Raw genomic sequence first — 81,706 nt, 5'->3', positions numbered from 1 at the left:
TCGTTGATCTCCGCCGAGGTGCCTTCCTGGGCGCGGATGCAGCCGGCGAAGTAGCGGAAGTGATCGGCGGCCAGCGGCACGTCGGCGTTCAGGGTCTCGCGTACGGCCTTGCCGTTGTCCCAGGTTTCGGCCACGGCCAGCAGTTCGAGGTTGGCTTCGATGCGGTCGGCGATCTTCAAGAGGATCAGCGCGCGGTCCTGCACTGACGTTTTGCCCCAGGCATCGGCGGCAGCGTGGGCGGCATCCAGGGCCTTGTCGATGTCCTTGGCGTCCGAGCGCGGGAATTCGCCGATGGCCGAGGCATCCACCGGGCTGGTATTGGTAAAGTACTGACCGCCCACCGGCGCGACGAACTCGCCGCCGATGTAGTTGCCGTAGCGCGATTTCAGGGTGACGACGGCGCCTGCGGTACCGGGTTTGGCATAAATCATGTGAGTGACCTCTTTATTGTTGGGGGCCTGCTTTCTGAGGCCAGAGACAGGCCGGGGTTCGATTCCGACTGCCAGCAACCTGCCGCCTGCCACCGAATCGCCGTAAACCGGCGTGGCAGAGCCTGCGGCTGCCGAGCTGCTATCAGGATAGACGCCTTCGTCGTTTTTGCCGCGGGGCCCAGCGAAGCCAGTTGCCGCCCCACGGGGAAGATTCTCTGAACATTGCAAGAACCGGGATAGTCACCTGATCACATGCCCACGATCAGGAGACCGACATGCACAAACTCATTGGCTCGACCCTACTGCTCGCCGCCCTGTTCAGCGCAGGTGCGCAGGCGGACGAAGATGGCCTGACCCTACAGCAACAGCGCGACAAAATCGGCGACGAGATGATTCAAGAACGCACCGGTACTCCGCCGACTGACGTAAACGGTGCAGGCCAATCGACTACCGATCCGATGCAACAGCAACAGCAGACGCCGCGCAGCACACTCAACTCCCCTGTCCGTCAGAACGGCACCGGCACCGGCACCGAGCGACAGCCTTCCACAACAGCGCCAAACATAGGTGGTGGCTCGACGGCTCCGGCCACCCCAGGAACCGGCGGTGGCAGCCAAGGCGTCGGCGGTGCGGCAACTCAATAAGGCGAGAATCCGCCACATCAACGACCCTTGCAGCGGCTCGACGGCGAAAACTCGCCAGTCGTGCTGCCTTCTTACTGCCACGCAATAAGCGCAGACTACTAATTAGCTGACTAATAGTTACGCAGGCATGGATCTTGCCTTTCGAGGCGGCCTGCGACGAAAGCGCGCAGATGAAGGTAAATGCCCGGTGTTTCAAAAAATCACCGGGACTGGCCGGTTTCGCAGAACGAAACCTGGCGACGAGCCGCGAACTTGACCGCCTGCTTACCGCACGCGAGTCGGCGTCAGCCTCGCCGCCATGCAATCACATCACTGAAATGGTCTGTCTAAATGAAAAAACTCCTGTTGTCCTTCCTGTGCTTGAGCGCGCTCGGCTGCGCCAAGCAGCCCGAACCGGAAAAATCCGTGGACGTCCTGCTGATCGGCGGGGGCATCATGAGTGCGAGCCTTGGCACCTACCTCAATGAACTGGAGCCGAGCTGGAAAATCGACCTGTACGAGCGTCTGCCTGCGGTCGCCAGCGAGAGCTCCAATGCCTGGAACAACGCCGGCACCGGTCACTCGGCCCTTGCGGAGCTGAATTACACCCCGGAAAAAGAAGACGGCAGCATCGACATCAGCAAGGCAGTGACGATCAACGAGTCCTTCGAGATTTCCAAGCAGTTCTGGGCCTACCAGGTCGAGCAAGGCGTTCTGAAGAACCCGACTTCCTTCATCAATAACGTGCCGCACATGAGCTTCGTGTGGGGTGACAAAAACACCGCGTTCCTCAAGAAGCGCTATGAAGCGCTGCAGCACAGTTCGCTGTTCCGCGGCATGGAGTTCTCCGAGGACCCCGAGCAGATCAAACAGTGGGTACCGCTGGTGATGGAAGGCCGCGAGCCGGGCGAGAAGATCGCTGCCACGCGCATGGAGATCGGCACCGACGTCAATTTCGGCGAGATCACCAATCAGCTGCTCAACAACCTGTCGCAGAAAAAGGACGTGTTCAACGTTCACGTGCAACATGAAGTGCGCGACATCAAGCGCGCCGACGATGGCACCTGGAACGTCGTGGTGGCGGATCTGGCCAACGGCGAGAAGCTGAGCACCGTCAACGCCAAGTTCGTATTCATCGGTGCCGGCGGCGGCGCCCTCAAGCTGCTGCAGAAATCCGGCATTCCGGAAGCCGAAGGCTATGCCGGTTTCCCGGTTGGCGGCTCCTGGTTGGTCACTCGCAATCAGGACATCGTCCAGCAGCACCAGGCCAAGGTTTACGGTATGGCTTCGGTCGGCTCGCCACCCATGTCGGTTCCTCACCTGGATACCCGCGTGATCGATGGCAAGAAGGCGCTGCTGTTCGGCCCATTCGCCACCTTCTCCACCAAGTTTCTGAAGAATGGTTCGCTGCTGGATATGTTCGGCACCATGACCACCCACAACATCTCGCCGATGGTCAATGCCGGCATCGACAACTTCTCCCTGAGCACCTACCTGATCGGCCAGCTGATGCTCAGCCAGGAAGACCGCATGGATTCGCTGCGCGAGTACTTCCCGATGGCCCGTGACGAAGACTGGGAAATGCTGCAGGCCGGCCAACGCGTACAGATCATCAAGAAGGATGCGGAGAAAGGCGGCATCCTGCAGTTCGGCACCGAAGTGGTCAGCTCCGAAGATGGCTCCATCGCCGCACTGCTGGGCGCATCGCCGGGTGCTTCCACCGCCGCGCCGATCATGCTTCACCTGATGGAGCGTACCTTCAAGGACAAGATCAAATCGCCGGAGTGGCAGGCCAAGCTGAAGGAGATCATCCCCTCCTACGGCCAGAACCTGAACAACAACCTGGAACTGACCAACCAGACCCGCGCCTGGAGCAGCGAGCGTCTGCAGTTGAAGTTCGTCGAGGTCAAGCCGGAGGCGCAAGCCGAGGATGCGCAGCAGGCAGAAGCTGCAGCGCTGTAAATCTGGCTAAGCGACGTCTCCACGCTCGGCGCCCAGCTGAAACGAAAAACGGCCCGCGAGGGCCGTTTTTTTATGGATGGTCAGCAAGCGCTCACGCCGGCTGTGCGGCCTTGCCGTTGGCCACGAAGCGCAGCATCCACTCGCCGACTGTACGCCCGTGGTGCGCCTGATCCAGCGTCTGGACCGCCGCCCGGTAAGTGGGTTCGCCGATGTGCTGCTGGCGGATGTCCAGCAACGCCCGGGAATACTCGGGCACGAATTCGGGGTGGCCCTGGAAGCACAGCACCTGATCGCCGATGCGATAGGCCGCATGGGCGCAAAACGGGCTGGTGGCCAGCAGTGTGGCGTTTTCCGGCAAGCGGGTGACCTGGTCCTGATGGCTGATCAATAGCGTCAGCTCATCCAGTTTCGGCGTCATCCAGTCGGGCTGCTCGGTGAGCTGGTAATGGTGGATACCCACGCCCCAACCCGCGCTCGCCCGCTCGGCCTTGCCACCGAGCAACAACGCCAGCAGCTGGTGACCGAAGCAGATACCCAGCAACTTGTCGCCGGCCTGGTAACGCTCGAGCAGGTACATCTTCAACGTTTCGATCCAGGGGTCGGTGGCGAAGGAATCGGCCTTGCTGCCGGTGACCAGATACGCATCGAAGCGCGCATCGGCAGGCGGATAGTCGCCCTGCATCACATTGAACACGTGGAACTCGGCGGCGATGGCCTGGCCCGCGAAGAGACGTTCGAACATCTTGCCGTAGCCCTGATACTGGTCGACCAGCTCGGGACGCAGGATGTCGGTTTCCAGAATGCAGATCTGCAGCGACATGGCGGTACCTGAAAAGAGAAACGAAGCAGGCAAAGCCTGCCTTGGCTGCTGCATCAAGGCAAGAGGCATGCCGCTATCCGAACCATCAGCCGTTTCGATGGCCGTCATAAGCCATATTCACCTCTCCCCCATCACAGGCGCGCCGATGATTGCGGCATCGGCCCAACGGCCCTTCACGAGCACGGCCTCATGCACAGCCAAACCATCCGCTACGCGCGCAACGGCGCCCTGGCCGCCATCGCGTTCTACCTGGCAATCGCCCTGCCCCTATTGGCGGCCAGCATGCAGCACCCGAGTCCACCAGTGCCGACACTGAGCGAAGCACCAGCGGCCGCACCAGACCAGGGCAGTTTTACCTGAACCCCAAGCGAAGCGTGGAACTCCAACGACCAGTGCCTGTTCGCAGGTACGACATTCCTATTGCGTAAAGGAGTTCCACGATGCTCAAGAAGACTCTGACTGCCCTTACCGCCGCTGCTGCCCTGAGCGCAGGCGCCGCCATGGCCGACCGCCCGGGCGCCGACTGGATCAGCATCGAGCAGGCGCTGAGCAGCGCCAAGCAGGCTGGGTATACCCAGATTCACAAGATCGAGGCCGACGATGCCGGCTATTGGGAAGGTGAAGGCACCAAGGAGGACAACCGTCTTTATGAGTTCCGTGTGGATGGCAAGACTGGCAAGGTTATCCGTGAGCAGCTGGACGACTGATCCAGCGTAGGAAGACCGGCCCCAGTGGCCGGTTTTTCATTGACTCGCGCGAGCCCGACGAACGGTTATGTCCAGCGAAATAGCCTTTGCAGGGCGCACAACGTCTGGCTCCACGGTTGTACGCAAGTGTAAAAGCGTTCCATATCCTTGTAGCAGGATAAAACGCCTTTTTAGCAACAAAGCGATCTAAAAAATCAAATCGCCCGCTCTACAGTCAATACATATGCCGTCGGGTTTTGCCGAGGCGCTGGGGACGAGGCGGTTTTCACGGCCCACATGACAACAATCACAAAAGGTGAATGGCCATGTTCAAGAAACCCAAATTCCGCCAAGCGGGGCTGATCCTCTTCGCCACCGCCGTTCTGCTGATTCTTCCCAACCTGAGCCGCATGATTGGCTGACGCCGATCAGCCGACTCGGGGCATCCACCAGGCCAGGATCAGCGGCAGCCAGCCAATGGCCAATAGCGTCGAACACATCACCAGGCTCGCGACTTGTTCGGGCGAGCGATTGGCGCGGATCGCGAACAGGTAGTTGAATACCGCCACCGGCATCGCCGACTGCACCACCAGCACGGCGTGAGTCAGCGGCTCCAGCCCCATCACCGCGCCGATTGCCCAGCCGACGCCAGCCCCCAGCATAATGCGCAGCGCCCCCAGCACCAGGCCGGAGCCAAGGTGATGCAGGCGAATGCTGGCCAGTGAAACGCCCAGGGTCAGTAGCATCAGCGGAATGGTCATGCCGCCCAAAAGGCCTACGGTATTGGCGACCCAGCGTGGCAACTGCAGATCCCAGAAAATCATTGGCAAAGCCACAATCAAGCTGATCATGATCGGGTTGCGCAGCAGGTTGCCCAGTAGCTGCTTGGTAGAGGTCGCGCTGCCGGACAACGCGACGCCAACGCTGAATTGCATGATCGACAACGTAAGGAAGAACGCCACGGCGAGCGCCAAGCCATGTTCGCCAAAGGCATACAGGCTGATCGGCAGGCCCATGTTGCCGGTGTTGGGAAACAGGAACGCCGGCACCAACACCTTCCACTGCTGGCGGAACAGCCGACTGAACAGCGCGCCGAACAGCCCCATGCATAGGGTCACCAGTACGCAACCCAGGGCCATGCTGGTAAACGCTTCGGGGTCGATATCGGCGCGGCTGAGGGTCGCCAGTACCAGGCTCGGCGTGCCGATGGTCAGCACCAGGCGGGCGATGAACTCGGTGGGGTATTGCTGGCCGCTACGGGCCCAGGCATAGCCGATGCCGGAAACGATGATCACCGGCGCCAGTACAGCAAACAACTCGGCCAGCATGGCCTCTCCCTTTGGGCAAAGCGCGCATGCTAGGGGCGATCAGCTGCTGATCGCAAGCACTGACGGCATGAATGGGCACAGCGATCCAGCATGGCTCGCTCGCGGCCCTTACCCATCACTGTGCCTGCACCTGAATCAGCGGCTCGACATCGACCCGCGCCATCATCCGCTCGCTGCCGCCGCCACGGCGCATGCCGCGTACCGGGCAGGCATCCAGGTAATCGAGGCCGATGGCCAGCTTGAGATGGCGCTCCGGGCGCGCCAGACAGTTGGTCACGTCGAAGCTGTACCAGGCGCCATCGAGCCAAGCCTCGGCCCAGGCGTGGCTGGCCAGGTGATCCTGACTGTCGGTCACCAGATAGCCAGATACGTAACGCGCCGGAATGCTGAGGCTGCGCGCGCAGGCGAGAAAGGCGTGGGCATGGTCCTGGCAGACGCCCTGACGCCCGGCGAACGCTTCGGCAGCGCTGGTTTCCACGGCAGTGGCCCCGGGCTGATAGCGAATGTGGTCGTTGAGGCCATGCATCAGGTCGATCAGCGCGTTGCGATCACGGCGCTGGGCGCACTGCTTCCAGGCGAACTCACGCAGCGCTGCATCCGCCTCTGTCAGCCGGGTGAAGCGCAGGAACGGCAGCGCCGACTGGCTCTCGTGCTCGGCATCACTGGACTCGTCGATATCTACCAGGCCTTGGGCGCCGATGACAATGGACTCGTGAGGTTCGTCCAGAGTCAGCACGTGGAGAATGTTGCCGTAGGGGTCGCGCTGCGCACGAACCGGCCGCGGCAGATCCAGCTGCCAGTCGAGGATTTGCTGGCGAGTGCTGTCATGGGGCGTAAGGCGCAGGTACTGGATGCTGGCCCGTACCTGATCGTCGTAGTGATAGCTGGTGTTGTGGCGAATGGACAGTCTCATGCGACCTCCAGATAGGACGTGTGAATGGCGCTGCCGAGTTCGTGAATCTGCTCGATGAATTCGGTCAGCCAGGCGTGCAGCCCCTCCTCCAGCACCTCATCGATGCTGGTGTAGCGCAGCCGCGCATTGAGTTCGGCCGCCAGGCGCTGCGCCGGGCGGCCGTTGTCGCCGGGCAGGCCGGCGAGCATCTGGTACAACTCGTCCATGCAGGCGCTCAGCGAGCGCGGTACCTCGCGACGCAGCAGCAGCAATTCCGACACTTTGCGCGCGCCCGGCGAGCCCCGATAGACCTCGGCGAACGCCTCGAACGAGGACAGCGCGCGCAGCAAGGCGCTCCACTGGTAATAACTGTGAGCCGGCCGGCCATCGACCTCATCGACGTCCTCGCCCATCAGTTCGTAGCGTGAATCGAGCAGGCGCAGGGTGTTGTCGGCGCGCTCGATGAAGGTGCCCAGGCGAATGAAGCGATAGGCCTCGCCACGCACGATGGTGCCGAAGGTGGCACCACGGAACAGATGCGAGCGCTCCTTGACCCACTCGCAGAACCGGCTGATGCCATAACGGCCCAGCCCCTGCTCGGCGATGCCGCGAATTTCAAGCCAGGTGGCGTTGATGTTCTCCCACATGTCGGCCGTAATTCGCCCGCGCACGGCGTGGGCATTGCTGCGTGCCGCACCCAGGCAGCTGTAGATGCTCGCGGGGTTCTCGGCGTCCAGAGCGAAGAAATGCAGAATGCGCTCGGCGTGCAGCGCGCCATGGCGTTGCTGGTAATCCTCCATGGTGCCGGTGATCAGCAGTGGCATCGCCAATTCGTCGAGGCCACCACGGCGCCCGTCCTGTGGCATCAGCGACAACGAGTAGCTGACGTCCAGCATGCGCGCCAGGTTCTCCGCGCGCTCCAGATAGCGGGACATCCAGTACAGGTCAGAGGCGGTTCTCGATAGCATGCTCAGTCCTCCACCACCCAGGTGTCCTTGGTGCCGCCGCCCTGCGACGAGTTGACCACCAGCGAGCCTTCACGCAGCGCCACGCGGGTCAGGCCGCCGGGCACGATGCGTGTTTCCTTGCCGGACAGCACGAAGGGGCGCAGGTCGATGTGCCGCGGCGCGATGCCGTTCTCCACGAATGTCGGGCAGGTCGACAGGCACAGCGTCGGTTGGGCGATATAGGCTTCCGGCCTGGCAATCAGGCGCAGGCGAAAGGCCTCGATTTCCGCGTTGCTGGCCGCGGGACCGACGAGCATCCCGTAACCGCCCGAGCCCTGGGTTTCCTTGACCACCAGGTCCTTCAAGTTGGCCAGCACGTGCGACAGCTCGGCCGGCTTGCGGCACTGCCAGGTCGGTACATTCTTGAGGATCGGCTCCTCGTCCAGATAGAAACGAATCATCTCGCCAACATAGGGGTAGATCGATTTGTCGTCCGCCACGCCGGTGCCGATGGCATTGGCCAGCACCACGTTGCCCGACCGATAGGTGGAAAGCAGCCCGGGTACCCCGAGCGTCGACTCCGGGTTGAAGGCCAACGGATCGAGAAAGGCGTCATCCAGGCGGCGATACACCACGTCGACCTGCTTGGCGCCAGCGGTGGTGCGCATGAACAGCTTGTCGTCACGCACGAACAGGTCGGCGCCCTCCACCAGCTCGACGCCCATCTCCCGCGCCAGGAACGCGTGCTCGAAATAGGCGCTGTTGAACCGCCCTGGGGTGAGGACCACCACGGTAGGGTTGTCGAGCGGGCTGGAGCTCTTCAGGGTGTCGAGCAGCAGGCTGGGATAGTGATCGATGGGTGCGATGCGCTGGTTGGCGAACAGCTCGGGGAACAGGCGCATCATCATCTTGCGGTCTTCGAGCATGTAGCTCACGCCGCTGGGGGTACGCAGGTTGTCCTCGAGCACGTAATAGGTGCCGTCGCCATCGCGCACCAGATCGACGCCGGCGATATGCGCATACAGGTCACGGTGCAGATCGAGACCCTGCATCGCCAGTTGATAGCCTTCGTTGGCCAGCACCTGTTCGGCCGGAATCAGGCCCGCCTTGATGATGCGCTGATCGTGGTAGAGATCGGCGAGAAACATGTTCAGCGCCTGCACGCGCTGGATGCAGCCACGCTCGACGATACGCCATTCGCTTGCTGGAATGCTGCGCGGAATAATATCGAAGGGAATCAGCCGCTCAGTGCCCTGAGCGTCGCCATACAGGGTAAAGGTGATGCCGGCGCGGTGAAAAAGCAGATCCGCCTCACGGCGGCGCTGGTCGAGCAGTTCCTGAGGTGTTTCCTGCAGCCAGCGGGAAAAGGCCTGGTAATGGGGGCGGCAGGTGCCGTCCGGCAGGTGCATCTCGTCGTAAAAGGCGCGGGTCATGCTCTACTCCTTGCAACCCAGTTCGACGCAGACAGTGCAAGCGTCGAGCCACCGAATTTAGGCCTTTATAATCAAGTACTTATTTTTAAAACCGGACCGCCTTGCACCATATTGGAGCGCAATGAGCGCACTCAGGCAGGTCGCCTGCACAATCTGCTGACATCGGCTTTCCAGACCGCCTGACTAAGCTGCTCTACCCCATGAAATCTCGGACAGGCGAGGCGGCAAAGCATTGCACTTTTATGTAGCGTGCCCTTTTGTCCAGAAATGTCAGCGCGGCGGAAACATTGCCGGCGTGTAGCGTTCCCACCTGAGAGTGGTCAGGTATCGACCTGGCCGGCATGCCTCTCCGGACAAGGATTCCCACCATGAACCGCAGCCTGATCCCGCCCTACCTTCTCGACCGCATCATCGGCCACGGCTCCGAGCAGCAGCGCGATTGCGCGCGCAACACCCTGCAGCACGTTGCCTCCCTCAGGCACAACAACGGCAAGCAGCGCCCGAATAACATGCAGGCGCGCCAGCTGATGGCCGCTGGCCAACCCGAGCGCAGCATCCATGATGCGCAGCAGCGGATGCAGCTACCCGGCCAGCTCGTTCGCGGCGAAGGCCAGCCAGCCAGTGGCGACGAGGCGGCCGACGAAGCTTACGAGGCCCTGGGTGCCACCTACCGGTTCTTCCACGAGGTGCTCGGCCGGCATTCCATCGATGGTAATGGCCTGCCGCTGATCGGCACCGTGCATTACGGCCAGCGCTACGAGAACGCCTTCTGGAACGGCGAGCAGATGGTTTTCGGCGACGGTGACGGCGAGATCTTCAACCGTTTCACCATTGCCCTGGATGTGGTCGCCCACGAGCTGACCCACGGCGTGATCGACAGTGAAGCGGCGCTGGTTTACGTCAACCAGTCTGGGGCGCTCAACGAATCGCTGTCCGACGTGTTCGGCATCCTCACCAAGCAATACGCCTTGCAGCAGACTGCCCAGCAGTCGGACTGGATCATCGGCGCCGGCTTGCTTACCGAGTGGGTCAACGGCAAGGGCCTGCGTTCCATGGCAGAACCTGGCAGCGCCTACGAGGATCCGCTGCTGGGCAAGGACCCGCAGCCGGCCCACATTCGCGACTTCGTGCAGACCCGCGAGGATAATGGTGGTGTTCATATCAACTCCGGCATCCCCAACCGCGCCTTCTATCTGGCCGCGACCGCGCTGGGCGGCCATGCCTGGGAAAAGGCCGGGCCGATCTGGTACGACACCTTGTGTGATGAACGGCTAGGCAACGACGCCGACTTCACCGCCTTCGCGAGCCTGTGCGTGGATCGCGCCGCACAGCGCTTCGGCCAGAGCTCAAGCGAAGCCGCTGCGGTAGCCAAGGCATGGAAGGATGTGGGCGTCGAGGTGACGCAACCATGAACAAGCTGCCGCCGTTGACCGACGAGGCCCTGGTGCGCATATCGCGCCAGGGCGGTTTCGCGGCGATTGCCGCGCTCAGCCGTCCACGGGAGATCGACTTCGCTCAGTGCGACCCCGAACAGCGTGGCCAGGTGTGTTCGCTACTCGAAGCCTGCCTGCCGATAGCCAGCAGCCAGCCTGGCCAGGGCGACCGACGCTTCTATCGCATCGAGCTTCGAAGTTGCGCCGAGCGCGCGCAGGAGATGGTGCTGAACGTTCCCGAGGAGCAGGCTCCCCGGGATCTGGTGACACTTTGGGAAAAAGGACTGTAGCGCCGAGCGGCGCTACTCGTGCGAGCTGGTGGCGCTGATCTGCTGGGTCACGCCCCAGCCGTCCAGCTCACCGCCCAGGGGGATCACCACAGACTCCAGATCCTGGGCGAAATCACCGATGCCGGCCGGCGTCACGTGCATGACCTTGCTGACCTGCAGATACCAGTCGCCCTCGTCACGCTCGGTGACCTGGGCGTGTAGGCTCTCGCCGCGAAAGTTGCGAGTGGCCTTCAGGGCCCGGTCCTGGTCGGGAAAAATAGCGTAGAACTCGATGGGATGGACGCTGGCGAAATCGAATCCGCCTTCCTTCATGCGGCGCAGAATGCCGCTACCAACATCTTCGTGCAGAATCGTGCTCATAGTTGATCTCCATCAGACGAGGATTGGATACGCCGTAAAACGGCGATCTGACTCAACATGCAACACACGGCGCACCGTGATGACGCGAAGGCCTGGGGCCTCTGGTACGAGCTGAAGTGAAGATACGTGCTCGATCAACGCAGCACGCCCTCAAAGCATAGACCGCGGGGCGCGCCGGGTCATGCAACTATCTTTTTCCACAGTTCGTCGGACCACAGCGCCAGCCCGTGGTGCCGTGTCATACCCGCAATTGAAGCCACGCCCTGCTGGCGGCGCCACTTGCATCGTGCTTGCCGCCCCGACACAGCAGGCCTCGATTACCCACGGCAAATGGCTGGTCAATCGGCATCTAGATAAAAGTCGGGATCTTTTTTGCGAAAACGTGGCCAAACGCCACGCAGCATGAGACTGCGACGAAAGGCCTGCATACGCAGCGGGCCTTTTGCTCTGCACCGGCATACCCATGCCTGATTCTCCCGGTCTCATGCCTTACCGACTCGGCCGCCTCGCGCGGCCGCTCCCATTCGAGACGAAGGTTGGATTTTCATGGCGAACCGTACGCTTTCAATTTCCGCTGTTGTGATGACCAGTATTCTGGCGCTGAGCGCCTGCAGCGACGCCAGCAATACCCCCGCCAAAACCGCCTCCGCCGCCCAGAGCAGCCCGCCCAAGCTGCAGGAAAAGGAGGACCTGAGTCCCTTCGCCGGCTTTGCCAGCGCCCGGTTTGGTAGTGACGAAACGGCCGTGCGCGCAGCCTGGAAAGGCTCGCTGCGTGACGGCGGCGGCTCGGGCACCTGTCGCCAACTGTTTCAGGATCCGCGTCCGGCCAACGGCTTCGGCACCTCATTCATGCTCGAGAACGGCCAATTCGTGCGTTATGACATCGACACCCGCGAGCGCAAGGCGCCCCGCGGCCTGCAGGTGGGCAGCAGTTCCCAGCAAATTCGCGCGACCTATCCGGGTCGCTTCGAGGAGCAGCCCAACAAATACGAGCCAGGTGCCACCGATTTCATCGTCACGCCTTACACCGATAGCGACGCTCGCCTGGTATTCCAAACCGATAGCAATGGTGTAGTGACCCGGTGGCGCATCGGCCTGCCGCCTGCGGTGTTCTATGTGGAAGGTTGCAGCTGACCACTCACCTGCCCTAATCAAAAACCGGCGCATATGCGCCGGTTTTCATTTCTGCCTCAGGGCTTTGGTTTGTCAGGCATGCCGTCCACCACGCCAGCAGTATTGTCCAGCAGGCTCTTGGTGGCGGTTTGCAGGAAGGCCTCCAGGCGTTTCTTCAGCGTCTCGTCGACCGGGCCTTCGATGCGCGTGGCCGCCGGCTTTGCACCCAGCTGATAGCGGTACATCCGCGGCTCGAAATCCTTGGGCTGCACCAGTATCTGGTCAGCCGTGACGATGGCCACGGTCTGATCACCGCCCGAAGGTTTGATCACTCCTACACCTGTGTCGCCCTCAGGCAGATTGAGCAGGTCACGGCCCCAGCACTGGTGGCGTGCATCGCCACCAAGGCGGCCCATGATGGTTGGCACGATATCGACCTGGGTGCCGACGGTGTGGCTGACCTTGCCGAACTTCTCCTGAATGCCGGGGGCGATCAGCAAGAGCGGCACGTTGAAACGGTGCAGATCGATATCGGTCAGCTGATCGGGCGCTACGTAGCCATGGTCACCGACCACCACGAACAGCGTCTGGTTGAAATACGGCTCCTTGCGCGCCTTCTCGAAGAACTGCCCCAACGCCCAGTCCGAATAGCGCATCGCGGTGCGGTGCAGGTCTTCCTTGCCGTCGATCATCACCCGCTCCACCGGCAAATCCTTGGGCAGTGCATAGGGCGTATGGTTGGAAAGGGTCTGTAGCAGCGCGTAGAAGGGTTTCTGGCCGTAATTGGTTTTCAGCTCCAGGGCGCCGCGGTCGAACATGTCCTGATCGGACACGCCCCAGGTCGGGTCCATGAACACCGGGTCGACGAAATCCTCGCGGCCAATGAAATTGGTCATGCCCTGGTTGCTGAAGAAGCCGGACTGGTTGTCCCACTGGAAATTGCCGTTGTAGACGTACAGGTTGTCGTAGCCACGGGCGCTGAGCAGCTGCGGCAGGCCGGAGAACTTGTGGGCACCTTCCGGCGTGCGCATCAGGTACTCGAAGCTCGGCAGGTTCGGGAAGCACGCCATGGTGGCGAACATGCCCTGATGGGTGTGGGTGCCGTTGGAGAAGAAACGGTCGAACAGCAGCCCCTCCTTGCTCAGCTTGTCAAAGTTCGGCGTGATATTGCCCGGTGCTCCAAGCGCGCCGACCGAATGGCCGGCGAAGCTTTCCATCAGGATCACCACCACGTTGCGAATCGGTAGGGTCTTGTCGCTCGGCGGCGTGTAGACGCGGCGGATGGCGGCGCTGTCGGCGTCGACCAACTGGTCGTCCGGGGTCAGCAGCATGTCGCGAGTGATCTGCCGGGCCTGCTCATCCTCCATGGTCGACTTCCAGGTGTTGTCGCGGTGTGCGCTGAACGTTGCCTGAGCGGCACTGACCAGGGTCAGCGTGCCATTGAGGCCGAGCTGGTTGGCGAACATCGATTCGGTGGTGTAGGCATCACCCCAGCGCAGCGGCGGCCCCTGACGCAAATGACCACGGGCAGCGATCACCGCGATCAGCAGGCAAAGAAAGAACGCCGAGAAGCGCCAGTACCAGGCCACCGTTGGCCGAGCGGTACCCGCAGCAACCGGCGTTTTGGCCCGACTGGCGCGGTCGAAACGGCTGAACATCCACCACAGCAGGCCAGTGATCACGGCCCAGGCGATCAGATAGCGCGCCACCGGAAAGCCGTTCCACAGCATGCTCATCACCGTGGCTTGGTCTTCCTGCAGGTACTGGAACACCAGGCTGTTCAGACGCTGGTGAAATTCCTTGTAGAAATCCAGCTCGGCCAGGCCGAGAAACAGCGTGATGCTGGCGAACAAGGTCAGCCAGGTGCGCTGCCAGATGCGCGCGAGCATGACGCGGGTGCTGAGTAGCGCGATCAGCAGCGGCGCACAGGCGTAAACCACCACGCGCAGGTCGAAGCGCATCCCATTGTAGAAAGCCTCCACAAAGGCGGCGCCCGGCGTGTCGCCGATCAGCTCGCGGTTATAGACCAGCAAGGCGACGCGCAGCAGCGTGTACATCACCAACAGGGCAAGGCCGCTGTACAGGGTGAAGAGCAACTGGCTGCGTAAGGGATTCGATGTTTTTTGAGGGGTGCCCTGAACTGCTGTAGGGGTCATGATCGATCTTCCGCTTGAGACATTTACGGCAGGCCCGGCCAATTCGGCGAGCGGCGCCGCAGCAGTGTGCTCGCTCGGATGTGAAAATTTTGTCGACAGCCCTCTCCGTGCCGTTTGAAAGTCACTTTGCACGCAGACAAAGTCTTGCCACGAGGTTATCGTCGTCGCCATGACCAACACCCTCCTCACCCTGCCCTACCAGGCGCCCTGGGACTGGCAGCAGTTCCACGCTCACTTCCAGCTGCGCGCCATCGCCGGCCAGGAATGCCTGGGTGAACGCGATTACTGCCGTAGCTTTCGCCTGGGCGAAGTTACCGGCTGGTTTCGCGTTACCGCCCTGCCTGACCAGCACGCCCTGACCCTGGAGCACAGCGCCTCGGCCAACGCCTGCCTGCCGGAATTGGTACAGCGCGTACGGCGTATGTTCGACATGGACGCTGAACCTGCGCTGATCGCCGCGCATTTCGCGGCCGACCAATATCTGGCAGAGATGCTGGCACGCAATCCAGGCCTACGCCTGCCGACCGCCTTCGATGCCTTCGAGCAAGCGGTGCGCGCCATCGTCGGCCAGCAGGTCACCGTCAAGGCCGCGGTGACTATCACCGGGCGTTTGATAACGCGGCTTGGCGAATCGCTGGAGGGAGCCCCCGACGGTATCGACCGGCTGTTTCCAACGCCGGCGGCCATCGCCGAGGCCAATCTCGACGGCATCGGCATGCCCGGCAAACGGGTGCAGACCCTGCAGCATTTCGCCGCCCAGGTTGCCAGCGGCGCGCTACGCCTGGATATCAGTCAGGGGGCGAGCGAGCTGATCGAGCAGCTGTGCGCTCTGCCCGGCATCGGCCCATGGACAGCCGAATACATCGCCCTGCGTGCTTTCGGCGACGCCGACGCCTTCCCCGCCAGTGACCTGGGCCTGCTCAAGGCGCCGATCTGGGGCCCGGCCGGCATCAGCGCCCGGCAACTGCAATTGCATGCCGAGGCCTGGCGGCCGTGGCGCGCCTATGCCGCCGCGCATCTGTGGCATAACTACTCGGGAGGCTGAGGATGTTCTATCGCTATCAGGAAAGCCCTATCGGCCGCCTGTTCATGGTCGGCGACGAGCACGGTCTGCAGCAGTTGCTGATGGACGTGGAGCGCACGCCCTGGCGGATCGGTGATGGGTGGCGCGAGGCCGGCTCACAGCTCGATGACGCCAGCCGCCAGCTCGATGAATACTTCGAAGGCCGCCGGCGACGCTTCGAGCTGCGCCTCAACCCGCAGGGTACGCCCTTCCAGCAGGCGGTTTGGCGAGCGCTGCAGCAAATTCCCTTCGGCAAGATCGACAGCTACAGCGCCCTCGCCCAGCGCATCAAGCGGCCCAAAGCAGTACGCGCCGTGGGCGCGGCCAATGGCGCCAATTCGATCTGCATCATCATTCCCTGCCACCGGGTGATCGGCCGTGACGGCAGCCTCACCGGCTTTGCCGGCGGCCTGCCGCGCAAACAGCTGCTGCTGGAGCTCGAAGGCGCGGTGCCGCGGCCCCAAGCAAACCTGTTCGATTAGTCCTCCAGGCGCGGGAAATCGCCAGCGATAGCATCACCACTTGGCCGCACCGCCACGGCGTTTGCGGCAGACAGACGAATCGCCGCGCAGTGGGGAAATTCGCCCAGATCGAACCAGTGACGCGTGCCGGCCGGCACGCTGATCAGCGCATTGCGCTCACCGACCAAGGCATACACGTAGTCATCGACATGCAGGCTCAGCAGGCCCTGCCCGGCCAGGAACAGGTACAGCTGCGCGCCGTCGGCCAGCACCTCGACCGGCGCCTGAACCGGTTTGTCGCCCTCGCGGGGCCAGTGGCGCTGGTCGATGCTGATCACCTCGGCGTGGCTCAGGTCGCTGTCACGCTTGAGCGGCTCCAGGATCTCGCCTAGCGCAGCCAGAATTTCCTGCTCGCTAGCGCCAGCCTGCAGGCGGTTTTCCAGCGGCAACTCGCGAAACTCGATACCGACCGCCGCCAGTGTGCTGGCGATGTCTTCGGCATGGCCCAGCACCTTGTTGGGGATCTGCGGGCTGGACTGGTGGTGAACGCTCAGGCGACTCATGGGTGATTCCTGTCTGCTGTCGGCCACCTTGCGGCGACCTGATTGGGTCATGTCGGCTCGGCCGTGCGTCGGGCCATGATAACGGCTGCGACCAACGCGGCCAGCCCCGCCAGGGCGAATGTCCACTGCGGACCAAGGCCGTTCCAGCTGTAACCGGCGTACAAGGCACCCAGCGCGCCGCCAATGCCGGCCAGCGAGGCGTACAGCGCCTGCCCCTGGCCCTGCTGGCGGGCGCCGAAACTGCGCTGCACGAAGGCGATGGATGCGGCGTGGAAACTTCCGAAAGTGGCCGCGTGCAGCACCTGGGCGAACAGCAGCACGCTCAGGTGATCGGCCAGAAAGCCCATCAGCACCCAGCGCAGTGCCGCGATGGCGAAACTGGCGATCAGCACCTGACGCAGGCTGAAGCGTTGCAGCAGGCGCGCCATGGCCATGAACATCAGCACCTCGGCCACCACCCCCAGAGCCCACAGCAGGCCGATCAACCCACGGCTGTAACCGAGCTGCTCCAGGTGGATGCTCAGAAAGGTGTAATACGGCCCGTGGGACAGCTGCATCAGCGCCACGCACAGGTAGAAGGCCAGCACCCCAGGCTGCCTGAGCTGCTTCAGGAAACCACCCCGATCTGCCACCTGCGACGACGCCAGCGGCTGCGCATCCGGCACCCAGAAGCTGCTCAGGGCGATGCCGGTGATGATCAGCAGCAGCGCCCAGGGATAGACGTCCAGGCTCAGCAGATCGAACGCCTTGCCCAGGCCGACCACGCTGAGAATGAAACCGATCGAGCCCCACAGACGAATCTGCGCATAGCGCGCCGATTGCTCGCGCAGATGCGCCAGGGTGATGACCTCGAATTGCGGCAGCACCGCATGCCAGAAGAACGCATGCAGGGCCATCACCAATGCCAGCCAGGCATAGCTGTGACTGACGAAGATCAGGCTCAGGCTGAGCAAGGTGCACAAGGCGCCCAACCGCACGATCAGCAGGCGTCGGCCGCTGCAATCGCCCAGCCAGCCCCACAGGTTCGGCGCGATGCAGCGCATCAGCATGGGAATGGCCACCAACTCGCCGATGCGCGCCGGCGAGAAACCCAGGTGCGCGAAATACAGCCCGAGAAACGGCGCCGTGGCGCCCAGCAGCGCGAAGTAAAAGAGATAGAAGCCGGACAGCCGCCAGTACGGGAGGGCCGGCGTCAAATCTGAACATCCTTGCTAGCGAAGAATTGCCGAATCATTGCACTGCTTGCGCCCGGTTCGCGCAGGGTGATCAACGTACCGTTTTCATCTACCGTGAAATGCCCTTTGAAGGCTTCCGGCATGGCTTCGTACTGTTGGTTGACCTGCTCGAGGGTATCGCGCAGGCAGGCGTAGCCATAACGCTCGACCAGATACGGCAGCGCATTACGCCCCCTGAGCAGCTCGTACTCCTGATAGTTGTACGGCGTGGAATGCTGCCGCTTCGCCAGGGTTTGGCGAAAACCCTCGAGCAATTGCTGCAGCTGCTTCTCTTCGGAGCGCCGCGCTAGGCCACGAAGCGCATAGATTTTCATGTCCAGGTAGCGCTCTTTTCGATAGGCCAGAGCGAAAAACCCATCGAGCGCCTGCAAATCGAAGTCATACAGCAACTTGAGTATCTGTTTGCGCACATCGAGCTGCTTGCTACTGGTGTAGAGCGCAACGAGGTAACCGGCCCCCTGCTCGTCGATCTGGGTCGACTCCAGCGCGAACAGCGCATCGCGAACGCTCGAGATGCGCTTGCCGGCCACGCTGCGCAGCACCTCGGGAAATTCGCTCATGCCGCTCTCGCTTTGCACGATGCCAGAGCGCTCGATTAAAGCTGCGGCAGCACTGGCGTATTCACGCGCACGTCGGCGTTCTGCCCACGGTGACGCAGCAGATGATCCATCAGCACCATAGCCATCATCGCCTCGGCGATGGGCGTGGCGCGGATGCCGACGCAGGGGTCATGACGGCCCTTGGTGATCACGTCCGCCGGGTTGCCATCCACATCGATGGAGCGGCCCGGCGTGGTGATGCTGGACGTCGGCTTGAGCGCCAGGTGAGCCACGATCGGCTGGCCGCTGGAAATGCCACCAAGAATGCCGCCGGCGTGATTGGTCAAGAAGCCCGCCGGGGTCAGCTCGTCACGGTGCTCGGTGCCGCGCTGGGCAACGGCCGCGAAACCATCACCGATTTCCACGCCCTTGACCGCGTTGATGCTCATCAGCGCATGGGCCAGCTCGGCGTCCAGGCGATCGAAGATCGGCTCGCCGAGGCCCGGCATCACGCCTTCGGCCACCACGGTGATCTTCGCGCCTACCGAATCCTGGTCGCGGCGCAGCTGGTCCATGTAGGCCTCCAGCTCCGGCACCTTGGCAGGATCAGGGCTGAAGAAGGCGTTCTCTTCCACCGAATCCCAGGTCTTGAACGGGATTTCGATAGGGCCGAGCTGGCTCATGTAGCCGCGAATGACGATACCCTGGCTGGCCAGGTACTTCTTGGCGATGGCGCCGGCCGCCACGCGCATGGCGGTCTCGCGGGCCGAGCTGCGGCCGCCGCCACGGTAGTCGCGGATCCCGTACTTGTGGTGGTAGGTGTAGTCGGCATGGGCCGGGCGGAACAGGTCCTTGATCGCCGAGTAGTCCTTGGACTTCTGGTCAGTGTTGCGGATCAGCAGGCCGATGGCGCAGCCGGTGGTCTTGCCTTCGAACACCCCGGAGAGGATTTCCACCTCGTCGGCTTCCTGACGCTGGGTGGTATGGCGACTGGTGCCGGGCTTGCGGCGATCCAGGTCGCGCTGCAGGTCGTCCAGGGAAATCTGCAGGCCGGGCGGGCAGCCGTCGACGATGGCGACCAGCGCCGGGCCATGGCTCTCGCCTGCCGTGGTGACGGTGAACAGCTTGCCGAAGGTATTGCCGGACATTGCGCGAGGCTCCAGAGAAGTTCGATCCGCAGCCTGCGGCGAAAAGGCAGGCCCATGAAGAAAGCCGCTGAGTATACTCCCAGCCAACCGCCGAGATCACCCGCGCGCGAACCTTTGGCCATTGGCCAGCGTCCAACAGAGCCCATCACAGACCTGCCACCATCATGCTGCGAGCCCTGCTTTTGACCCTTTCCCTGTTTACCGGCCTGGTTCAGGCCGCTCCCATCCTGCGTGAGCCGGTCAGCCTGGATACCGGCCAGGGCGTGCTGAACGGCTCGCTGGTACTACCGCAGCGCGACGCGCCGGTGCCCGTGGTGCTGCTGGTGGCCGGCTCCGGGCCGACCGACCGCAACGGCAACAACCCTGGTGGCGGCCATAACGACGCCCACCGCAAGCTGGCCATGGCCCTGGCCCAGCAAGGCATCGCCAGCGTGCGCTACGACAAGCGCGGCATCGGCGAAAGCTTTGCCGCCACGCCCCATGAGCGCGACCTCAGCGTTGAGCGTTATGCGGCCGACGTGGTCGCCTGGGTGCAGCAGCTGCGCCAGGACAAACGCTTCAGCCAGGTAATTCTGGTCGGCCACAGCGAAGGTGCGCTAATCGCCACACTGGCAGCCAATCAATCGGGTGCCGATGCTCTGGTGTCCATCGCCGGCAGTGCGCGGCCCATCGACCAGCTGCTGCGCGAGCAACTGCGCAACCGCCTGCCGCCGCACCTGCGTGGCGAAGCCGAGGCGCTGCTCGAAGCCCTGCATGAAGGACGCCAGGTGCCCCAGGTGTCGGACGAGCTGACGGTGCTGTTTCGTACCAGCGTGCAGCCTTACCTGATTTCCCTGTTCCGCCAGGATCCCGCGGCCGCCTTCGCCCAGGTCAAGGCGCCGGCGCTGATCCTGCAGGGCGATCACGACATTCAGGTCAGCGTGCAGGACGCCGAGGCGCTGCATGCTGCCAACCCAAGGGCGGAGCTGCAAATCGTCAACGGCATGAACCATGTGCTGCGCATCGTGCCGATGGACATGGAGGCGCAACTAGCGTCCTATAACAACCCGGATCTGCCGCTTGCCCGCGGCCTGACCACCCGCCTGGCAAGCTTCATCAAGGCACTGCCGCCTGCAGATAACGGCAAGGCTGCCGATAACGGCTAGAACCGATCATGAGCCCGCCCTGCCAGGCGGCTCCCCAAGGAGCGCCAGATGACCGACAGCGAAACCACCGCCGTCGCCCCGCCGGAAAGCGAACAGCCCGCCCCTTCCCATCCCTGGGACGGCCTTGGGCCGGAGCATTTTCGCCTGCTGCGTCTGTCGCCCCTGCCCGTCGACCGCCACACCGGCGCCCGCCCGCTGCGCTTCGTGCAGCTAGGCCGTGTAGAGCGGCACAGCAAGGAACAGAGCCTGCTGCGCCTGAGCCTGCAGCTGCCCGGCCAGAAGGTGCGCAAGGAGCAAAACGTACTGGAACTGTGGCTCGATCACCGCAACAAGGAAGCGCGCTTCGGCCCTGACAGCGGCCTGAGCCTGGAGCCCCAGAACCGAGGCCTGGGGCGCTTCCTGCTGGCCCAGGCGGCAGCCTGGGCCAAACAGCACTGCGCCCACTACACCCTGGAAAGCGGCCCGCTGCCGAGCCGCGATGCGCTCAACGACGAAGCCCGCGCGCGCCGCGATCACTGCCTCAAGGCCCAGGGTTTCAGCGTCGACTACCAAGAAAATCAGCTCAAGGCCCAGTACAGCGCCTCGCGCCTAAGCGCTCTGCACAGCGACTGGAATGGCGAGAAGGTGCAGTTCATCGAACAGCTGGACGCCGCGCAGATGCTGCAACAGGCCGACCAGAACCTGCAGGAACAGGACGTGCAGTTGCGCAAGCAGCGCGAGCGCCTGGAGCAACTCAAGCGTGAGGATGGCGGCCTGCGCTTCACCATCGGCTGTCTGGTGGCCTTCTGTCTGTTCCAGGCCGGTTTGCTGATCTGGATTGCCACGCACTAACGGGTTTCCATGGTTGTTAAACAAGGGGCTTCGCACGGTTTGGGAACGTGCGGGACACCGGACTGGCAAGTTAGTGTGAGTACGCGGGTGGTTTTGGCGCTCAAGCGGTCTATCGGCTTATCGAGGTCCTACTGACGTCTCCGGTTTCGCCCTGTCGGGCGAGTCACTTTTGCGGGCAAAAGTAACCAAAACCCTCCGCCCGATCATCCGGCCCCGGCTGCGCCGGGATTCGCTCACTCCATCGCTGTTCCAGAGGCACGCCGCGAAGGGCCATCCATGGCCCATCGCGGCTCTCGCGGCATCCATGCCGCTCAACCTCTTCCACAACGATTGCGCTCGCCCTCCTGGACGGGCTCTGCGCGCGCCCCATTGAACCGAAGGTAATTCACGGAGCTTTGTGTGCTTGAAGGTGAGGTCAGCCATAGGCTGACCTGGGTGCTATCCCGTGCATCCGAAAAAGCATGCCCGGTCGGGCAGGTGCGCGAATGTCCCCTTCAGGAGGGTGAGTGGAATCGTTGCGTAAAGGGGCGCCGCGAGAGGCTTAAAGGGCCAGGAATGGCCCTTTAAGCCGACCCTCGGAGCAACGATGGAGCGAACGAACCCTCGCGCAGCCAGGGCCGGATGATGGGGTGCGCTTTCTTTTGCTTACTTTTCTTTGCGCACTTCAAAGAAAAGTGAGTCGCCCGAGGGGGCGAAACAGGGAGTTTCTGCACACAAAGCAGCGGCGTTCAAACGCCTAACGAGATGACACACTAAGTTGCCAGTACGGTGCCAAAACTGGCTTCCACAAAACTCCGCGAAAAACCAAAAAAGGCCGTTGCTCATCGAGCAACAGCCTTTTCGTTTCAGCTCACCGCCGCGATCAGACGCGGAAGTGGCTGACCATCTGCTGCAGCTGGCTACCCAGGCGAGCCAGCTCGACGCTGGAGGCGGCGGTTTCCTCGCTGGCGGCTGCGGTCTGCTCGGAGATGTCGCGCACGTTGATCACGCTGCGGCTGATCTCCTCGGCCACCGCGCTCTGCTGCTCGGCAGCGGCGGCAATCTGCTGGTTCATCGACTGGATGTTGGATACCGTACGGGTGATGCTTTCCAGCGAACCACCGGCCTTGCGGGTCAGCTCCACGGTGCTGTCGGTCAGCTCGCGGCTGCTGTGCATGATGTTGGCGACCTGCTGGGTGCCATGCTGCAGGCCGGCGACCAGCTCCTCGATCTCCTCGGTGGATTTCTGCGTGCGCTGGGCCAGGCCACGCACCTCGTCGGCGACCACGGCGAAACCACGGCCGGCTTCACCAGCGCGGGCGGCTTCGATGGCGGCGTTGAGGGCCAGCAGGTTGGTCTGCTCGGCCACCGCCTTGATCACGTCCATCACGCTGCCGATCTTGTTGCTCTCCTGCTGAAGGTGGCTCATCGCTTCGGTGGAGCGCGTCACTTCGGCAGCCAGGCGCTCGATCTGCGCGATGGCCTCGCCGACCACGCGATCACCCTGATTGGCTTCGCGGTCGGCATCGGAGGCGGCGCGCGAGGCGTCGGCGGCGTTGCGCGCGACTTCCTGAACAGTGGCAGACATCTCGTGCATGGCGGTGGCTACCTGATCGGTTTCCACTTTCTGGCTGTTCACCCCGGCGCTGGTCTGCTCGGTCACGGCCGACAGCTCTTCGGCGGCGCTGGCGATCTGGGTGACGCCGTCGCGGATGCCGCCAATCAGGTCACGCAATGTACTGCCCATGCGCTGGATGCCCAGCTGCAGCACGCCCATTTCGTCGCGCCGGGTCACCTGCAGGGTCTGGCTCAGGTCGCCACCGGCGATGCGCTCCACTGCCACCAGGGTTTCCTGCAGCGGGCGGGTGATCTGGCGGGTGATCAGCCAGGCCGCCAACACACCGACCAACAGCGCGATCAGCGTGGTAGTCAGCTGCAGGGTGCGGGCTGAGGCGGTTTCGCTGTTGCGGCGTTCCATCTGGATGGCGGTCAGCTCCTTGCTGATGCGCACGATCTCGTAGCCTTCGTCGGTCAGCTCCTTGCGCGCCACGGCGATGGTGTCGATAGCGGCCTTGAAGGCCATGACCGCATCACGGTACTTGTCCAGCGCCGCGGTAACCTGGTTGACGCGCTGCGGGTGCTCGGCAGCGAAGGCCTGGCGGAAGTCGTCCATGTCCTTGATGGTGGTATCGATCTGGGCCACGGCCACGCGCTCGGCATCGGCATTCGGGCTGCCGGTATAGCCGCGCACCTGGTAACGCACCAGCTGCCAGTCTTCCTTGGCTTTGGTAATGGCCTGGAACTGGGCGGCGCGGCTGTCATCGTAGGGCGGCAGGCTCATCACCGCCGTGTTGATCTCATCGATCGCTTCGCCAGCGGTCACCGCGTTGCGGGTCATCTCCTGGCGCGCGTCGTTGCTGGCACGAAAGCCACCGCGCATCTTGTTCAACGACAGCTGATAGGCATCGATCTGCGCGCCCTGGGCCTGCAGCAGGCGTACGTTCTCGGGGCTCTTGAACTTGGCCAGTACCTGGCCGTGCTGGGCCTTGAAGCCGTCGAGGGACTTTTGCACGGTTTCGGCGATGGTTTCGTCGCCGTTGGCCAGCATGTACTGCAGGCGGGTGATACGCAGGTCGGTCAAGGTATCGTTCAGGTGAGCGATATCCGCCGTCCAGTCGCTGCGCTGCACCAGGCTACCGAGGCTGGTCCAGCCGACCAGGGCAAGAATGCAGGTGAGCGCGAGCACGAGGCCGAAGCCCAAGGCAAGTTTCAGGGTGACGCTGATGTTCGAAAACCAGCTGTTCATTCAATAGTTCTCCGACTTTTTTAACCGAGTTAGAGCAGCTGGAGAATTGTTGTTGGACCAGTCTGATTTTTTTGCGGCAGGCATTCTATCGACCGCGAGGCAAATAACTAGAGGAAGGTGAAACGTTTCAGTCGACCAACGGCGATGCCCGGTGAGAGTTACTGCCGGGACTGTGAACCGAATCACGATTGTTCAACGATTTACAGCGGATAAGAGGCTGATCGTCAGTTTTCCGTCTGACCGAACTGTGGCGATATGCCACACCGTAATCAGGCCAATCGCCACACCGCCCCATCCAGGGCGCCATAAATGGCACGTTCTGGCATCGACTCGATGGCCAGGCCGCCAGTGAACTCACCGAACGCCGGTAGCAGAGTCGCCGCCGGCTCGATGCAGAAGCACGGCATGCGCAACCGGTCCCGCCCTCGCCCACGCAGCACGAACACCGGATGCAAGTGCCCGGCGAGCACGTGGCGGCCCGGGCAGCTCGTCAGCTCATGACACAAGGCGAACGGCCCCATCGGCCAAGGCTCGCCCACCACCTCGATACCCAGCTCGGCCGGGGGATCACCGGCACTGCGATCATGGTTGCCACGTATCAGCAGGATCTGCAGGGCGGGATTGCGGGCTCGCCAGGCCTGCAAGGCGGCCAGGGTGCTGCCACCGCGCGCCGGCCTGGCATGCAGGAAGTCGCCGAGAAAGATCAGTTGCCGGGTGGGATAGTCCTGCAGTATCCGGTCGAGGCGCTCCAGGTTGCGCGCCGTGGTGCCCTGGGGTACGGGCTGACCAAGTACGCGGTAGGTGGCCGCCTTGCCGAAATGCGCATCGGCGATCAGCAGCGCCTGGCGGGCCGGCCAGTACAGCGCCTTGTCGGCCAGCAGCCAGAGGGTTTCCCCGGCCAGCTCCACTGCCAGATGAGCTGCACTCATGCAGATCCGGCCTTGGCCTTGCCTCGCGGACGCCCATCCTTGCGCTTGCGCTCGCGGCGACGGCTTGCCGGTTCGACCTCGACCAGCGGAGCGTCCGCCACCTGCGGGCCAGGCCCGGCGGCGCGCTCCAGTTCGCCGAGCATACGGGCGATGCGGTCGGCGAGCTTTTCCGAACTGAGCCGCTCGCGAAAGCGCTCGACCATCAACGGGAACGCCAGCGGCGTAGCACGGCGCAAGGCGTGCAGGTTCAGCTGCGCGGCGCGCATGTCGGCCAGGGTGTGACGCAGCAGCTGCACGTCCAGTTCCTGGCTCAGCACTTCGTCATGGGCCTGGGCGAGCAACAGGTTGCCGGGGTCGTACTGGCGGAACACGTCGAAGAACAGGCCGCTGGAAGCCTGTACCTGGCGCAGGCTCTTGCCGGCTCCGGGATAGCCGCCGAACACCAGCCCGGCAATCCGCGCGATCTCGCGAAAGCGCCGCTGTGCCAGCTCTCCGGCATTGAGGCTGGCGAGCACGTCATGCAACAGATCGCGCTCGTCGAACAGCTCGCCGTCGAGCAGCTGCCCCCACTCCACTTCACTGGCGCACAGCAGTTCCAGGCCGTAGTCGTTGACGGCGATGGAAAAACTCAACGGCCGCCGCTGGCCCAGGCGCCAGGCCAGCAGGCTGGCCAGCCCAAGATGCACGTTGCGCCCGGCGAAGGGATAGAGAAACAGGTGCCAGCCTTCGCGCGAATGCAGGGTTTCGGCCAGCAACGTGCCGGGCGCCGGCAATGCCGACCAGTTGGCCTGCACCTCGAGCAGCGGCTGCAGCAGGCGCATTTCCGGACCCTCGAAACGGCCTTGAGCAGCCTCGCCGAAGCGCGCCACCAGCGCTTCGGCCAGGGTGTTGGAAAGCGGCATGCGCCCGCCATTCCAGCGCGGTACGCTGGCTTTGCCGGCAGCGCTGCGCTTGACGTAGGCGGTCATGTTCTCGACCCGCACCAGCTCCAGCGGGCGGCCGCCGAACAGGAACACGTCGCCGGGCCGCAGGCGGGCGATGAAACCCTCTTCCACGCTGCCCAGGGAACCGCCACCGCCGCCCTTGCTCCACCATTTCACGGTCAGGCTGGCATCGCTGACGATGGTGCCCACGCTCATCCGGTGGCGCCGCGCCAGGCGCGGGCTGGGCACCCGCCACACGCCCTCTGCGTCCGGCTCGACACGTTGGTAATCCGGGTAGGCACTCAGGGACTCGCCGCCCTGGCGCACGAAGGCCAGTGCCCAGCGCCACTGCGCCTCATCGAGGTCGCGATAGGCCCAGGTACCACGTATTTCGCGCAGCAACTCGTCAGGCCGGAAGCCACCGCCGAGGGCCATGCTGACCAGGTGCTGGACCAGTACGTCCAGCGGCTGATGGGGGGATTCACGGGCCTCGATACGCCCCGCCGCTACCGCATCCTGCAGGGCCGCCGCCTCGAGCAGTTCCACGGCATGGGTCGGTACCAGGGTGGCGCGCGAGGTGCGCCCGGGCGCATGGCCGGAGCGCCCGGCGCGCTGCAGCAAACGGGCGACGCCCTTGGCCGAGCCGATCTGCAGCACCCGCTCGACCGGCAGGAAGTCGACCCCCAGATCCAGGCTGGAGGTGCACACCACCGCCTTGAGCTTGCCCTGCTTGAGCCCGTTCTCGACCCAGTCGCGCACTTCGCGGGCCAGCGAGCCGTGATGCAGGGCGATCAGCCCGGCCCAGTCCGGCCGGGCCTCGAGCAACGCCTGATACCAGAGCTCCGACTGCGAGCGGGTATTAGTGAACACCAGGCTCACGCTGCTGCTCTCCAGCTCTTCGACCACCTGGGGCAGCAACCGCAAGCCCAGGTGACCGGCCCAGGGAAAGCGCTCCACCGCCGGCGGCAACAGTGTGTCGATCAGCGGTTTGCCGCCCTGCTCGCCGTGCACCAGACGGCCGTTGCCGTCGGGCAGCAAGACCTCCAGAGCGTGAGGCTGATTACCCAGCGTCGCCGACAGCCCCCAGATGATCAATTGCGGATTCCACCGGCGCAGCCGCGCCAGGGCCAGCTGCAACTGCACACCGCGCTTGTTGCCGAGCAGCTCGTGCCACTCGTCCACGATCAGCATGCCGACATGGGCGAACTGGTTTTTCGCGTCGGCGCCAGTCAGCAGCAGGGTCAGGCTTTCGGGGGTGGTGACCAGCGCCGTGGGCAGGCGCCGCGACTGGCGCTGGCGCTCGGCGCTGCCGGTGTCGCCGGTGCGCATGCCCACCGTCCAGGGTAGCTCCAGGCCGTCGACCGGCGCCTGCAAGGCACGCTGCGTATCGGCAGCCAGGGCGCGCATCGGGGTGATCCACAGCACTGTCAACGGCGCCGCTGCCGGCGCTCGTTTGCTGACTGGAGCCTTTTTCGGCGACGCCTTACCGGCGAAACGATTGAGCGCGGCCAGCCATACCGCGTAGGTCTTGCCGGCGCCGGTGGAGGCATGCAGCAAGCCGCTCTGCCCATCGGCGACGGCCTGCCAGACCTCCTTCTGGAAATCGAAAGCCTTCCAGCCGTTGCGCCGCAGCCATGTGCTGGCCAGGCTCATGGTAGCAATTCCTGCAGCAGCTCCAGGGTATCGGCCTCCTCCACGCCTTTGTCATGACGCCAGCGCAGCATCCGCGGAAAGCGCACGGCGATGCCGCTCTTGTGCCGGGGCGAACGGGCGATGCCTTCGAAGCCCAGCTCGAATACCAGGCTGGGTGTGACGCTGCGCACCGGGCCGAATTTCTCCACCGTGGTCTTGCGCACAATGGCATCGACCTTGCGCATCTCCTCGTCGGTGAGCCCCGAATAGGCCTTGGCGAAGGGCACAAGACGCCGTTCGGGATCGCCTGGTGCGCCGTCCCACACGGCAAAGGTGTAATCGCTGTACAAACTGGCGCGCCGGCCATGGCCACGCTGGGCGTAGATCAGCACGGCGTCGACGCTCAACGGGTCGATCTTCCACTTCCACCACACGCCGACGTCCTTGCTGCGCCCCACGCCATAGGCCGACTCACGGGCCTTGAGCATCATGCCCTCGACACCCAGCGAGCGTGAGGCTTCGCGCTGCTCGGCCAGCGCCTGCCAGGTGTCGCCGTGCAGCAGCGGCGACGGCATCAGCCGAGGGCTGGCACAACTAGCCACCACCTGTTCCATCTGCGCACGACGCTGGTGCTGCGGGTGGCTGCGCCAGTCCTCGCCCTGCCACTCCAGCAGGTCGTAAGCGAGCACCGCCACCGGCACTTCCTCGAGCAGCTTGCGGCTGAGGGTCTTGCGGCCGATGCGCTGCTGCAGCAAGGCGAACGGCTGAATGCCGAAGCGTTCGAGCTGCTCCTCGACCTGATCGTTGAGGCGCTCGGCAGGCTCATCCGCCGCCGCGGCCATCAATTCGCCCTGCCTGGCGGTCGCTTCCGGCGCGTGGCGCCAGACCACCAGCTCGCCATCGATCACCGTGCCATCGGGCAGCAGCGGCGCCAATTCCTGCAGTTCGGGAAAGCGCTCGCTGATCAACTCCTCACCCCGCGACCAGACCCACAGCTGGCCGTCGCGCTTGACCAGTTGCGCGCGAATGCCATCCCACTTCCACTCGATCAGCCAATCGCCGGGCGAGCCCAGGCTGGCGTCGAATTCCTCGAGCGGGCGCTGTAGCGGATGGGCGAGGAAGAACGGATAGGGCTGGCCGCCGCGCTGGGCGTGCTCGTCTTCGGATTCAGCGGCGATAAGCCGTTCGTAGGACGCCGCCGTGGGCCGGTTCGACAGGTCGGTATAGCCGACCAGGCGCTGGGCGACGCGCTTGGCGTCCACCTCGGCGATGGCCGCCAGGGCACGGGTGACCAGCAGCTTGGAAACCCCGACCCGGAATGCGCCGGTGATCAGCTTGATGCTGACCATCAGCGATGGCCGGTCGAGCTGCGCCCACAGGGCGTCCAGGCGCATCGCCAGTTCATCGGGCGGCAGGTCGCGCAACGGCAGCAGCTTCTGCTCGACCCACACCGCCAGGCCGTCTGTAGAGGTCGAGGTGGCCTCGGGCAACAACAGTGCGATGGTTTCCGCCAGGTCGCCCACCGCCGAATAGCTTTCCTCGAACAACCACTCGGACAAGCCGGCGCGCTGCATCGCCAGTTCGCGCAGTTGCCGCGAAGGCACCAGTTGCCGAGGCCGTCCACCGGCCAGAAAGTACACGGCCCAGGCGGCATCGGCCGGCTCGGCATCGCGCAGGTAATCCTGCAGGGCAGCGAGCTTGGCGTTGCTCGAGGTGGTGGCGTCGAGGCGCGCATACAGCTGCGCGAAGGCGATCATGAACTCGGCTCCACGGCCGCGTCGTCTTCCTCGCCGTATTCGGTGGCGAACGCTTGGGCATCCAGGCCCTGTTCGCGCAGATGGCGAACGAGAATGTTCACCGAACCGTGGGTAACCATCACCCGCTCGGCGCCGGTCTGCTCGATGGCCCACAGCAGGCCCGGCCAGTCGGCGTGGTCGGACAGCACGAAACCGCGGTCCACGCCACGGCGCCGACGCGTGCCGCGCAGCAACATCCAGCCACTGGCGAAGGCATCGCTGTAATCGCCGAAACGGCGTATCCAGGTGCTGCCGCCAGCCGACGGCGGTGCCAGGACCAGCGCCTGGCGCAGCAGCGGGTCGCCCTTTGGCACATCACCGGCATAGCGCGTTTCGGGCAGGTAAACGCCAGCATCGCGATACACCTGATGCAGCGGTTCCATGGAGCCATGACCGAGGATCGGCCCGATGCTTTCGTCGATGCCATGCAGGATGCGCTGCGCCTTGCCAAAGGCGTAGCAGAACAGCACGCTGGCGCGCCCGGCCTGCTGGTTCTGGCGCCACCAGTCGTTGATGCCGGCGAAGATCTGCGCCTGGGGCTGCCAGCGGTAGATCGGCAGACCGAAAGTCGACTCGGTGATGAAGGTATGGCAACGCACCGGCTCGAACGGGTCGCAGGTGCCGTCCGGCTCGACCTTGTAGTCGCCCGAGGCGACCCAGACTTCGCCCCGGTACTCCAGGCGCACCTGGGCCGATCCCAGCACGTGGCCGGCGGGATGGAAGCTCAGGGTCACGCCATGGTGGTCGATGGTTTCGCCGTAGGCCAGGGTCTGCAAATTGATGTCGCGACCCAGGCGCGTGCGCAGAATACCCTCACCCGGCGCTGCGGCCAGATAATGGGCGCTGCCGGTGCGCGCATGGTCACCATGGCCGTGGGTGATGACGGCGCGCTCGACGGGGCGCCAGGGGTCGATATAGAAATCTCCGGGAGGACAGTACAGGCCTTCGGGCCGTGCAATCACCAGATCCAAGCAGGCGGCCTCCGCAAATAACAATGAGGGGGGGGTAAAGCGAGTATTGCCTGAGTCGAGCCGCCGCCAGCGGTGTTTGCCGCTGGCGACGGCGCCTGCATCAGCGATGCAGGCGCTGGCTCATATGTAGCCCAGTAGTAACAGCACCAGCACGATGACCAGCACCAGACCGAGGCCGCCGGTCGGGCCGTAGCCCCAGCTGCGGCTGTGCGGCCATGCCGGGATGGCACCAATCAGCATCAGGATCAGAATGATCAGCAGTATGGTTCCCAAGCCCATGGCTATCTCCTTGCTCGTCTGTCGGCGGCCGCCGGTTAGCGACGCACCTGGCTTCGGAAGCCTGGATAAGGCGTTCCGTTCGGATTGCAGGGCATGGCGCTACGGCGAAGCCAGCGTCTGGCAGAGCGCTCGACGCAGCGCCATGCCCTACACCTTTTACGACTTGGCCGGGAAACGGAAAGTGCAAACTTTTAATGACCGGGCCCAGAAGCCCGGTCAGAACACGGTAGGAGACGGGCGTTGCTAATCGGCCAGGGCGAAGCACGCGGCCCGCTCGATCAGCTCGTTATCAGGGCGCACGCCGGTGTACAGCACGAACTGCTCGACGGCCTGCAGCACGATCACTTCGCCGCCGGTGATCACTGGCTTGCCCAGGGAGCGGGCCAGGCGGATCAGCGGGGTTTCCACCGGTACCGCGACCACGTCGAAAACCCACTGCGCCGCCGCCACCGCCTGCTCGCTGAAGGCCAACTGTTCGGCCTCGGCGCCACGCATGCCCAGTGGCGTGACGTTGACCAGCAACTGCGCCGGTTCGTCGTCCAACGCCTCGCGCCAGTGCACACCGCACTGCTCGGCCAGCGCCCTGCCCGCCGCCTCGTTTCGGGCGACGATGCAACCGTCGGCGAAGCCGCTGTCGCGCAATGCGCAGGCCACGGCCTTGGCCATGCCGCCGCTACCACGCAAGGCATAGCGGCTGGCCGCAGGCACGCCGTGTTTCTGGAGCAGTTTCACCACCGCGCTGTAGTCGGTGTTGTAGCCGGTCAGCCGGCCATCATCGGCAACGATGGTGTTGACCGACTGCAGGGTCGCCGCCGAGTCGTGCAAGCCATCGAGGTGCTCGATGCAGGCCTCCTTGAACGGCATCGACACCGCACAGCCGCGTACGCCAAGGGCACGGATGCCGCCGATGGCCGCCGGCAGATCGCTGGTGGTGAACGCTTTGTACAGGTAATCCAGCTCCAGCTCGCGGTACAGGTAGTTCTGAAAACGCGTGCCGAAGTTACCGGGCCGCCCGGACAGCGACATGCACAGGCGAGTGTCTTTGCTGATGCGCAGGGTCATTCGGAACCTCGGAAATAGAGACGCCGGCGCGACGGAGGCATCGAGCCGGCGACAGAAAAATGGTCATGCAGGCCCGCACGTGGCGGGCCGTGATTCAGCCCAGCAGCGCCAGGGCGTCGGCACTGGCCTGGCGTACGGCGTCCCAGCCTTTGCTGCTGTCGAGCATCCAGCTGCCGCCCACGCACATCACGTTCGCCAGCGCCATGTACTTTTGCACGTTGGCCGGGCCGACACCACCGGTCGGGCAGAAGCGGATATCGCCAAACGGTCCGCCCAGCGCCTTGAGCGCGGCGGTACCGCCACAGACCTCGGCCGGGAACAGCTTGAAGCGGCGATAGCCCAGGGCATAGCCGACCATGATCTCCGAGGCACTGGCCACGCCCGGCAGCATCGGCACCTGGCTCTGCAGCGCGGCGCGCAGCAGTTCGTCAGTAGAACCGGGGCTGACGATGAACTGGGCGCCGGCATCCTCCACCGCTTCGAGCATGTGGCGATCGAGCACCGTGCCGGCGCCCACGCACAGATGCGGGCGTTCTTCACGCAGGCGGCGAATGGCGGTCAGGCCATGGGGCGAGCGCAGGGTGATTTCCAGCACCTGCAGGCCGCCGGCATCCAGGGCGTCGGCCAGCGGCAGGATGTCTTCCTCACGGGCGATGGTGATCACCGGCATGATCCGCGCACGGGCGCAGAGCGCGTCGATGCTTTCGATCTTTTCCGCCATGGTCGGGGCTGGACGGCTGATGGCTTGTGTCATGGTCGTGTTCCTTTCGGGCCTAAGGGCACCAGTAGATTTCGAGCGGCGCGCGCAGGAACGCGCTGATCGGCATGTTCTTGTGATTGTCTTGCTGCAGGGCCTGTTCGAGTACCGCGAGCTTGCCCGGCCCCTCGATCGCCAGCAGCGGCAGGCGGGCCGCCCTGAGTAGCGGCAGGGTCAGGGTCAGGCGCTGGTGCGGCACGCTGGGTGCCAGCATCGGCAGGCAGCGGCGCGGGCAGTTTTCGCTGAGCGCCTCTTCCAGGTTCGGGCTATTGGGGAACAGTGAGGCGGTATGCCCGTCGGTGCCCATGCCCAGTACCAGCACGTCGATGACTGGCAAGCCACGCAGCGCCTGCTCGGTGAGTTCGGCCGCCTCCTCGAGGCTGCCAGCACTGTGATACAGCCCCAGCAACCGAGCCTCGGCAGCTGGCCCCTGCAGCAGATGGCGGCGTACCAGCGCCTCGTTGCTGTCCTCGTGACTGGTTGGCACCCAGCGCTCGTCGGCCAGGCTTACCAGCACCTTGTTCCAGGGCAAGGATTGCTGCGACAGCGCCTTAAAGAAAGCGATCGGGCTGCGCCCACCGGACACCACCAGGGTCGCCTGGCCGTGGCTGTCGATGGCAGCGCACAGCGCGCCGGCCACGTTCTCGGCCAGCGCGCTCGCCAGGTGCTGCGCATCGCTGTGACTGCGGGCGACCACGCCCACGGGAAATTCGAGGTCAGAGATCGCCATACCAGGCCCTCCCATCGCGAGTTATCAGGGCGATGGAACTCATCGGCCCCCAGGTGCCGGCGACATATGGCTTGGGCGGGTCGCCGAGTTTCTTCCAGCCGGCGATCAGCTGATCGCACCACTGCCAGGCGTGCTCGATCTCGTCCTTGCGCACGAACAGGTTCTGATTGCCGCGCATCACTTCCAGCAGCAGACGCTCGTAGGCATCGGGAATCCGCGCACTCTTGTAGGCGGTGGAAAAATTCAGCTGCAGCGGGCCGCTGCGTAGCTGCATGCCCTTGTCCAGGCCTTGGTCCTTGGTCATCACCTGCAGGGAAATGCTCTCGTCCGGCTGCAGGCGGATGATCAGCTTGTTGCCGATCAACTGACGCTGTTCTGGCGCGAAGATGTAGTGCGGCGGCTCCTTGAAGTGGATGACGATCTGCGACAGCTTCTGCGCCATGCGCTTGCCGGTACGCAGGTAGAACGGCACGCCGGCCCAGCGCCAGTTGCGGATGTCGGCGCGCAGGGCGACGAAGGTTTCGGTGTCGCTCTGGGCGTTGGAATTCTCTTCTTCCAGGTAGCCGGGAACCGGCTTGCCGTCACTGGTGCCGGCCACGTACTGGCCGCGCACCACGTGACGCGACAGCTGCTCGGCGGTCATCGGTTCGAGGGCCTTGAGCACCTTGACCTTCTCGTCACGGATGGCATCGGCGGACAGATCGCCGGGCGGGTCCATGGCGATCAGGCAGAGCAGCTGCAGCAGATGGTTCTGAATCATGTCGCGCAGCTGGCCGGCCTTGTCGAAGTAACCCCAGCGGCCTTCGATACCGACCTTTTCCGCCACGGTGATTTCCACGTGGGTGATGTGGTTCTGGTTCCACTGGGTCTCGAAGAGGCTGTTGGCGAAGCGCAGGGCAATCAGGTTCTGCACCGTTTCCTTGCCCAGATAATGGTCGATCCGATAGACCTGGCTTTCCGGGAAATAGGCCGCCACCGCATCGTTGACCGCGCGCGAAGAATCGAGGTCATGGCCGATGGGTTTCTCCAGCACCACCCGGGTGTTCTCGGCCAGGCCGACCGCTGCCAGGTTGGCGCAGATGCCGCCGTACACCGAGGCCGGTGTGGCGAAATAGGCGATCAGCTGGCGACCGCTGCCGACCATTTCGGCCAGCTGCGGGTAGCTGTCGGCGGGCAGGAATTCCATGCTCAGATAACGCATGCGCCCCTGGAAGCGCTGCATCACCGTCTCGTCCAGTTCGGAAGCTGGTAGGTAACGGCGCAGGTGCGCGTCGATAGTACTCAGGTGCTTGTCAGGGTCGCCGCTGTCGCGCGCGAGGGCGAGCAACTGGGTATCCTCGTGCAGCAGCCCGGCACGGTCGAGCTGATAGAGGGCGGGAAACAGCTTGCGCAATGCCAGATCGCCCAGGGCGCCAAACAGTGCGAGGGTACAAGGCTCAACGGGAATCATCGACATGATCTTTGTTCTTCTATCAAGTTGCCCTATTGATAGCGAGTAAATCGCCATTTCGCAACCAAAAATGTAGTAATAACCACAACATATTCGTAGAGTGCGTGGAAGCCGGTAGCCAGTAGACCAGCCCCGGCTTAGGATTAACCCGGCATTTCATCGAACAAGGACAATAATGGATCGCGTGCGCAACCTTCTCGAACAGATCCAGGGCCGCCTCGAGAGCCTGAACAAGGCTGAGCGTAAGGTCGCCGAAGTGATACTGCTCAATCCGCAGCAGGCCACCCGCCTGAGCATCGCCGCCCTCGCCCAGGCCGCCCAGGTCAGCGAGCCAACGGTCAACCGTTTCTGCCGCTCGTTCGGCGTAAACGGTTACCCGGAACTGAAGATGCAGCTGGCTCAGAGCCTGGCCAGCGGCGCCGCGTACGTGAGCCGCGCGGTGGAAGCCGACGACGAGCCCGAGGCCTATACCCGCAAGATTTTCGGCAGCGCCATCGCCTCACTGGACAGCGCCTGCCAGAGCCTGGACCCGCATCTGATCAGTCGCGCCGTCGACCTGCTGATCCAGGCCCGGCAGATCCACTTCTTCGGCCTTGGCGCCTCGGCGCCGGTGGCGCTGGACGCCCAACACAAGTTCTTCCGCTTCAACCTCGCCGTATCCGCCCACGCCGACGTGCTGATGCAGCGCATGCTCGCCTCGGTGGCGCACACCGGTGACCTGTTCGTGATCATTTCCTATACCGGCCGCACCCGCGAGCTGGTCGAGGTGGCGCGCCTGGCGCGGGAGAATGGCGCCTCGGTACTAGGCCTGACCGCCGCCGGCTCACCGCTGGCCCAGGCCTGCAGCCTCAGCGTACATATTCCGCTACCCGAAGACACCGACATCTACATGCCGATGACCTCGCGCATCATTCAATTGACGGTATTGGACGTACTGGCAACCGGCATGACGCTGCGCCGCGGCGCGGATTTCCAGCCGCACCTGCGCAAGATCAAGGAAAGCCTCAACGCCAGCCGTTACCCAGCCAGCGAAGAGCCGGGTTGATACGCGATACCAATGGTGGGTTGCGGCGCACAAAGATCGATGCCGGCTCGACAATAGCGACCAGCGCCTCCACCCACCCTACAGGATGGGGTCCGTAGAGTGGGTGGAGCGGCGCCGGAACGCTAACAACGACTCAACACGATCCCGGAGCGCTGCGTAACCCACCGCGCGGGCCACGCCGATCTCAATGGTGGGTTACGGCGCACGAAGACCGAGCCAAGGCCAACACCAGCGATCAGCGCCTCCACCCACCTCACGGGATGGGGTCCGTAGGGTGGGTGTGGAACTGCGCCAGAACGCCAACGGCGGCTCAGCACGGTACCGGAGCGCCGCGTAACCCACCACTGGAGCCACGCAAGCGCAAAGGTATCAGCGCCCTACTTCCACCAGTACTCGACCTGCACGCCGAAGTTGGAGCCGTTGCGCGAGCTGCCAAAGGCGCCGGTGTCGGACAATGCGGAGCCTTCAGCCAGCAGATTCGCCGCTTCCTGCGCCGCCTTGTTCCAGGTGGCGTAGGTGTAATACAGGCGAATTTCCGGGCGCTCGAAGAAGCCGGGGCCGTTCGGCGACCAGGTCGGCGCGATGGTGAACTTGCTCAGCTTGCGGGTGCCGCCAGAGGCGTCCACTTGGTCGTGGCCGATCTCGCCGACCAGCTTGAACTGCTGGGTGAAGGCATAGCTGGTACGCCCGCCCACCGACCACCAGTCCTGGTCGCCACCGTCTTCACGCTTGTCCTTCTGGTACACGGCCTGCACCTGCCCCCCCAGACGCGGGGTCATCTGGAAGTCGAAGAACTCGACCACACGCCAGCTCTTGGCGCTGCGATCCAGAGTCGGATCGCCGGTGTAACCAAGGCCGGTACCCGGACCCTCGCCGTATTGCAGGGCGAACTTGTTGTCGCCGCCCAGGCCAAGGAAGTTCTTCTGCACGTGCTGGCCGGTCACCGCCCAGCCACTGTTCGAATCGTCAACGGAAGAAGGCTTGTCGATATAGCTGACGCCCACTTCGACCTCGCCACCCGGGTTGGTAACGAAGCCGCCGACGTTGAAGTCGTGACGGTTGATGTATTCCTTCTGGTCGTAGCTGTCCTTGCGCGAGAACACGTAGCTGTACTTGTAATCACCGATCTTCATCTCGTCGATACCGAAACCGGTGGCGCTCTGGTTCCAGTAGTAGAAGTCGGAGATGTGGATGTCGTTACGTTTGTAGAAACGTCGCCCGGCCCACAGCGAGCCGCCGTTGAGCGCCGGCATCTTGCTCCACTCGGCGTACATCTGGTTCATCCGCGCAGTGCCGCGGTCGCCGGTGAATTTAGGCGTGTGGCCGTATTCGTTGAACAGCTGCGCCATGCCCTCAATGCTCAGCACCGAGCCGTCGTCGAGCGTGAACAGATCCTGACGCAGATCCAGCTCGGCGTAGTGTTCGCACTCGTTACCCAGACGGTACTTGGAACGCGCGCCCGGCAGCTGGAAGCATGATTGCCGGCCGTTGCCGTCGGCCGTGCCGGCACCACTGCGCACGTAGCCGGAAAATTCCGTCGCCATGGCCGTAACCGGCAGTGTCAGGGAGCCCAGCGCCAAGGCCAGGCCGATACCTGCTGATCGTTTCATATCCTCTCCTGCAGTTTTTTATTGTTGTTACCGCTTTGCTTTACCAGCCTCAGGACTGCGAGGCCGGCTCCTTCTCAACGATTCGTTAGCGAGGTGACATTGCTCGGCTGCGCGGCGCGGGTCAGGGGCCGCACGCGCTCACCGCTGTTGGCGTCGAACAGCAGGACGCGCGCCGCATCGATGGACAGTTGCAGAGGCTGGCCGACCGCCGGCGCCTGATCCGGCGCCAGACGACAGCACAGCTTGCTGTCATTGACGGTCACGAAAACCAGGGTGTCCGGGCCGGTGGGCTCGGTGACTTCCACCTGAGCAGGCAGCCCATGGCCCTGCCCCGCGCCCGCCAGCTGCACCTGCTCGGGGCGCACGCCGAGCAGCATGTCACGCTGTTCGGCACCTTCGGGCAGCTCGCCCATGGGCAGTTCGCAGCGCCCGGCCGAAGAGGTGAGCACAGCCCACGCCTGGCCGTCGCGGCGCTGCAGTTGCACCGGGATGAAGTTCATCGGTGGCGAGCCGATAAAGCTCGCCACGAACTGGTTGGCCGGGTCGTTATAGATCTGCTGCGGCGTGCCGAACTGCTGAATCACGCCCTCCTTCATCACCGCCACCTTGTCGCCCAGGGTCATGGCCTCGATCTGGTCATGGGTGACGTACACCGTGGTGGTCTTCAGGCGCTGGTGCATCAGCTTGATTTCGGTACGCATCTCCACGCGCAGCTTGGCGTCGAGGTTGGACAGCGGCTCGTCGAACAGGTAGATCTTCGGCCGCCGCGCCAGGGCCCGGCCCATGGCCACGCGCTGCTGCTGGCCACCGGAGAGTTGGCCGGGCTTGCGCGCCAGCAGGTGCTCGATCTGCAAAAGCTTGGCGACCCGCGCCACTTCCTCGTCGATGGCCGCCGGGGCCATCTTGCGCATCTTAAGGCCGAAGGCGATGTTGTCGCGCACGTTCATGGTCGGGTACAGCGCGTAGGACTGGAACACCATGGCGATGTCGCGATCCTTGGGGCTCATGCCACTGATATCCGCATCGTCGACCAGAATGGCGCCGTTGCTGATGTTCTCCAGGCCGGCGATGCAGTTCATCAGGGTGGATTTGCCGCAGCCCGAGGGGCCGACCAGGATCAGGAATTCGCCGTCGTCGATTTTCAGATCGATGCTTTTCAGGGTGTCCGCCAGGCCGCTGCCGTAGGACTTGTTGACGTTGCGCAGTTCGAGCGTTGCCATCTACTTCTCCACTCTGAAAGCAGGGCTTTCAGCCCTTTACCGCGCCAGCCGTAAGGCCGCGCAGGAAATACTTGCCTGCCAGGATGTACACCAGCAGGGTCGGCAGCCCGGCGATCATCGCCGCGGCCATGTCCACGTTGTATTCCTTGGCCCCGGTGCTGGTGTTGACCAGGTTGTTGAGGGCCACGGTGATCGGCTGGGCGTCGCCACTGGCGAACACCACGCCGAACAGGAAATCGTTCCAGATCTGGGTGAACTGCCAGATCAGGCAGACCATGATGATCGGCACCGACATCGGCAGCAGGATGCGCCCGAAGATGGTGAAGAACCCCGCGCCATCCAGGCGAGCGGCCTTGACCAGAGCATCCGGCACGCTGACGTAGAAGTTGCGGAAGAACAGCGTGGTGAAGGCGATGCCGTACACCACGTGCACCAGCACCAGGCCGACGGTGGTGTTGGCCAGGCCGAACTTGCCGAGGGTGAACGAGGCCGGCAGCAAGATGGTCTGGAACGGCAGGAAGCAGCCGAACAGCAGCAGGCCGAAGAACAGCTGCGAGCCACGGAAGCGCCACATCGACAGCACGTAGCCGTTGAGCGCGCCGATGGCCGTGGAGATCAGCACCGCCGGAATGGCCATCTTCGCCGAGTTCCAGAAGTGCCCGCCGACCACGTCCCAGGCCTTGACCCAACCGATCAGGGTGAATACGTCGGGCAGCGACAGCAGGTTGCTGGCGCGCACGTCCTCGGGGGTCTTGAAGCTGGTCAGCAGCATCACCACCAGCGGCACCAGGTACAGCGCGGCGGCGAACAACAGGGTGGCGTGAATCGCCAGGCGGCTTGGACTGAAGGCGTTAGTCATGGCGCTTGCCTCGCAATTCCGAGTAGAGGTACGGCACCAGAATGGCCAGGATCGCGCCGAGCATCAGCATCGCACTGGCTGAGCCGATGCCCATCTGGCCGCGGCTGAAGGTGAAGTTGTACATGAACATCGCCGGCAGATCGGAGGCGTAGCCAGGGCCGCCTGCGGTCATCGCCGCGACCAGGTCGAAACTCTTGATGGCGATGTGAGCGAGGATCATCACCGCGCTGAAAAACACCGGACGCAGACTCGGCAGCACGATGCGCAGGTAGATGGTCGGAAGGCTCGCGCCATCGACCTGAGCGGCGCGGATGATCGACTGATCGACGCCGCGCAGGCCAGCCAAAAACAGCGCCATGACGAAGCCCGAGGCCTGCCACACCGCGGCGATCACCAGGCAGTAGACGACCCGCTCGGGGTCGACCAGCCAGTCCAGGCGAAAGCCTTCCCAGCCCCAGTCACGCAACAGTTTGTCCAGGCCCAGGCCGGGGTTGAGCAGCCATTTCCAGGCGGTACCGGTGACGATCATCGACAGCGCCATCGGGTACAGGTAGATGGTGCGGATCACCCCTTCGCGGCGGATGCGCTGATCGAGCAGCACCGCCAGTAGCACGCCGATAACCAGGCTGATGCCGATGAACATGCCACCGAAGACCATCAGGTTCTTGCTGGCGACCCACCAGCGGTCGTTATCCATCAGCCGCATGTATTGCTGCAGGCCCACCCACTTGTAGCTGGGCATGAAGCTGGAATTGGTGAACGACAGCACCGCCGTCCACAGGATGTAGCCGTAGAACCCCACCAGCACCACCAGCATGGTGGGCGCCAGCACCAGCTTGGGCAGCCAGCGCTGCAGCGCATCGAAGGGTGAAGCCTTGCCGATTACCGTCGTGACACTCATCGGGCCTACCGTGATTGCAGAAACTCGGAACGAACTCCACCAGGGGCGAGCCAAATGCCCGTCACGCAGTGGAAGGTGAAATCAGGCGGGCCGCCGGACGGCGGCCCGCTTCAGGTTACTGAGCGGATTTGATCGCCGCGGCCATTTGCGCGCCGGCCTTGCTCGGGTCGGCGTTCTTATCGGCCATGAAGTTGGTGACCACATCGAAGATCGCGCCCTGCACCGCCAGGTTGGTAGCCATGCTGTGGGCCATGCTCGGCTCCAGCTTGCCGGCCTTGTCGGCTTCCTGGAAATCCTTCATGGAGGCCTGGGCGCAGCTGTCGAACTTGCTCATGTCGAGGTCCGAACGTACCGGGATCGAGCCCTTGTTCTCGTTGAACACGTACTGGAACTCGGGCTCCAGAGCGATGCGCGCCAGGTCGTGCTGAGCGGCAATGTCGCCCTCGTTCTTGAGCTTGAACATGGCCATGGAGTCGATGTTGTAGGTGTAGCTGCCGGCGGTGCCCGGCATCGGCACGCACTGGTAGTCCTTGCCCGCGACCTTGCCGGCGGCGGTCCATTCGCTCTTGGCCCAGTCGCCCATGATCTGCATGCCGGCCTTGCCGTCGATGACTTCGGCAGTGGCCAGGTTCCAGTCGCGGCCGGCGCGGTTGTCGTCCATGTAGGTGGAGAGCTTTTTCAGCGCGGTGAACACTTCGGTCATTTTCGGGCTGGTCAAGGTCGCCTCGTCGTTCTCGACGAACGCCTTGTGATAGCCCTCGGCGCCCATGATGCCGAGCACCAGGCCTTCGAACACGGTGCTGTCCTGCCACGGCTGGCCACCGTGGGCGAGCGGCGTGAAGCCGGCAGCCTTGAGCTTGTCGCCAGCGGCGTAGAGTTCGTCCAGGGTGGTCGGCGCCTTGTCGATGCCGGCCTTCTTGAAGACTGCCGGGTTGATCCACAGCCAGTTGACGCGGTGGATGTTCACCGGCACGGCGACGTAGTGGCCGTCGTACTTCATGGTGTTGGCGACGGTTTTCGACAGCAGGCCATCCCAGTTGTTGGCCTTGGCCACGTCATCCAGCGGCGCGAGCAAATCCAGCGCGCCCCACTCCTGCAGGTCCGGGCCCTTGATCTGCGCGGCGCCCGGCGGGTTGCCGGAGACCACGCGGGTCTTGAGTACAGTCATGGCGGCCGAGCCGGCACCACCGGCTACTGCGCTGTCCTTCCAGGTGTAGCCGTCCTTCTCGACCAGCTCACGCAGGACCTTGACGGCTGCCGCTTCGCCACCAGAGGTCCACCAATGCACGACCTCGACCGTACCTTTGGAGTCGGCCGCCAGCGCGGTGAGGGGGAACAGGGAAGCGAGAGAAACGGCAGTAGCGAGACGGGTGATCGCGTTCATCGAAGTACCTTTCTTTTATTGTTAGCGGCAAGTCAGGGTGCTTGCGTTGCAGGGAGTTTAATCAGGGTTGCCAGGCGACCAAGTAACGAAGGGATGCGTGAATGTCACCACCTCGTTACATGGCCGAAAGTGCGGTGGCCAGGCTCGGCGCCAGTGGCAGACGCGGCAGCAGCACGGCCTGGTAGGCGTGATACAGATCGGGTTTGCCGGGCCAGATAGCCGCCGCCGGGCGATTCTCGGTATCGAGCTCGTGATGCCAGTTGCCCTGGCACAGGTCGATGAAATGCCGGCCGGTGAATTCCCAGAAGCATCGGTACCACTGCTCGTAATCCGACTCCCCGGTGCGTCGTAGCAAAGCTGCGGCGGCGGCGCTGGCTTCAGCTTGCACCCAGTGCAGGCGCGCCCGCACCACCGGTTGCGCCTGCCAGTCGAGGGTGTAGACCAGCCCTGGCGCGCCATCGGCGTGCCAGGCGTCGCGGCAGGCGCTGTCGAACAGGCCGCGGGCATCATCCAGCAGCCAGCCGGGCGCCTCCAGCCCCGCGCGCTGCAGAGCGGCTTCCAGGTGCAGCAGCAGGCGCGCCCACTCGAAGCTATGGCCGGGCGTGCTGCCGTAAGGGCGAAACGGATCGGCGCGGTTGTCGGCGTTGTACTCGGGCAGCGCCTGCCACTGGCAGTCGAAATGCTCGACCACCGCATGGCCGCGGGCGGCGGCATGCCCATGAATCAGCCGCTCGGCAATGCGCAGCGCACGCTGCAGCCAGACGCTGTCGCCAGTGACATCGGCCAGGGCGAGAAAGGCTTCCACGCCGTGCATGTTGCTGTTGGCGCCACGGTAGGCTTCTTCCTCGGACCAGTCGCGGCTGAAGCTCTCTCGTAGCGCGCCCTCTTCCTCGCTCCAGAAATGCCTCTCGAGGATGCCGATCGCCTCCTCCAGCAACCCATCAGCGCCGGGGCGCGCAGCCGCCTGGGCGGAACTGGCCGCCAGGGCCACGAAAGCGTGTAGATAGGCGCTCTTGTCGCTCTTGCGGGTGGCGTCTGCAAACCAGCCGCCGGCCACCTCGTCACGCAGCCGGCCTTGCAGCGTAGCGACGCCGTGATCGACCAGTGCGCCATAGCCAGGAATTCCCTGCAGATGAGCCAGGGCGAAGCAATGGGTCATGCGCGTGGTATGAATCAATTCAGCAATGGCAGCGGGCGGCAACGCGCCCCTTTCATCGAGGGCCGCAAAACCCTCTTCGACCTTCGACGCACGGGCAAACGGCAGCAGGCGCAGGCCTTCGGCATTCAGCCAGGCCTGATGGGCGGGCTTCACCAGCCAGCTGTCGGCAGGTAATGGGGGTGTGATCATTATTGTTATTCCATGCAAGCGAGCCGGCGCCTCAGGGGCAAGTTGCCCGCCCGGCTCGTGGGCTGTGGTCGCCCGAGTCTACTGGCGCGCCGGGGCTGCTCAGGTAACGAAGGCCGGCGGCTTTGTCACAGGGCGGTGACATTCAATCGGGCATCCGCGGCAGGCGCAGGGTTACCCGCAGGCCGCCTTCACGCAGGTTCTGCAGGCTCACCTCGCCACCATGGCTGTGGGCGATGTTGCGCGCGATGCCGAGCCCCAGGCCGTAGCCCTGCTGCTGTCCGGCCAGGCGAAAGTGCGGCTCGAACACCTGTTCCAGGCGCTGCTCGGGCACGCCCGGCCCTTCGTCATCGACGTGCAGCACATAGGCCTCGTCGTCATCCTCGACATGCAGATGGGCGCGGTGGCCGTACTTCAAGGCATTGTCGATCAGGTTGCCGATACAGCGGCGCAGCGCCAGCGGCTTGCCGAGATAGGCCGCGCCGGCCTCGCCATGCAGGGTTACCCGGCCATTGCCGGTCGGCGCCAGGTAAGGCTCGACCAGGCAGTGCAGCAGCTGGTTGAGGTCCACCGATTCGATGTTCTCGTGAATGTCGGTGTCCTTGACGCACTGCAGCGCGCCCTTGACCAGCAGCTCCAACTCATCGAGATCGCGGCCGAACTTGGCCTGCAGGGTTTCGTCGTCGAGCAGCTCGACGCGCAGGCGCAGGCGGGTGATCGGCGTGCGCAGGTCATGGGAAATGGCGCTGAACAGCTGGGCGCGCTCGGTCAGATAACGGCTGATGCGCTCGCGCATCGCATTGAAGGCCCGTGCCACCTCGACGACTTCCTTGCCGCCGGCCTCCTCCACCGGCTGGATATCGGCGCCCAGCGACAGGTGCCGCGCGGCGCGGGCCAGGCGTTTGAGTGGCCGACTCTGCCAGCGCACCAGAATGCCGATGAACAACAGCAGAAAGCCGCTGCTGAGCAAGATGAACCACAGCTGCTGGGTCGGCAGCACCGGCTCTTCCAGGCTGGTGTAGGGCTCGGGCAACAGCGAGGCGATATACAGCCATTCGCCAGGCGCGAGCTGGATCTGGGTGACCAGGACAGGCGGATTGACCGGCTCGAGAGTCAGCGCGTAGTGGGCCCATGAGCGCGGCAGCTCGTCGAGCTTCACGCCGCCATTGAAGATGCGCAGGTCATCGGGGCTGACGAAGCTCACGGAGATGTCCGCATTCTTGCCCAGTGACGCGTGCAGCACATCGCTCACTGCCTCGGTCACCGCCAGCTTGCGCGGCGTGGCGGGCAGCAGCTGCATGGCCAGCGGCCGGTCATTGAGGCTGACCACGAAACGGGTGCCGCCCATGCTGCGCAGTTGATCGAGCACCATGGGCCGGTAGGCCACCGGCAGCGAACGAAAGTAGCGCACGCTGGCCGACATCGAATGGGCCAGGCTGCGCGCGGAAGTCACCAGACCTTCGAGCTGGGTGGCGCGCAGTTGCGATAGCCAGATGGCGCTGGACAGCGTCTGCGCCACCAGCACCGAGAGCAGCGTCAGCAGCAGCATGCGGCCCAGCAGCGAGCGTGGAATCGGCAGCAGCCGACGCCAGTCAGCGCGCATTGCCGGCCTGGGCGCTGACACTGGCGGCCAGTTGGTAACCGCTGCCGCGCACGGTGCGGATCAGCCGTGGCGGCTTGGTGGTATCACGCAAACGCTGGCGCAGTCGGCTCACCGCCATATCGACGATGCGCTCGAGCGGCATCATCTCGCGGCCACGGGTGGCGTTGCCGATGGTGTCACGGTCAAGAATCTGCTGCGGGTGATCGAGAAACAGCTTGAGCAGCGCGAAGTCGGCACCGGAAAGCAGCACTTCCTCGCCGTCACGGTGAAACAACCGGTGGCTGACCATGTCCAGGCGCCAGTCGTCGAAGGCCAGCACATCGGCGCCACGTTCCTGGGCGAAATTCACCCGTCGCAACAGTGCCTTGATGCGCGCCAGCAGTTCCCGGGGGCTGAAGGGTTTGCCGATGTAGTCGTCAGCGCCCAGCTCCAGGCCGACGACGCGGTCGGCCTCGTCGGAGCTGGCGGTCAGCATGATGATCGGCACCTGAGCGAAGCGCTGGTGCTCGCGCGTCCAGCGGCACAGGCTGAAGCCGTCCTCGTCGGGCAGCATCACGTCAAGGATGACCAGATCGGCGCCACCTTCGCACAAGGTTTCACGAAACCCCGCACCGTCGGCCACGGTGCGTACTTGCAGGCCGGCGCGGCCGAGGTAGGTTTGCAGCAGTTCCCGAATATCCTGGTCGTCATCGACCAGCAGGATCGATTTTCCGGTTGGGCTCACATCGATAATCCTTGTTGTTATTGGCGATGCTAGACAGAACGTTGTGGGCGCTAGTTCCTCTGCAGATGTTGCTCCACCGCCACGCCCGCGCCGACCAGCCCCGGGTAAGGCGCGGTTACCAGCCATACCGGCAGGCCGTCGAAGTAATCGCTCATGCAGCCCTTGTCGCGCAGGCTACGGGAGAACCCGCTGGCCATGAAGAAATCGGCGAAGCGCGGCACCATACCGCCGGCGATATACACGCCGCCGCGGCCGCCAACGGTCAGCACGTTATTGCCGGCAACCCGGCCCAGCAGGCAGCAGAACTGTTCCAGCACGCCAACCGCCAGCGGCTCGCCGTCAAGCGCTGCGCGGGTGACCTGCGCGGCGCTTTGCAGCGAGGCCTGCTGACCATCCACTGCGCAGGTCGCGCGATAAAGCGCCAGCAGACCATTACCGCTGAGCGCACCAGCCTCGGCGCTGACATGGCCGAGCTGGCGATGCAGCGCCTGCCAGATCAGCGCCTCGCGATTGCTGCCCACCGGCAGGTCGACGTGGCCACCCTCACCCGGCAACGCATGCCAGCTGCCATCGGGCAGGCTCAGCAAGGTGCCGACGCCCAGGCCGGTGCCGGCACCGATCACCACCGCCGGGCGCCCCGGCTGCGCCTCGCCCGGGCAGACGTTGACGTATTCATCGTCCTGCAGGCAGGTCATGCCCAGGGCCATGGCGGAAAAATCGTTGAGCAGCAGCAGCTCGCGCACCTGCAGTTCGGCGCAGAACGCCTGGCGGTCGATGCGCCAGGCGTTGTTGGTGAAGCGGAACGGATCGATTTCCACTGGTCCGGCGCAGGCCAGACAGATGGTCTCTACGTCGCCGAGCGCCAGGCCTTCAGCCGCCAGGTAAGCGGCGATGGCCTGCTCGACGGTGGCGTGATCGGCAGTCGCCGATACCCGCACGCCATGCAGGCCACCGTCACGCCACAAGGCGAAACGCGCATTGGTACCGCCGATGTCGCCCACCAGCGCCAGGCTCATCGCAGCGAATCCAGTTCGGAGGTGAAGGCGCTGGCGCCCTCTTCCGCGGGGCTGAACGCGGCGCGCATGAAGGCGAACAGCTCGCGGCCACAGCCGACGCCGGTGCCTTGCGGACGCGGCGTGATCTCGCGGGCGTTCCAGGCGATGTCGTCGACCAGCACCTGCAAGTGGCCGGTCACGCCGTCGACGCGAATCAGATCGCCGTCGCGCACCCGCGCCAGCGGGCCTCCATCCCAGGCCTCGGGGCTGACGTGAATGGCCGCTGGCACCTTGCCCGACGCGCCGGACATGCGTCCATCGGTAACCAGCGCCACCTTGAAACCGCGATCCTGAAGGATACCCAGGTACGGCGTGAGCTTGTGCAGTTCGGGCATGCCGTTGGCCTTCGGCCCCTGAAAGCGCACCACTGCGACGAAGTCGCGCTCCAGCTCGCCGGCCTTGAAGGCTTCGGCCAGCTCGACCTGGGTTTCGAAGACACGGGCCGGCGCTTCGACCACTTGATGCTCCGGCGCCACGGCCGACACCTTGGCCACGCCGTTGCCGAGATTGCCGGTCAGCACGCGCAGCCCGCCTTCGGGTGAGAACGCCTCCGGCACGCTGCGCAGGATGTTGCGATCCAGGCTCTGCTCCGGGCCCTGGCGCCAGACCAGCCGCTCGCCATCGAGGAACGGCTCCTGGGTATAGCGCGACAGGCCAGGCCCGGCGACGGTGTAGACGTCTTCGTGCAGCAGGCCGGCTTCGAGCAGCGTGCGCACCATGAACGGCACGCCGCCACAGGCATGGAAGTGGTTCACGTCGGCCTGGCCGTTGGGGTAGACCTTGGCCAGGGTCGGGGTGACGGCGGAGAGATCGGCCATGTCCTGCCAGGTCAGCTGGATGCCGGCAGCCCGCGCGAAGGCCGGAATATGCAGCGTGTGGTTGGTCGAACCGCCGGTGGCGTTGAGGGCCACCACCGAGTTGACGATGGCCTTCTCGTCGATGATCCGACACAGCGGCGTGTACTCGCCGCCTTGCCGCGTGAGGCGCACCACCTGGCGGGCGGCCTCGGTGGTCAGCGCGTCACGCAGCGGCGTGTACGGGTTGACGAACGACGAGCCCGGCAGATGCAGGCCCATGATTTCCATCACCACCTGATTGGTGTTGGCAGTGCCGTAGAAGGTGCAGGTACCCGGGCTGTGGTAGGACTTCATCTCCGACTCGAGCAGTTGCTCGCGTGTCGCCTTGCCTTCGGCATAGAGCTGGCGGACCTCGGCCTTTTCCTTGTTGGGAATGCCCGAGGGCATCGGCCCGCCCGGTACGAAGATCATCGGCAGATGGCCGAAACGCAGCGCACCGATCATCAGCCCCGGCACGATCTTGTCGCAGATGCCCAGCAGCATCGCCGCATCGAACATGTTGTGCGACAGCGCCACGGCGGTGGACATGGCGATCACTTCGCGGCTGGCCAGGCTCAGCTCCATGCCCGGCTCGCCTTGGGTCACGCCGTCGCACATCGCCGGTACGCCGCCGGCCACCTGGCCCACGGAGCCGACCTGGCGCAAGGCCTGCTTGATCAATTCCGGATAATGTTCATAAGGCTGGTGGGCGGACAGCATGTCGTTGTAGGCGGTGACGATGCCGACGTTGGCCTCGTTCATCAGCCGCAGGCGCTGCTTGTCTTCGGCCGAACCACAACCGGCTACACCGTGGGCGAAGTTGGCGCATTGCAGCGCGCCGCGGTGCGGGCCCTGGCTGTCGGCGGCGGCCATCTGCGCCAGGTAGCGCTCGCGGGTGGCGCGGCTGCGGGCGATCAGACGGTCGGTTACCTCAAGGATGCGGGGATGCATGGTGTCGACTCCGGGCTAACAGGTAGCACTTCGAATTGTATTTTTATCAAAATATTGACAGCTAAAACGCTTGATTTCTACTTTCATGAGCATAATCTTGTTTTTAAAACAACAAATCAGGATCTAAGCTCATGACTATACGAATTGCCATCAATGGATTCGGCCGCATCGGCCGTAACGTGCTGCGGGCACTCTATACCCAGAACTATCGCGAAAAGCTGCAAGTCGTCGCCATCAATGACCTGGGCGACAGCGCCATCAACGCTCATTTGCTCAAGTACGACAGCGTACACGGCATCTTCGATGCCGACGTCGAGGTCGACGGGCAGAACCTGCTTATCAATGGTGACCGCATCGCGGTCAGCACGATCCGTAATCCTGCCGAACTTCCCTGGAAGGATCTGGACGTCGACGTGGTGTTCGAATGCACCGGTCTGTTCACTGATCGCGAAAAGGCAGCCGCCCACCTGACTGCCGGCGCGCGCAAGGTGATCATCTCCGCGCCAGCCAAGGGTGCCGATGCGACCATCGTCTACGGGGTCAACGAAGGCAGCCTGCGCGCCGAGCAGCAGATCATCTCCAACGCCTCGTGCACCACCAACTGCCTGGCGCCGGTGGCCCAGGTGCTGCAGCGCGAGCTGGGCATCGAAAGCGGGCTGATGACCACCATCCACGCCTACACCAATGACCAGAACCTTTCCGACGTGTACCACAGCGACCTGTTCCGCGCGCGCTCGGCCACCCAGTCGATGATCCCCACCAAGACCGGCGCTGCCGAAGCGGTGGGCCTGGTGCTGCCGGAACTGGCCGGTCGCCTGACCGGCATGGCGGTGCGCGTGCCGGTGATCAACGTGTCGCTGGTCGACCTGACCATTCAGGTGCAGCGCGATACCAGCGTCGAGGAAATCAACGCCCTGCTCAAGGCTGCGGCGGAGAAATCCCCGGTGCTGGGCTACAACGCGCTGCCGCTGGTGTCGTGCGACTTCAACCACAATCCGCTGTCGTCGATCTTCGATGCCAACCACACCAAGGTGAATGGCCGCCTGGTGAAAGTGTTGGCCTGGTACGACAACGAATGGGGTTTTTCCAACCGCATGCTCGATACCTGCCTGGCTGCCCACGCCGTCAAGTAAACCTACGCTGACAGACGCAGCGATGCACCGAGCGGCATAAAGGCTCGGTAAATCGCTGCGAGCGGATTACAATTGCTGCCCGCCTCGCCCACCAAGCCGAGCTTGATGCCGCGGCAAACGCGCTGGCGTTGGCGCCAGGCAGCCGCTAATCGATATCCGCAAACCACTGGAAGCCGCATGGACTCTAGCCGCAACACCCTCGAACAGCACTACACCGAAATTCTCGGCCAGCTCGGCGAAGACGTTTCCCGCGAAGGCCTGCTCGACACGCCCAAGCGCGCCGCCAAGGCCATGCAGTACCTGTGCAATGGCTACCAGAAGACCTTGGAAGAAGTCACCAACGGTGCACTGTTCAGCTCCGACGCCAGCGAGATGGTGGTGGTCAAGGATATCGAGCTGTATTCGCTGTGCGAGCACCACCTGCTGCCCTTCATCGGCAAGGCCCACGTCGCCTACATTCCCAGCGGCAAGGTGCTGGGCCTGTCCAAGGTCGCGCGCATCGTCGACATGTACGCCCGCCGCCTGCAGATCCAGGAAAGCCTGAGCCGACAGATCGCCGAAGCCGTCCAGCAAGTCACGGGCGCCCTGGGCGTGGCGGTGGTCATCGAAGCCAAGCACATGTGCATGATGATGCGCGGCGTGGAGAAGCAGAACTCCTCCATGGTCACCTCGGTGATGCTCGGCGAATTTCGCGAGAACGCCGCGACCCGCAGCGAGTTTCTGAGTCTGGTCAACGGCTGAGACTGACTTGCTCTCAACTCGTCATCTCGAAATTGAAGTGATCTGAAGAATGTTGCATCTGTGGGATGCGGGCCATGCCCACGACTCACAGGGCGCCCCGCCCCCTTCCCACAGAACCACCGCACGCCGACAGCCTGTAGGGTGGGTCACGCTTCACCGCCCCACCACACACTCAACACCAATACCGGCGCACTGCCCCTAGCTCTTCTCCACAAACTGCAACTCGGCCAACCGCGCATAGAGCGGATTGCTGGCGACCAGTTCGGCATGTTTGCCTAACGCTACCAACTGCCCCTGATCGAAGACCGCGATGCGGTCGGCACTCTTCACCGTGGCCAGGCGGTGGGCGATCACCAGGGTAGTGCGGCCACGCATCAGCTCCGGCAGTGCCTGCTGGATCAGGTGCTCGCTCTCGGCGTCCAGGGCACTGGTGGCTTCGTCGAGCAGCAGGATCGGTGCATCCACCAGCAAGGCGCGGGCAATCGCCAGGCGCTGCCGTTGGCCGCCGGAAAGCCCCAGGCCGGCATCGCCCAGATGGGTCTGATAACCCTGGGGCAAGCGCGCGATGAATTCATGGGCATGGGCCGCGCGGGCAGCAGCCTGCACCTCGGCATCGCTGGCGTCCGGGTGCCCGTAGCGAATGTTGTCGGCCACGCTGCCGAAGAACAGCGCCGGGTGCTGGGAAACCAGCGCGAAGTTCTCGCGCAGGGCGTGCGGGTCGAGGCGCTCGATGGGCAGGCCGTCGATCAGGATGCGCCCCCGTAGCGGATCGTAGAAGCGCAGCAGCAGGTCGAACAGCGTCGACTTGCCGGCTCCGGACGGGCCGACGATGGCCAGGGTTTCGCCCGGTTCCACCGCCAGGGTGATGTCTTGCAGCGCCAGGCTGTCGGGGCGCGTCGGGTAGGCGAAGGACAAATCCTGCACTTCGATACGGCCCTCCGCGGGCCGGGCCGCAACCAGCGCGCCGTCGAGCGGCGCATGGATCTCGTTGCGCGCACTGAGCAGTTCGCTGATGCGCTCGGCGGCGCCAGCGGCGCGTTGCAGCTCGCCGATCACCTCGCTGAGGGTGCCGAACGACGAGCCGACGATCAGGCTGTAGAACACGAATGCCGCCAGCTCACCGCCGCTGATGCGCCCGGCGATCACATCCATGCCGCCGACCCAGAGCATCACGCCCACAGCGCCGAGCACCAGCACGATGACCACGGTGATCAGCCAGGCACGCTGGGCGACGCGCTTGCGGGCAGTGTCGAACGCCGCCTCGGCGGACAGGCCGAAGCGCCGGCGGTCTTCGGCCTGATGGTTGTAAGCCTGCACTGTCTTGATCTGCCCGAGCACTTCGCTGACGTAGCTGCCGACATCGGCGATGCGATCCTGGCTCTGCCGCGACAACTCACGCACACGGCGGCCGAACAGCAGGATCGGCGCCACCACCAGCGGCAGCGCGGCCAGCACGATGGCGCTGAGCTTGGGGTTGGTGACCACCAGCAGGATCATGCCGCCGACCAGCATGATCAGGTTGCGCAGCGCCATCGACAGCGACGAGCCGATGACCGACTGCAGCAAGGTGGTATCGGCGGTCAGCCGCGACTGGATCTCAGAGGCGCGGTTGTGGGCGTAAAAGCCGGGGTGCAGGCCGACCAGGTGATCGAACACGCGCTTGCGGATGTCTGCCACCACCCGCTCGCCCAGCCAGGACACCAGGTAGAAGCGCGTGTAGGTACCTACCGCCAGGGCCAGCACCAGCACGAAGAACAGCAGTATCGAATGGCGCAGCGCTTCCGGCGACTGAGTGGCCAGGCCCTGATCGACCAGCAGCTTGATGCCCTGCCCCATGGACAAGGTAATGGCAGCAGTGAACAGCAGCGCCAGCAGCGCACCGACCACGCGACCGCGATAAGGGGCGATAAACGCCCAGGATGTGCGCAGGGCACCGCGCTGGCGACCGGACAAAAGCGATTTCATGGCGGGCTCGAAGGCTGATGGCGAGAGGGTTACAGCCCATCAGATGGGGTCTATTGGCGCAAACATCAAGCGGGGGCCCTGCGCTTGGCGGCGATCAGCGCTCCATTTAATATATGGAACCCGATTCCAAAAACAATCATAAGCCGCCAGGAGCGCCCATGCCCGCCGCCACCACCACTCCACTTCCCCAACACTGCGACCTGCTGGTGGTCGGCTCGGGCGCCGCCGGGCTGGCCGCTGCGGTGACTGCAGCGTGGCATGGCCAGCGCGTGGTGCTGGTGGAAAAGGACGCCGTGTTCGGCGGCGCCACCGCCTGGTCCGGAGGTTGGGCCTGGGTTCCGCGCAACCCGCTGGCGCAGCGGGCCGGCATCCAGGAAGACATCGAGCAGCCGCTCACCTACCTGCGCCACGAGCTGGGCGAGCATTTCGACGAAACGCGGGTCAGGGCCTTTCTCGACGCCTGCCCGCAGATGGTGGCGTTCTTCGAACGGCACACCGCCCTGCAGTTCGCCGACGGCAACGGCATTCCCGACATGCATGGCGACACGCCCGGCGCCGCCACCGGCGGCCATCAGGTGATCGCCGCGCCCTATGACGGCCGCGAAGTGCTCGACCTGCTACCGCGCCTGCGCAGGACGCTGCGCGAAACCTCGTTCATGGGCATGCCGATCATGGCCGGCGCCGACCTGGCCGCCTTCCTGAGCATGACCCGCTCACCGAGAGCGCTGTGGCACGTGACCCGTCGTTTCGCCGCCCACCTCTATCACCTGGCCCGTTATGGCCGCGCCATGCACCTGGTCAACGGCGTCGCGCTGGTGGCCCGGCTGGCCCGCTCGGCCGCCGACCTGGGCGTGACGATGATCGAGTCGGCACCGGTGATCAGCCTGCATCAGCAAGATGGCCGTATCAGCGGCGCCACGCTGCGCCGTGCGGACGGCGAGCACTTCATCGGTGCCCGTGCCGTGGTGCTGGCGGCCGGCGGTTTCCCCAACGATCCGCGGCGGCGCCAGCAGCTGTTTCCCCGCGATGTCAGCGGCGCGGACAACCTGGCCCTGCCGCCAACCGCCTGCTCCGGCGATGGCCTGCGCCTGGGCGAAGCGCTGGGTGCCCAGGTCGATACCCGGCTGAAATCGCCGGTCGCCTGGGCACCGGTGTCCCGGGTGCCGCACCGCGACGGCAGCATCGGCCACTTCCCGCACATCATCGAGCGCGGCAAGCCCGGCATCATCGGCGTGCTGGCCAGCGGCAAGCGCTTCGTCAACGAAGCCCACGGCTACTACGACTACGTGGCGGCGATGGTCGAACAGGTGCCCGAGGACCAGCCGGTGTGTTCCTGGCTGATCTGCGATCATCGCTTCCAGCGCCGCTACGGCCTGGGTTTCGCCCGCCCGGCGCCCGTACCACTGTGGGCGATGCTGCGTAGCGGCTACCTGAAACGTGCGGCGACCATCGAGCAGCTGGCGCTCGACTGCGGCATCGACCCGATGGGCCTGGCGAGCACGGTGGCCACTTTCAACCAACATGCCCGCAACGGCGAAGACCCGCAGTTCGGCCGCGGCAGCACCGCCTTCAACCGCAAACAAGGCGACCCGCTGCACCCTGGCGCCAACCCCTGCGTGGCGCCTATCGAGCATGGCCCGTTCTACGCGGTGAAGGTGCAGCCCGGCTGTTTCGGCACCTTCGCCGGCCTGAAGACCGACGGCAGCGCCCGGGTGCTGGATGCCGATGGCCAGCCGATCCCTGGCCTCTACGCCGCCGGCAGCGACATGGCCAGCGTGTTCGGCGGTCACTATCCCTCAGGCGGCATCAACCTGGGCCCGGCACTGACCTTCGGCTACGTCGCGGCCCGGCATGCGGCGGGCGTCAGTGAGTACGAGTAATCGCCGGACAACAAAAAGCCCCGCTTGGCAAGCTGTGTGAAAACGTAGCGAGCGACGGTCAGGCAAGGCAAAAACCGGCGAAAAAGCGCAGTTTACGTGCTGTAAATGAGCATTTTGATTGGACTCGCATCCGAGCCGGTTTTTTACGCAGCATGACCGAGCGCAGTAGTTTTCACACAGTCTGTTGGGTGGGCTCTGCAGATCGCTACGATGTCAGGCCTTGTTCAGCGACTCGACGCCGACTTCGTCCCACAACTCTTCGGCCAGGTGGAAGGTGGCGTTGGCTGCCGGAATGCCGCAGTAAATCGCGCTCTGCATGATCACTTCCTTGATTTCCTCGCGGGTCACGCCGTTGTTCTTGGCGGCCTTGAGGTGCAGCTTCAACTCGCCCTCGCGGTTCATGCCGATCAACATGGCAATGGTGATCAGGCTGCGGGTGTGGCGCGGCAACCCCGGGCGCGTCCAGATGTCGCCCCAGGCGTGGCGGGTGATCATCTCCTGGAATTCTTCGTTGAACGGCGTCAGTTTTTCCAGGCTGCGGTCGACGTGGGCATCGCCCAGCACCGCACGGCGCACCTGCATGCCGGCGTCGTAGCGTTGTTTCTCGTCCATCGGTGGCTCCATTTCTCTTCACGGCGTGGGCGTGCGACGACGCCCACGCACTGCAGGCTCAATTGGTTTGCAGAAAGCTCAGCACGCGCCTGGTGAACAGTTCACCAGCCTGCACGTTGGACAGGTGCGCAGCATCGAACTCGACCAGCTCGGCGCCCGGAATACGCTCTTGCATGAAGCGACCGTGTTCGGGCGTGGTCACCGCATCACCGGTGCCGCATACGATCAGGGTCGGCACGTCGATCGTGGCGATCTGCTCGCGGTAGTCGGCATCGCGCACCGCTGCACAGTTACCGGCATAGCCCTGGGGCGAGGTCTGCGCCAGCATGGTGACGATCGGCTCGACCTTCTCCGGCTGGGCCTTGGCGAACGGCGCGGTGAACCAGCGCTCGATGGAGGCATCACGCAGGTCGCGCATGGCCTTCTCGCCACCCTTGAGCACGGTGTCGATGCGGGTGTTCCACACCTCGTCGGTGCCGATCTTGGCGCCGGTGTTGCACAGCACCAGGCGATCCAGGCGCGAGGCGGCGTTGATCGCCAGCCACTGGCCGATCAGCCCGCCCATGGACAGACCGCAGAAGTGCACCTTGTCGATGTTCAGGGCATCGAGCAGTGCCAGCACGTCGCGGCCGTTCTGCTCGATGCTGTAGAAGCCCGGCGTGACCAGCGACTGGCCATGGCCACGGGTGTCATAACGCAGCACCCGGAAGTGCTCGGTGAACGCCGGAATCTGCGCATCCCACATGTGCAGGTTGGTGCCCAGAGAATTGGACAACACCAGCACCGGTGCGTCGGCCGGGCCTTCTAGCAGGTAGTTCAGGTCGCCATCGGCGAGGGAAACGACAGGCATGACAATCTCCTAACGGGAAAACGGTTCAGTGATTCGCGCTGCGGTGCAGGGCCACGGCGCGATCGACCCAGCGCTGCGCCTGGCCCAGGTAATGGGCCGGATCGAGCAGGCGGTCCAGCTCATCGGCGGACAGTTGGGCGCTGACCTCGGCGTTGGCGTCGAGTACGGCGCGCAGGTGTGCCCCCTCCTTCACCGCCTGCTTGCAGCATTGCTCGACAAGATGGTGGGCAGCGTCACGACCGATGCGTTGCGCCAGGGCGATGCTCACCGCCTCGGCCAGCACCAGGCCGCGGGTCAATTCGAGGTTGGTGGCCATGCGCTCGGCGTCCACTTCCAGGCCCGGCACCAGGATCAGCGCCTGCTGCAGGGCGCCGGAGACCAGGCAGCATAGCTCCGGCAGCGTCTCCCACTCGGCGTGCCACAACCCCAGGCTGCGCTCGTGCTCTTGGGGCATGGCCGCGAACATGGTGGCGACCAGCCCGGGCGCGCGGGTGGCGGCGCCGATCAACACCGCCGCGCCCACCGGGTTGCGCTTGTGCGGCATGGTCGAGGAGCCGCCCTTGCCCGGCGCCGAGGGCTCGAACAGCTCGCCGGCTTCGGTCTGCATCAGCAGGCTGAGGTCGCGGCCCAGCTTGCCCAGGCTGCCGGCGATCAGGCCGAGCAGGCTGGCGAACTCGACCAGGCGATCACGCTGGGTGTGCCAGGGCTGCTCGGGCAGTTGCAGGTCCAGTTCGGCGGCCAGCGCACCGGCCACCGGCCAGGCCTTGTCACCCAATGCGGCCAGGCTGCCCGAGGCGCCGCCGAACTGCAGGCACAGCAGGCGCGGTTTGATTTCGTCGAGGCGCTGGCGATGACGATCGATGGCGCCCAGCCAGCCTGCGATCTTCATGCCCAGGGTCACCGGCGTGGCATGCTGCAGCCAGGTGCGCCCGGCCATGGGCGTTGCCGCATGACACTGGGCCTGCGTGGCCAGTTGTCTGCTCAGGGCGTCCAGATCCTTTTCCAGCAGATCGATGGCCGCGCGCAGCTGCAGCACCAGGCCGCTGTCCATGGCGTCCTGACTGGTGGCGCCCAGATGCACGTAGCGCTCGGCCTCGGGGTTGCTCGCCGCGATACGCTTGCCCAGCGCCTTGACCAGCGGAATCGCCGAGTTGCCAGCGCTGCCGATGGCCACCGCCAACGCGTCGAAGTCGTAGAGTTCGGCGCGGCAAGCCGCCTCGATCTCGGCGACCACCGCCTGCGGGATCACCCCGGCCGCCGCTTCGGCCCGGGCCAGCGCTGCCTCGAAGTCGAGCATGCCCTGCACACGCCCCTGATCGCTGAACACCTGGCGCATCGGCGCACCCGTGAAATAGGCATCGAACAGCTGGCTAGCGGGCCTTGAACTCATACAGCGAACACTCCGTGGTCAATGATCGTGGTGCAGGTAACTGGCCTGGCGCGGCAGGCGCAGGCTGACCAGAAAGGCCAGCACCATCATGCCTGATACGTACCAATAGAAGGTCTGTTCCATGCCGATGGATTTCAGTCCCAGGGCAACGTATTCCGCCGAGCCGCCGAACAATGCGTTGGCCACCGCGTAAGCCAGGCCGACGCCCAGGGCGCGCACCTCCGGCGGGAACATCTCGGCCTTCACCAGACCGCTGATCGAGGTATACAGGCTGACGATGGCCAGCGCCGCGATGATCAGCAGAAAGGCCATCACCGGGCTCTGCACGGTGTGCAGCAAGGCCAGGATCGGCCAGGTGCAGATCGCACCGAGGGCGCCGAACCAGAGCATCGAGGCGCGGCGCCCGATACGGTCGGACAGCGCACCGAACAGCGGCTGCATGAGCATGAACAGGAACAGTGCGCCGGTCATGATGCCGCTGGCGGTCTTGGCGCTCATGCCGGCCGAGTTGACCAGGTACTTCTGCATGTAGGTGGTAAAGGTGTAGAAGATCAGCGAGCCACCGGCGGTGTAGCCCAGCACGGTGAAGAACGCGGCCTTGTGGTGCTTGAACAGGTAGGCGACGCTGCCCGATTCCTTGTTGCCGATCTGGTCTTGCTTGGCGGTTTCGTCCAGCGAGCGACGCAGATAGAAAGCCACCACTGCCGCCATGGCGCCGATCACGAATGGGATGCGCCAGCCCCAGGCCCGCAGCTCGTCTTCACTGAGCGCCTGCTGCAGGATCACCACCACCAGCACGGCCAGCAACTGGCCGCCAATCAGGGTGACGTACTGGAACGAGGCGTAAAAGCCGCGTTGGCCCTTGAGCGCCACTTCGCTCATGTAGGTGGCGGTGGTGCCATACTCGCCACCCACCGACAGGCCCTGGAACAGCCGCGCCAGCAACAGCAGCGCAGGCGCCAGGGTGCCGATGCTGCTGTAGGTGGGCAGGCAGGCGATGGCCAACGAGCCCAGGCACATCATCAGCACCGAGATCATCATCGAGACCTTGCGGCCGTATTTGTCCGCCACACGGCCAAATACCCAGCCGCCGATTGGCCGCATCAGAAAGCCGGCAGCGAAAACGCCAGCGGTATTGAGCAACTGCACGGTGGGGTCGTCGGAAGGAAAAAAGGCCGGCGCGAAGTAGATCGCGCAGAAGGCATACACGTAAAAGTCGAACCATTCGACCAGGTTGCCCGACGAGGCACCAACGATGGCGAAGATGCGCTTGCGGCGCTCTTCCGGGCTGTAGTTGGGGGCTTCGTACGCCGTGCTGGTATCAGTAGTCATTGTGGATACTCACTGGTAGGAAACGGAACGATCCCTACTCCGACCCCATCTGTAACCAAATGATTCGTCATTTTAGGTCGCTCATCCCCACCGGGGCACGGGGTCGTGGACCGTGACCTGGTGAGGACAAACGAAACTTCGAAAATCGCCTTAGCAATAGAGCTGATAGCTTGGTCATGATCCTGGGAGCGGGCCATGCCCGCGAATCGGGCGCATGGCGCCCCCCCACAGGATATGCGGCCGACCTCGAAACGTAGCCGTAGGGTGGACGACGCTTCACCTACGCGGCCCGCCCCGTCCACCGCCGCAATCGCAATGGTGGATGAAAAAGCACCATCCACCCTACGAGGCTACCAAGACAAACGGCCGATTCCGCGATCAAACCCGCTCGATAGCCAATGCCAGCCCCTGCCCCACGCCCACGCACATGGTCGCCAGGCCGAGCTTGCCGCCGGTCTTTTCCAGATGGTGCACCGCGGTCAGCACCAGGCGGTTGCCGCTCATGCCCAGCGGGTGGCCGAGGGCGATGGCGCCGCCGTTCGGGTTGACCTTGGGGCTGTCGTCCGGCAGACCGAGGTCGCGGGTCACTGCCAGGCCCTGGGCCGCGAAGGCTTCGTTCAGCTCGATCACGTCGAAGGCATCGATGTCCAGATTCAGGCGCGTCAGCAGCTTGCGCACCGCCGGCACCGGGCCGACGCCCATGATGCGCGGGGCAACGCCGCCGCTGGCCATGCCCAGCACTTTGGCACGGGGCTTGAGGCCGTACTGTTCAACGGCTTCGGCCGAGGCCAGGATCATCGCCGAGGCGCCATCGTTGAGGCCCGAGGCGTTGCCGGCGGTGACGGTCTTGTCGGGGCCGTTGACCGGTTTGAGCTTGGCCAGGCCTTCGGCCGTGGTGTCGGCACGCGGGTGCTCGTCACGGTCGACGACGATCTCGCCCTTCTTGGTCTTGATCACCACCGGGACGATCTCCTCGGCGTAGTAACCGGCTTCCTGGGCCGCCGCTGCACGCTGCTGGCTGCGCAGGCCGAAGGCGTCCTGGTCGGCACGGCTGACGCCATAGTCCTCGGCAACGTTGTCACCGGTGACCGGCATCGGGTCGACGCCGTACTGTTCTTTCATCGCCGGGTTGACGAAGCGCCAGCCCAGGGTGGTGTCTTCCAGCTTCTGGCCGCGGCCAAAGGCGCTGTCTGCCTTGCCCATCACGTAGGGCGCGCGGGTCATCGACTCGACGCCGGCAGCAATGGCCAGTTCCATTTCGCCCGAGGCGATGGCGCGGAACGCAGCCCCCACCGCTTCCATACCCGAGGCGCACAGGCGGTTGAGGGTCACGCCCGGCACGGTTTCCGGCAGGCCGGCGAGCAGCAGCGCCATCCGCGCGACGTTGCGGTTGTCTTCGCCGGACTGGTTGGCGCAGCCCATGAAAACCTCATCGACCGCCGACCAATCGACTTGCGGGTTACGCTCGATCAGGGCCTTGAGCGGGATCGCTGCCAGGTCGTCGGCACGCACCGCGGACAGCGCGCCGTTGAGGCGACCAATCGGCGTGCGGATGGCGTCGCAGATGAAGACTTCGCGGCTCATTCGTCACCTCCTTTCTGGCCGTGGGCCTCGGCGGTGCGCGCTTCCAGGTCACGCAGCGCAGCCAGCTCCTCGGCTTTCGGCGCCTCGGTGGTGGTCACGTTGTCGGCGAAACGGATCTGCCAGCCGGTGTTCTCGATCACCTGCTCACGGGTCACGCCCGGGTGCAGCGAAGTGACGATGAATTCGTTGCTGCCGGCTTCCGGCTCCATGATGCACAGGTCGGTGATGATCGCCACCGGGCCGTCACCCGGCAGGCCGAGACGCTTGCGATGATCACCGCCCTCGCCGTGGCCGACCGAGGTGATGAACGCCAGCTTGTCGACGAAAGTGCGGTGACCCTGTTTGAGGATGATCAGCACTTTCTTGGCACTGCCGGCAATCTCCGGTGCGCCACCGGCGCCCGGCAGACGAACTTTCGGCGCGTGGTAGTCGCCAATCACGGTGGTGTTGATGTTGCCGAACTTGTCGACCTGGGCGGCGCCGAGGAAGCCGACGTCGATGCGCCCGCCCTGCAGCCAGTAGCGGAAGATTTCGCCGGTCGGCACCACGGTGTCGGCGGTTTCCGCCAGCTCGCCGTCACCGATGGACAGCGGCAGCACGCTCGGCTTTGCACCGATCGGGCCGGATTCATAGATCAGCACCACTTCCGGGGCATGGGTCAGACGCGCCAGGTTGGCGGCCTTGGACGGCAGGCCGATGCCGACGAAGCAGACGCTGCCATTGCCGAGGCGGCGTGCGGCGGCCACGGTCATCATTTCATTGGTGTTGAAATCGCTCATCACTTGGCCTCCCCATTAACCTTCGCCTGGTATTGCGCAAAATCCTCGGTGCCACGGATGTATTCGTCGATCCAGGCGGTGAAGGTTTCACGGCCGCGGGCAATCGGGTCCCAGGCCTGGTAGAAGCGGTTGTCGCGCTCATAATAACCGTGGGCGTAGGACGGATGGGCGCCACCGGGTACCACGCAGACCGCGGTGATGGCCCAGGTCGGCAGCACGCAGGCGTTCATCGGTGCCTCAAGGTCGTCGACGATTTCTTCGACAGTGACGATGCAGCGCTTGGCCGCCAGAGCCGCTTCCTTCTGCACGCCAAGGATGCCCTGGATCAGCACGTTACCCTTGCGATCGGCCTTCTGCGCGTGGATCACGGTGACGTCCGGGCGAACGCTCGGCACCGCTGCCAGCTTCTCGCCGGTGAACGGGCATTCGATGAACTTGATGTCCGGGTTGACCTTGACCAGGTCCGAGCCCTGATAGCCGCGCAGCACCGCAAATGGCAGGTTGGAGGCGCCGGAGACGTAGGCATTGGCCATGGCGGCGTGGCTGTGTTCGCTGATTTCCAGCTTGTGCGGCCAGTGTTTCTCGACGGCGTCACGCAGGCGGTGCAGCGAACCGACACCGGGGTTGCCGCCCCAGGAGAACACCAGCTTCTTGGCGCAACCGGCACCGATCAACAGATCGTAGACCAGGTCGGGGGTCATGCGCACAAGGGTCAGATCCTTCTTGTTCTGACGGATCAGCTCGTGGGAAGCAGCGGTCGGAATCAGGTGGGTGAAGCCTTCGAGGGCAACGGTGTCGCCATCGTGAACGAAGCGTTCGACCGCTTCGCGCAGGGAGAGAATCTCAGCCATGGTCGTTCTCGTCTTGTTGCTCTGGGTGCTGGGCGGCGGGTGTGCCGTATGGTCACAAGGTACTCACCCAATAGCCTGCTAACAATCCGATAATCGACTATCCGTTCGATAATCGAACGAGACTTGTGTTCGCCTTTTAGCGGTTGCGCTTGTAGGTCTCAGACGGCAGCTCACCAAAGCGGCGACGGTAGGCTTCGGCGAAGCGACCCAGGTGCAGGAAGCCGTGATCCAGGGCGATTTCGGTGACGCTGCGCACCGCGCTTGCTGGGTCGAGCAGCTGGGCGTGGATTCTGTCGAGCTTGCGCTGGCGCACGTAATCCCTGGGGCTGATGCCGGCGTGGCGCTCGAACAGCGCATACAGCGAACGCTCGCTGACCCTTGCTACGGCCAACAGCTGCTCGATGCCGATGTCCTGGGTGAGGTTCTGCTCGATGTAATCGACCACCTGCTCGAACGAGCTGGTCTGAGCCCGGGGCTGCACGCGCTGCACATTATTGCCGAGCAGACCGAGCAGCTTGCTGGCGATGATGCGCACGTAATGCTCCTGCACCTGGGGCATGCTGGAGGCCGCTTCGGCTTCCTGGCAGATCAGCATCAGCAGGTTGGAAAAGCCTTCCAGCTCGCGCATGTCGTGGCGCGCGGCGGTAAAGCGAATACCGCTTTGCGGCAGCATCCAGCGGTTTTCCAGGCAGGTGTTCTCGAACAGGCTGACCGGCAGCTTGACGATGAATTTCTCGCAGTCGGCCGAATAGGTCAGGTCCACCGGGTCGTCCGGGTTGATCAGTAGCAACTCGCCGGGCACGAAGAAGTGCTCCTGGCCGCGGTACTGCGAACGGCAGTTGCCCTTGAGCAGTACCTGCAGGTGATAGATGGTTTCCAGCGCCGGCGAGGTGACGCGCACGCTGCCGCCATAACTGATGCGGCACAGGTCGAGGCTGGCGAACTTGCGGTGATTGAGGCTCGCTTCGGGAAAACCCGTGGTCGGCAGGCGAATGCAATGGGCACCGACGTGCTGATTGACGTAGTCGGACACCGCGTAAGGGTCGGCGCGCTCGAACACCTGGCTGCGCGCGCTCAGCAGGAAATCGCTCATCATCAGGCCTCGTTGTTTTTCTTATAAGGCTGAATCGCCGTCATCGGGCAATCCACTAATCGTCCGGCGATTCTAACCATCCCCCTGGCAGGCGATACGCCAGCGTGACAAAGGGTTACATCTCTTTCGCCGCCATTCAGTGTGACCGTTCAATGCAGGATGCCGCGCGGCCCCTCGCCTGCCAGGCAAGGCAGACGAACGGCAGCGCGGCACCTCGCCCTGCTGGGCGGCGCGGGGCTTATACCTCCAGCGCGCGAACCCGCTCGTGGCGTTTCTGCGCCTTGGGCTCGGTGGTGGACTGCAGGGTGAAATCGAACTCGATTTCGGCGAAGCGACCTTCAACACCATGGGCTTTGGCGCGTTCGGCATCGTCGAAGAAGTCGATATTGGCGATAAGCTCGTCGCGCGTGGCGTAGGCGAAGTCGTCGTGCAGGTACTTGTCGCCATCCAGGTTGATCTGGGTGGTCAGGTGGCGATGGCCGGGCGCGGAAATGAAGAAGTGCACGTGGGCCGGGCGCTGGCCATGGCGGCCGAGCTGGTCGAGCAGCTGCTGGGTCGGGCCATCGGGCGGGCAGCCATAGCCGGACGGCACGATGCTGCGGAAACGATAACGGCCTTCGGCGTCGGTCTCGATGCGGCGGCGCAGGTTGAACTCCGATTGCGCCGGGTCGAAATACGAATAGGTGCCACGGGTATTGGCATGCCATACGTCGACGATGGCACCAGCCAACGGCTTACCGTTGGTGTCGAACACCTGCCCCTGCATGAACAGCGGCGTGCCAGCATCAGTGCCGTCGTCCAGGCGCGCTTCGCCCTTGCTCAGCGGCGCGCCGGCCACGTAAAGCGGGCCTTCGATGGTGCGCGGGGTGCCGCCGGTGTGGCCGGCCTCTTCGTCCTCGGCGTCCATCAGCATGTCCAGGTAGTGCTCGACACCGAGGCCGGCGACCACCAGCCCGGCTTCCTGCCGTGCGCCGAGCTCGTTCAGGTAGTTGACCGCTTTCCAGAATTCTTCCGGGGTGATCTGCAGGTCTTCGATGATCTTGGCCGTGTCATTGAGTACACGGTGAATCACCGTCTTCATACGGGCATTGCCCTTGTCGTTGGTGAAGCCGGCGGCATCTTCGAAGAACTTCTGCACTTCGACGGTCTGGGCGATACGTACGGTCATGGCGTGTTTCCTCATCTTGTTGTTGTGGTGATCGGATCAGGCGAGTGATGGCGCCGATCAGCGATCGTCATCGTGGATCGAGGACGGGTGGCGACACAGCGCCATGACCTCGATGTCCATGTACGGGTACAGCGGCAGCTGCATCAGCGTGTCATGCAGGGCCTGGGCGTCGGCCACGTCGAAAATGCTGACATTGGCGTAAAGCCCGGCGATGCGCCACAGGTGACGCCAGGTGCCTTCGCGCTGCAGGCGCTGGGCCAGTTCCTTTTCGTCGGCCTTGAGGCGGGCGGCCTGCTCGGCCGGCATGTCGGTGGGCAGTTTGACGGTCATGCGCACGTGAAACAGCATGGCTTTCTCCTTGTGGGTTCGGTTCAGCGGCGGCTAAAGCGCTGCAGGCGTTCTTCGTCCAGGCTCACACCGAGGCCCGGCGTGGTCGGGATCTTCAGTTCGAAATCGCGGTACACCGGCACGTCGACGAGGATGTCCTCGGTCAGCAGCAGCGGGCCGAACAGTTCGGTGTGCCATTCCAGCTTGCTGAGCGTGGCGAAGGCATGGGCCGAGGCCAGGGTGCCGACGCTGCCTTCGAGCATGGTGCCGCCGTACAGGCCGATGCCCGCCGCTTCAGCGATATAGGCACTACGCAGCACCGCACGCGGGCCGCCGTTCTTGGCAATCTTCAGGGCGAATACCGGCGCGGCGCCGCCGCGGGCCAGGTTGAAGCTGTCCTCGACGCTCTCGATGGCTTCGTCGGCCATGATCGGCGCCGGGCTGCGGGCGCTGACGCGGGCCTGGGCCAGCACGTCCTGACGCGGAATGGGCTGCTCGATCAGGTCGACACCGGCATCGCCGAGGGCCTGGCAGGCGCGAATGGCCACCGCCTCGCTCCACGCCTGATTGACGTCCACCCGCACGCTGGCGCGGTCGCCCAGGGCACGCTTGATCGCCGCCACGTGGGCGATGTCCAGCGCCGCCTCGCGGCTGCCGATCTTCAGCTTGAAAACCCGATGACGACGCAGGTCGAGCATGCGCTCGGCTTCGTCGATGTCCTTGGCGGTATCGCCGCTGGCCAATGTCCAGGCCACTTCCAGGCCATCGCGCACGCGGCCGCCGAGCAATTCGGCAACCGGCAGACCAAGGCGCTTGCCCTGGGCATCGAGCAGCGCGGTTTCCACCGCAGAGCGGGCGAAGGTGTTGGCGCGTACGCTGCGGTCGATGCGCAGCATGGCGGCATTGATGTTGCCGGCCGGCTGGCCGATCAGCAGCGGCGCAAAATAGGTATCGATGTTGGTCTTGATGCTTTCCGGGCTTTCCCCGGCATAGGCCAGGCCGCCGATGGTGGTGGCTTCACCGACGCCTTCAATACCGTCGCTGCAGCGCAGGCGCAGAATCACCAGGGTCTGCTGCTGCATGGTGTGCATAGCCAGCTTGTGCGGGCGAATGGTGGGCAGGTCGACGATCAGGGTGTCGAGGCTTTCGATCAGCGGAAGGCTCATGGGCGATGATCCGTGTGCAGGTCAATGCCACGGGCCGATGCCAGGGAACCGGCGCGCTGTGGCGCCTCGTTCACAGGGCCGGCCAGCAGCGGGAGAGAAGAACAAAGGATGCGAGTGAGCACGAGCATATCCTTGAGGTTTTATTTTTGTCTGGGCACAGATTGACCTCAGCAAATAGGCCAGTCCAATATTGAATCGGTCTGGTTTCATACCCTGGAGGTATCATGGAGCTGCGCCATTTGCGTTACTTCCGCGTGCTGGCGGAAACGCTCAATTTCACCCGTGCGGCCGAACGCCTGCATATCGCCCAGCCGCCGCTGAGCCGGCAGATTCAGCAACTGGAGGACGAATTGGGGGTGGCCTTGATCGAGCGCGGCAGGCCGCTGCGCCTGACCGAAGCAGGGCGCTTCTTCTATGAGCATTCCGTACAGCTGCTCGAACAACTGGGCCGCGTCAGCGACGACACCCGGCGCATCGCCGAAGGCCAGCGGCGCTGGTTCGGCATCGGCTTCGCGCCTTCCACACTGTATGGCGCGCTGCCGGAACTGATTCGCCAGCTACGTGGCGAAGCGGCCATCGAACTGGGTTTGTCCGAGCTGACCACCTTGCCACAGGTGGAAGCGCTCAAGCGCGGCCGTATCGATATCGGCTTCGGGCGCATTCATATCGAGGATCCGGCCATCGTCCAGGAAGTGATCCGCCAGGACCCGCTGGTCGCCGCCCTGCCCGCCGGCCATCGATTGCTGGTCGCTCCGGCTTCGCTGGAGGAACTGGCCCGCGAGCCGTTCGTGCTCTACCCTGCCTCGCCACGGCCCAGCTACGCCGACCATGTGCTGGCGCTGTTCGCCCGTGACGACCTGAAGATTCGCGTGGCGCAGATGACCAACGAATTGCAGACCGCCATCGGCCTGGTATCCGCCGGCATCGGCATCAGCCTGGTACCCGCCTCGGTGCAACGCCTGCACCGCGACGATATCGGCTACACGCCATTGCTCGACGCCAGTGCCACGTCACCCATCGTGATCAGCTACCGCAAGGACGATAATTCGCCACTGCTCAGGCGCTGCCTGAAGCTGGTGAAGAATCTGGATAGTGAGTAAGAGCGATTGGCAGGCCGAGTTGCCAAGCCCATTGGCACGAAAAGCATCGCGGGCATGGACTGGGCGTCCCCGCCCGCTCCCACGGATGCTGTTCTCCAGCCCGTAGGATGGGTGGAACCCATCAAACTGCGATGGGTTCCACCCATCCTACGACTACGCGGCTCGCCCCATCCTACGATTGGGCCCAATGAACCACGGCTATCGACGCCCCTGTGGGAGCGCGCCATGCGCGCGAAAAAATCGCGCCAGCGCCTCAGAGCAACGTCCAGGTGTACGAAAGGATCAGCCGGTTCTCGTCGATATCGCTACGGTAGTTGGAACGCGCTTCGACATTACGCACCCGCACACCCAGCCCCTTGAGCGCCCCGCTCTGCACCACGTAGCTGATATCCAGATCGCGTTCGCGATCCTTGCCTTCGAAGCCGCGACCAGTATCGACGTTGTTGCCGCGGATATAGCGCACCGTGGTAGTCAGACCGGGCAAGCCGAGGACGGCGAAGTCGTAGTCGTAACGGACCTGCCAGGAGCGCTCGTCGGTGTAGGCGAACTCGTAGGTCGGCACCTCGTTGCCCAGCGGCGTGACGTTGGCGAACACCCGCGGGAACGGGTTGTCGCCGAACATCGCCTGGTAGCCGACATAGAAGGTATGGCCGCCATGCTTGGCGGAAATCAGCGAGTAGAAGGCCTGGTTATCGATATCGCCAAGCAGCTTTTCGCCATCTTCATGGCTGTCGAAATAGCCAAGGTTGGCGCCCAGGGTCCAGGCGCCCAGTGGCTCGCTGTGCTTGAGGCCGACGAAACGCTGGTTGTAGATGTCCTCGAGCTGCGCGTACCACAGGCTGGCAGTGGTGCGTTTGTCGTTGAAGGCGTAATCGGCGCCCACATAGTTGAACGCATCGCTGCTGACCTGGCGCTGCGGCACATGGCCGAGCATGGCCTGCAGTTTGTCGTCGCCGGCTTCGTTGCGCAGGCTGGTGGAACGCAGATGGCCGCCCTGCAAGGTCAAACCCTCGATCTCCCGCGACAGCAGCGAGGCGCCCTGGTAGCTCGGCGGCAGCAGGCGGATATCGCTGAAGGTCAGCACCGGCAGGTTGGGTTGCAGCTCGCCGACACGCAGTTCGGTCTGCGAGTAATGGGCCTTCAGCGCCACCCCGAGACGGCTGTATTCATCGGCGGCTTGGCCGTTGTCGCGCACCGGCAGCAACCCGGTATTGACCCGATCCCGGCTGCTGTCGAGCTTGATACCAAGCAGCCCCTGGGCGTCCAGGCCAAAGCCGAGCGCACCCGGCGTGTAGCCGGACTTGAAATCGAGGATAAAGCCCTGGGCCCACTCCTCGGCCTTGGATTGTCGGTTGGCACCGACGATGTCGGAGAAGTCCCGGCTGAAGTAGTAATTGCGCGCCTGCAGGGTCGCGCTGGCGCCGTCGATGAAGCCCTCGCCCGCGGCCTGTACGGCAGCCGGCAGGCTCAGCACGCTTAGGGAAAATACGCACAAGGTAGTCTGATGTTTACTCATGATTGCTCTGCTCTTGTTGTTATTGCATGGGTACAACGGCGCCCCAAGCCAAACAGCGCGGAGAGCCGGATCAGGAAAATCGGGGTTCAGCGAGTCTCTTGAGCGGGCCTGGAACGCACGGCCTGCTCGGTGGCGGGCGCGGTTCCATGAGTCAGCAGCCAATGGGCGAACAGTCCGAAGATCAGCCCCCAGAACGCCGCCGACAGACCGAGAAAGGACATGCCCGAGGCGGTGACCAGAAAGGCCACCAGCGCCGCTTCACGCTCTTGCGGCACGGCCATGGCCCCGGCCAGCGAAGCCGAAATCGCGCCGAACAGTGCGAGCCCCGCCAACGCCGCCACCAGCGCCTGGGGAAAGGCGGTGAACAGGCTGACCAGGGTTGCCCCGAACAGGCCGAACAGCAGATAGAACACTCCACCGACTACACCGGCCACATAGCGACGCTCGGGCCGCTCATGGGCCTCACGGCCAGTACAGATCGCCGCGGTAATCGCCCCCAGCGCCAGGCCATGGCAGGCAAAGGGCGCCAGCAGCAAGCTGCCCAGGCCACAGCCCGCCAGCAACGGCCGCGCCGGCACGCCTACGTAACCGCTACTGCGCAGCAAAGCCATGCCGGGTATGAACTGCCCGGTCAGCGCCACCACCGCCAGCGGTACGCCGATGTTGAGCATCGCCGTCAGGGAGAACTGCGGGGTGATCCACACCGGCGTGGCCAGGCCGATCACCCAGGCGTCGGCGCTCAACTCGCCGCGGCCGATCACCAACCCGACACCGACCAGCAACACCGCCAGTACCGCGTAGCGCGGCGACAGGCGCTTGCACACCAGGTAGGTGACGAACATCGCCAGCACCAGCAGCGGCTGTTCCTGCAGCGAGGTGAACAGCGCACTGCCGAAGCTGAACAGAATGCCCGCCAGCATCGCCGCACACACCGACAGCGGTAGCCGTGCGACCAGTTTGTCGAAGGCGCCGCTGAGGCCCACCACCAGCACGATCAGGTTGGCTACCAGGTAGGCGCCCACCGCCTCGCCGAGACTCACCTGCGGCAACAGACTGACCAGCAGCGCCGAGCCCGGCGCCGACCAGGCGATCACCACCGGCGCCCGGTAGCGCAGGCTGAGCACGATGCCCAGCACACCGCTGCCGATGCTGATCGCCCAGATCCACGACGACAGCACCTCGGCCGGCAGACCTGCCGTGCGCGCCGCCTGGAAGATGATCACCAGCGGCCCGGCATAGGAAATCACCGTGGCAATAAAGCCGGCGACGGGCGCCGACAGCGACATGTCCTTCAGCGTCATTGCTTCGCTCCATCAAACGGGCGGCCGCAGCCGCTCCCCGTTCACCGACAAGGTGAACGGGGATGGATCAGAGTTCGGATGGCAGGTGGCGATCAGGCCTTGCTGGGTTGCAGGCTGAGCCTTTCGGACCGAGCGCTGTTCAGGGCGAATACCAGCATGGCCAGAGCCGCGATCGCGCCGGGAATGGCGAAAGCCATGAAGTTGAGCTGCAGCGGCAGCTCGATGCCCATCAGCGCGCCACCGAGCAGCGGGCCGACGATGGCGCCGTTGCGGCCGATACCCGAGGCCCAACCAAGGCCCGTGGAGCGGATCGACAGGCCATACAGCTGGGCGGTGCCGGCATACAGCAGGATCTGCGTGCCGATGGTGGTCGCACCGGCGATGAAGATCAGCAGGTACAGCACCAGCGTCGGGCTCTTGAACCCGAGCAGGCTGATGGACACCGCCGCGGCGATGAAGAAGCCGACCTTGACTTTGGTCAGGTTGAAGCGGTCGCCCAGCCAGCCACCAAGAATCGCGCCGGCCATGCCCCCGAAGTTGAGGGCCAGCAGGAACGACAGACTCGAGCCCAGGCTGTAGCCGGCATTGGCCATCAGCTTCGGTAGCCAGGAGCTCAGCGCGTAGACCATCAGCAGGCAGCAGAAGAACGCTACCCAGATCGACAGGGTGCGTACCGCCAGGCCATTGCGAAACAACTCCAGCACAGAAACGCCGCCGCCCTTGCGCTCGTTGACGGTCAGTTGCACGTCGGCATCCAGCGCTAGATTCGGGTCAAGTCGGCCTAGCAAGGCGCGGGCCCTGTCATGCTCGCCACGGCGCACCAGAAAACCGACGGATTCGGGCAGGTAGTAGAGGATCACCGGCAACAACAGCAACGGCAGCGCGGCGGCGAAGAACATCGACTCCCAGCCAAAACGCGGCAGCATGAAGATGCCCACGCCGGCCGACAGCATGCCGCCCAGCGAATAGCCGCTGAACATCACCGCCACCAGGGTGCTGCGCAGTTTCTTCGGCGCGTATTCGTTCATCAGCGCCACCGCGTTGGGCATCAGGCCGCCGCAGCCGAGACCGGCGATAAAGCGACAGATGCCGAACTCGGTGGGATTACTGGCGAAGCCGTTGACGATGGTCGCCACGCTGAACAGCGCGAAGCAGATGGCGATGCCCTTCTTGCGGCCGATTTTGTCCGCCAGGCTGCCGAACAACAGCGCACCGAACATCATGCCGAACAGCGCATAGCTGCCCAGGGCGCCGGCCTGCAGTGGAGTGAGCCCCCATTCTTTCATGATCACCGGCAGCACCACGCCGTAGATGAACAGGTCGTAGCCGTCGAAGATCAGCAGCAAGGCGCACAGGCACATCACCAGCCAGTGGAAGGAATTGAAACAGGCATTGTCGATCACGTCGTTGACGTCGAGGTTACGCATGGCATGGGTCTCTTATTGTTGTTGTGAAGCCTTGGCAGGCGTTGTCGCCTGGTCTACTTGTGTTACGCGGGGTGCTAGCCCAGGTCACCGCCACCCACCGGCAAGGTCACGCCAGTGATGTACGACGCCTCGTCGGACGCCAGAAACAGAATCGCGCCGACCTGCTCGTCGAGCGTGCCGTAGCGTTTCATCAGACTGCTGTCGAGGGTCTGGTCGACGATCTGCTGGTACCAGGTCTTTTCCTGTTCGCTCTGTTCGGCGGCGTTGCGTGGGATACGCCGCGGCGGCGCCTCGGTGCCGCCCGGTGCAGTGGCATTGACGCGAATCCCCCGCTGCGCGTTCTCGAAGGCCAGGCAGGCGGTCAGCGCATTGACGCCGCCCTTGGCCGCACCGTAGGGCACGCGATTGAGGCTGCGCGTGGCGATGGACGACACGTTGACGATGGCGCCACTGCCCTGCTCCAGCATCACCGGCAAGGCAGCGTGGCAGCACCACAGGGTCGGGAACAGCGAGCGGCGCACCTCGGCTTCGATTTCCGCTTCTCGATAATGCTCGAAGGGTTTCGCCCAGATGGTGCCGCCAACGTTGTTGATCAGGATGTCCAGACGACCGAAACGCCCCACGGCCTGCCTCATCACCTGCTGGCAGTCCTCGTAGCGCTCCAAATCGGCGGTCAGGGTCAGCAACTCGGCGCCCCGTCCCAGCTCGCCGTTGAGTTCATGAACCAGCTCGGCCCGGTCCACCGCGACGATGCGCGCACCCTCGGCCGCCAGGCGCTCGACGACCCGCCGACCAATGCCCTGCGCTGCGCCGGTGACCAGTGCCACCTTGTTGTCGAATCGCTTGTGCATGGCGCTCTCCTCAGGCCGTCAGGGCTTGCCGATCGGTGCTGACCACCTGGGTTGGGGTGAATTTCTCGTAATGAAAACTCGCTGGCGTGACGCCCTGCTCGGTGAAGTGCTGGCGCACGGCATCGACCATCGGCGGCGGCCCGCACAGGTAAACGTCGACGTTGCCGTCATTGAGCATCGCCGCGCTCATGTGCTGAGTGACGTAGCCCTTGCGCGGATGCTGGGACTGCGCCTCCGCCACACAGGTGATGAACACCAGGCTCGGCAAGCGCTCGGCCAGCTGCTGCAGACGCTCGACCAGCACCAGATCGAGATCGCGAGTGACGCCGTAGATCAGGCTGATCGGCTGCTCGCAGCCGCGCTCGGCCAGTACCTCGAGCATCGACAGAAAGGGCGCCAGGCCGGTCCCGCCAGCCAGCAACAGCAGCGGCCGGCGCACATCGCGCAGGTAGAAGGTGCCCAGCGGCCCGCTGAACTGCAGACGCTCGCCCGGCTGCGCCTGATCCAGGTAGGCGCTCATCAGCCCGCCGGGCACGCGCTTGATCAGGAAGCCGAAACGCGACTCGCCCGGCTTGTTGCTGAACGAGTAGGCGCGGGTCTGGCCTGCGCCCGGCACGGCGATGTTCACGTACTGGCCCGGCAAAAAGCTCGGCGCAGCAGCGCCACCGGCGATATCGAAGGTCACTTCCAGCGCCGCATCAGCGTGGGGCGTGATCGACACCAGCTCGCCTTGGAAGCTACCCGTGCCGGTCTTGCAGGCGGTGGACGGCACCGGAACGGCGATCACGCAGTCCGAGGCCGGCACCATCTGGCAGGTCAGCACCAGGCCCTGGGCGGCCTCGTCGTCACTGAGGGCATCCTCGATGTAGTCCTCGCCCTGGTCGTACTCACCGTCCTCGCAGCGGCACTTGCAGGTGCCGCACACGCCGTCGGAGCAATCCATGGGCAGGTTGATGCGGTTGCGGTAGGCCGCATCCAGCACCTTTTCGTTGGCCTTGCAGTCGATGAAGCGGGTAACCCCGTCTTCGAAATTCAGGGCGATGGTGTACGTCATGGCAATACCTCGGCCCAGCCGCCAGATGCTGTGCTGGCGGCCGCGTGCGAATTCAGATGTGGTAGATGTCGAGAACCTGGTGCACGTAATCGTTCTTGAGCACCACCTTCTTGCGGGTGATCAACGGCTGATCGCCACGCATGTCCAGGTGGTAGAACGAGGTGCCGAAGTAGACATCGGTGCTCTTGTAGCGATGGCTCAGGGTCTGCCAGTTGAAACGCACCTGAACCTGCTCGGCGCTCTCCTCGAGCACCTCCAGGTTGGCGATGAAGTGCGCGGTACGCGGCTCCGGCGTGCTGGCGCTGGAGCGCTCGGTCTTGATGCGGAACACCCGGTCCTCCAACCCTTCGCGGTTGGGGTAGTAGATCAGCGAGATCTCCCGCTGTGGGTCCTCGATCAGCTGGTCGTTATCGTCCCAGGCCGGCATCCAGAACACCGCCTTGCTCGAATAGCACTCCAGCCACTCGTCCCACTGACGATCGTCGAGCAGGCGTGCTTCGCGGTAGATGAAATCGAGGATCAGCTGTCGATTGGCGCTCATGCTACGTGCTCCCCGTCGGTGGCGATCAGCTTCGCCCGCTCGCTGTCGATGGCCCTGCTCATCACCTGCGCCCAGTGGGCGTGCTGACGCACGAACAGCCCCTCGTCCTCGGACTTCACGCCGCTGAGCAAGGGCTGCATGCCCATGGCCTTGGCATTGTCGTCAGCCCCTTCGATCCAGTGGCTGGCGCCACGACTGAGGTCGTTCCACTGCGCGGCCTGGCCGGCATAGCCGCTCTGGCAGGCGCGAAACTCTTCCAGGTCGTCCGGCGTACCCATGCCGGTGACGTTGAAGAAATCCTCGTACTGACGAATACGCAGCGCCCGGGCCTGGTCGCTTTCGCCCTTGGGTGCGAAGCAGTAGATGGTCACTTCGGTCTTGTCGACGGCAATCGGGCGTACCACGCGGATCTGCGTGGAGAACTGATCCATCAGGTACACGCTGGGGTACAGGCACAGGTTGCGGGTCTGGCCGACGATGATGTCGGCGCGGGTTTCACCGAATTTGGCCACCAGCTCGTCGCGATGCTCGAATACCGGGCGTACTTCAGGGTTGATCAACCGCGTCCACAACAGGATGTGTCCGTGGTCGTAGGCATAGAAGCCGCCGACGCTCTTCGACCAGCCGTTGGCATCCACGGTACGGGTGCCTTCGGCTTCGTAGTTGCGGCGCTGCATGGTCGCCGAGTAGTTCCAATGCACGGAGCTGACGTGATAACCGTCGGCACCGTTCTCGATCTGCAGCTTCCAGTTGCCGTCGTAGAAGTACGAGGAGTTGCCGCGCAGCACTTCGATGCCTTCGGGCGCCTGGTCGACGATCTGGTCGATGATCACCCGGGTTTCGCCCAGGTAGTCTTCCAGCGCCGGCACTGCCTCGCTGAGGCTGCCGAACAGGAACCCCCGGTAGCTCTGGAAGCGCGCCAGGCGCGTGAGATCGTGGGAACCGTCGCAGTCGAAGCTGTCGGGGTAGCCGCCGGTCTTGGCGTCCTTCACCTTGAGCAGCTTGCCGACGTTGCTGAAGGTCCAGCCGTGGAATGGGCAGGTGAACGAGCCCTTGTTGCCCTGCTTGCGGCGGCACAGCACGGCGCCGCGGTGCGCGCAGGCGTTGATCAGACCATGCAGCTCACCGCCTTTGTCGCGGGTGATGACCACGGGCTGGCGGCCGATATGGGTAGTGAAGTAATCGTTGATCTCGAGAATCTGGCTCTCATGGGCGAGGTAAACCCAGCCGCTTTCGAAGATGTGCTTCATCTCCAGTTCGAACAGATCCGGATCAGTAAAAACGTCGCGGCGGCAGCGGAAAATACCCTTGGCAGGATCCTCCTGAACGGATTCAGTGAGCTGCCGGGCAAGGCGATCGAGTGTGCCGGTCATGGGGTCGTACCCTCCGTTGTTCTTATCAGGCAACGCCACAGCGGGCGTATCAGCTAACGCCAGATGGGCGTATCAGGCAGGGCCAGATTAAGAGCGGGTACGAAGGGGCAATAGCCGTTTACTGCAGATCGATATCCGGATTCTGCAGGGCCCCTTTGCGGGGTGTTTCAGTTTTCTACAGGTATAAAAAAGGGCGACCGAAGTCGCCCTTTTTTTGGTGGATTACCCGAACTTAGTTCTGGTTTTCCATTTGCGCACGAATCAGATCACCGATGGTGGTCGGACCGGAAGTTTCAACTTCCTGCTTGCGCATTTCCTTGATGGCTTCTTTTTCGTCTTCAACGTCTTTCGACTTGACGGACAGGCTGATCACGCGGCTCTTGCGATCGACGCTGATGATCTTGGCCTCTACTTCTTCGCCTTCTTTCAGAACGTTGCGCGCGTCTTCAACGCGGTCACGGCTGATTTCGGAGGCTTTCAGAGTGGCTTCGATGCCGTCGGCCAGAGTGATGATGGCGCCCTTGGCGTCAACTTCCTTCACGGTACCGCGAACGATGGTGCCTTTGTCGTTGACAGCAACGTAGTCGGAGAACGGATCTTCTTCCAGTTGCTTGATGCCCAGGGAGATGCGCTCACGCTCCGGGTCAACCGACAGGATGACGGTTTCCAGCTCGTCGCCCTTCTTGAAGCGACGTACGGCTTCTTCGCCGACTTCGTTCCAGGAGATGTCGGACAGGTGAACCAGGCCGTCGATGCCGCCGTCCAGACCAATGAAGATACCGAAATCGGTGATCGACTTGATGGTGCCGGAGATCTTGTCACCCTTGTTGAACTGACCGGAGAAGTCTTCCCACGGGTTGGTTTTGCACTGCTTGATACCCAGGGAGATACGACGACGCTCTTCGTCGATGTCCAGAACCATGACTTCCACTTCGTCGCCAACCTGAACGACTTTCGACGGGTGGATGTTCTTGTTGGTCCAGTCCATTTCGGAAACGTGTACCAGGCCTTCCACGCCTTCTTCCAGCTCTGCGAAGCAGCCGTAGTCGGTCAGGTTGGTCACACGCGCCATGACGCGGGTGCTTTCCGGGTAACGAGCCTTGATGGCAACCCATGGGTCTTCGCCCAGTTGCTTCAGGCCCAGGGAAACACGGTTACGCTCGCGATCGTACTTCAGAACCTTGACGTCGATCTCGTCGCCAACGTTGACGATCTCGGACGGGTGCTTGATACGCTTCCAGGCCATGTCGGTGATGTGCAGCAGGCCGTCGACGCCACCCAGATCCACGAATGCGCCGTAGTCGGTGAGGTTCTTGACGATACCCTTGACCTGCTGGCCTTCCTGCAGCGATTCCAGCAGCGCTTCGCGCTCGGCACTGTTTTCGGCTTCCAGGACGCTGCGACGGGAAACGACAACGTTGTTGCGCTTCTGGTCCAGCTTGATGACCTTGAATTCCAGCTCTTTGCCTTCCAGGTGAGTGGTATCACGCACCGGACGGACATCGACCAGGGAACCTGGCAGGAACGCACGGATGCCGTTAACGTCGACAGTGAAGCCGCCTTTAACCTTACCGTTGATAACGCCCTTGACCACTTCCTCAGCGGCGAAAGCTGCTTCCAGAACGATCCAGCACTCGGCGCGCTTGGCTTTTTCGCGGGACAGCTTGGTTTCACCGAAGCCGTCTTCGACCGCGTCCAGCGCTACGTGTACTTCGTCACCGACCTTGATAGTCAGCTCGCCTTGTTCGTTGAAGAACTGCTCCAGAGGGATGACGCCCTCGGACTTCAGGCCAGCGTGAACGGTAACCCAGTCGCCGTCGATGTCGACCACGATGCCGGTGATGATGGCACCCGGCTGCATGTCGAGGGACTTCAGGCTTTCTTCAAAAAGTTCTGCAAAGCTTTCGCTCATGTTGATTCCTGTTGGGTCGGGCGGGGATTCGCCCTGCTCCGCATTCCAGACTATGCGGGTTTATTCATATAAAAAGAGGCCTACGGGACTGGGACTGGTCTCCCGTATGCCTCCCTTGTGAGCCGAAAGTGGCTCTTTTCAACCGGCGAGGTCGCGATTGGCGACCTCGCTCAGGATTCTTTCCAGTACCTGCTCGATGGACAATTCGGTGGAATCCAGCTGGATCGCATCGACTGCCGGCTTGAGCGGAGCCACTGCGCGCTGGGTATCGCGCTCGTCGCGCGCCCGAATCTCATCGAGAAGACTCGCGAGATTAACATCATCGCCCTTGGCCTTCAACTGCAGGTAACGTCGATTGGCCCGTTCCTCGGCGCTGGCGGTCAGGAAAACCTTGAGCGGCGCATCGCTGAACACCACCGTGCCCATGTCGCGGCCGTCGGCCACCAGGCCCGGCGCCTCGCGGAACGCCCGCTGGCGCTGCAACAGGGCCTCACGCACCGCCGGCAGTGCCGCGACCTGAGAGGCCCCCGCACCGACCTGCTCGTTGCGGATGGCGTCGGTCACCTCTTCGCCTTCGAGGATGATGCGCTGCGGCTTGCCGTCACCGGCGGCCAGGAACTGCACGTCCAGATGCGCAGCCAGCAGCTTCAGCGACGCTTCGTTGGCCAGATCGACACCGTGGTTGCCGGCGCAGAACGCCAGCAGGCGGTACAGCGCACCGGAGTCCAGCAGGTTCCAGCCCAGCTGCTTGGCCAGCAGGCCGGCAACGGTGCCCTTGCCCGAGCCGCTTGGCCCGTCGATGGTGATGACCGGTGCATTCAGGCTCATTGCTTGCCCTCCACGGCGACACGAATACCCACCTGCTCGGCCAGGGCCAGGAAGTTGGGGAACGAGGTGGCGACGTTGGCGCAGTCGTGGATGCGGATCGGCGCGGTGGCGCGCAGCGAGGCGACGCTGAAGGCCATGGCGATGCGGTGATCGCCGTGGCTGTGCACTTCGCCGCCGCCGATGCTTTGGCCACCGTCGATGATGATGCCATCCGCCGTCGGTTCGACTTTCACACCCAGGCTGGTCAGGCCGTCGGCCATCACTTGGATGCGGTCGGATTCCTTGACCCGCAGTTCTTCGGCGCCGCGCAGCACGGTACGCCCTTCGGCGCAGACCGCGGCGACGAACAGCACCGGGAATTCGTCGATGGCCAGCGGTACCAGCTCTTCGGGGATCTCGATGCCCTTGAGCTTGGCACCACGCACGCGCAGGTCGGCCACCGGCTCACCGCCGACTTCACGCTGGTTTTCCAGGGTGATGTCGCCGCCCATCAGGCGCAGGATCTCGATCACACCGATACGGGTCGGGTTGATGCCGACATGCTCGAGCAGCAGGTCGGAACCTTCGGCGATGGACGCCGCGACCAGGAAGAAGGCCGCCGAAGAAATGTCCGCCGGCACTTCGATGCGCGTGGCGGTCAGCTTGCCGCCGGCCTGCAGGGAGGCCACCGGACCGTTGGACTGAACCGCGTAACCGAAGCCGCGCAGCATTCGCTCGGTATGGTCGCGGGTCGGCGCCGGCTCGGTCACGGTCGTGACGCCTTCGGCGTACAGGCCGGCCAGCAGCAGACAGGACTTCACCTGGGCGCTGGCCATCGGCAGGGTGTAGGTCAGCGCCTTGAGCTTGCTGCCACCACGGATGGTCAGCGGCGGACGGCCGTCCGGGCCGGTCTCGACCACGGCGCCCATTTCCCGCAGCGGGTTGGCCACACGGTTCATCGGACGCTTGGACAGCGAGGCGTCGCCCGTCATGGTCACGTCGAACGGCTGGCCAGCCAGCAGGCCGGAGAGCAGGCGCATCGAGGTCCCGGAGTTGCCGACGTAGATCGGACCGGGTGGCGGCTTCAGACCGTGCAGGCCGACGCCATGGATGGTCACGCGGCCATGGTGCGGGCCTTCGATGACCACGCCCATGTCGCGAAAGGCCTGCAGGGTCGCCAAGGCGTCTTCGCCCTCCAGGAAACCTTCGACCTCGGTGGTGCCCTCGGCCAGCGAGCCGAGCATGATCGAGCGGTGCGAGATGGACTTGTCGCCCGGTACGCGGATGCGGCCGGCGACCTTGCCGCCAGGATTTGCCAGGAAAATCAAATCGTTCGAGTGCATAGCGTCCACATAGGCCCGGCGGGCCAGTATTTTGCTGAAATGTTCGCGGGCCACGCGGGCGCGGGTGAATACGCCCAGCAGATGATGCCCGTCCCCTGCGTCGACCGCGTCGCGCAAGGCGTCGAGATCGTCGCGAAATACATCCAAGGTGCGCAGCACGGCCTCGCGGTTGGCGAGAAAGATGTCGTGCCACATGACCGGGTCGCTGCCGGCGATTCTCGTGAAATCGCGGAAGCCGCCGGCGGCGTAGCGGAAAATCTCCAGGTTTTCGTTGCGCTTGGCCAGCGAGTCGACCAGGCCGAAGGCCAGCAGATGGGGCAAGTGGCTGGTGGCAGCGAGGACCTGGTCGTGGTGCTCGACCTGCATGTGCTCGACATCGGCACCCAGCTCGCGCCACAACTGGTCGACGCGCTGCAAGGCCAGGGCGTCGGTCTGCGCCAGCGGCGTGAGGATGACTTTGTGACGCTTGAACAGCTCGCCATTGGCCGCCTCTACCCCGCTCTGCTCGGAGCCGGCGATCGGGTGACCCGGCACGAACCGCGCCGGCACGCCGCCGAACACCGCATCGGCAGCGCGCACCACATTGCCCTTGGCACTGCCGGCATCGGTCAGGATGGCATCGCCCAGATCCAGCCTGGCCAATTCGCCGAGTACGCGTTCCATGGCCAGGATAGGGACGGCCAGCATGATCACGTCCGCGCCCTGACAGGCGGCTGCCAGTGCCTCTTCGCAGCGGTCGACGACGCCAAGCTCGACGGCCAGGCGCCGCGACTGCGCATCCAGATCGACGCCCACCACTTCACGGCACACGCCGCGGGCGCGCAGGCCCTTGGCGAAGGAACCGCCGATCAGCCCCAGGCCGACGACGACCAGGCGCTCGACCAGCGGTTTCACAGGTGCATGGCGTTCGATCACGCGTTCAACACCTTGCGCAGCGCTTCCAGGAAGCGAGCGTTCTCGGCCGGCAGGCCAATGGAAACGCGCAGGTGGTTGGGCATGCCGTAGCCGGCGACCGGACGCACGATCACGCCTTCGCGCAGCAGGCCCTGGTTGATCGCCGCGGTGTCACGGCCGAAGTCGATGGCCAGGAAGTTGGCTTTCGACGGAATCCAGCTCAGGCCCAGCTCACGGCAACCTTCCTGCAACTGCAGCATGCCGGCGGTGTTGATCTCGCGGCTGCGCGCCAGGTACTCGGTATCGTCGAAGGCAGCGCAGGCCGCCGCCAGGGCGAAACTGTTGACGTTGAACGGCTGGCGGACGCGGTTCAGCACGTCGGCCACGTCCGGTCGGCTCAGGCCGTAGCCGACGCGCAGCGAGGCCAGGCCGTAGGCCTTGGAGAAGGTACGCGATACCAGCAGGTTGGGGTGATCGGCCAGGTAATCCAGGCCGTCCGGCAACTCGTCGCCGTCGGCGTATTCGATGTAGGCCTCGTCCAGCACCACCAGCACGTTTTCCGGCACGGCGGCGAGGAAATCGCCCAGTGCCTGCTTGCCGAACCAGGTGCCGGTCGGGTTGTTGGGGTTGGCGATGAACACCACGCGGGTATTGGCATCGATGGCCGCCAGCATCGCCGGCAGGTCATGGCCGAAGTTCACCGCCGGCACGACCTTGGCCTGGGCGCCGACGGCCTGGGTAGCGATCGGGTAGACGGCAAACGCATGGGCGCTGAACACCGCGTTCAGGCCAGGCGCCAGGTAAGCACGGGCGACCAACTCGAGGATGTCGTTGGAGCCGTTGCCCAGGGTGACCTGGGTAGTGGTCACGCCGCAGCGCTCGGCCAGCAGGGTCTTCAGGGCGAAGCCATTGCCGTCGGGATAACGGGTCAGTTCGTCCAGCTCGGCGCGGATCGCCGCCAGCGCCTTGGGGCTCGGGCCCAGCGGGTTTTCGTTGCTGGCCAGTTTGACGATGCTGGCCGGATCCATGTTCAGCTCACGGGCCAACTCGTCGACCGGCTTGCCTGGCACGTAGGGGGACAGTTTCTGTACGCCTGGCTGGGCCAGGGCGATGAAATCACAACTCATAGTCAGGCCTCGGGCTGCAGGCCCGGGCAGCGAGCACAAGCCTGTCGCCTGTCGCCCGCAACCCGCGGCCTGGAGCCGCAGTTAAAGTACTGCCTTGGGATAGGAACCCAGCACCTTGAGCGCCACGGCTTCCTGATTGATTTTTTCCAGCACGTCCTTGATCAGCGGGTCGCGGTGATGGCCGACGAAGTCGATGAAGAAGGCGTAGGTCCACTTGCCGCTGCGCGACGGGCGCGTTTCGATACGGGTCAGGTCGATGCCGTTCTGGTGGAACGGCACCAGCAGCTCGTGCAGGGCACCGGGCTTGTTGCGCATCGAAACGATCACCGAAGTCTTGTCATCCCCGGTCGGCGGCACCTGCTGGTTGCCGATGATCAGGAAGCGCGTGGAGTTGTCCGGGCGATCCTCGATCTTCTCCGCCAGGCGGGTCAGGTCATACAGGTTGGCCGCCATGTCGCCGGCAATCGCCGCCGAGTTCCACTCGCTCTTCACCCGGCGTGCCGCATCGGCGTTGCTGGAAACCGCCACGCGCTCGACATTCGGGTAATGGGCGTCCAGCCACTTGCGGCACTGGGCCAGGGACTGGGCGTGGGAATAGATGCGGGTGATACGGTCGGTCTTGGTGGCGTCACCGACTAGCAGGTGATGGTGGATGCGCAGCTCCACTTCGCCGCAGATCACCAGGTCGTGCTCGAGGAAGCTGTCGAGGGTGTGGTTGACCGCGCCCTCGGTGGAATTTTCCACCGGCACCACGCCGAAATTGACGGCACCTGCTACCACTTCGCGGAACACTTCGTCGATCGCCGCCATGGGCTGGCTGATCACCGCGTGACCGAAATGCTTCATCGCCGCTGCTTGGGAGAAAGTCCCTTCCGGGCCGAGGTAGGCGACCTTGAGCGGGTTCTCCAAGGCCAGGCAGGAGGACATGATCTCGCGGAACAACCGCGCCATGTCCTCGTTGCCGAGTGGGCCGCGGTTGCGCTCCATCACCCGCTTGAGTACCTGCGCCTCACGCTCGGGGCGGTAGAACACCGGCACCTCTCCTTCGGCCAGGGTCGCCATCTTCACCCGCGCCACTTCTTCGGCGCAGCGCGCACGGTCGCTGATCAGCTCGAGGATCTTCTCGTCCAGGCTGTCGATGCGCAGGCGCAGGGCCTGCAGCGCCTGGTCGGTATTGGCATCGTTGCTCATCAGGCGTGCTCCTTCTCGAACTCCGCCATGTAGGCGACCAGCGCCTCGACCGCGTCCAGGCCCACGGCGTTATAGATGGAGGCGCGCATGCC

The 81,706-nt window shown here is 64.2% G+C and carries 73 protein-coding genes (1 of these 73 only partly in view); 16 read left to right on the top strand and 57 right to left on the bottom strand.

The window, feature by feature from the left end; translation table 11 throughout:
- On the bottom strand, nucleotides 1-431 hold a 431-nt coding region (locus BM279_RS20925), incomplete at its 3' end, for an aldehyde dehydrogenase family protein (protein ID WP_143103618.1).
- Nucleotides 432-706: 275 nt separating this feature from the next.
- Here BM279_RS20925 and BM279_RS20920 point away from each other — a divergent pair.
- Together BM279_RS20920 and mqo are read left to right on the top strand one after the other, a co-directional pair.
- Nucleotides 707-1,075 carry a hypothetical protein gene (locus BM279_RS20920; RefSeq protein ID WP_093506993.1) on the top strand — a complete coding sequence of 123 codons (369 nt, stop codon included), beginning with the start codon at nucleotides 707-709 and terminating at the stop codon, nucleotides 1,073-1,075.
- 330 nt (nucleotides 1,076-1,405) lie between these two features.
- Nucleotides 1,406-3,016, top strand: coding sequence for a malate dehydrogenase (quinone) (gene mqo / locus BM279_RS20915; RefSeq protein WP_093506991.1), 1,611 nt, complete (start codon nucleotides 1,406-1,408; stop codon nucleotides 3,014-3,016).
- Nucleotides 3,017-3,107: 91 nt separating this feature from the next.
- Here the strand turns inward: mqo and BM279_RS20910 are convergent, their stop codons facing one another.
- Nucleotides 3,108-3,836 (bottom strand): amidotransferase, encoded by a 729-nt coding sequence (locus tag BM279_RS20910; protein ID WP_027905212.1) that lies wholly within the window; start codon nucleotides 3,834-3,836, stop codon nucleotides 3,108-3,110.
- 189 nt (nucleotides 3,837-4,025) lie between these two features.
- On the opposite strand from BM279_RS20910, the gene BM279_RS23445 reads away from it, so the two are divergent.
- Together BM279_RS23445 and BM279_RS20905 are read left to right on the top strand one after the other, a co-directional pair.
- A complete protein-coding gene (locus tag BM279_RS23445; protein ID WP_167363183.1) occupies nucleotides 4,026-4,196 on the top strand; it encodes a hypothetical protein in 171 nt (56 codons plus the stop codon).
- A gap of 80 nt (nucleotides 4,197-4,276) precedes the next feature.
- Nucleotides 4,277-4,543, top strand: coding sequence for a PepSY domain-containing protein (locus tag BM279_RS20905; protein ID WP_093506989.1), 267 nt, complete (start codon nucleotides 4,277-4,279; stop codon nucleotides 4,541-4,543).
- Between the two features lie 407 nt (nucleotides 4,544-4,950).
- Here the strand turns inward: BM279_RS20905 and BM279_RS20900 are convergent, their stop codons facing one another.
- The 4 genes from BM279_RS20900 to BM279_RS20885 all read right to left on the bottom strand — a co-directional run bounded on the left by BM279_RS20900 (nucleotide 4,951) and on the right by BM279_RS20885 (nucleotide 9,122).
- Nucleotides 4,951-5,850, bottom strand: a complete 900-nt coding sequence (locus BM279_RS20900; RefSeq protein WP_093506987.1) for an AEC family transporter — start codon at nucleotides 5,848-5,850, stop codon at nucleotides 4,951-4,953.
- 115 nt (nucleotides 5,851-5,965) lie between these two features.
- On the bottom strand, nucleotides 5,966-6,763 hold the full coding sequence (locus tag BM279_RS20895; RefSeq protein WP_093506985.1) for a transglutaminase family protein: 798 nt from the start codon (nucleotides 6,761-6,763) through the stop codon (nucleotides 5,966-5,968).
- A complete protein-coding gene (locus tag BM279_RS20890) occupies nucleotides 6,760-7,710 on the bottom strand; it encodes an alpha-E domain-containing protein (RefSeq protein ID WP_093506983.1) in 951 nt (316 codons plus the stop codon). Before BM279_RS20890 ends, BM279_RS20895 begins: the two co-directional genes overlap by 4 nt.
- Nucleotides 7,711-7,712: 2 nt before the next feature.
- Nucleotides 7,713-9,122 (bottom strand): circularly permuted type 2 ATP-grasp protein, encoded by a 1,410-nt coding sequence (locus tag BM279_RS20885; RefSeq protein WP_093506981.1) that lies wholly within the window; start codon nucleotides 9,120-9,122, stop codon nucleotides 7,713-7,715.
- 368 nt (nucleotides 9,123-9,490) lie between these two features.
- Between BM279_RS20885 and BM279_RS20880 the strand changes: the two genes are divergently transcribed.
- Both BM279_RS20880 and BM279_RS20875 read left to right on the top strand, forming a co-directional pair.
- Nucleotides 9,491-10,534, top strand: coding sequence for a M4 family metallopeptidase (locus BM279_RS20880; RefSeq protein WP_093506979.1), 1,044 nt, complete (start codon nucleotides 9,491-9,493; stop codon nucleotides 10,532-10,534).
- Nucleotides 10,531-10,845, top strand: coding sequence for a protealysin inhibitor emfourin (locus tag BM279_RS20875; RefSeq protein WP_093506977.1), 315 nt, complete (start codon nucleotides 10,531-10,533; stop codon nucleotides 10,843-10,845). Before BM279_RS20880 ends, BM279_RS20875 begins: the two co-directional genes overlap by 4 nt.
- A gap of 12 nt (nucleotides 10,846-10,857) precedes the next feature.
- Here BM279_RS20875 and BM279_RS20870 read toward each other — a convergent pair whose 3' ends face one another.
- A complete protein-coding gene (locus BM279_RS20870; protein ID WP_093506975.1) occupies nucleotides 10,858-11,205 on the bottom strand; it encodes a ribonuclease E inhibitor RraB in 348 nt (115 codons plus the stop codon).
- A gap of 582 nt (nucleotides 11,206-11,787) precedes the next feature.
- Between BM279_RS20870 and BM279_RS23440 the strand changes: the two genes are divergently transcribed.
- A complete protein-coding gene (locus tag BM279_RS23440) occupies nucleotides 11,788-12,339 on the top strand; it encodes a hypothetical protein (protein WP_093506973.1) in 552 nt (183 codons plus the stop codon).
- Between the two features lie 56 nt (nucleotides 12,340-12,395).
- Here the strand turns inward: BM279_RS23440 and BM279_RS20855 are convergent, their stop codons facing one another.
- Complete coding sequence (locus tag BM279_RS20855) at nucleotides 12,396-14,474, bottom strand: LTA synthase family protein (protein WP_244154201.1); 2,079 nt, start codon at nucleotides 14,472-14,474, stop codon at nucleotides 12,396-12,398.
- A gap of 169 nt (nucleotides 14,475-14,643) precedes the next feature.
- Here BM279_RS20855 and BM279_RS20850 point away from each other — a divergent pair, with 169 nt between their 5' ends.
- Both BM279_RS20850 and BM279_RS20845 read left to right on the top strand, forming a co-directional pair.
- Nucleotides 14,644-15,519, top strand: a complete 876-nt coding sequence (locus BM279_RS20850; RefSeq protein ID WP_093506970.1) for a DNA-3-methyladenine glycosylase family protein — start codon at nucleotides 14,644-14,646, stop codon at nucleotides 15,517-15,519.
- A 2-nt stretch (nucleotides 15,520-15,521) separates the two neighbouring features.
- Nucleotides 15,522-16,019, top strand: coding sequence for a methylated-DNA--[protein]-cysteine S-methyltransferase (locus BM279_RS20845; RefSeq protein ID WP_093506968.1), 498 nt, complete (start codon nucleotides 15,522-15,524; stop codon nucleotides 16,017-16,019).
- Here BM279_RS20845 and BM279_RS20840 read toward each other — a convergent pair.
- The 4 genes from BM279_RS20840 to aroC are packed head-to-tail and all read right to left on the bottom strand — an operon-like array spanning nucleotide 16,016 to nucleotide 19,483.
- Nucleotides 16,016-16,561, bottom strand: a complete 546-nt coding sequence (locus tag BM279_RS20840; protein ID WP_167363182.1) for an acireductone dioxygenase — start codon at nucleotides 16,559-16,561, stop codon at nucleotides 16,016-16,018. The genes BM279_RS20845 and BM279_RS20840 overlap by 4 nt on opposite strands.
- 47 nt (nucleotides 16,562-16,608) lie before the next feature.
- Nucleotides 16,609-17,757 carry an MFS transporter gene (locus tag BM279_RS20835; protein WP_093506964.1) on the bottom strand — a complete coding sequence of 383 codons (1,149 nt, stop codon included), beginning with the start codon at nucleotides 17,755-17,757 and terminating at the stop codon, nucleotides 16,609-16,611.
- Nucleotides 17,754-18,356: a hypothetical protein gene (locus tag BM279_RS23470; protein ID WP_208604554.1), complete on the bottom strand. Its 603-nt coding sequence runs from the start codon at nucleotides 18,354-18,356 to the stop codon at nucleotides 17,754-17,756. Before BM279_RS23470 ends, BM279_RS20835 begins: the two co-directional genes overlap by 4 nt.
- 35 nt (nucleotides 18,357-18,391) lie before the next feature.
- Nucleotides 18,392-19,483, bottom strand: coding sequence for a chorismate synthase (gene aroC, locus BM279_RS20825; protein WP_093506962.1), 1,092 nt, complete (start codon nucleotides 19,481-19,483; stop codon nucleotides 18,392-18,394).
- A 164-nt stretch (nucleotides 19,484-19,647) separates the two neighbouring features.
- Between aroC and BM279_RS20820 the strand changes: the two genes are divergently transcribed.
- Together BM279_RS20820 and BM279_RS20815 are read left to right on the top strand one after the other, a co-directional pair.
- Complete coding sequence (locus BM279_RS20820; RefSeq protein ID WP_093506959.1) at nucleotides 19,648-20,628, top strand: alpha/beta hydrolase; 981 nt, start codon at nucleotides 19,648-19,650, stop codon at nucleotides 20,626-20,628.
- Nucleotides 20,629-20,676: 48 nt separating this feature from the next.
- Complete coding sequence (locus BM279_RS20815) at nucleotides 20,677-21,459, top strand: hypothetical protein (RefSeq protein ID WP_093506956.1); 783 nt, start codon at nucleotides 20,677-20,679, stop codon at nucleotides 21,457-21,459.
- 862 nt (nucleotides 21,460-22,321) lie between these two features.
- On the opposite strand, the gene BM279_RS20805 is transcribed toward BM279_RS20815, so the two are convergent.
- The 10 genes from BM279_RS20805 to zwf all read right to left on the bottom strand — a co-directional run bounded on the left by BM279_RS20805 (nucleotide 22,322) and on the right by zwf (nucleotide 34,779).
- Nucleotides 22,322-24,244 (bottom strand): methyl-accepting chemotaxis protein, encoded by a 1,923-nt coding sequence (locus BM279_RS20805; protein ID WP_093506953.1) that lies wholly within the window; start codon nucleotides 24,242-24,244, stop codon nucleotides 22,322-22,324.
- Between the two features lie 269 nt (nucleotides 24,245-24,513).
- A complete protein-coding gene (pdeM, locus tag BM279_RS20800) occupies nucleotides 24,514-25,173 on the bottom strand; it encodes a ligase-associated DNA damage response endonuclease PdeM (protein ID WP_093506951.1) in 660 nt (219 codons plus the stop codon).
- Nucleotides 25,170-27,749 (bottom strand): ligase-associated DNA damage response DEXH box helicase, encoded by a 2,580-nt coding sequence (locus tag BM279_RS20795; protein ID WP_093506949.1) that lies wholly within the window; start codon nucleotides 27,747-27,749, stop codon nucleotides 25,170-25,172. Before BM279_RS20795 ends, pdeM begins: the two co-directional genes overlap by 4 nt.
- The gene (locus BM279_RS20790) at nucleotides 27,746-29,485 is read right to left on the bottom strand and encodes an ATP-dependent DNA ligase (protein WP_093506947.1); all 1,740 of its coding nucleotides are present in this window, start codon (nucleotides 29,483-29,485) and stop codon (nucleotides 27,746-27,748) included. Before BM279_RS20790 ends, BM279_RS20795 begins: the two co-directional genes overlap by 4 nt.
- Nucleotides 29,482-30,495 carry a ligase-associated DNA damage response exonuclease gene (locus tag BM279_RS20785; RefSeq protein ID WP_093506945.1) on the bottom strand — a complete coding sequence of 338 codons (1,014 nt, stop codon included), beginning with the start codon at nucleotides 30,493-30,495 and terminating at the stop codon, nucleotides 29,482-29,484. Before BM279_RS20785 ends, BM279_RS20790 begins: the two co-directional genes overlap by 4 nt.
- A 120-nt stretch (nucleotides 30,496-30,615) precedes the next feature.
- Complete coding sequence (locus tag BM279_RS20780; RefSeq protein ID WP_004373322.1) at nucleotides 30,616-30,774, bottom strand: DUF3309 family protein; 159 nt, start codon at nucleotides 30,772-30,774, stop codon at nucleotides 30,616-30,618.
- Between the two features lie 243 nt (nucleotides 30,775-31,017).
- A complete protein-coding gene (locus BM279_RS20770; RefSeq protein WP_093506941.1) occupies nucleotides 31,018-31,836 on the bottom strand; it encodes a shikimate 5-dehydrogenase in 819 nt (272 codons plus the stop codon).
- Between the two features lie 94 nt (nucleotides 31,837-31,930).
- A complete protein-coding gene (locus tag BM279_RS20765) occupies nucleotides 31,931-32,590 on the bottom strand; it encodes a bifunctional 4-hydroxy-2-oxoglutarate aldolase/2-dehydro-3-deoxy-phosphogluconate aldolase (protein WP_093506939.1) in 660 nt (219 codons plus the stop codon).
- A 19-nt stretch (nucleotides 32,591-32,609) separates the two neighbouring features.
- Nucleotides 32,610-33,323 (bottom strand): 6-phosphogluconolactonase, encoded by a 714-nt coding sequence (gene pgl, locus BM279_RS20760; RefSeq protein WP_093506936.1) that lies wholly within the window; start codon nucleotides 33,321-33,323, stop codon nucleotides 32,610-32,612.
- Complete coding sequence (zwf, locus tag BM279_RS20755; protein ID WP_093506934.1) at nucleotides 33,310-34,779, bottom strand: glucose-6-phosphate dehydrogenase; 1,470 nt, start codon at nucleotides 34,777-34,779, stop codon at nucleotides 33,310-33,312. The genes pgl and zwf overlap by 14 nt, the downstream gene beginning before the upstream one ends.
- Nucleotides 34,780-34,948: 169 nt before the next feature.
- On the opposite strand from zwf, the gene BM279_RS20750 reads away from it, so the two are divergent.
- On the top strand, nucleotides 34,949-35,818 hold the full coding sequence (locus BM279_RS20750) for a MurR/RpiR family transcriptional regulator (protein WP_093506932.1): 870 nt from the start codon (nucleotides 34,949-34,951) through the stop codon (nucleotides 35,816-35,818).
- 377 nt (nucleotides 35,819-36,195) lie between these two features.
- Here BM279_RS20750 and BM279_RS20745 read toward each other — a convergent pair whose 3' ends face one another.
- From BM279_RS20745 to edd, 10 genes are all read right to left on the bottom strand, one after another.
- Nucleotides 36,196-37,428, bottom strand: a complete 1,233-nt coding sequence (locus tag BM279_RS20745) for a maltoporin (RefSeq protein ID WP_093506930.1) — start codon at nucleotides 37,426-37,428, stop codon at nucleotides 36,196-36,198.
- A 74-nt stretch (nucleotides 37,429-37,502) separates the two neighbouring features.
- Entirely contained in the window at nucleotides 37,503-38,648 is a 1,146-nt protein-coding gene (locus BM279_RS20740) for an ABC transporter ATP-binding protein (RefSeq protein ID WP_093506928.1), read from the bottom strand.
- A 28-nt stretch (nucleotides 38,649-38,676) separates the two neighbouring features.
- Nucleotides 38,677-39,507 carry a carbohydrate ABC transporter permease gene (locus BM279_RS20735; RefSeq protein WP_093506926.1) on the bottom strand — a complete coding sequence of 277 codons (831 nt, stop codon included), beginning with the start codon at nucleotides 39,505-39,507 and terminating at the stop codon, nucleotides 38,677-38,679.
- On the bottom strand, nucleotides 39,500-40,408 hold the full coding sequence (locus BM279_RS20730; RefSeq protein ID WP_093506924.1) for a carbohydrate ABC transporter permease: 909 nt from the start codon (nucleotides 40,406-40,408) through the stop codon (nucleotides 39,500-39,502). Before BM279_RS20730 ends, BM279_RS20735 begins: the two co-directional genes overlap by 8 nt.
- A gap of 115 nt (nucleotides 40,409-40,523) precedes the next feature.
- The gene (locus BM279_RS20725; protein ID WP_093506922.1) at nucleotides 40,524-41,792 is read right to left on the bottom strand and encodes an ABC transporter substrate-binding protein; all 1,269 of its coding nucleotides are present in this window, start codon (nucleotides 41,790-41,792) and stop codon (nucleotides 40,524-40,526) included.
- A gap of 115 nt (nucleotides 41,793-41,907) precedes the next feature.
- Nucleotides 41,908-43,140: a D-mannose isomerase gene (locus tag BM279_RS20720; protein ID WP_093506920.1), complete on the bottom strand. Its 1,233-nt coding sequence runs from the start codon at nucleotides 43,138-43,140 to the stop codon at nucleotides 41,908-41,910.
- A 142-nt stretch (nucleotides 43,141-43,282) separates the two neighbouring features.
- Nucleotides 43,283-44,740 (bottom strand): ATP-binding protein, encoded by a 1,458-nt coding sequence (locus BM279_RS20715; protein ID WP_093506918.1) that lies wholly within the window; start codon nucleotides 44,738-44,740, stop codon nucleotides 43,283-43,285.
- Nucleotides 44,730-45,464: a response regulator gene (locus tag BM279_RS20710; RefSeq protein ID WP_093506916.1), complete on the bottom strand. Its 735-nt coding sequence runs from the start codon at nucleotides 45,462-45,464 to the stop codon at nucleotides 44,730-44,732. The genes BM279_RS20715 and BM279_RS20710 overlap by 11 nt, the downstream gene beginning before the upstream one ends.
- 50 nt (nucleotides 45,465-45,514) lie before the next feature.
- Nucleotides 45,515-46,480 (bottom strand): glucokinase, encoded by a 966-nt coding sequence (locus tag BM279_RS20705; protein ID WP_093506914.1) that lies wholly within the window; start codon nucleotides 46,478-46,480, stop codon nucleotides 45,515-45,517.
- A complete protein-coding gene (gene edd, locus BM279_RS20700) occupies nucleotides 46,477-48,306 on the bottom strand; it encodes a phosphogluconate dehydratase (protein ID WP_093506912.1) in 1,830 nt (609 codons plus the stop codon). The genes BM279_RS20705 and edd overlap by 4 nt, the downstream gene beginning before the upstream one ends.
- Before the next feature lie 131 nt (nucleotides 48,307-48,437).
- On the opposite strand from edd, the gene gap reads away from it, so the two are divergent.
- Nucleotides 48,438-49,439 (top strand): type I glyceraldehyde-3-phosphate dehydrogenase, encoded by a 1,002-nt coding sequence (gene gap, locus BM279_RS20695; RefSeq protein ID WP_093506910.1) that lies wholly within the window; start codon nucleotides 48,438-48,440, stop codon nucleotides 49,437-49,439.
- 177 nt (nucleotides 49,440-49,616) lie between these two features.
- Nucleotides 49,617-50,180 carry a GTP cyclohydrolase I FolE gene (gene folE / locus BM279_RS20690; RefSeq protein ID WP_093506908.1) on the top strand — a complete coding sequence of 188 codons (564 nt, stop codon included), beginning with the start codon at nucleotides 49,617-49,619 and terminating at the stop codon, nucleotides 50,178-50,180.
- Between the two features lie 198 nt (nucleotides 50,181-50,378).
- On the opposite strand, the gene BM279_RS20685 is transcribed toward folE, so the two are convergent.
- A complete protein-coding gene (locus BM279_RS20685; protein WP_093506906.1) occupies nucleotides 50,379-52,145 on the bottom strand; it encodes an ABC transporter transmembrane domain-containing protein in 1,767 nt (588 codons plus the stop codon).
- A 158-nt stretch (nucleotides 52,146-52,303) separates the two neighbouring features.
- Here BM279_RS20685 and BM279_RS20680 point away from each other — a divergent pair, with 158 nt between their 5' ends.
- A complete protein-coding gene (locus tag BM279_RS20680; RefSeq protein WP_093506904.1) occupies nucleotides 52,304-54,025 on the top strand; it encodes an FAD-dependent oxidoreductase in 1,722 nt (573 codons plus the stop codon).
- A 213-nt stretch (nucleotides 54,026-54,238) separates the two neighbouring features.
- Here BM279_RS20680 and pcaC read toward each other — a convergent pair whose 3' ends face one another.
- From pcaC to BM279_RS20625, 11 genes are all read right to left on the bottom strand, one after another.
- Nucleotides 54,239-54,637 carry a 4-carboxymuconolactone decarboxylase gene (gene pcaC / locus BM279_RS20675; protein WP_027910639.1) on the bottom strand — a complete coding sequence of 133 codons (399 nt, stop codon included), beginning with the start codon at nucleotides 54,635-54,637 and terminating at the stop codon, nucleotides 54,239-54,241.
- 58 nt (nucleotides 54,638-54,695) lie between these two features.
- Nucleotides 54,696-55,487: a 3-oxoadipate enol-lactonase gene (pcaD, locus tag BM279_RS20670; RefSeq protein ID WP_093506901.1), complete on the bottom strand. Its 792-nt coding sequence runs from the start codon at nucleotides 55,485-55,487 to the stop codon at nucleotides 54,696-54,698.
- A gap of 25 nt (nucleotides 55,488-55,512) precedes the next feature.
- The gene (locus BM279_RS20665; protein ID WP_093506899.1) at nucleotides 55,513-56,877 is read right to left on the bottom strand and encodes a 3-carboxy-cis,cis-muconate cycloisomerase; all 1,365 of its coding nucleotides are present in this window, start codon (nucleotides 56,875-56,877) and stop codon (nucleotides 55,513-55,515) included.
- Between the two features lie 18 nt (nucleotides 56,878-56,895).
- Nucleotides 56,896-58,209, bottom strand: coding sequence for an MFS family transporter (locus BM279_RS20660; RefSeq protein ID WP_093506897.1), 1,314 nt, complete (start codon nucleotides 58,207-58,209; stop codon nucleotides 56,896-56,898).
- 378 nt (nucleotides 58,210-58,587) lie between these two features.
- A complete protein-coding gene (pcaF, locus tag BM279_RS20655; RefSeq protein ID WP_093506896.1) occupies nucleotides 58,588-59,793 on the bottom strand; it encodes a 3-oxoadipyl-CoA thiolase in 1,206 nt (401 codons plus the stop codon).
- Complete coding sequence (locus BM279_RS20650) at nucleotides 59,790-60,572, bottom strand: CoA-transferase subunit beta (protein WP_093506894.1); 783 nt, start codon at nucleotides 60,570-60,572, stop codon at nucleotides 59,790-59,792. The genes pcaF and BM279_RS20650 overlap by 4 nt, the downstream gene beginning before the upstream one ends.
- Nucleotides 60,572-61,423, bottom strand: coding sequence for a CoA transferase subunit A (locus BM279_RS20645; RefSeq protein ID WP_093506892.1), 852 nt, complete (start codon nucleotides 61,421-61,423; stop codon nucleotides 60,572-60,574). Before BM279_RS20645 ends, BM279_RS20650 begins: the two co-directional genes overlap by 1 nt.
- A 136-nt stretch (nucleotides 61,424-61,559) precedes the next feature.
- Nucleotides 61,560-62,516 (bottom strand): AraC family transcriptional regulator, encoded by a 957-nt coding sequence (locus BM279_RS20640; RefSeq protein WP_093507005.1) that lies wholly within the window; start codon nucleotides 62,514-62,516, stop codon nucleotides 61,560-61,562.
- A 238-nt stretch (nucleotides 62,517-62,754) separates the two neighbouring features.
- Nucleotides 62,755-63,684 carry a catechol 1,2-dioxygenase gene (catA, locus tag BM279_RS20635; protein WP_093506890.1) on the bottom strand — a complete coding sequence of 310 codons (930 nt, stop codon included), beginning with the start codon at nucleotides 63,682-63,684 and terminating at the stop codon, nucleotides 62,755-62,757.
- Between the two features lie 57 nt (nucleotides 63,685-63,741).
- On the bottom strand, nucleotides 63,742-64,032 hold the full coding sequence (gene catC, locus BM279_RS20630; RefSeq protein WP_074885032.1) for a muconolactone Delta-isomerase: 291 nt from the start codon (nucleotides 64,030-64,032) through the stop codon (nucleotides 63,742-63,744).
- Nucleotides 64,033-64,055: 23 nt separating this feature from the next.
- The gene (locus BM279_RS20625; RefSeq protein ID WP_093506888.1) at nucleotides 64,056-65,177 is read right to left on the bottom strand and encodes a muconate cycloisomerase family protein; all 1,122 of its coding nucleotides are present in this window, start codon (nucleotides 65,175-65,177) and stop codon (nucleotides 64,056-64,058) included.
- 224 nt (nucleotides 65,178-65,401) lie between these two features.
- On the opposite strand from BM279_RS20625, the gene BM279_RS20620 reads away from it, so the two are divergent.
- On the top strand, nucleotides 65,402-66,277 hold the full coding sequence (locus BM279_RS20620) for a LysR family transcriptional regulator (protein WP_093506886.1): 876 nt from the start codon (nucleotides 65,402-65,404) through the stop codon (nucleotides 66,275-66,277).
- Nucleotides 66,278-66,530: 253 nt separating this feature from the next.
- Here the strand turns inward: BM279_RS20620 and BM279_RS20615 are convergent, their stop codons facing one another.
- From BM279_RS20615 to serC, 13 genes are all read right to left on the bottom strand, one after another.
- Nucleotides 66,531-67,793: an OprD family porin gene (locus BM279_RS20615; RefSeq protein WP_093506883.1), complete on the bottom strand. Its 1,263-nt coding sequence runs from the start codon at nucleotides 67,791-67,793 to the stop codon at nucleotides 66,531-66,533.
- Between the two features lie 86 nt (nucleotides 67,794-67,879).
- Complete coding sequence (locus tag BM279_RS20610) at nucleotides 67,880-69,094, bottom strand: benzoate/H(+) symporter BenE family transporter (RefSeq protein WP_093506881.1); 1,215 nt, start codon at nucleotides 69,092-69,094, stop codon at nucleotides 67,880-67,882.
- Between the two features lie 92 nt (nucleotides 69,095-69,186).
- The gene (locus BM279_RS20605; protein ID WP_093506879.1) at nucleotides 69,187-70,521 is read right to left on the bottom strand and encodes an MFS transporter; all 1,335 of its coding nucleotides are present in this window, start codon (nucleotides 70,519-70,521) and stop codon (nucleotides 69,187-69,189) included.
- Nucleotides 70,522-70,595: 74 nt separating this feature from the next.
- Nucleotides 70,596-71,372: a 1,6-dihydroxycyclohexa-2,4-diene-1-carboxylate dehydrogenase gene (locus tag BM279_RS20600; RefSeq protein WP_093506877.1), complete on the bottom strand. Its 777-nt coding sequence runs from the start codon at nucleotides 71,370-71,372 to the stop codon at nucleotides 70,596-70,598.
- Nucleotides 71,373-71,382: 10 nt separating this feature from the next.
- Entirely contained in the window at nucleotides 71,383-72,426 is a 1,044-nt protein-coding gene (gene benC / locus BM279_RS20595; protein ID WP_093506875.1) for a benzoate 1,2-dioxygenase electron transfer component BenC, read from the bottom strand.
- Between the two features lie 52 nt (nucleotides 72,427-72,478).
- Complete coding sequence (benB, locus tag BM279_RS20590) at nucleotides 72,479-72,967, bottom strand: benzoate 1,2-dioxygenase small subunit (protein WP_093506873.1); 489 nt, start codon at nucleotides 72,965-72,967, stop codon at nucleotides 72,479-72,481.
- A complete protein-coding gene (locus BM279_RS20585; protein WP_093506872.1) occupies nucleotides 72,964-74,340 on the bottom strand; it encodes a Rieske 2Fe-2S domain-containing protein in 1,377 nt (458 codons plus the stop codon). The genes benB and BM279_RS20585 overlap by 4 nt, the downstream gene beginning before the upstream one ends.
- Nucleotides 74,341-74,572: 232 nt before the next feature.
- Nucleotides 74,573-76,252: a 30S ribosomal protein S1 gene (gene rpsA, locus BM279_RS20580; RefSeq protein WP_013791124.1), complete on the bottom strand. Its 1,680-nt coding sequence runs from the start codon at nucleotides 76,250-76,252 to the stop codon at nucleotides 74,573-74,575.
- A 138-nt stretch (nucleotides 76,253-76,390) separates the two neighbouring features.
- Nucleotides 76,391-77,080, bottom strand: a complete 690-nt coding sequence (gene cmk / locus BM279_RS20575) for a (d)CMP kinase (RefSeq protein ID WP_167363181.1) — start codon at nucleotides 77,078-77,080, stop codon at nucleotides 76,391-76,393.
- The gene (locus tag BM279_RS20570; protein WP_093506870.1) at nucleotides 77,077-79,317 is read right to left on the bottom strand and encodes a bifunctional prephenate dehydrogenase/3-phosphoshikimate 1-carboxyvinyltransferase; all 2,241 of its coding nucleotides are present in this window, start codon (nucleotides 79,315-79,317) and stop codon (nucleotides 77,077-77,079) included. The genes cmk and BM279_RS20570 overlap by 4 nt, the downstream gene beginning before the upstream one ends.
- On the bottom strand, nucleotides 79,314-80,423 hold the full coding sequence (gene hisC, locus BM279_RS20565; protein WP_093506869.1) for a histidinol-phosphate transaminase: 1,110 nt from the start codon (nucleotides 80,421-80,423) through the stop codon (nucleotides 79,314-79,316). Before hisC ends, BM279_RS20570 begins: the two co-directional genes overlap by 4 nt.
- Nucleotides 80,424-80,504: 81 nt before the next feature.
- On the bottom strand, nucleotides 80,505-81,614 hold the full coding sequence (gene pheA / locus BM279_RS20560) for a prephenate dehydratase (RefSeq protein ID WP_093506867.1): 1,110 nt from the start codon (nucleotides 81,612-81,614) through the stop codon (nucleotides 80,505-80,507).
- Nucleotides 81,614-81,706 carry the 3' portion of a 3-phosphoserine/phosphohydroxythreonine transaminase gene (gene serC / locus BM279_RS20555; RefSeq protein WP_093506866.1) on the bottom strand. 993 nt of this gene lie beyond the right edge of the window, so 93 of the gene's 1,086 nt are visible here — the last part of the coding sequence; its start codon lies beyond the right edge, outside the window; it ends in the stop codon at nucleotides 81,614-81,616. The genes pheA and serC overlap by 1 nt, the downstream gene beginning before the upstream one ends.

Source organism: Phytopseudomonas straminea, assembly GCF_900112645.1.
Taxonomy (GTDB): domain Bacteria; phylum Pseudomonadota; class Gammaproteobacteria; order Pseudomonadales; family Pseudomonadaceae; genus Aquipseudomonas; species Aquipseudomonas straminea.
Note: the sequence above shows the minus strand (reverse complement) of the source record. Positions and strands in the feature narration are given on the sequence as shown.

Bases quoted from the DNA above. Each gene is read 5' to 3' on its own strand.
- BM279_RS20920 (WP_093506993.1), top strand. From the start codon at position 707: ATGCACAAACTCATTGGCTCGACCCTACTGCTCGCCGCCCTGTTCAGC.
- mqo (WP_093506991.1), top strand. From the start codon at position 1,406: ATGAAAAAACTCCTGTTGTCCTTCCTGTGCTTGAGCGCGCTCGGCTGC.
- BM279_RS20910 (WP_027905212.1), bottom strand. From the start codon at position 3,836: ATGTCGCTGCAGATCTGCATTCTGGAAACCGACATCCTGCGTCCCGAG.
- BM279_RS23445 (WP_167363183.1), top strand. From the start codon at position 4,026: ATGCACAGCCAAACCATCCGCTACGCGCGCAACGGCGCCCTGGCCGCC.
- BM279_RS20905 (WP_093506989.1), top strand. From the start codon at position 4,277: ATGCTCAAGAAGACTCTGACTGCCCTTACCGCCGCTGCTGCCCTGAGC.
- BM279_RS20900 (WP_093506987.1), bottom strand. From the start codon at position 5,850: ATGCTGGCCGAGTTGTTTGCTGTACTGGCGCCGGTGATCATCGTTTCC.
- BM279_RS20895 (WP_093506985.1), bottom strand. From the start codon at position 6,763: ATGAGACTGTCCATTCGCCACAACACCAGCTATCACTACGACGATCAG.
- BM279_RS20890 (WP_093506983.1), bottom strand. From the start codon at position 7,710: ATGCTATCGAGAACCGCCTCTGACCTGTACTGGATGTCCCGCTATCTG.
- BM279_RS20885 (WP_093506981.1), bottom strand. From the start codon at position 9,122: ATGACCCGCGCCTTTTACGACGAGATGCACCTGCCGGACGGCACCTGC.
- BM279_RS20880 (WP_093506979.1), top strand. From the start codon at position 9,491: ATGAACCGCAGCCTGATCCCGCCCTACCTTCTCGACCGCATCATCGGC.
- BM279_RS20875 (WP_093506977.1), top strand. From the start codon at position 10,531: ATGAACAAGCTGCCGCCGTTGACCGACGAGGCCCTGGTGCGCATATCG.
- BM279_RS20870 (WP_093506975.1), bottom strand. From the start codon at position 11,205: ATGAGCACGATTCTGCACGAAGATGTTGGTAGCGGCATTCTGCGCCGC.
- BM279_RS23440 (WP_093506973.1), top strand. From the start codon at position 11,788: ATGACCAGTATTCTGGCGCTGAGCGCCTGCAGCGACGCCAGCAATACC.
- BM279_RS20855 (WP_244154201.1), bottom strand. From the start codon at position 14,474: ATGACCCCTACAGCAGTTCAGGGCACCCCTCAAAAAACATCGAATCCC.
- BM279_RS20850 (WP_093506970.1), top strand. From the start codon at position 14,644: ATGACCAACACCCTCCTCACCCTGCCCTACCAGGCGCCCTGGGACTGG.
- BM279_RS20845 (WP_093506968.1), top strand. From the start codon at position 15,522: ATGTTCTATCGCTATCAGGAAAGCCCTATCGGCCGCCTGTTCATGGTC.
- BM279_RS20840 (WP_167363182.1), bottom strand. From the start codon at position 16,561: ATGAGTCGCCTGAGCGTTCACCACCAGTCCAGCCCGCAGATCCCCAAC.
- BM279_RS23470 (WP_208604554.1), bottom strand. From the start codon at position 18,356: ATGAGCGAATTTCCCGAGGTGCTGCGCAGCGTGGCCGGCAAGCGCATC.
- aroC (WP_093506962.1), bottom strand. From the start codon at position 19,483: ATGTCCGGCAATACCTTCGGCAAGCTGTTCACCGTCACCACGGCAGGC.
- BM279_RS20820 (WP_093506959.1), top strand. From the start codon at position 19,648: ATGCTGCGAGCCCTGCTTTTGACCCTTTCCCTGTTTACCGGCCTGGTT.
- BM279_RS20815 (WP_093506956.1), top strand. From the start codon at position 20,677: ATGACCGACAGCGAAACCACCGCCGTCGCCCCGCCGGAAAGCGAACAG.
- BM279_RS20805 (WP_093506953.1), bottom strand. From the start codon at position 24,244: ATGAACAGCTGGTTTTCGAACATCAGCGTCACCCTGAAACTTGCCTTG.
- pdeM (WP_093506951.1), bottom strand. From the start codon at position 25,173: ATGAGTGCAGCTCATCTGGCAGTGGAGCTGGCCGGGGAAACCCTCTGG.
- BM279_RS20795 (WP_093506949.1), bottom strand. From the start codon at position 27,749: ATGAGCCTGGCCAGCACATGGCTGCGGCGCAACGGCTGGAAGGCTTTC.
- BM279_RS20790 (WP_093506947.1), bottom strand. From the start codon at position 29,485: ATGATCGCCTTCGCGCAGCTGTATGCGCGCCTCGACGCCACCACCTCG.
- BM279_RS20780 (WP_004373322.1), bottom strand. From the start codon at position 30,774: ATGGGCTTGGGAACCATACTGCTGATCATTCTGATCCTGATGCTGATT.
- BM279_RS20770 (WP_093506941.1), bottom strand. From the start codon at position 31,836: ATGACCCTGCGCATCAGCAAAGACACTCGCCTGTGCATGTCGCTGTCC.
- BM279_RS20765 (WP_093506939.1), bottom strand. From the start codon at position 32,590: ATGACACAAGCCATCAGCCGTCCAGCCCCGACCATGGCGGAAAAGATC.
- pgl (WP_093506936.1), bottom strand. From the start codon at position 33,323: ATGGCGATCTCTGACCTCGAATTTCCCGTGGGCGTGGTCGCCCGCAGT.
- zwf (WP_093506934.1), bottom strand. From the start codon at position 34,779: ATGTCGATGATTCCCGTTGAGCCTTGTACCCTCGCACTGTTTGGCGCC.
- BM279_RS20750 (WP_093506932.1), top strand. From the start codon at position 34,949: ATGGATCGCGTGCGCAACCTTCTCGAACAGATCCAGGGCCGCCTCGAG.
- BM279_RS20745 (WP_093506930.1), bottom strand. From the start codon at position 37,428: ATGAAACGATCAGCAGGTATCGGCCTGGCCTTGGCGCTGGGCTCCCTG.
- BM279_RS20740 (WP_093506928.1), bottom strand. From the start codon at position 38,648: ATGGCAACGCTCGAACTGCGCAACGTCAACAAGTCCTACGGCAGCGGC.
- BM279_RS20735 (WP_093506926.1), bottom strand. From the start codon at position 39,507: ATGACTAACGCCTTCAGTCCAAGCCGCCTGGCGATTCACGCCACCCTG.
- BM279_RS20730 (WP_093506924.1), bottom strand. From the start codon at position 40,408: ATGAGTGTCACGACGGTAATCGGCAAGGCTTCACCCTTCGATGCGCTG.
- BM279_RS20725 (WP_093506922.1), bottom strand. From the start codon at position 41,792: ATGAACGCGATCACCCGTCTCGCTACTGCCGTTTCTCTCGCTTCCCTG.
- BM279_RS20720 (WP_093506920.1), bottom strand. From the start codon at position 43,140: ATGATCACACCCCCATTACCTGCCGACAGCTGGCTGGTGAAGCCCGCC.
- BM279_RS20715 (WP_093506918.1), bottom strand. From the start codon at position 44,740: ATGCGCGCTGACTGGCGTCGGCTGCTGCCGATTCCACGCTCGCTGCTG.
- BM279_RS20705 (WP_093506914.1), bottom strand. From the start codon at position 46,480: ATGAGCCTGGCGCTGGTGGGCGACATCGGCGGTACCAATGCGCGTTTC.
- edd (WP_093506912.1), bottom strand. From the start codon at position 48,306: ATGCATCCCCGCATCCTTGAGGTAACCGACCGTCTGATCGCCCGCAGC.
- gap (WP_093506910.1), top strand. From the start codon at position 48,438: ATGACTATACGAATTGCCATCAATGGATTCGGCCGCATCGGCCGTAAC.
- folE (WP_093506908.1), top strand. From the start codon at position 49,617: ATGGACTCTAGCCGCAACACCCTCGAACAGCACTACACCGAAATTCTC.
- BM279_RS20685 (WP_093506906.1), bottom strand. From the start codon at position 52,145: ATGAAATCGCTTTTGTCCGGTCGCCAGCGCGGTGCCCTGCGCACATCC.
- BM279_RS20680 (WP_093506904.1), top strand. From the start codon at position 52,304: ATGCCCGCCGCCACCACCACTCCACTTCCCCAACACTGCGACCTGCTG.
- pcaC (WP_027910639.1), bottom strand. From the start codon at position 54,637: ATGGACGAGAAACAACGCTACGACGCCGGCATGCAGGTGCGCCGTGCG.
- pcaD (WP_093506901.1), bottom strand. From the start codon at position 55,487: ATGCCTGTCGTTTCCCTCGCCGATGGCGACCTGAACTACCTGCTAGAA.
- BM279_RS20665 (WP_093506899.1), bottom strand. From the start codon at position 56,877: ATGAGTTCAAGGCCCGCTAGCCAGCTGTTCGATGCCTATTTCACGGGT.
- BM279_RS20660 (WP_093506897.1), bottom strand. From the start codon at position 58,209: ATGACTACTGATACCAGCACGGCGTACGAAGCCCCCAACTACAGCCCG.
- pcaF (WP_093506896.1), bottom strand. From the start codon at position 59,793: ATGAGCCGCGAAGTCTTCATCTGCGACGCCATCCGCACGCCGATTGGT.
- BM279_RS20650 (WP_093506894.1), bottom strand. From the start codon at position 60,572: ATGAGCGATTTCAACACCAATGAAATGATGACCGTGGCCGCCGCACGC.
- BM279_RS20645 (WP_093506892.1), bottom strand. From the start codon at position 61,423: ATGGCTGAGATTCTCTCCCTGCGCGAAGCGGTCGAACGCTTCGTTCAC.
- BM279_RS20640 (WP_093507005.1), bottom strand. From the start codon at position 62,516: ATGAGCGATTTCCTGCTGAGCGCGCGCAGCCAGGTGTTCGAGCGCGCC.
- catA (WP_093506890.1), bottom strand. From the start codon at position 63,684: ATGACCGTACGTATCGCCCAGACCGTCGAAGTGCAGAAGTTCTTCGAA.
- catC (WP_074885032.1), bottom strand. From the start codon at position 64,032: ATGCTGTTTCACGTGCGCATGACCGTCAAACTGCCCACCGACATGCCG.
- BM279_RS20625 (WP_093506888.1), bottom strand. From the start codon at position 65,177: ATGAGCCTTCCGCTGATCGAAAGCCTCGACACCCTGATCGTCGACCTG.
- BM279_RS20620 (WP_093506886.1), top strand. From the start codon at position 65,402: ATGGAGCTGCGCCATTTGCGTTACTTCCGCGTGCTGGCGGAAACGCTC.
- BM279_RS20615 (WP_093506883.1), bottom strand. From the start codon at position 67,793: ATGAGTAAACATCAGACTACCTTGTGCGTATTTTCCCTAAGCGTGCTG.
- BM279_RS20610 (WP_093506881.1), bottom strand. From the start codon at position 69,094: ATGACGCTGAAGGACATGTCGCTGTCGGCGCCCGTCGCCGGCTTTATT.
- BM279_RS20605 (WP_093506879.1), bottom strand. From the start codon at position 70,521: ATGCGTAACCTCGACGTCAACGACGTGATCGACAATGCCTGTTTCAAT.
- BM279_RS20600 (WP_093506877.1), bottom strand. From the start codon at position 71,372: ATGCACAAGCGATTCGACAACAAGGTGGCACTGGTCACCGGCGCAGCG.
- benC (WP_093506875.1), bottom strand. From the start codon at position 72,426: ATGACGTACACCATCGCCCTGAATTTCGAAGACGGGGTTACCCGCTTC.
- benB (WP_093506873.1), bottom strand. From the start codon at position 72,967: ATGAGCGCCAATCGACAGCTGATCCTCGATTTCATCTACCGCGAAGCA.
- BM279_RS20585 (WP_093506872.1), bottom strand. From the start codon at position 74,340: ATGACCGGCACACTCGATCGCCTTGCCCGGCAGCTCACTGAATCCGTT.
- rpsA (WP_013791124.1), bottom strand. From the start codon at position 76,252: ATGAGCGAAAGCTTTGCAGAACTTTTTGAAGAAAGCCTGAAGTCCCTC.
- cmk (WP_167363181.1), bottom strand. From the start codon at position 77,080: ATGAGCCTGAATGCACCGGTCATCACCATCGACGGGCCAAGCGGCTCG.
- hisC (WP_093506869.1), bottom strand. From the start codon at position 80,423: ATGAGTTGTGATTTCATCGCCCTGGCCCAGCCAGGCGTACAGAAACTG.
- pheA (WP_093506867.1), bottom strand. From the start codon at position 81,614: ATGAGCAACGATGCCAATACCGACCAGGCGCTGCAGGCCCTGCGCCTG.